Source organism: Halomonas sp. MMSF_3323, from assembly GCF_030733595.1.
GTDB lineage: Bacteria > Pseudomonadota > Gammaproteobacteria > Pseudomonadales > Halomonadaceae > Halomonas > Halomonas litopenaei.
In genome coordinates this window covers 1-112,402 of sequence record NZ_JASHIT010000005.1, presented here as the reverse complement: position 1 = coordinate 112,402, position 112,402 = coordinate 1, and the positions used below count along the sequence as shown (strand labels likewise).

Annotated in this window: 105 protein-coding genes and 3 tRNA genes (1 of these 108 cut by a window edge); 37 read left to right on the top strand and 71 right to left on the bottom strand. The window is 64.9% G+C overall.

Annotated elements, in window-relative coordinates:
* The 3 genes from RBB39_RS03830 to RBB39_RS03820 all read right to left on the bottom strand — a co-directional run.
* On the bottom strand, positions 1–1,206 hold the 5' portion of the coding sequence (locus RBB39_RS03830) for a terminase large subunit domain-containing protein (RefSeq protein ID WP_045994871.1). 249 nt of this gene lie to the left of the window's left edge; the window shows 1,206 of its 1,455 coding nt (coding positions 1–1,206); the start codon lies at positions 1,204–1,206; its stop codon lies off the left edge, out of view.
* Positions 1,206–1,661 (bottom strand): DNA-packaging protein, encoded by a 456-nt coding sequence (locus RBB39_RS03825; protein WP_253029451.1) that lies wholly within the window; start codon positions 1,659–1,661, stop codon positions 1,206–1,208. Before RBB39_RS03825 ends, RBB39_RS03830 begins: the two co-directional genes overlap by 1 nt.
* A gap of 153 nt (positions 1,662–1,814) precedes the next feature.
* Complete coding sequence (locus tag RBB39_RS03820; protein ID WP_253029450.1) at positions 1,815–2,369, bottom strand: hypothetical protein; 555 nt, start codon at positions 2,367–2,369, stop codon at positions 1,815–1,817.
* A 798-nt stretch (positions 2,370–3,167) separates the two neighbouring features.
* Between RBB39_RS03820 and RBB39_RS03815 the strand changes: the two genes are divergently transcribed.
* Positions 3,168–3,314: a hypothetical protein gene (locus tag RBB39_RS03815; RefSeq protein WP_222568922.1), complete on the top strand. Its 147-nt coding sequence runs from the start codon at positions 3,168–3,170 to the stop codon at positions 3,312–3,314.
* 13 nt (positions 3,315–3,327) lie between these two features.
* On the opposite strand, the gene RBB39_RS03810 is transcribed toward RBB39_RS03815, so the two are convergent.
* From RBB39_RS03810 to RBB39_RS03800, 3 genes are all read right to left on the bottom strand, one after another.
* Positions 3,328–3,804: a 3TM-type holin gene (locus RBB39_RS03810; protein WP_306168819.1), complete on the bottom strand. Its 477-nt coding sequence runs from the start codon at positions 3,802–3,804 to the stop codon at positions 3,328–3,330.
* Between the two features lie 104 nt (positions 3,805–3,908).
* Positions 3,909–4,157 (bottom strand): hypothetical protein, encoded by a 249-nt coding sequence (locus tag RBB39_RS03805; protein ID WP_306168818.1) that lies wholly within the window; start codon positions 4,155–4,157, stop codon positions 3,909–3,911.
* 103 nt (positions 4,158–4,260) lie between these two features.
* Positions 4,261–4,764, bottom strand: coding sequence for a lysozyme (locus RBB39_RS03800; RefSeq protein ID WP_306168817.1), 504 nt, complete (start codon positions 4,762–4,764; stop codon positions 4,261–4,263).
* A gap of 138 nt (positions 4,765–4,902) precedes the next feature.
* On the opposite strand from RBB39_RS03800, the gene RBB39_RS03795 reads away from it, so the two are divergent.
* Positions 4,903–5,226 (top strand): hypothetical protein, encoded by a 324-nt coding sequence (locus tag RBB39_RS03795; RefSeq protein ID WP_045995098.1) that lies wholly within the window; start codon positions 4,903–4,905, stop codon positions 5,224–5,226.
* A gap of 320 nt (positions 5,227–5,546) precedes the next feature.
* On the opposite strand, the gene RBB39_RS03790 is transcribed toward RBB39_RS03795, so the two are convergent.
* From RBB39_RS03790 to RBB39_RS03715, 16 genes are all read right to left on the bottom strand, one after another.
* Entirely contained in the window at positions 5,547–6,161 is a 615-nt protein-coding gene (locus RBB39_RS03790) for a hypothetical protein (protein WP_289105743.1), read from the bottom strand.
* Between the two features lie 231 nt (positions 6,162–6,392).
* Entirely contained in the window at positions 6,393–6,746 is a 354-nt protein-coding gene (locus RBB39_RS03785; protein WP_306168816.1) for a RusA family crossover junction endodeoxyribonuclease, read from the bottom strand.
* Positions 6,743–7,135, bottom strand: coding sequence for a dATP/dGTP diphosphohydrolase domain-containing protein (locus tag RBB39_RS03780; RefSeq protein WP_222569952.1), 393 nt, complete (start codon positions 7,133–7,135; stop codon positions 6,743–6,745). Before RBB39_RS03780 ends, RBB39_RS03785 begins: the two co-directional genes overlap by 4 nt.
* The gene (locus tag RBB39_RS03775) at positions 7,128–7,565 is read right to left on the bottom strand and encodes a DUF968 domain-containing protein (protein WP_306168815.1); all 438 of its coding nucleotides are present in this window, start codon (positions 7,563–7,565) and stop codon (positions 7,128–7,130) included. Before RBB39_RS03775 ends, RBB39_RS03780 begins: the two co-directional genes overlap by 8 nt.
* On the bottom strand, positions 7,562–7,711 hold the full coding sequence (locus RBB39_RS03770) for a hypothetical protein (RefSeq protein WP_306168814.1): 150 nt from the start codon (positions 7,709–7,711) through the stop codon (positions 7,562–7,564). Before RBB39_RS03770 ends, RBB39_RS03775 begins: the two co-directional genes overlap by 4 nt.
* Complete coding sequence (locus tag RBB39_RS03765) at positions 7,708–7,914, bottom strand: hypothetical protein (RefSeq protein WP_222569785.1); 207 nt, start codon at positions 7,912–7,914, stop codon at positions 7,708–7,710. Before RBB39_RS03765 ends, RBB39_RS03770 begins: the two co-directional genes overlap by 4 nt.
* Complete coding sequence (locus RBB39_RS03760) at positions 7,911–8,366, bottom strand: recombination protein NinB (RefSeq protein ID WP_253029463.1); 456 nt, start codon at positions 8,364–8,366, stop codon at positions 7,911–7,913. Before RBB39_RS03760 ends, RBB39_RS03765 begins: the two co-directional genes overlap by 4 nt.
* Positions 8,363–8,623 (bottom strand): hypothetical protein, encoded by a 261-nt coding sequence (locus tag RBB39_RS03755; RefSeq protein ID WP_253029464.1) that lies wholly within the window; start codon positions 8,621–8,623, stop codon positions 8,363–8,365. Before RBB39_RS03755 ends, RBB39_RS03760 begins: the two co-directional genes overlap by 4 nt.
* Before the next feature lie 76 nt (positions 8,624–8,699).
* On the bottom strand, positions 8,700–8,882 hold the full coding sequence (locus RBB39_RS03750) for a hypothetical protein (protein ID WP_253029465.1): 183 nt from the start codon (positions 8,880–8,882) through the stop codon (positions 8,700–8,702).
* Positions 8,879–9,190, bottom strand: a complete 312-nt coding sequence (locus RBB39_RS03745; protein WP_253029466.1) for a hypothetical protein — start codon at positions 9,188–9,190, stop codon at positions 8,879–8,881. The genes RBB39_RS03750 and RBB39_RS03745 overlap by 4 nt, the downstream gene beginning before the upstream one ends.
* Positions 9,187–9,384, bottom strand: a complete 198-nt coding sequence (locus tag RBB39_RS03740) for a hypothetical protein (protein ID WP_306168813.1) — start codon at positions 9,382–9,384, stop codon at positions 9,187–9,189. Before RBB39_RS03740 ends, RBB39_RS03745 begins: the two co-directional genes overlap by 4 nt.
* A gap of 1 nt (position 9,385) precedes the next feature.
* Entirely contained in the window at positions 9,386–10,774 is a 1,389-nt protein-coding gene (dnaB, locus tag RBB39_RS03735) for a replicative DNA helicase (RefSeq protein WP_306168812.1), read from the bottom strand.
* The gene (locus RBB39_RS03730; RefSeq protein WP_306168811.1) at positions 10,771–11,547 is read right to left on the bottom strand and encodes a phosphoadenosine phosphosulfate reductase family protein; all 777 of its coding nucleotides are present in this window, start codon (positions 11,545–11,547) and stop codon (positions 10,771–10,773) included. The genes dnaB and RBB39_RS03730 overlap by 4 nt, the downstream gene beginning before the upstream one ends.
* On the bottom strand, positions 11,544–12,422 hold the full coding sequence (locus tag RBB39_RS03725) for a replication protein (RefSeq protein ID WP_306168810.1): 879 nt from the start codon (positions 12,420–12,422) through the stop codon (positions 11,544–11,546). The genes RBB39_RS03730 and RBB39_RS03725 overlap by 4 nt, the downstream gene beginning before the upstream one ends.
* A 68-nt stretch (positions 12,423–12,490) precedes the next feature.
* The gene (locus tag RBB39_RS03720) at positions 12,491–13,075 is read right to left on the bottom strand and encodes a hypothetical protein (RefSeq protein WP_306168809.1); all 585 of its coding nucleotides are present in this window, start codon (positions 13,073–13,075) and stop codon (positions 12,491–12,493) included.
* 38 nt (positions 13,076–13,113) lie between these two features.
* A complete protein-coding gene (locus tag RBB39_RS03715; RefSeq protein WP_249742708.1) occupies positions 13,114–13,320 on the bottom strand; it encodes a Cro/CI family transcriptional regulator in 207 nt (68 codons plus the stop codon).
* A 1-nt stretch (position 13,321) separates the two neighbouring features.
* On the opposite strand from RBB39_RS03715, the gene RBB39_RS03710 reads away from it, so the two are divergent.
* From RBB39_RS03710 to RBB39_RS03620, 19 genes are all read left to right on the top strand, one after another.
* Entirely contained in the window at positions 13,322–14,140 is an 819-nt protein-coding gene (locus RBB39_RS03710; RefSeq protein ID WP_306168808.1) for a helix-turn-helix transcriptional regulator, read from the top strand.
* Positions 14,141–14,220: 80 nt separating this feature from the next.
* Positions 14,221–14,586: a hypothetical protein gene (locus RBB39_RS03705; protein ID WP_306168807.1), complete on the top strand. Its 366-nt coding sequence runs from the start codon at positions 14,221–14,223 to the stop codon at positions 14,584–14,586.
* Positions 14,576–15,241: a hypothetical protein gene (locus tag RBB39_RS03700; protein WP_306168806.1), complete on the top strand. Its 666-nt coding sequence runs from the start codon at positions 14,576–14,578 to the stop codon at positions 15,239–15,241. The genes RBB39_RS03705 and RBB39_RS03700 overlap by 11 nt, the downstream gene beginning before the upstream one ends.
* Positions 15,242–15,681: 440 nt before the next feature.
* Positions 15,682–15,960: a hypothetical protein gene (locus tag RBB39_RS03695; RefSeq protein ID WP_306168805.1), complete on the top strand. Its 279-nt coding sequence runs from the start codon at positions 15,682–15,684 to the stop codon at positions 15,958–15,960.
* A gap of 622 nt (positions 15,961–16,582) precedes the next feature.
* A complete protein-coding gene (locus tag RBB39_RS03690; RefSeq protein ID WP_213226956.1) occupies positions 16,583–16,750 on the top strand; it encodes a hypothetical protein in 168 nt (55 codons plus the stop codon).
* A gap of 193 nt (positions 16,751–16,943) precedes the next feature.
* Positions 16,944–17,087 carry a hypothetical protein gene (locus RBB39_RS03685; RefSeq protein ID WP_213226952.1) on the top strand — a complete coding sequence of 48 codons (144 nt, stop codon included), beginning with the start codon at positions 16,944–16,946 and terminating at the stop codon, positions 17,085–17,087.
* A complete protein-coding gene (locus RBB39_RS03680; RefSeq protein WP_306168804.1) occupies positions 17,084–17,341 on the top strand; it encodes a hypothetical protein in 258 nt (85 codons plus the stop codon). Before RBB39_RS03685 ends, RBB39_RS03680 begins: the two co-directional genes overlap by 4 nt.
* A 10-nt stretch (positions 17,342–17,351) precedes the next feature.
* Positions 17,352–17,498 (top strand): hypothetical protein, encoded by a 147-nt coding sequence (locus RBB39_RS03675; protein ID WP_156088608.1) that lies wholly within the window; start codon positions 17,352–17,354, stop codon positions 17,496–17,498.
* Between the two features lie 68 nt (positions 17,499–17,566).
* Complete coding sequence (locus RBB39_RS03670; RefSeq protein ID WP_045993464.1) at positions 17,567–18,496, top strand: recombinase RecT; 930 nt, start codon at positions 17,567–17,569, stop codon at positions 18,494–18,496.
* The gene (locus RBB39_RS03665) at positions 18,484–19,128 is read left to right on the top strand and encodes a lambda exonuclease family protein (protein ID WP_108448726.1); all 645 of its coding nucleotides are present in this window, start codon (positions 18,484–18,486) and stop codon (positions 19,126–19,128) included. The genes RBB39_RS03670 and RBB39_RS03665 overlap by 13 nt, the downstream gene beginning before the upstream one ends.
* Positions 19,129–19,137: 9 nt before the next feature.
* Positions 19,138–20,199 carry a hypothetical protein gene (locus RBB39_RS03660; protein WP_306168803.1) on the top strand — a complete coding sequence of 354 codons (1,062 nt, stop codon included), beginning with the start codon at positions 19,138–19,140 and terminating at the stop codon, positions 20,197–20,199.
* A 673-nt stretch (positions 20,200–20,872) separates the two neighbouring features.
* The gene (locus RBB39_RS03655; protein WP_306168802.1) at positions 20,873–20,995 is read left to right on the top strand and encodes a hypothetical protein; all 123 of its coding nucleotides are present in this window, start codon (positions 20,873–20,875) and stop codon (positions 20,993–20,995) included.
* A complete protein-coding gene (locus tag RBB39_RS03650; RefSeq protein ID WP_306168801.1) occupies positions 20,983–21,228 on the top strand; it encodes a hypothetical protein in 246 nt (81 codons plus the stop codon). Before RBB39_RS03655 ends, RBB39_RS03650 begins: the two co-directional genes overlap by 13 nt.
* On the top strand, positions 21,225–21,443 hold the full coding sequence (locus tag RBB39_RS03645) for a hypothetical protein (protein WP_306168800.1): 219 nt from the start codon (positions 21,225–21,227) through the stop codon (positions 21,441–21,443). The genes RBB39_RS03650 and RBB39_RS03645 overlap by 4 nt, the downstream gene beginning before the upstream one ends.
* Before the next feature lie 94 nt (positions 21,444–21,537).
* Positions 21,538–21,939, top strand: coding sequence for a hypothetical protein (locus tag RBB39_RS03640; RefSeq protein ID WP_306168799.1), 402 nt, complete (start codon positions 21,538–21,540; stop codon positions 21,937–21,939).
* Positions 21,932–22,219, top strand: a complete 288-nt coding sequence (locus tag RBB39_RS03635) for a hypothetical protein (RefSeq protein WP_306168798.1) — start codon at positions 21,932–21,934, stop codon at positions 22,217–22,219. The genes RBB39_RS03640 and RBB39_RS03635 overlap by 8 nt, the downstream gene beginning before the upstream one ends.
* A 139-nt stretch (positions 22,220–22,358) precedes the next feature.
* Positions 22,359–22,631: a metalloregulator ArsR/SmtB family transcription factor gene (locus RBB39_RS22730; RefSeq protein ID WP_222516441.1), complete on the top strand. Its 273-nt coding sequence runs from the start codon at positions 22,359–22,361 to the stop codon at positions 22,629–22,631.
* Positions 22,632–22,693: 62 nt separating this feature from the next.
* Positions 22,694–23,017 carry a helix-turn-helix domain-containing protein gene (locus RBB39_RS03625; RefSeq protein WP_162816551.1) on the top strand — a complete coding sequence of 108 codons (324 nt, stop codon included), beginning with the start codon at positions 22,694–22,696 and terminating at the stop codon, positions 23,015–23,017.
* A gap of 50 nt (positions 23,018–23,067) precedes the next feature.
* Complete coding sequence (locus RBB39_RS03620) at positions 23,068–23,910, top strand: site-specific integrase (RefSeq protein WP_306168796.1); 843 nt, start codon at positions 23,068–23,070, stop codon at positions 23,908–23,910.
* Between the two features lie 6 nt (positions 23,911–23,916).
* On the opposite strand, the gene RBB39_RS03615 is transcribed toward RBB39_RS03620, so the two are convergent.
* From RBB39_RS03615 to RBB39_RS03590, 6 genes are all read right to left on the bottom strand, one after another.
* Positions 23,917–24,003, bottom strand: a tRNA-Leu gene (locus RBB39_RS03615).
* A gap of 84 nt (positions 24,004–24,087) precedes the next feature.
* Positions 24,088–24,161 (bottom strand) — tRNA-Cys (locus tag RBB39_RS03610).
* 25 nt (positions 24,162–24,186) lie between these two features.
* Positions 24,187–24,261 (bottom strand) — tRNA-Gly (locus RBB39_RS03605).
* Between the two features lie 92 nt (positions 24,262–24,353).
* On the bottom strand, positions 24,354–24,902 hold the full coding sequence (pgsA, locus tag RBB39_RS03600; protein ID WP_045994190.1) for a CDP-diacylglycerol--glycerol-3-phosphate 3-phosphatidyltransferase: 549 nt from the start codon (positions 24,900–24,902) through the stop codon (positions 24,354–24,356).
* A gap of 94 nt (positions 24,903–24,996) precedes the next feature.
* Positions 24,997–26,811 carry an excinuclease ABC subunit UvrC gene (gene uvrC, locus RBB39_RS03595; RefSeq protein WP_045994189.1) on the bottom strand — a complete coding sequence of 605 codons (1,815 nt, stop codon included), beginning with the start codon at positions 26,809–26,811 and terminating at the stop codon, positions 24,997–24,999.
* A 112-nt stretch (positions 26,812–26,923) separates the two neighbouring features.
* Positions 26,924–27,568, bottom strand: coding sequence for a response regulator (locus RBB39_RS03590; protein ID WP_045994188.1), 645 nt, complete (start codon positions 27,566–27,568; stop codon positions 26,924–26,926).
* A gap of 537 nt (positions 27,569–28,105) precedes the next feature.
* On the opposite strand from RBB39_RS03590, the gene RBB39_RS03585 reads away from it, so the two are divergent.
* On the top strand, positions 28,106–28,855 hold the full coding sequence (locus RBB39_RS03585) for a hypothetical protein (RefSeq protein ID WP_052704470.1): 750 nt from the start codon (positions 28,106–28,108) through the stop codon (positions 28,853–28,855).
* Between the two features lie 14 nt (positions 28,856–28,869).
* On the opposite strand, the gene RBB39_RS03580 is transcribed toward RBB39_RS03585, so the two are convergent.
* From RBB39_RS03580 to RBB39_RS03565, 4 genes are all read right to left on the bottom strand, one after another.
* Positions 28,870–34,296: an ankyrin repeat domain-containing protein gene (locus tag RBB39_RS03580; protein ID WP_306168795.1), complete on the bottom strand. Its 5,427-nt coding sequence runs from the start codon at positions 34,294–34,296 to the stop codon at positions 28,870–28,872.
* A 22-nt stretch (positions 34,297–34,318) separates the two neighbouring features.
* Positions 34,319–35,791 carry a type IV secretory system conjugative DNA transfer family protein gene (locus tag RBB39_RS03575; protein ID WP_045994186.1) on the bottom strand — a complete coding sequence of 491 codons (1,473 nt, stop codon included), beginning with the start codon at positions 35,789–35,791 and terminating at the stop codon, positions 34,319–34,321.
* 51 nt (positions 35,792–35,842) lie between these two features.
* On the bottom strand, positions 35,843–36,670 hold the full coding sequence (locus RBB39_RS03570) for a hypothetical protein (RefSeq protein ID WP_045994185.1): 828 nt from the start codon (positions 36,668–36,670) through the stop codon (positions 35,843–35,845).
* Between the two features lie 359 nt (positions 36,671–37,029).
* On the bottom strand, positions 37,030–38,889 hold the full coding sequence (locus RBB39_RS03565; RefSeq protein WP_045995037.1) for a DUF4231 domain-containing protein: 1,860 nt from the start codon (positions 38,887–38,889) through the stop codon (positions 37,030–37,032).
* A gap of 441 nt (positions 38,890–39,330) precedes the next feature.
* On the opposite strand from RBB39_RS03565, the gene RBB39_RS03560 reads away from it, so the two are divergent.
* The 5 genes from RBB39_RS03560 (at position 39,331) to RBB39_RS03540 (ending at position 44,403) form a co-directional block, all read left to right on the top strand.
* Positions 39,331–40,329 (top strand): sialic acid TRAP transporter substrate-binding protein SiaP, encoded by a 999-nt coding sequence (locus tag RBB39_RS03560; RefSeq protein WP_045995038.1) that lies wholly within the window; start codon positions 39,331–39,333, stop codon positions 40,327–40,329.
* A gap of 46 nt (positions 40,330–40,375) precedes the next feature.
* On the top strand, positions 40,376–40,942 hold the full coding sequence (locus RBB39_RS03555) for a TRAP transporter small permease (protein ID WP_052704549.1): 567 nt from the start codon (positions 40,376–40,378) through the stop codon (positions 40,940–40,942).
* A 24-nt stretch (positions 40,943–40,966) separates the two neighbouring features.
* Entirely contained in the window at positions 40,967–42,346 is a 1,380-nt protein-coding gene (locus RBB39_RS03550; protein WP_045995039.1) for a TRAP transporter large permease, read from the top strand.
* A 105-nt stretch (positions 42,347–42,451) separates the two neighbouring features.
* A complete protein-coding gene (locus tag RBB39_RS03545; RefSeq protein WP_045995040.1) occupies positions 42,452–43,528 on the top strand; it encodes an Ldh family oxidoreductase in 1,077 nt (358 codons plus the stop codon).
* Between the two features lie 143 nt (positions 43,529–43,671).
* Positions 43,672–44,403: an FCD domain-containing protein gene (locus tag RBB39_RS03540; RefSeq protein WP_045995041.1), complete on the top strand. Its 732-nt coding sequence runs from the start codon at positions 43,672–43,674 to the stop codon at positions 44,401–44,403.
* 162 nt (positions 44,404–44,565) lie between these two features.
* On the opposite strand, the gene RBB39_RS03535 is transcribed toward RBB39_RS03540, so the two are convergent.
* From RBB39_RS03535 to RBB39_RS03480, 12 genes are all read right to left on the bottom strand, one after another.
* A complete protein-coding gene (locus tag RBB39_RS03535; protein WP_045995042.1) occupies positions 44,566–45,714 on the bottom strand; it encodes a hypothetical protein in 1,149 nt (382 codons plus the stop codon).
* 37 nt (positions 45,715–45,751) lie between these two features.
* Positions 45,752–47,437, bottom strand: coding sequence for a UxaA family hydrolase (locus RBB39_RS03530; RefSeq protein ID WP_045995043.1), 1,686 nt, complete (start codon positions 47,435–47,437; stop codon positions 45,752–45,754).
* Between the two features lie 144 nt (positions 47,438–47,581).
* Positions 47,582–48,637, bottom strand: a complete 1,056-nt coding sequence (locus tag RBB39_RS03525) for a zinc-binding alcohol dehydrogenase family protein (RefSeq protein ID WP_239452631.1) — start codon at positions 48,635–48,637, stop codon at positions 47,582–47,584.
* Positions 48,634–49,485 (bottom strand): fumarylacetoacetate hydrolase family protein, encoded by an 852-nt coding sequence (locus tag RBB39_RS03520; protein WP_045995044.1) that lies wholly within the window; start codon positions 49,483–49,485, stop codon positions 48,634–48,636. Before RBB39_RS03520 ends, RBB39_RS03525 begins: the two co-directional genes overlap by 4 nt.
* Positions 49,486–49,548: 63 nt before the next feature.
* Complete coding sequence (locus RBB39_RS03515) at positions 49,549–50,298, bottom strand: SDR family oxidoreductase (protein ID WP_045995045.1); 750 nt, start codon at positions 50,296–50,298, stop codon at positions 49,549–49,551.
* Positions 50,299–51,045: 747 nt separating this feature from the next.
* Entirely contained in the window at positions 51,046–51,657 is a 612-nt protein-coding gene (locus RBB39_RS03510; protein WP_045995046.1) for a cytochrome P460 family protein, read from the bottom strand.
* A gap of 501 nt (positions 51,658–52,158) precedes the next feature.
* Entirely contained in the window at positions 52,159–53,319 is a 1,161-nt protein-coding gene (locus tag RBB39_RS03505) for a fumarylacetoacetate hydrolase family protein (protein WP_045995047.1), read from the bottom strand.
* 40 nt (positions 53,320–53,359) lie between these two features.
* The gene (locus tag RBB39_RS03500) at positions 53,360–54,781 is read right to left on the bottom strand and encodes an FAD-binding oxidoreductase (RefSeq protein WP_045995048.1); all 1,422 of its coding nucleotides are present in this window, start codon (positions 54,779–54,781) and stop codon (positions 53,360–53,362) included.
* Between the two features lie 58 nt (positions 54,782–54,839).
* Positions 54,840–56,096: a TRAP transporter large permease gene (locus tag RBB39_RS03495; protein WP_124804836.1), complete on the bottom strand. Its 1,257-nt coding sequence runs from the start codon at positions 56,094–56,096 to the stop codon at positions 54,840–54,842.
* A complete protein-coding gene (locus RBB39_RS03490) occupies positions 56,093–56,584 on the bottom strand; it encodes a TRAP transporter small permease (RefSeq protein ID WP_045995049.1) in 492 nt (163 codons plus the stop codon). Before RBB39_RS03490 ends, RBB39_RS03495 begins: the two co-directional genes overlap by 4 nt.
* A gap of 59 nt (positions 56,585–56,643) precedes the next feature.
* The gene (locus RBB39_RS03485) at positions 56,644–57,732 is read right to left on the bottom strand and encodes a TRAP transporter substrate-binding protein (RefSeq protein WP_083970675.1); all 1,089 of its coding nucleotides are present in this window, start codon (positions 57,730–57,732) and stop codon (positions 56,644–56,646) included.
* A gap of 42 nt (positions 57,733–57,774) precedes the next feature.
* The gene (locus tag RBB39_RS03480) at positions 57,775–59,088 is read right to left on the bottom strand and encodes an L-fuconate dehydratase (protein ID WP_045995055.1); all 1,314 of its coding nucleotides are present in this window, start codon (positions 59,086–59,088) and stop codon (positions 57,775–57,777) included.
* 231 nt (positions 59,089–59,319) lie between these two features.
* On the opposite strand from RBB39_RS03480, the gene RBB39_RS03475 reads away from it, so the two are divergent.
* Positions 59,320–60,285, top strand: coding sequence for a LysR family transcriptional regulator (locus tag RBB39_RS03475; RefSeq protein WP_083970676.1), 966 nt, complete (start codon positions 59,320–59,322; stop codon positions 60,283–60,285).
* Between the two features lie 568 nt (positions 60,286–60,853).
* On the opposite strand, the gene RBB39_RS03470 is transcribed toward RBB39_RS03475, so the two are convergent.
* From RBB39_RS03470 to RBB39_RS03450, 5 genes are all read right to left on the bottom strand, one after another.
* A complete protein-coding gene (locus RBB39_RS03470; RefSeq protein WP_306168794.1) occupies positions 60,854–62,431 on the bottom strand; it encodes an aldehyde dehydrogenase (NADP(+)) in 1,578 nt (525 codons plus the stop codon).
* A gap of 131 nt (positions 62,432–62,562) precedes the next feature.
* Entirely contained in the window at positions 62,563–63,579 is a 1,017-nt protein-coding gene (araD1, locus tag RBB39_RS03465) for an AraD1 family protein (RefSeq protein WP_045995300.1), read from the bottom strand.
* A gap of 176 nt (positions 63,580–63,755) precedes the next feature.
* Complete coding sequence (locus RBB39_RS03460; RefSeq protein ID WP_124804832.1) at positions 63,756–65,060, bottom strand: TRAP transporter large permease subunit; 1,305 nt, start codon at positions 65,058–65,060, stop codon at positions 63,756–63,758.
* Positions 65,060–65,767, bottom strand: a complete 708-nt coding sequence (locus RBB39_RS03455; protein ID WP_306168793.1) for a TRAP transporter small permease subunit — start codon at positions 65,765–65,767, stop codon at positions 65,060–65,062. Before RBB39_RS03455 ends, RBB39_RS03460 begins: the two co-directional genes overlap by 1 nt.
* Positions 65,768–65,917: 150 nt before the next feature.
* Positions 65,918–66,952 carry a TRAP transporter substrate-binding protein gene (locus RBB39_RS03450; RefSeq protein WP_306168792.1) on the bottom strand — a complete coding sequence of 345 codons (1,035 nt, stop codon included), beginning with the start codon at positions 66,950–66,952 and terminating at the stop codon, positions 65,918–65,920.
* A gap of 241 nt (positions 66,953–67,193) precedes the next feature.
* On the opposite strand from RBB39_RS03450, the gene RBB39_RS03445 reads away from it, so the two are divergent.
* The 4 genes from RBB39_RS03445 to RBB39_RS03430 all read left to right on the top strand — a co-directional run bounded on the left by RBB39_RS03445 (position 67,194) and on the right by RBB39_RS03430 (position 73,529).
* Complete coding sequence (locus RBB39_RS03445; protein ID WP_239452616.1) at positions 67,194–69,005, top strand: IlvD/Edd family dehydratase; 1,812 nt, start codon at positions 67,194–67,196, stop codon at positions 69,003–69,005.
* Positions 69,006–69,077: 72 nt separating this feature from the next.
* The gene (locus RBB39_RS03440; RefSeq protein ID WP_045994711.1) at positions 69,078–70,880 is read left to right on the top strand and encodes an IlvD/Edd family dehydratase; all 1,803 of its coding nucleotides are present in this window, start codon (positions 69,078–69,080) and stop codon (positions 70,878–70,880) included.
* 510 nt (positions 70,881–71,390) lie between these two features.
* Positions 71,391–72,320, top strand: a complete 930-nt coding sequence (locus RBB39_RS03435) for a LysR substrate-binding domain-containing protein (protein WP_045994712.1) — start codon at positions 71,391–71,393, stop codon at positions 72,318–72,320.
* Positions 72,321–72,572: 252 nt separating this feature from the next.
* Positions 72,573–73,529 (top strand): Gfo/Idh/MocA family protein, encoded by a 957-nt coding sequence (locus tag RBB39_RS03430; RefSeq protein ID WP_239452617.1) that lies wholly within the window; start codon positions 72,573–72,575, stop codon positions 73,527–73,529.
* An 83-nt stretch (positions 73,530–73,612) separates the two neighbouring features.
* Here RBB39_RS03430 and RBB39_RS03425 read toward each other — a convergent pair whose 3' ends face one another.
* Positions 73,613–74,839 (bottom strand): ROK family transcriptional regulator, encoded by a 1,227-nt coding sequence (locus RBB39_RS03425; RefSeq protein ID WP_045994713.1) that lies wholly within the window; start codon positions 74,837–74,839, stop codon positions 73,613–73,615.
* 713 nt (positions 74,840–75,552) lie between these two features.
* Here RBB39_RS03425 and RBB39_RS03420 point away from each other — a divergent pair.
* Both RBB39_RS03420 and RBB39_RS03415 read left to right on the top strand, forming a co-directional pair.
* Entirely contained in the window at positions 75,553–76,326 is a 774-nt protein-coding gene (locus RBB39_RS03420; RefSeq protein ID WP_045994535.1) for an SDR family NAD(P)-dependent oxidoreductase, read from the top strand.
* Between the two features lie 45 nt (positions 76,327–76,371).
* Positions 76,372–77,796: a sugar porter family MFS transporter gene (locus tag RBB39_RS03415; protein WP_045994536.1), complete on the top strand. Its 1,425-nt coding sequence runs from the start codon at positions 76,372–76,374 to the stop codon at positions 77,794–77,796.
* Between the two features lie 103 nt (positions 77,797–77,899).
* Here the strand turns inward: RBB39_RS03415 and RBB39_RS03410 are convergent, their stop codons facing one another.
* The 18 genes from RBB39_RS03410 to RBB39_RS03325 all read right to left on the bottom strand — a co-directional run bounded on the left by RBB39_RS03410 (position 77,900) and on the right by RBB39_RS03325 (position 105,993).
* Positions 77,900–78,529 (bottom strand): CDP-alcohol phosphatidyltransferase family protein, encoded by a 630-nt coding sequence (locus RBB39_RS03410; RefSeq protein WP_045994537.1) that lies wholly within the window; start codon positions 78,527–78,529, stop codon positions 77,900–77,902.
* 104 nt (positions 78,530–78,633) lie between these two features.
* Positions 78,634–79,398 (bottom strand): FadR/GntR family transcriptional regulator, encoded by a 765-nt coding sequence (locus tag RBB39_RS03405; protein WP_045994538.1) that lies wholly within the window; start codon positions 79,396–79,398, stop codon positions 78,634–78,636.
* Positions 79,399–79,563: 165 nt separating this feature from the next.
* Complete coding sequence (locus RBB39_RS03400; protein ID WP_306168791.1) at positions 79,564–81,789, bottom strand: HlyD family efflux transporter periplasmic adaptor subunit; 2,226 nt, start codon at positions 81,787–81,789, stop codon at positions 79,564–79,566.
* Between the two features lie 2 nt (positions 81,790–81,791).
* A complete protein-coding gene (locus RBB39_RS03395) occupies positions 81,792–83,222 on the bottom strand; it encodes an efflux RND transporter periplasmic adaptor subunit (RefSeq protein WP_306168790.1) in 1,431 nt (476 codons plus the stop codon).
* Positions 83,219–84,079 (bottom strand): efflux RND transporter periplasmic adaptor subunit, encoded by an 861-nt coding sequence (locus tag RBB39_RS03390; RefSeq protein WP_204248995.1) that lies wholly within the window; start codon positions 84,077–84,079, stop codon positions 83,219–83,221. Before RBB39_RS03390 ends, RBB39_RS03395 begins: the two co-directional genes overlap by 4 nt.
* Positions 84,069–85,664, bottom strand: a complete 1,596-nt coding sequence (locus RBB39_RS03385) for a TolC family protein (protein WP_083970610.1) — start codon at positions 85,662–85,664, stop codon at positions 84,069–84,071. The genes RBB39_RS03390 and RBB39_RS03385 overlap by 11 nt, the downstream gene beginning before the upstream one ends.
* A 23-nt stretch (positions 85,665–85,687) precedes the next feature.
* A complete protein-coding gene (locus RBB39_RS03380; RefSeq protein ID WP_306168789.1) occupies positions 85,688–88,684 on the bottom strand; it encodes a VCBS domain-containing protein in 2,997 nt (998 codons plus the stop codon).
* Positions 88,678–95,565 carry a DUF4347 domain-containing protein gene (locus RBB39_RS03375; protein ID WP_306168788.1) on the bottom strand — a complete coding sequence of 2,296 codons (6,888 nt, stop codon included), beginning with the start codon at positions 95,563–95,565 and terminating at the stop codon, positions 88,678–88,680. Before RBB39_RS03375 ends, RBB39_RS03380 begins: the two co-directional genes overlap by 7 nt.
* A 460-nt stretch (positions 95,566–96,025) precedes the next feature.
* A complete protein-coding gene (locus RBB39_RS03370; protein WP_045994540.1) occupies positions 96,026–96,766 on the bottom strand; it encodes an ABC transporter permease in 741 nt (246 codons plus the stop codon).
* Between the two features lie 189 nt (positions 96,767–96,955).
* Complete coding sequence (locus tag RBB39_RS03365) at positions 96,956–97,669, bottom strand: ABC transporter permease (protein ID WP_045994541.1); 714 nt, start codon at positions 97,667–97,669, stop codon at positions 96,956–96,958.
* 138 nt (positions 97,670–97,807) lie between these two features.
* Positions 97,808–98,650 carry a transporter substrate-binding domain-containing protein gene (locus tag RBB39_RS03360; protein WP_045994542.1) on the bottom strand — a complete coding sequence of 281 codons (843 nt, stop codon included), beginning with the start codon at positions 98,648–98,650 and terminating at the stop codon, positions 97,808–97,810.
* 30 nt (positions 98,651–98,680) lie between these two features.
* Positions 98,681–99,493 (bottom strand): amino acid ABC transporter ATP-binding protein, encoded by an 813-nt coding sequence (locus RBB39_RS03355; protein WP_045994543.1) that lies wholly within the window; start codon positions 99,491–99,493, stop codon positions 98,681–98,683.
* A 7-nt stretch (positions 99,494–99,500) separates the two neighbouring features.
* The gene (locus tag RBB39_RS03350) at positions 99,501–100,685 is read right to left on the bottom strand and encodes a pyridoxal phosphate-dependent aminotransferase (protein WP_045994544.1); all 1,185 of its coding nucleotides are present in this window, start codon (positions 100,683–100,685) and stop codon (positions 99,501–99,503) included.
* Positions 100,682–101,437, bottom strand: coding sequence for a class II aldolase/adducin family protein (locus tag RBB39_RS03345; RefSeq protein WP_045994545.1), 756 nt, complete (start codon positions 101,435–101,437; stop codon positions 100,682–100,684). Before RBB39_RS03345 ends, RBB39_RS03350 begins: the two co-directional genes overlap by 4 nt.
* Entirely contained in the window at positions 101,434–102,384 is a 951-nt protein-coding gene (locus tag RBB39_RS03340; RefSeq protein WP_052704501.1) for an ABC transporter substrate-binding protein, read from the bottom strand. The genes RBB39_RS03345 and RBB39_RS03340 overlap by 4 nt, the downstream gene beginning before the upstream one ends.
* A gap of 83 nt (positions 102,385–102,467) precedes the next feature.
* Positions 102,468–104,174, bottom strand: coding sequence for a 5-guanidino-2-oxopentanoate decarboxylase (locus tag RBB39_RS03335; protein WP_045994546.1), 1,707 nt, complete (start codon positions 104,172–104,174; stop codon positions 102,468–102,470).
* Entirely contained in the window at positions 104,171–104,794 is a 624-nt protein-coding gene (locus RBB39_RS03330) for an HD domain-containing protein (protein WP_071211152.1), read from the bottom strand. Before RBB39_RS03330 ends, RBB39_RS03335 begins: the two co-directional genes overlap by 4 nt.
* A 17-nt stretch (positions 104,795–104,811) precedes the next feature.
* On the bottom strand, positions 104,812–105,993 hold the full coding sequence (locus RBB39_RS03325; protein WP_052704502.1) for a TauD/TfdA family dioxygenase: 1,182 nt from the start codon (positions 105,991–105,993) through the stop codon (positions 104,812–104,814).
* Positions 105,994–106,297: 304 nt separating this feature from the next.
* Between RBB39_RS03325 and RBB39_RS03320 the strand changes: the two genes are divergently transcribed.
* On the top strand, positions 106,298–107,350 hold the full coding sequence (locus RBB39_RS03320; protein WP_045994557.1) for a GlxA family transcriptional regulator: 1,053 nt from the start codon (positions 106,298–106,300) through the stop codon (positions 107,348–107,350).
* 20 nt (positions 107,351–107,370) lie between these two features.
* Here the strand turns inward: RBB39_RS03320 and RBB39_RS03315 are convergent, their stop codons facing one another.
* Together RBB39_RS03315 and RBB39_RS03310 are read right to left on the bottom strand one after the other, a co-directional pair.
* Positions 107,371–108,639 (bottom strand): TauD/TfdA family dioxygenase, encoded by a 1,269-nt coding sequence (locus tag RBB39_RS03315; protein ID WP_052704503.1) that lies wholly within the window; start codon positions 108,637–108,639, stop codon positions 107,371–107,373.
* A 315-nt stretch (positions 108,640–108,954) separates the two neighbouring features.
* The gene (locus RBB39_RS03310; RefSeq protein WP_045994559.1) at positions 108,955–109,914 is read right to left on the bottom strand and encodes a GlxA family transcriptional regulator; all 960 of its coding nucleotides are present in this window, start codon (positions 109,912–109,914) and stop codon (positions 108,955–108,957) included.
* Between the two features lie 277 nt (positions 109,915–110,191).
* On the opposite strand from RBB39_RS03310, the gene RBB39_RS03305 reads away from it, so the two are divergent.
* Positions 110,192–111,187 (top strand): GlxA family transcriptional regulator, encoded by a 996-nt coding sequence (locus RBB39_RS03305; RefSeq protein WP_045994548.1) that lies wholly within the window; start codon positions 110,192–110,194, stop codon positions 111,185–111,187.
* A gap of 12 nt (positions 111,188–111,199) precedes the next feature.
* On the opposite strand, the gene RBB39_RS03300 is transcribed toward RBB39_RS03305, so the two are convergent.
* Positions 111,200–111,874 (bottom strand): Fe2+-dependent dioxygenase, encoded by a 675-nt coding sequence (locus RBB39_RS03300; protein WP_045994549.1) that lies wholly within the window; start codon positions 111,872–111,874, stop codon positions 111,200–111,202.
* A gap of 218 nt (positions 111,875–112,092) precedes the next feature.
* On the opposite strand from RBB39_RS03300, the gene RBB39_RS03295 reads away from it, so the two are divergent.
* A partial coding sequence (locus RBB39_RS03295; RefSeq protein WP_306168787.1) for a hypothetical protein occupies positions 112,093–112,402 on the top strand: 310 nt, incomplete at its 3' end.

Sequence of the window (112,402 nt, the reverse complement as noted above, 5' to 3'; positions counted from 1 at the left end):
CCGCGATCCAGGCTTCTTGTCCGACTCAGTCCACTTGACCCCCTCCGCCTCCATCTTCTTCGCCACGCTGTCGCTGCCGGACTCGTTGACGTTGCTGATCTGGTTGTCGGCGGGGCCTGGTTTGATCGACGCGGGTAACCAGTCACCCTCACGCAGCGATGCCTCGCGGTCCTTGATGCCTTTGGCGATCTCAGGCGCCGACAGCTTCAGGCCCTCGTTCGGCCCCTTGGCGCCGTACCACTCATGGCAGACGATGATCGAGCCCTTGGGCGGGCAGAAGGTGCGCCCGTCCTCCAGTGCTACCTCGGTGCCATCTGCCTCGGCATGCCAGAGGACAGAGAAGGGATGTGTCGACCCCCAGTCGAACGAGCGATCCACGTACCAGCTGGACGGCACGGCGAAGCGCGGCACGACATGCCGCGCCTCATGCCAGACGTCATCGAAGGCGCCGCCGGACACGATGTTCCAGTCGCCATCCTTCATCGCCTTGACCAGGGCGGGGTTGCCCAAGCCCTCCAGGCGGTCGATGTAGTCGGGGTCGTTGTCGAGCAGCGACGGGTTGTCGTTGAGGCGCGCAGGGATGTACTGGCGCAGCATGCCGCCATCGGCTTTCGCCGCCCTATGCACGTCCATCGGGCGGGCTGCGTCGACGAATGCGTACTTCACCCAGTTGTGGCCCACACCGCCCGGGTTCGATCCGCAAATAGCGCGAGGGAACATGCCCCGGTATTTCTCAGGCACCTCCAGTGCGCCCAAGCGCAGGCGACCGCGCAGGTAGCGGTAGATGCTCTCGGTGAAGTGCGTCAGCTCGTCCATCAACAGGACGTGGATCTCAGCGCCCTGGTACTTGAACTTATCCTTCTCGTGCTGGCAGTGAGCCAGGAAGATGCGCGAGCCGTTCCAGAACTCGATGTAGTGCTTCGAGCCGTTGTACTTGGCCCACCCCGTCTTGAACCACGGGGCGAGCAGCTCGAAGAAGCCGCCCGGGCCGTAGAGGTGGTTCTTCTCGAGGTCGTCGGACAGCCGGCGGAAGATGTAGACCATCAGGCCCGCGATCTCGGCGCACCAGATGATGGCGGCCACGCGCATTAGGTGAGACTTCCCGCCGCCGGCTGCGCCGCCGTAGAGTATCTCGGTGGCCTCTGAGTCGAACGCCTCCCCCTGTCGCTTGTGAAGCCTGACGTTGAGGGCGGCATCGTCACTCATCATTCCCTCGTGATGTTGATCGTCGGGGCGGTGGTCTTGATCTCGCCGGAGTGCTCGGTCTGCTGCTTGTCGCTCAGTCCCAAGTCGCGGGCGATGATGTTCGCGTTCAGTAGGTCGGCTGCGGCGCCAGAGAACTTCTGGTCTCGGATCACGGCCTCTGCTCGCGTTATGACCGGGGAAAAATCATCGTCGGAACGCCATTCGCGCCAGGTCGTCGGGTCGATGTCGAGAAACAGGCAAAGCCCGTCCAGAGTCATTGCCCGCATCTTCGGGATAGTCGCCATCACGACTTCCCCCTGATTGTGGAACGCCTTGGACTCCCACAGCGGGTGCTTCTCCACCCAATGGAAATATTCGCAGCAGGCTTCCCAAAGCAGGTCGGCACTGGCGAATAGCTTGTCGCGGCCGTGCTTGGTCCTGGCTTTCCAGAACTGGTTGCCTTTAGGTGCTGCCATGAGTGCCTCATTGAATAAGCGGTGCTGAGCTCACGGCGGACGGACTTGCCAGCCACCGTGAGCAATACGGTCACGCAAGCAGGCGCAGTTGCATCTGATCCTCGAGCATGCGGACCTGGATCGTGAGGGGTGGTCAGATTGACCCCCGTTTGCTTATGCCACGTCCAGCTTGAGCTGCATCTGATTCATGAAGTGGTTTATTTGCTCATCAGTACCATTATCGAGGATATACTTGATTTCCTCCGACCTCTCTCGCATACCGAGACTGAGAGATTTCTCATATGCACAATGCAGAAGCGATCGATACATCCCAGATGAACTGGCTATTTCGTGAAAGTCCTGAGGGGTAGGCCTAACCATTTCATCGGGGGAGTTTTCTGCCGCTCCTAGGAGCATCCCCTTGACGTCTTCAATTTCTATGCAGTCAAAAATTTCTTCTCCACGCTTCTCCGTGGCACTACCAACCAAGCGAAGAGCGTCAGATTCTGCCTTGGCAAGATTTCTCCCCGCAGGAACCTGGATGAAAATGGCGTCTACGACCAAATCATCCATCAAGCCATGGTTGAGGAGCTGGTTTAGTCTTCTTTCGGCATTTGATGCTCTGCCGATTTTCATTAATCCATGGCTGAATGTGATGCAGTACAGGCACTGATGGCTTCCAATTTCTCTTGCTTTACGTCTGACATTTTTTAAAGCAACGTTGCTCATGATGTGTCGTCCTTATGGCGATGAGCCTAGAGTTCACACGGGTACTGGCAGCCCACAGAGGCGACACGCTGCCGTCCCCAATAGACTCATCCCGTAAGGCTCTGTGGTTTGTGCGTCGTGTGAAGGACGCAGGCACAAAAAGCCCCGGCGGGCGCCAGGGCTTGGTTGGTTCTGTTTACTTGACGCAAGGCGAATATATCGCCGGGGATTTATCCGTCATCCGCTGTCGGTGTAGTGGATTGCTCAACACGACAGACTGAATAGGGCCCTTGGGAGCTTTCTCCGAAGGGCGGTCACCGGGTGAATCGTCTATCGACGCCGGGCCTTGGTAGCCAGGGGATCACCTCCGGGTGCTGCAGGGTGTTTAGCGTGCTGAGCTAGGGCCTGGGTGGGTACGGAGCGACCGCTAAGCTCAAGCGTCTTACATCAGCCTTGGGCATGGGCGTGCATCGAAACTGTTGCTATACCGATGAGTAGGCTGTTGCCATAGGTTCGTTCTCAGCATACTCTGCCACCGCCTTAGTCGATCTGTAGGAGACCTGGAGGTGGACAAGTATTTGGTCGAGAGCTACCTAACCGCTAAGAGCCGGCGGGTGCGGTGGGCGGTAGTCAAGCTTTCTCAGCACTACAATGAAGAATCCAGAGAGGTTGTTTCGCGGCATGCCCGCGAGGCAGATGCCCGTGCCGAAGCAGCAGCCTTATCATTCGTTTCGCAGCCGGCCACCTAAGCTATCCTCATGACTGCCCCCATGATTGCGAGGTAGTTCCAGAATGCCTGCCAGATTCCAAGTTCGCTCAGTGCTCACCGACCCCGACAGCACCAAGGTCGATTACTGGCAGGTGGTCGATACGCACCTGAACGACGACGTGATCGCTTCCTACCACGACTGCGAAGCAGCTGAACGAGAAGCCGAAAAACTCAACCGCGATAGCGAAGCAGACTGAATACCCGTCGGGCTCACTTTGTTCTGATAGCGTCCATGAACGTGCGGGGCTGCTGCCCACGTTCGAGCGCCTTGTCTACCGTGCGCTGGCGAACGTTGATGCCCAGGGCCGCACCCATGGTCACGAATAGCCAGATCAGCATGCCGGTGAACTCGGGATCACCCACGACCGTGGGGTCGATCGCAATGGTGTAGGCCATCACGGCGGACAGGGTGCCCAGGGAGAAGGCGAACACCCAGCCCAGGGCAGGGCGCCATCCGCTCTTGAACCAGCCTTCATGCTCCAGCTCGGCGCGCATGGTGCGCTGCGTCTCGGTCAGTCGAGCCGTCTGCTCGGCGGCAGCGGCTTTCTCAGCCTCGAGGCGCATAGCCTCCAGTGCCTGGCGATGCTCGTTGTTGAGGCGGACCAGTTCAGCACGCTTGGCAGGATCCTGAGTCGCTGCCACCAGTGCAGCAGGATCGTTCTCGATACCCAGCGCAGAAGTGACCATAAGGGCGGCACCAGTTGCAGCACCACCCACAGCAGGACCGCCAAGTGCAGTAGCGACAGCCGGCGCGTACTTGGCGACTTCTTCAACGGCATCTCTCCAGTTCATCACCGGTTCTCCAGGCGCGACACCCGGGCACCCAGGGCATCGATGCGGCTGTTGATCTGATCGCGGTACATGGCCGCGTCGTTGATCGTCATGTAGTCGTTACCGACCTCGCGCAGATCAGCACGAAGCTGTTCGGTCAGGGCGATCAGTTGACTGATGCGCTCGTCCTGGCGCGCTGATGTCTCGATCAGAGTCAGGGTGGTGTTTCCTGACCAAGCGAGCAGGCCGACGACGAGGGCTAAGAGCACGGTTTGCACGTGCCTCTCGAGAATAGGCTTGGCCTTCAAGGCAGTATCGGGACTCGTTTCAGACATCCCGCCTCCTGGGTGGGCCTGCGTAGACAATACGGGTTTACGGCTTCGAGACTCTGACGGTCTCGTCAAGCCAGTGAAACTGGACGCTCTCAGGCGTCAGGAATAGATCGCGCTCAGCCTTGCGGCGACGGGTCAGCCCAGCCAGTACGCGGCCGCCGGCCTTGTTCCAGCGCGGCAGCTCGTCAGCGGCGCCACGGTAGTCGCCGGTATTCAGCTTGCGCAGCAGGGTAGAGCGCTCCAGGGCACCGGGGCCGACGTTGTAGGTGAACGAGACCAGGGCGTCGAACTGGCTCTGGTTGAGCGGCACAACCACCAGTCGCTCGACGTCATCCTCGAAGCGGGCGACGTCATAGCGGAGTAGGGCGAACGCCTCATCCTCGGTGATCGTGTCGCCGGGCTGAACGCGGGAGCCATCGGGGTAACGGGTCGTTCCCAGGCCGATGGTCCAGGGGTGTCCGCCGGTCCCGGGATCGGGGTAGGACTCAAGCTCAAGCCCCTCGAACTCGGCGACCAGGTTCAGTCCGCGCTGGCTGATCTTCATGGCGACACCTCGGGGAATAAAACAGCCCGCAGGAACGGGCAAGGACGCCAGGCAGCGGCGTTTTCAGGAAAGGGTGCCGTAGATCGCGTTCAACGCCGTTGATATGCTCCAAGCTCACCACAAGCCATGGAGGCAACAATGACAGACGACGCAAGGCGACTGACGGCTCTGCAAGAGAAAGTCGATCAGCTTGAGCAAGCTCTGGTGGAGCAGCGGAACGTGAATGCCGCCGCGCAAATGGCGACGCTGCTTTCACTTACTGCGGTATCGCAGACTTTGCGCCATTCATATGGCATACAGCAGGAAATGCTGACTGGCCTGGGGTATCGGTACAAAGAGCTCTGGCCCTTTGGGAACCTTCCCGATACTGAAGCCGCTCGAGAGCAGTACAGTACCCTCATCAACACTCTGATCACGGATACGAAAGGCGAGTTTTACCCCCGTCCTGAGAAAGGCGTATAAGACCGGGCATCACTCGGCCGTCGATGATCAGCCGCTTCCCATTGGCGTCAGTCATTTTCGACAAAGGGAGCGGCTTTACGCCGTGGTGCAAGTCAGCTGTGCTCATTGATCAACTCCACGGGAAAGGGTGCCGCCCACTCGATGGCGAGGGACAGGGCTCGCGGGACGGCATAACGAACTACGCCCCGGCGAGAGGCCAGGGCGCAGGAACGAAAAAGCCCCGCCGGTGAGGGCGAGACTTTGATATGTGGTAGCTGTTTGGGTGTACGCCGTCCAGCTTACAGATAGCGTACAACATCGGGGCTTAGAAATCCAGCACTTTATGCAGCCTTCCTGATATTTCTCACCATATCGCCGATCGTCTCGCTGATTGGCTCCATGGCTTCGCCCTCCCAGTGGTTGATCGACGCCTGGATCACGGACCACACAGGCATCCAGTCTTGGTGCCACTTCCTGGTGGTGATCGCCACGCCGTACCACTCGGCCATCGTGGCGCCGATACGCTCAGGGCCCCATGCCGGCTGCTCGTTCGACAGATTGCGCTGCCGCTCCAGTAGGGCGACGTGGATCAGGTAGTGCACGCGCTCTTTCTTCGCGGGGCGCCAGGCTCGTCCATCGCCCCAGTTCGGAATGCTGGCGATCACCTTGCCCTCGACGGCTTCCACAGCGTCATCCAGATAGGCATTCGCCTGCTCGGTCGAGGGATGGCACAGCACATGCCCGATGGCGGCCAGGGTGGGCTGCTCACGCTCCAGGCGGCAGATGCGGGCGTAGACCGGCCCGTACTCAATGCCGTGGGCAGCGCCAGTGCCACCTTTCTTGGTGAACTGCACGCCGCCACCGCTTTCCAGCTCCTCGAGGATGGGGCCCATCTGAGAGCGAACACCGGTGTCGAGTGCCATGGCCCATGCCAGTTTCGGATCAGTCGTAATCATGCCGCGCTCTCCCGTTTTGCTCGTGCTTTGGCTTCGTTCGCCGTGCTGTGTTCGCTGATGCTTTGAAACCCTCGCCAGAGGGTGTAGCGGTCGACGCCGCCGTGAGTCGTCTTGCAGATCACGAATTCGCCGCTCTGGATTGAGTAGGCGCTTTTCCGTGACCACTTCACGACCGGCGCCTCGGGTCGTTGTGGTAGCGCCGATCTGGCGGACGCTCGCTCTGCTTGTCGCTCATACCGCCTCCATGATCTCGACCAGGCACTGGCCGCCAGCCAGGCGCTCGCCCCGGATGATCGTCAGTCGGTCAATCTGCTCGTCGTCCAGCCAGATGCCCGCGTGGGTCAGCGCGTCGAGAAGCGCCTTGCCGCCGTGGTTATCGATATCCCGCTTGCGACGGTCGGGCGGCAGCAGGGTGACGACAACATCCAGTCGGGCGGCCAGGGGTTCGCCCTGGTGCTGACCGGCGACAGCAGTAGCCACGTCTTTGCGAAACTGCCGCCCCTTGCGTGACAGCAGCGTGCGGCCATGGACGTTGCGCCAGACGGTGTTGGTGCTGGGCGGCCAGGGTAGGGTGAGGCTGATCATCGGGCAGCCTCCCGCATCGCCAGCTCAAGCCGGAACAGGACGCAGCAGGCGACGTGCGCCAGGTGGTGAACGCCCGTCTCGGGATCATTCTGCTCACCCCTGGCGAGAGCCATCTCGTGGCGAAGCGCGGCGGCCAGGTATCGGCTGTCAGCGTTCTCGACGTACTGCCAGTTGCCTGGGGCGTATTTCTCGGCGCCGGCGGTGAGGACGTGGCCGATGGCCTCAAGGGCTCTAGGCATGTCAGAGACCAGCAGGTCCATCCGGGGCTTCTCGCCGTCGAACTTCATGCCGGCCTTCTCGTCACCCATGCGGATTGGCCGGGCCAGGTCCCTGACGCTGACGAGGGTCTCCTCATGGCGGAGCAGGGCGTTGTCGATGTGGTCAGCCATGGGCATCCTCCTTGGCGGCGATGAACTCGAGGGCGTCGGCCAGGGCGCCGACGATGGGCTCGTCAGTGAAGTGGTCGAGACCGCGGTTGATGGTGTCGATCAGCCACCCTGGCTGTCGGGCCTGCATCTCGGGGCTGGCATGGATCGCCTGATGGCACTCCCGGCAGGCGGGCATGGCGAAGCTGTCCGGCGCTGTGGTGCCCATGCCAGACAGGCCCCAGTGCAGCCCGATACAGTGATGCGCGTCGGTGGCAGGGCCGCCACACGCACAGCAGGGCAGGGACCGGACGAACGCCAGGTAACGCTCACTGCGCCACTGGGTGTCGGTCGACGTCTTCTGCGGCTTTCTGCGGGCTTTCTGCATAGGTTTGCGGGCCATCGGCGCCCGGCTGCGGAGCGGCGTCTTCCGCTGGAGGGCTGAGCGCTTCATGAATCCCTCCTGTCGATCTGCTCCAGGAAGCTGCGCATCTCCTCGCGAGCTCGGCGCTTCTCCTCACGCTGCGCCCAAGCCAGGGCGGCACAGGCGCCGAGGCTGGTCACGATGGCGAAGGCGAATAGGGCGAATGTCGGGTTCATTGGCCGCCTCGCTTAATCTGCAAAATCTTGAAGATGCACCACACCAGGATTGGCGTGGCTATTGCGAAAATGACAAATGCGGTGAGCAGCACAGGGCCATGGACACCCGCCTGCCATGCCGAGTAGAGCGGGAACGCCCATACAAACGTCGCTACCACCCACAGCCACACAACAAGGCTGTAAAGGAAAATCTCGTCTTTCATGCGGCCTCCCGGTAGGTGTCGAACACAGCAAGCGCCTTCTCGCTCCACTGAACGTCGTTCGCGGCGCCGTAGGCGTATATCAGCTCGATCAGATCGCTGAATTCCTTTTTCTTCATCCGGCTGGTTCGAGCGCCCAGCAACACCACGCCGCCGTCGATTCCCTTGGCCATGCGCTGGTGTTTGCGGAGCGAGTGCGTGAAGACCTCCTTCCAGTCCTCGGGCGCGGCCCACTCCGGCACGCCATCAATGACCAACTGCTGCTGTTCCGCGACGTCGGTCAGCATCGGCCAGAGCTTGCGGTTTTGGCTCAGGCTGCGAATCTCGGTCGGCCGGCGAAGCACCAGCTCGACAGGGCCTGCCTCCAGGCCCCGGCCAGCCATTCGGGCCGCCATCTGGATGACGCCGCCCAGGTCCCGCAGGGTGGCGATCTGGTAGGTCAGTTCCCGGCTCATGCGCTCACCTCCTCGTCTTCCCGCTCCTCGGTGGTGACGTGCTCGTCGCCGTCGATGCGCATCAGGAATCTTTCAGGACAGAGCGGGAGCTTCCCTCCTTCCGGTGATGCGGACAGCTCCCATGAGTCGCTCGAGAACTTATAGCCGGTGCGAAATATGTCGCCTTCGCTGTAGCGGCGCAGAGCGGTGGCGGAGAACCCGAAATACTTGTGGTGGGTGACCATCACCAGGCACCCCGGCTCGATTGGCTTGCTCATCCCTTGCCTCCCGCGATCACTGCCAGGGTGAGAACGCCCAGGGAGGCCCCAATGAACAGGCCGATCAGGAATAGGGTCATGCCGCGCCCTCCACTGGGGTGATGGATTCAAGGATCTCGCGACGATCGAACCAGGCATCGCTGTAGCTCATGACCGCCAGGCCGCCATCGCACCGAACGATGGCCTGCGGACGGTCTTCTTGCTCGGCCAGCCAGACGGCCTCGTCGATGGCAGCGGCGGAATCGGTGAAGGTGGTCATGCGGCGGCCCTCGCTTTCTGCTCTACGACATCCAGGTACTTGTCCAGCACCGGCACGTCGCCAGCGGCCCAGCGGGAAACGGTGCTACGGTTGACGCCGATCTGCTGCGCAAGCAGAGAGCAGCTACCTGCGGCGGCGGCAGCCTCAACCAACAGAGAGCGGCGGCGCTCGACCTCTTTCCGCCCCAGGCGCTTGACGGCTAGGTCGATGCCGCGCTTGCGGCGCTTGGGCTTCGGCCCGGATTCTGCGAGTGCTTGAATGAAGTCGGCGGGGCTGCGGACGCCGCGCTCAAAGTCGGTGATGATCATTGTGCGACACCCCCAATCCAGGCTGTCAGGCGATCCATGAAGCGCGGCTTCGCCATCTCTTGCAGATCGCGCTTGGTATACGTCTTCATGCCTTCCTTGGTGCGGCACCTCACGGTGCCGTCGGAATACTCGATGGTGACGATGACGCCCCGGCTGGCGAGCGTGGAGCGCTGGGCATAGGTCAAGGTGCTCATGTCAGATCATCTCCATAGCTGACTTCGCTTTGCGTGCAGGCTCAGCGGGGGCAGGGGTGCGCAGGCGATGGATGGTCTCGGCTTCCAGGTCGGCGAATCGGGCGTTGGCAAGCTGAGCAGCGGCGTAGACGGTGCCGACATCGCCCTCGCGTTGCTTACCGATGATGATCTCGGCCACCCCTTGGTGAAGCTCGTCTTTGGGGAAGTACCGCTCGTGCCGGTACAGGAACAGGATCAGGTCGGCGTCTTGCTCCAGGGCGCCTGACTCTCGCAAGTCGGCCATCATCGGGCGCTTCTCGGGGCGGCTTTCCAAGCTGCGGTTGAGCTGTGAGAGCGCGACCACCGGGCAGCCAAGCTCCTTGGCCATCGTCTTCATGGTGCGGCTCATCTCCGCCACCTCTTGCTCGCGGCTGCCGTGCTTGCCGTCTGGGCGCATGAGCTGCATGTAGTCGACCATCACCACGCCCAGGTCGCCGTAGTGGTCCCGCCAGCGCTTGGCGGCGCCACGGATCTGCGAGGGGCTCATTGCCGACCGGTCGTCAACGATCAGCGGGGCGCTCTTGAGCGCGTTCACCGCTTTGGTCAGCTTCGGCCAGTGCTCGTCGGTCATGTGGCTCTTGGGGTCGCGGATCGCCTGGAGCGGCAGGTCGCCGATGGCGGCGGTCATGCGGTTGCGCAGGGCTCGCCGATCCATCTCCATCGAGAAGATCAGCGCCGGGCGGCCGTCGCGCACGCAGCAGGCGCGCAGGATGTTGAGGGCGAAGGCGGTCTTGCCCATGGCTGGGCGGCCCGCAACAAGGATCATCTGCCCCGGGTGCATCCCCATTGTCTGGCGGTCAAGGTCGGTGAGGCCGAAGGACAGGCCCATGGCCTCCTCCTCGCCATTCCACTTGCGGTCCAACTCGTCGATCATGTCGGCGAGGTCTGCGCTCATGGGGCCAGCCTGGTCGGCGTCGGCACGTACCAACCGCATGAGGCGGCCCTGGGCATCATCAACGGTGGTCAGCAGGGGGCGAGTTTTGTCGTGAGCCAGGCGACCAATGGTGTCCAGCTCGGAGACCATGCGGCGCCGGGCGGCGAGGTCGGCTACCACGTCGGCGTAGGCGAGGCCGTTAGCTGCGCTGGGCGTGTTCTTGGCGATCTCGGCCAGGTAGGCAAGGCCGCCCACCTGATCGCTTGTCTGATCGCCTTCCAGGCGTTCAGCGACCGTTACCACGTCGCAGGCTTGGCCAGCGTTGCGTAGGGCTACCAGAGCGGACCAGATCACAGCATGCTCGAGGGCAGCAAAGTCGGCGTGGGTCAGCACGTCGGAAGCCCGGTCGATCAGCTTGTTGTCCAGCAGGCAGGCGCCGATGACGCTCTGCTCGGCCTCGTGGCTGTGCAGGCTCATGCGTACTCCTCCTCATCGGTGAAGCAGCCGCAGCCGCTGACGTCGAACATCGGCAGCTCGGCGGTGCCGGCCTCCAGTTGCTCGCGGAACTCGCGCAGGGTCAGATAATGCGTCTTGCCGTGCGTGTCTTGGCGCAGAAAGGGCCGGGCGGTGTCGCCGATCTCTGCTATGGCGCGTTCCATCTCGGCCTCATGCCAGGCGAAGCGCTCCGGGTTGGTGCGATACAGCCGCTCGAACTGCACCAGGCCCGCCTTGCAGCAGAACCCGCCGCAGTTGTTGTGCTCGTAGCCCATGGCATAAAGGCGCGGCTTACGGATGCCGTGGCGTGCCAGGATGGCGTCATAGTCAGGGCGCCACACCTCGAAGCGGTTGAGCAGCGAGACCACCGGGCGGGGTGCCCAATTGCGTTGCGCCCGCTCGATGCGGTCTATCTCCGACATGTCCATGCCCAGCACCAGCGGATCAGTTGGCGCGGCATTCTCTGCCAGCCACGCCATCACCGGCTTGGTCTTCAGCTCGGTGCTGCAATGCGCCGTTCTGGTGTTGCCGATCCACCGCTTGTCGATGTAGACATCCCACGGGGTGCGGCCATCCGTCAGGTGGACGATCTCCTGGCCGACCGCGCTGGCGATGTCATCGTTGAAGCGATAGAGGTCGTCATCCTCGATGCGGGTGTCGGCGAAGATCAGGTTAAAGTCGAGCCCCTGCTCGTGGGCGATCAGGGCAGAGACGCCCGACCCCAGGCCGCCGGAAAAGCTGATCTGGTAAGTCATGCGTCACCCCCGTGGTATTTCAGCTCCATGATCTTCTCGAAGTTCTCGGCCTTGGCGATCCAGTCGAGGCCGAAGAACCGCGAGTCGTCGCGCATCAGAAAGTCGGACTTGCGAAGGAAGGCAAAGAACTTGCCCCACCAAGCGATTCCGCTCTCGGTGTCGGTGTACAGCGGTTCGCCGGTCTGTTCGTGCTTGATCGAGAAGCCCTGTTTCCAGCGGGCGGCCAGGTTCTTGGATCGGGCGCCTTTGCTCCACATGCTGCGAATCGGTTGGCGCTTGTCCGGCATGATCTCGGCCCAAAGGTCGAGCAGGTCACCGTGGGGGCAGGAAGGCAGGGCAGAAGATACAGAGCGTTTCTTCGGGACGGTCTCGGCGTTAGCCGTGGCCTCTACCTCGTTAGAGGTAGGAGTGTCTTTCCTGTCTTTCTTTGCTAGGGCATCTTGCCCTGACTGAGCTAGGGCATCTTGACCTGACTCAGGGCGTTTTACGGGAGGGGTCTTTTTGCCCTGTTCGGATGCCAGCCACTCGCCGAAGTGCTTGTTCAGCGAGATGGGCGAGCGGCTTCCGCCATGACGAATGACCACCTTGCGACGAATCAGCTCATTGAGCACCTTGGAGCAATCCGACTCATGCAGCCCGGTGCCGCCGGCGATGAAGGTAGACGCCATGCGCTTGGCCTTATCGTTCCAGCCGTAGGTCTGGCGGATGACGAAGTGGACCACCTTGAACTCACGCGACGTGAAGTCTGCCTGGCAGAGCGCATCGAGCAGGTCGTTGGCAATGCGGGTGTATCCGTCTTCCACCTGCGGGCCTCGCTTTTCCCTGGGCGCCTCGGGTGCGCTTGGGAACTGGAATATCTGAGCGGTATCTGTCATGATTCACCTATCACCTTGAGTTGTGATGAAGCCCCGTTATGGTTGGTCGCCGGCGGGGCTTCGTTGCATCAGGCCTTGGCCAGTCCGGCTTCGGCTCGTTTCATCACATCGGCCATACCCATTGCCTGGGCGGCCACATCGAGAAGAATTCGCTGTGCTTCGGGCAAGTACTGCAGGTCGTCCCCGTCAATGACCCCGTCGCACGCGATCTTGGCGATCAGAACGGTGGCACCGCCTGACGCCTTGTTGAGATTCCCTACGCCGCTCATCAGCGAGCCGGCATCGCCCTTGCCGCTGTGGCGGGAAACCGCCAGATAGCCGTGACGGTTCGCCAGCTCGGCGCGGGTGCCTTCATCTCCCAGCTCTTCCAACGCAGTCACCCACGGCTCTTCCAGCCATGCTGGGAATTCCGTAGTGCCTGCCGCCCAGCGCTCGACCTGCTTGTGCCAGGTGATCAGCGCTGAGGCGTATTCGTCGGCATCGGTCAGGGAGTTGAGATCGACCCACTTCGAAACCTTCCCCGGCGCCATGGCGTGGGCCAGCGCGTTTAGCGTCTTGGCAAACTTCGACATAGAGATGCCGCGCTGCTCGCGAATCTGGTTCAGCCCGTCGCGGAGCAGGGCGTCTCTGGTGGGGTGTCGTAGGTTCGACATGGGCATCTCGTTCTCTCGTGGCTAATCTGTGGTTGTGGTTAGGCGGCGGACGCCAGGCGGGGGCAAAGCTCGACAGCCGTAACGGCCCCGCCAGTGAGTCGCTCAGCCTTCAATGCGTGAAGCTCGGAAATGCCGTGCTTTCCACTGGACCAGCCGGAAACGCTTGCCTGACTGACCCCGAGCGCCTCAGCGGTTCGCTCTTGGGTACCGAAGTGCTTGATGAGTCGAGAAATAGGAGTTTCCATCATGCTGGCCTTGGAAAAAAGGAATGCCTATATAGTAGATACAGGAACTCCTTTTTGCAACGGTATAGGTGCGCCTATATCTTTCTCTGGTATGAACATCGGAGATCGGGTTCGCCGCGCCCGGAAAAACGCAGGCTTAACGCAGAAACAGCTTGGGGACGCGGTAGGGGTTCGGCAGGCCACTATCTCTGATCTTGAGAAGGGTGAATCCCGCTCAAGCGCATACCTCGTCCAGATCGCTGACGTGTGCTCTGTCAGCGCAGAATGGCTGGCGACGGGTAAAGGGGAAATGCTCGGTGCCAGCAACGTCTCGACCTTGCGCCCGCGCCGCCCAGCAGAAGGCAATGCCGAGCTGATTGATCACGAGATCATTGAGGGTAGCGAGCCGCTGCGTCCTGACGAGGTGATGTTGCCAGTGTTCAGAGAGGTGGAGTTTGCCGCTGGCGATGGCTGTGCCACCCAGGTCATTGAGAATCACGGGGCGGAGGAGCGCTTTAGCCTGCCGCGTCTGTCGAGAGCTGGAGTGCAGCCTGAGAACGCCGCTCTCGCTATCGTCAAGGGTGACTCAATGTGCCCGGCCATCAACGATGGCGCCACTATCGGCATCGACAAGGGAAGCCGGAGCGTCGTTGATGGAAAAATCTACGCCCTCGACCATGACGGTATGCTGCGCGTGAAGCGTCTTTACCGCATGCCTCTGAACCGTGTGCGCGTGGTCAGCGAGAACAGCGAGGAGTACCCGGAGGAAGTGTATAGCCTTGCCGATCCGGACGCACCGAAGATCCTCGGCAGGGTCTTCTGGTGGGAGAACTTCGACTGATTGCCACTGCATAGTCTAGGTCGGCAAGAGTGCGGTGAGAGCCTTCGAATTAGGTTTTGTTAGGCAGGAAGGGGCGTTAGATGACAGGATTTTTAGATAGCGAATATGATGATTTCTCACCTGAAATCAAAGCCCTAAGCGCATCTGATATTCAGGAGTTTCTTGAGCACATCGAAGGTCCAAAATCCTGTCTCTACTGCGGGGCCAAAAAACTTGCGATCGTCACCGCCGTGCAGCCGAGACAAGATCAGAGAGGAATTGAGATCACTTGGGAAAAGCCTGCCTTGACCAGGCGCCATGTCCACGAAATTCCCCCCTCTGGTTTTTTTCTCCAGATTCCGGCGTTTCATCTATGCTGCTCAAACTGTGGCTACAATATGAGTTTTTCAGTTGGGCCACTGCTGGAATGGATGAGGGATAGGGAGGAGGGAGTGAGTGCAGACTAAGGGCTCAGCAGAGGATTTCTTGAGTTTCATGCGCGCCACAGGCGTGTATGGTTCGGCCAGAAAAGACAGCACGCGCCAGTTTCAGTCGGTCGACTATCACGGTCTTCGTCGTCACCCTATCAATCCTCGTGCTAAAATTAGAAGCAACGTTCCTAAGGATTCTCAGAAAATGGCCACGCACGACCGCCACATAGACGAGAGACTCGCCTTAATCGAGCAAGGGCTTGAAAGGCGTATGGCTGATCTTCAGCGATTCCAGGAGCGTGCTGAAGATCGGTTTGAGAGAGCTACGGAGAGGCATGACGCTGAGCTAGCGCTCCAGCGTCAAAAAACCGATGAGTCCTATCGCAGCCTGTTCAACCTCGTAGATGGCTCTAGAAAGCACGCGAGCAATATGGCTGCGGTGACAATATTTGGCACCATTGGCGGTGTGCTTGCGGCGCTGGCCTTGGTGACCACTTTGGGGGCAGGGTGGATCAGCGATCAAGGCACTTATGCCAAGTCCTATGGCGAGAATCAGGTCGAGATGCAGCAAGCTGCCGACGAGCGGGCTGAGTTTCGTGAGACCATGAAGTCAATTCAGGCAACGCAGCAAGCTATTTTGGATCGCCTACCCGAGTCGCCGCCAGCCGAACAGCAAGCCCCTTCCACCTAAAGAACCCGCCCTCGAGGCGGGTTTTTTGTGCCCGCCTGTAGCGCTCCCGCCCGATAGCCGCCCTTGAGGCGGTTTTTCTTTGCGCATTCCGCATAGGGAAAACAATGAGATATAGGTATTTGCGATAAAATATAGGGAAAGCTGTTGACGCGATAAATAGGTATGCCTATATTTGGAAGCGTGGACAGGGCAGCAGCCCTCCGCTCCGCACCTCGGGGTCACAGAGGGGACGCTTTGATCCATCAGCCTGCAAAGGCTACGGAGATGGGGAGCCGAGGGGAGAGCGGAGGGATGACCCCGCCACCAGCCGACTAGCGGTCTTGAGAGTCAACCTCAGTCGGTGCCGGAAACGCGAAAGAATTCCGACGCCCTGCACAGCGGGGCGTCATCCACCAGCCTTCTCGCCGAGAGGGCTGATGGATGACAACGGGAGAGACGAGATGCACATCACCGAGGACATGGTTAGTCCGCACCACCTGCTCGCCGCCGAGCGCTGGATCAGCGAGAACGGCATGCCGGAGACCGATGCGGAAATGGCCCGGATGGGTCGGGAAGTGGCGCAAGAGGCGCAGCGGGTCGTCGAGCACATGGCGTGCAAGGCCTTCGAAGCGCTGGATGCCCACAAGGAAGATCAGAAAGCCGGCGTCGAGACGCTGGCTGGAATGCAGGGCCGGGAGTTCATGCAGGACATCTACAACGAGCTGCGCCGCAGGGCGTGACAACGGAGCCTACGGGCGAGGATACGAGAGATGGCAATAGAGAAGCAGGAAGCAATCATCTATTACGCGCCAACCGCACGTCGGCGCTATCTGACGCGACGTTCGGCAGTTGAGGCTGAAGCGCGAGCCATCATCAAGAGCCGCTACCCCTCAGAGCGTCCAGTTCATGATGAGTCTGGACGATGCGTTGATCCTGGCTTCCATTGGAGTGACCTACCTCGATCAGAGGTTATCCATCGGCGTCTTTGCCGCCTGATTGCCAAGTGACCACCACGCGATCCCATGCGTCAGTTGGGCCCAGCGCCCCGGCAGAGGCTGAGAATATCTGCCCATCGGAGAGGGTTGTGAGTGATGGCGTGGCGCAGTGTTAACCGACGGCCCGGCATTTCGCGAGTGCGGTGATCGGTTGCGTAGCGATTGGCAATAACCCAGGGGTAGCGCTGCCCCTGGAGCAGTTGCCAGACGTGAGGCTTAGCGCACCTAACCATGGAGTTGGGAGGTCGCCCGTTGTGGGCCGCCATCACTCACAGTCTTCCCCGATGCATCCGCATCACCATCTGTTCCCTGCATTTGCCCGCCATCGTGCGGGCTTTTTTTGGGGCCCATTCAAGGAGGGCAGCACATGAATCCAATCCGCGAGTTCGCCGTCTGGGCGGTCAGCATGCTGCCCCCTGACGCATCGAACGAGACCATCGCCATCACCGTGATGGGCTCGTTTTTCGCTTTCTTCACTGCCCTGGGCGGCCTGGCTGGCCTGCTGGGGTGGATCTGCACGAGGGGTAGGGCATGACACCGGATTCTTGCTGGGTCGCGGTGGCGGCCCTTCTCTACGCCCTGGCATTCATCGGCGCCGCTTGGTGCGGCAGGAGGTAGGTATGTGCACGAGTGGATGGAGCAAACACTCGAGGGACATTGAGGCCCTGCGAGACGCTGGCCGAGAGCCGGGGGCGCACCCGGTCGATGACGCGATCAAAGAGGCCCTGATGGCTGACCAGTTATCTATGGACGGTCTGATCATGGCCGTTGCCGAGGTGTTCCTGAGCAACGGTTATCGGGGCGGCTCGGAGGTCAATCGAGCGATCGAGATCGCCCTGGACCAGCACTACCGGAGGAGGGCGGCGGCATGAGCTTCACCTTCCATACACGCGTGCATGGCATCCCGTGCCTGTGTGACGTGACGCTCTACAGCCCCGGGGCACCGATGCGCACCACCGGCTGGGGATACGGCGATTGCGATCCCGACGAGCCGGAGGAATTCGAGTTCGACATCCTCGACCGCCGCGGTTTTCCGGCGGCATGGCTCGAGCGGAAATTGACCGACGACGACTACGACCGGCTGCTCAGCGAATACCACGAGAAGCGGGGCGCCTGGGCAGCATGAGGAGGGAAGCATGCGAGCACTGATCTTGATCACCGCCCTGGCCCTGGCCGGCTGTAGCAGCCAGCCGATTGACCGGGAATTCGGACACCGCCACGGGTATGACGCCATGCGGTCGATGATCCAGTCCACAGGGGCAATCCATCACGGGGTTGACTGACGAGAAGCCCCAGCCGATGGCGGTCGGACTGGGGCGGATACCAATAGTATCGAGGAGAGGGTAGCGCAATGAGCAACGCAGTAGCCACTATCCGGCAGGACATCTACGACACCCGAGACTCGTTCGCCGCGGTGCTGAGTGAGCCGGGCCTCAGCTTCGAGAGAGAGGCGGGTTTCGCCGTTCAGACAATCCAGGCGAACGACTACATGGTCAAGGTGGCCATGGGGAATCGTCAGTCGGTGGTGAATGCGGTGACCAATATCGCTGCCATCGGCATCAGCCTCAACCCGGCGAAAAAGCAAGCCTATCTGGTGCCGCGAGACGGCAAGATTTGTCTCGACATCAGCTACATCGGGCTGATGGACCTGGCTATGGCCACCGGCGCCATCCGGTGGGCGCAGGCCGAACTGGTGCTGGCCAACGACAACTTCGCCTTGCAGGGCATGGATCGCCCGCCGCTTCACAGCTTCAACCCGTTCGCCAAGGACCGCGGCGACGTGGTCGGCGTCTACGTCGTCGTCAAAACGTCGGACGGCGACTACCTCACAGAGACCATGAGTGCGGACGAGGTAAACGCCATTCGTGATCGCTCGAGCGCTTGGAAGGCCTATCAGTCCAAAGGCAAGTCGTGCCCCTGGGTTACCGACTGGGGGGAGATGGCAAAGAAGACGTGCGTGAAGAGGGCCTACAAATACTGGCCCAAGACAGAGCAGCTCGAGCAAGCGATCCACCACCTCAATACCGAGGGCAACGAAGGCTTGGCGGCGGATGGCCCGCAGCGAGACGAGGGGCTCGGTCAGCGTTGGGTGGAGCAGGCTACCAAGGCCGAGAGCACTGAGCGATTGGCTGAGGTATGGCAAGCCGGCCTGGCGGACATCAAGAAGGCCAGAGACATGGCGGCCTATAGCGAATTCAAGGCAGCGGTCGAGAAGCGCGGTGAAGCGCTCAAGCAGGCTGAGGCCAATACCATCGAAGGAGAGGCCCAATGCGAATCATAGAGTGCGATCAGGGCAGCGCAGATTGGCACCTGGCACGAGCTGGTTGCATTACCGCCAGCATGTTCGAGGCTGCGCGCGCCAGGCTCAAGAGCGGCCCAAAGAAGGGTCAGCCTACTGAGAAGGCGCGGGACTATGCGTTCCGCCTCGCAATCGAGCGGATCAGCGGGCAGCCGCTCGACGAAGGATTCGAGACCTGGGCGATGAAGCGCGGGCACGAACTCGAGCCAATGGCGCGGATGGAACACGAGATGGCCACCGGGCTGATTGTTCAGCATGCAGGGTTCGTCACCACTGATTGCGGGTTCTTCGGCGCCTCGGCTGACGGCCTGATCGACCCCGACGGTGGCAGCGAATACAAGTGCTTTGTGGCGCCGGACAAGCTGCGCGCATTCCACATCGACAACGACATCAGCACGGTCGTGGATCAAGTACAAGGCGGCATGTGGATCACAGGGAGAAAGTGGTGGCACATCGGCCTGTATTGCCCGGCACTGGAGCCGATCGGCAAGCAGCTCTGGTTCAAGGAGTTCGAGCGTGACGACGAGTACATCGGCCAGCTCGAGGAGGACCTGGTGGCCTTCAAGTCGATGGTGGATGAATACGAACAACTGCTGCGAAGCAAGGCAGCGTAGGAGGAGAGCATGACCGCAGTAGCTGAGAAAGAATCAACAGAGCTGGTCACCGTGCCGTCCAAAGAGACGGCGCTTGAGGTGTTCAAGACTGATAAGGGCTTGGACCCATACCTGGCAACGATCCGCGAGGAGCTGGACGCTTTTCTCGCCGAACCGCCCACCCTGGATACCGCAAAGGGACGACAAGCCTACGCCTCCATGGCGCACAAGATAGCCCGCAGCAAGACTGCAATCGACAATATTGGCAAGGAGCTGGTGGCCGACCTCAAGCAATTGCCAAAGACCATCGACGCAGAACGGAAGCGGTGGCGTGACCAGCTGGACGCATGGCGCGACGAAGCGCGTGGGCCGCTGAACGAGTGGGAGGCCGCCGAGGAGGCGCGCAAGGAGAAGCACGAAGCCGGAATCCGGCATATCAGGGATTGCGCGATGGGCCTTATCGGCGGCGAGCCCCAGCCGTATGGCCTGCTCTTCCGAGAGCTAGAAGAAAAGGTTGTGATTGACGAGTCATGGGAAGAATACGAGGCAGAGGCCCACAGAGCAAAAGCCGACGCGATGGCGACCTTGAAGGCTGCGTTCGCTGAACACCAAAAGCGAGAAGCAGAGCAGGCCGAGCTTGAACGCCTTCGCCAAGAAGCGGCAGAGCGCGAGCAGAAGGAGCGCGAGGAACGCATTGCCCGAGAGGCAGAAGAACGGGCGCGCCGTGAAGCCGAGGCGGCCGCCCAGGCAGAGCGTGACGCGGTCGCTCGCCGAGAAGCCGAAGCCAAGGCGGCAGCAGAGCAGCGTGAGCGCGAGCACCAGGCAGCAATCGAACGCCAGCGCCGGGAAGCAGAAGCAGAGCGTCAGCGCATCGAAGACGAGCACCGCCGTCGCGAGGAGGAGCGCCTGGCCGAGGAGCGTCGCCAGCAAGATGAGTTGGCCCGACGCCAGGCCGACAAGGAGCATCGCGCCCGCATCAACCGCGCCGCCCTTGAGGCCATGATTGACGGTGGGATGCCGGAGGACTGCGCCAAGACGGCTATCACGCTCATTGCGAAAGGGCAGATACCCAGTATCACCATCAACTACTGACAGGCCCCACACCGGGGCCTTTTTTGTGGGAGGCGGTATGGAACAACACCAATGGAAGACCACAGAAAAACAGTACGTGAAGCGTCGTCTCGATGAGGGTGCCACCTACAAGGACATCGCATCAGAGTTGGGGCTTGGGCGAGACCAGGTCCATGGCTTGGCCAAGCGCAGCGGCTTTACTGATCCCCGTCGTCGCGGCGCGTGGCGTCGGCGAGATTGGTCCGAAATCGACAGACAGTGCAGGACTGCATCGACGTCCAGTGCATGTCCATTCGGCAGGTCGTCAGCCATTTGCAGCGGCAGGGCATATCGACCAGCTACTCCAGCATTAACAACCGGGTCAAGCAGATGCCCGCTTCGGTCCAGTTTCAGGCCCGCGTTAACGCGGCCCGTCGCCAAGCCAGCAATGCATATCGAATGCGCCTGCGGATCAAGCGGGCGGCATGAATAAGCGCGCCGTGCCCGGTGGCGCCAATGACCGGAGCCGAGGCCAGGCCACCGTGTCTCAAAACGGAGTCAGCCCGCTGGCCGCCGCCTCCTCAGCTCCACCCGTGCTGAGCGCGGGCGAGTTCACTGCACAGCAGTAGGCGGCAGGGCGGGCCGGGTGCCGCACGTGAAGCGGCAATTTCTTTCCAGCCTCGGCACGCGCCGGGGCTTTTTCGTGGAGGCCAGCATGACACCAGCCGAGTGGGCCGAGTGGATCGAAGACATCGAGGTATTGGGCGAGGTCGGCGCCAGAGCTGTCGAGCAGGCGCTGGCCGATCAGATGTGGAGGGAGTGGGTATGCAGCGAGTAAACAGACTGCGCGGCCTGGTGTCCGTGCAGCAGGAGATCAGGGTGAGGGAAGGACTGCCGGTGCGCTTCAGCGCCCGGCACGTGGCGGCGGGCCTCGGTGCCGTGATGGGCCAGTACCGGTTGGTGAAAGCGCCGGAGGCAGCCCAAGAGGCGATCCGGCAGTGGCACGAGCACGGGCGGATCCAGCGCGACGGCACGCTCGACGGGATACCGGCATGGAGGAAGGCGGGATGAAGCTGACACAGCAGCACCTCAAGAAGCACCCCGAGAAGCTGGGGCGATTCGACCAAGTGCGGATCTGGTCCGGCGAATGGCATATGTGGTGGAGACCCGCTGGTCGCGGCTATACCGGCGATGAAGCAGAGGCAGGTGTCTATGAGCCGAAGGATGCCTGGGAGTACGTGTCGCACTGCGGCCCCGAGAAGAAGATCATCCTGGTGGCGACATGATCGCGGCCATCATTCTCGGCCTGCTGATCATGGCCGGCGGGGCGCTGGTCCTGCGAGAGGCGAGGCGGGCGTACAGAGAGCAGAGGAGAAGGGTATGAGTAGTTCGATTGAAGCGCTACAGCAGCGGCTGGAGCAGGTGGAAGCCGAGAGGGATGCTTTCGAGGACATGGCTAAGTGGATGTCTGCCGACTTGTCCTCCATCGGAGATGAGCGTGACGCACTGGCGGCACATGTTGATCGACTTCACTGTGCGGCTGAGGCGTGCGTTCAGGTGCATGAGGAGGGATTCAGCCCCACCCCCGACGAGCTTCGTGAGTTGAACGACGCACTGGACGCCAGATTCTCCCAAAGTCTCGCCCGCCGCGATGCCAGGGTGAAGGCGGAGGCGCTGAGGGAGCTGGCCAAGCACATGGAGAGCAACGGCTACACGGATGAGGCTTCTGGAGTGCGTTCCTACGCCTCTAGCCAACAGGCCGAGGGAGGTGGCGATGAGTAGGCAGGCCGGGTGGTACTGGGTGAAAGAGCATTCCTATGAGAACTGGGTAGCATGGCACTGGAACGGAGTGGACTTTGCCGGGGTCGACGAAGACTGTTTCGCCGAGATCGGCCCGCGCATCCCGACGCCGGACGAGCCCTGGCAGTGCGTGCCGGTGGAGCCGACGCGGGAGATGGCAGAGTCAGGCCAGATTGCTTCGGAAGCAGGGTGCCATGTCGAGGGGATCTACTGCGACATGATCGCAGCGGCGCCGAAGCCGGGAGGAGGCGATGAGCCTTAGCTGGTGCGGTTCCTGGTATGCCAGGTATAGGTTCAGCGGCGCCCGTGGAAAACAGAGTGAGCCTGGTGAGCATCATTGTGCCCACCCGAGCAAGGGTTGCGGGGTATAGTAGGTGAAACGCAAAAACTGGAAGCCATTCATGTCCTTCGATGTCGACGAGCTACTGTATCTAGCCGCTTTCCCTACTCGTGCCGAAATTCTTAATGTAGTCCAAAAATTCGATCCGATCTGTGTGTCTAGGATTTCTGAGGTGCTATCTCTGACCCAGAATCAGACCAGCAAGCATCTCACCAAAATGCGCGAAGCAGGTCTTGTAAAGGCGGATCGGTCAGGCCGTACCGTGTACTACCGCCTTGCAGATGAACCTTGTTTACGCGACTTCCTTGAATGGCGGCGACGATACCGCCAGTGAACTGCCGATCATCATGCCGCCCACCGAGGCGGCTTTCTTTTGCCCTGAAGGAGAGCTTGATCATGACACCCCTGATGCCGCCGAGCGAGGTGGCGGAACTCTTGGCCATCAGTGAGCGCAAGGTCTACGCGATCAAGCACCTGATTGGCTATGTCGCCCTGGGCGGCAACGTACGGTTTGAGCGAGAGGCGGTCGACGCTTACATTGAGAGCTGCAAGCGCGGCCCCTCACGAGAGGAGCAGCAAAAATGGGTATCACGGTTCGATACCGCGCATCTCGGAACAGGTGGGTCGTCACCGAGTCGGGTGAGCGCGGCAGATATCAGCGAACGTTTATCACGGAAAAGGAAGCAAGGCAGTTCGCCACGAAGCGAGAGGCTGAACTAAACGAGGCTCAATTCAACGGCCTCATGGGTCGGCAGGAGAGGAGGACCTTCATGGAGGGTCTTCTGCGCTGGGTCGACGAGTACGACACGAACAGCCAGGGCGCGAGCATTCGTGCAGTCGCCCGCTGGTTCGACGAGAACGCGCAAGACGTGCTTCTTGGTCAAGAGGTGTTGGATGCCGCCCGGTCGATGCAGAAAGATATGCGCAGGAAGCGGCTCAGCCAAAGCACAATCAATAACCGGACCCAGGTGGTCAAGCGAGTGCTGAGCCTGGCGTATCGGGAGTGGGATTGGCTGGATCAGCCGCTGGACGGCAAGCTGCGCAAGCCTACCCCGAAAAACGAGCGCCACGTCTACCTGACCGCAGGGGATATTCGGCGTTTGGTTGAGGCTGTGCCGGAAGAGTATCCGGAGGAGCGGCGAATCATCACACTGGCTGCTTTGACGGGGCTGCGCCGCGGCGAACTCCTGGCGCTGGACCCTGGCAACATCCAGGGTGGTCGCATCGTGTTGCGACCAGGGCAGACCAAGAGTGGCAAGGCCAGGGTTGTGCCGCTGCCGGAGGATGGTGCGGCATTGGTGGCCAACCTGCCGTTTGCATCTGACGCTCATCAATTGCGGAAAGCATTTGAAGCTGCCCGGCGGGCTATAAAGCGTGATGATCTGCGCTTTCATGACCTTCGCCACACCTACGCCAGCCTGCTGGCTGAGGCGGGGGAAGTGATGACGACGGTGCAGGCGCTACTTGGCCACAGCAGCTTGGTGGTGACCAGCCGCTACGCACATATGTTCGACTCGCGTCTGGATCAAGTGGCTGGCAGGTTGCCGAAGCTTTGCGACCAAATTGCGACCAGGGAGGAGGGCGTCGAGGGATTAGGTAGCGTAAGGCATTGAAACTATTGGTGCCCGGAGCCGGGCTCGAACCGGCACGGTGTTGCCACCGAGGGATTTTAAGTCCCTTGCGTCTACCAATTTCGCCATCCGGGCAGGAACGTCGCCAGAGGTAAGGCGATAGGGTCCGAAGGGATCGGACACGGCTTCTAGGAAGCGGGGCACACCTGAAAGGAAAAATGGAGGCTGGAGTCGGAATCGAACCGGCGTACACGGAGTTGCAGTCCGCTGCATAACCACTCTGCCATCCAGCCTCATGAGTCATCCATCGTCTGATGATGGAGCGGGAAACGAGATTCGAACTCGCGACCCCAACCTTGGCAAGGTTGTGCTCTACCACTGAGCTATTCCCGCCTGACTCGAGGACGTATTATACGGATAAGTCGGTGACTGTCAAACGCTTTTCCCTGGATTTTCGAATAGGCCCCGGATCGCCAGAGCGCTGCCTACAGTGAGCGGCTCAGGTGCGGCCAGGCGGCCCGCAGGTACTGGATCATCGACCACAGCGTCAGTATGGCGGCGGCGTACAGGGTGACAACGCCCAGTTCGGCGATCAGGTGGCCGGGAGGGAAGGCCAGCAGCAGCAGCAGGGCGACCATCTGCAGGGTGGTCTTTACCTTGCCGATCCAGGACACCGCGACCGAACCGCGCTTACCCATCTCCGCCATCCACTCGCGCAGTGCCGAGATGACGATCTCGCGGCCGATGATCACCAGCGCCGGCAACGTCAGCCAGGCGGCGTCGTAGCGCTCGATCAGCAGTGCCAGCGCCACTGCCACCATCAGCTTGTCCGCCACCGGGTCGAGGAAGGCGCCAAATGGCGTCGACTGGTCCCACCTGCGCGCCAGATAGCCATCCAGCCAGTCGGTGATGGAGGCCAGGCCGAACAGGGCGGCGGCGGTCAGCATGCTGTATTCGAAGGGCAGGTAGAACAGCACCACCAGCAGGGGGATGAAGACGATGCGTGCCAGGGTCAGAATATTGGGAATGTTCATCGATACCGCTGTCCTTGCTGGAGGGGGGCGACAAGAAGCGACGGACGACGTTGGCGCCCGTCAAAGTGGTTCATTCTATCCGTGATACCTCAACTCATCCATGCAGGGCACGATGAATTGTGTCTGCCATGGTGGCGCTGATGCCGGGGACCCGAGCCAGTTCATCGCGGGTGGCCTGCTTGATGCCCTGGAGTCCGCCGAAGAAGCGCAGCAGTTCACGTCGGCGTTTGGGGCCGACGCCGGGGATATCCTGAAGTGTCGAGGTGCGCCTGGCCTTGTCTCGCTTGGCACGGTGGCCGGCGATAGCGAAACGGTGCGATTCGTCGCGGATGTGCTGGATAAGGTGAAGACCCGGCGAGGTCGGTGGCAGCGCCAGAGAGCGATCCACGGTCTCGACAAAGAGGGTCTCGAGGCCAGCCTTGCGGGTGGTGCCCTTGGCCACCCCGAGCAGGATCACGCCGTTGATGGCGAGCTCGGCGAGCACCTCCCGCGCCATGTTCAACTGGCCCTTGCCGCCGTCCACGACCAGGATGTCGGGTAACACGCCTTCCCCTTCGTTGAAGCGCTTGAAGCGACGAGTCAGCGCCTGCTGCATCGCTGCGTAGTCATCGCCGGCGGCGACTCCCTTGATGTTGAAACGCCGATAGTCGCTCTTGCGCGGGCCGTCCTGGTCGAACACGACGCAGGATGCCACCGTGGCCTCGCCGTGGCTGTGACTGATATCGAAGCATTCGAGCCGTTGCGGCGTCTCGTCGAGCTCGAGTGCCTGGCGAAGATCTTCGAAACGTTTGGCGAGCTGGGTCTGGTTGGCCAGTTGGCCGGCCAGTTGCTGCTCGGCGTTGGTGCGGGCGAGTTCACGCCACTGGGCGCGGTGACCGCGGACCTTGTCGGTCATGCGTACCCGGCGTCCGGCATGCTCGCTCAGCGCCCGGGCGATCAGTTCGGCGTCGGGTACGGCGTGGCTGGTCAGCACTTCAGTGGGGATCTCCCGGGCCTGTCCGAGGTAGTACTGGCTGACGAAGTCACCCAGCAGTTCCGGCTCCCCGAGATCGAGGCTGTTGGCGGGGCTGTAGTGCCGCGCCCCCAGCAGACGCCCCTGACGAATCGACAGCACCGAGATGCACAGGGCACCCGGCTGGGAGGCCAGGGCAAAGGCGTCGGCGTCTCCGCTGCCGGTATCCACCACCTGGCGCTGCTGCAGACGGCGCAGATCCTGCAACTGGTCGCGCAGACGTGCCGCTTCCTCGAAGTCGAGGGCCTGGCTTGCGGCCTCCATGTCGCGGGTCAGCTCCTGGCTGACCGATTCGCTGCGTCCTTCCAGGCACTGGATGGCGTGTTCGATATCGCGGCGGTAGTCTTCTTCGCTGATGTAGCCCACGCAGGGGGCGCTGCAGCGCTGAATCTGATACTGCAGGCAGGGCCGGGTGCGGTGTGCGAAGACGCCGTCCTCGCAGTTGCGGATACGGAACACCTTCTGCATCAGTGATAGCGTTTCGCGCACGGCGCCGCTGGAGGGATAGGGCCCGAAATAGCGGCCGTCATCGTGGCGGGTCCGTGCGCGCTTGTGTTCCAGAGCCGGGAAGGGATGACGGTCGGTGACAAACACGAAGGGGTAGGACTTGTCGTCACGCAACAGGATGTTGTAGGGCGGTCTGAGCTGCTTTATCAGGGTCTGTTCGAGCAGCAGCGCCTCGGTCTCGCTGTTGGTCACCGTGACCTGGATGTCGTGGATGCGAGCGACCAGCGCCTGAGTCTTGGTATTGAGTGCGCCGCGGAAATAGCTCGCCAGGCGAGCCTTCAGGCGACGAGCCTTGCCGATATAGAGGGTATTGGACTGGTCATCGAACATCCGGTAGATACCGGGTGATTCGCTGACGGTCTCGAGAAAGCGTCGGGCATCGAAGGTCATGGTCTGGTAAGGCTCACCCTGTCACATCACGTCAGGGAGCTCATGCTACCAGAGCCTGGCGGGGGACGTATCGTCCCCGACGGCACATTGGGTAAGAGCCTCAGGCTGGCTTCTAGTCTTCCTTGAAGCCTTCGACAAGCCCATGCCGCAGCCCCAGGTGGGTCAGGGCGACATCGGAATTGACGCCGAGCTTTTCGAAGATGCGATAGCGGTAGGTGTTGACCGTCTTCGGGCTCAGGAACATGCGATCGGCGATGTCGGCGACGCGTTGGGCGTTGACGATCATCATCGCGACCTGAAGCTCGCGCTGGGACAACTGATCGAACGGATTTTCCTCGTGGTCGATGCGCGACAGTACCAGCCGTTGAGCGATCTCCGGGCTGACGAAGCGCTGTCCGGCGAACACCGCGCGGATGGCCTTGACCATCTCGTCGTGCTGGGAACCCTTGCTGATGAAGCCGTGGGCACCGGCCTCCAGCAGCCGCTGGGCAAAGGCTTCCTCGATAAAGGCCGTCAGCACAAGAATACGGATGTCCGAGGTCAGTCGGCGGATCTTGCGAGTGGCCTCGAGCCCGCCGATGCCCGGCATGCGAATGTCCATCACCACCACGTCGGGATTGAGGCGGCGAGTCTGAGCAATGGCCTCTTCTCCGTCCGCGGCTTCCCCGACGACATTGATGTCCTTCTCTGCATTGAGCAGATGAACGATGCTGGTGCGTACCAGGTGATGATCGTCAGCGACAAGAACCCTGATCAATGCCGATACTCCTGGAAAAGGTGAAAACTGGGATCATGGATTTGACCGAGGCGAGCCAATGCTCATTGCGGGGTCTTCTCATGATGATTCGCAGTAGACTGTCACAAATTTATCCTAAGGGGAATTGGGTCTCCGGGGGGCGACGGCGTTTTCAGCATAGCTGCATTGATAGTGTGCTATATCTCTGATAGCGGCGCGCCGCGGTATCGGGCGCTTGTCGCCCGGGACTGCTGCATGAGCCCCAACGTCTAGGTTGGCTTGATGTGATGCCGCCTGTCGCGTCATTTCATGTTACCAGCCGCAGGGCGGGTGTGCAGTGTCGTAGGCGTGAACCGGGCGCCGCCAAGGCGAGACCATGGCGATGGACGGGCGAAACCGTCATGCGGACGCGCCGGCAGGCTATGCTGAACTTGACCGGCGTCAATGAAAGCACGATTGCGTCCACGACACGCCTTGATCTGGTGCGCACTGGCTGCGTAGTGCGGCCCCGTGTCCCGATCGAGTCCTCTGGATGGCCAGTCTGGCCAAGGTTGCGCCATGTCCTGTCCCCTGTCTGAACAAGACTCCCTGCTCGCCGACAAGTTGCGTTTTCGCCTGGCGCGTCCCACCAGCGCCTATGACGTCCTTGGCTATCGTTGCACGGGGATACCTTGCACCCCGCCAGGCGCGCGCGAAGCGGTCTGGGCCAGGGACGACTACCGTTGTCGCTTTTGTGGCTTTCGCAGCGCCAAGTATCAGCAGGCGGTGACCCTGGGGACTGACAGTCGCAATGTCGATGATATCGTGACGGCCTGTCTGTTCTGTGATCAGGTGAATCGCCTGGATCTGGTGCCTTCCATGCGTTCCGGTGTACTGGTGTGGCTGCCCGGCGTGACCCAGGCGGACCTCAATCGGCTGGCCCCCGTCATTTTTGCTGCGCGCCTCGACAGGCGGCTGCAACTGCGAGCACGCGTCCTGCTGGAGCGTGTGATGGAGGCGCGAGCCGCCGCCAGAGAACGCTTCGGTAGCGACGATCCACTGACCCTGGTCGAGTTGCTGAGAGCGAGGGGAGAGGGGCGAGCGGACGGCCTGATGCAGCAAGGCTTGCGCCTTTTTCCGCTGGATCGGCGGGTCGTCAGTCAACAGGGGCTTTGCTTCAATCAGTTCCCGCAGATTCTGGCGTACTGGCGCTCGAGGAAGGGCCCGCTAGGGGGCGAGCGAATCGCCGAAGCGCTGGCGATGAGCGAATCGCGGCTGATGGCCGGGGGCGGTTCAGATGCCACCGCCTCTTCGGTTCCGTCGTCCTGACGTCCGTAGCTTGGTCAGTCCAGCGGCGCGTGGATGCGCTCGGGCAATCCGGCAGCGATGGGTTCGTCATCGAGCATCTCGATGTTGCCGCTGGCGCTCAGCATGAAGCGGGCGAGAAAAAAGGCGTCGGCATAGTAGAGCGTCGCCAGGTAGCGATAGACGTCTTCGTCATCGGCCGGGTCCTGGCGCGGCGCGTGACAGCTTCCGGCGACGATGGCCTGAATATCGGGATGGACCGGGAGCAGCGGATCCTCGAGCGAATCGACAATATAGAAGGGACCGTCCGGCCCCCTGACGAAGAAGCAGAAGAAGCGCAGGTAGCCGAGCGCATTGGCGGCGCAAAGCTGGATCGGCTGGCGAGCGTTCAACTCGTGGATCGGCGGTGCAGTACCGGTCAGCCGGGTCAGCGGGCGCGGCGCGTGGACCCCAGCCGCACCTTCCTCGACGAAGTACAGCGCCAGGCCCTGCATCCAGTCGGGATGTTGCAGGCGTATCAGGGTGGCGTCGGGGTACCAGGGCAGTCGGCAGGCGTCGGCCACCAGTCTGTTGTCGGCGAGATGCTTTCCATCAATACGGCTGCCGCAGGGCCAGTGGGACTCGACAAATGCCGGCCTGCAGCGCCGCCAGGGGTACTGCCAGGGGTTGCCTTCCAGGGTCGGGGCGAGAGCGCCGCGGGCAATCGCTGGATCGGGGTCCATGTCGTTGGGCGAGGTGCCTGCGCACTGTTCCTGGTCCCCATCCGCCGCAGGGGCGCGCAAGGCCGCCACCGCTTTCTCGTTAACCGCGGTGGACTGACCCGCGCCTTCGAGCCAGGCAAGTATCCTGGGGTCGGCCACCGGGCCGTCCTCGAGGGCGCGTCCAGCGTCGTCGCGAGTGCATGTCCGGGTCAGACGTTCAGCGTATACCTGGGCGACGCTGCGTCCGTCGCGAGTTCGCATGGCCGCATCGGCGTTTCGCTGAATCAAGGCCAGCGCCAGTGGAAACTGGCCTAGTGACAGCGCGATCAGCACCGGTGCATCGCGGTCACGAGTGGCCATGTCAATATCGGCTCCGGCGTCTGCCAGCACGATAGCGATGTCCTTGTAACCGCCTTCGGCGGCCAGTTGCAAGGCGGTGACGCCTGGCTGTTCTGCGCAGGCATCGACCTCTGCGCCGGCGGCTACAAGCCGTTCGACCAGGGTTTGGTGATTGAACTGTACGGCCAGGTGCAGAGGGTGCCAGCCCTCGGCGTCGCTGGCGTCACAGTCTGCCCCCGCCATGATAAGCGTCTCGACCAGGTCCAGCGCGCCGCCGACACAGGCCAGGTGGAGCAGAGTGGGGGCTAGGGGCGCCTTGGCGCTTTCTCTTGTGGCAACGCCTGGCTCGGTTGCCTGCTCGATGTCCGCCTGCTCGATGACCCCCTGCCCGATGAGCAGGACCTTGGCCGCCTCGCTCGCGCCCTTGAGGCAGGCGAGCTGCAGGGCGCTCATGGCGTGCTTGTCGAGGACATCCACCGATACGCCGCCGAGATCCAGCAATGCCGTGACGACCTCGGCTCGATTGGCCAGGGCGGCCAGGTGAAGCGCCGTGCGGCCATCCGGGGTGGTGGCCTGCATGTCGGCCCCGTGGCGAGCCAGCAGCCTGATTGGCTCGGCATGTCCCTGATCGGCGCACAGGTGCACCAGGTTCCAGCCGGCAAAGGGGCTGCGACCAGGCCAGTGCAATTGGGTGTTCGGGTCGCTGCCGGCGCGTAGCAGTACCTCGGCACAGGCGACATGACCACCGGTCACCGATGCCTGCAGCGCGGTCTGATGGATCGGTTGCTCTGCCTTGGTGTCTTCTCGATGGTCTCTGGCGTCGAGTGTGGCAGTTGTATGGCAGAGCAGGGCCAGGGTATCCGGGTGGCCGTGCTCGGCGGCCAGGTGCAGCGCTGTGCGGCCGTCGCCGATCGCCGCGGCGGGATCGGCCCCGTGCTCGAGCAACAGCTCGGCCACCCTGGTGGCTCCGCGGGCGGCGGCGATGTGCAAGGGGGTGTGTTCGAAGTCGCCGAGCTTGCCTGACGGGACTCCCTTTGCGCCTTCCTTGCGCCAGGCATCCTGCCGTTCCCGGGCGCTGCTTTCCTTGCCCCAGTCCGCGGCGAGCGCGAGGGCACCGAGGTCGGCGCCGCGTTCAATCAGCCAGCGGGCTATTTCCGGATGATCATTGTAGGCGGCCAGGTGCAACGGCGTGGCGTCGTTGGCCAACCTGGCGTCGATCTCGAGTCCTTGGGCCACCAGCGCCTCGGCGGCCTTCACATGATTGCCGCGGGCGGCGAAGTGCAGATAGCTCCAGTGCGTCTGATGGGGGGCTGCCGGGTCAGCCCCGAGGGCAATCAGGTGGCTGATGGTGTCGGCTCGATCGTTGGCGATCGCCTGTTCCAGCGGGGTCTGACGGTTGGCGTTGGTGAGGTCGGGGCTCTGGCCGCGTTGCTGTATCAGGTAGTCGAGCACCCTGTGCTGGCCGGCGAGCGCGGCCAGGTGCATCGGTGTCTGGCCGTGGGGCGCTTGCTGTGCGTCCAGGCTGGCCCCTGCTTCCACCAGACGCTGCAGGCAGTCGACGGCTCCTGCCTGTGCCGCCAGGTGTACGGGGCGCCAGTGGTCCTCATCGGTGTGGTCAGGATCGGCACCGGCCGCCAGCAGCGGTTGCAACAGGTCGTGGCGGTTTTTCCAGACCGCCCAGAAGGTCGCGGTGCGGCCATCCTTGCGCGGTAGATCGACCGCCTCGGGCCTTCTGGCCACCATTGCCGCGATGATATCGGCGCGCTGGTAGAAGGTGGCCAGGATCAGGTGTGTCGGCTTGCGAGGGCTCTGGGTGACCACCGCTGCAGGATCGGCTTCCAGCAGCAGCAGGGTGAGGCAGAACTCCCGCAGGCGGGCAAGCTCCTTGGTCGTTGGCGGGCCTTCGCCGAGCACATCATGCCAGATCGCCAGCACCCGGGCCGCGCGATCCAGGTAGAGCAGGCGATAGGCGTTCCAGCGCGCGGCGTCCGGCGGGCTGGCAAGACAGTGCTCGGCTTCCCCCACCAGTTGGCGGACGCATTCGCGTACCGGGCGCTCCCGTTCCAGCCACTCGCTGGCCTGGGGCCAGTGGTGGAGTACCGCTTCGTGGACCAGGCGGACACGCCCGTGGCGTTCATCGATCAGCAGGCGCCGCTCGCGCAACGCCCGGGCCAATTGAAAGGCGTCTGTGGCATCCGCCGCGGGGAAGACCGTGGCGGGTAGCGTAAAATGCTTTTCGCCGACCTGGCGCCAATCCACCAGGCGACGCAGCAGGTCACCGACGACGCTATCCGACCACAGTGCGCCGGACGCCGCCTTGGCCTGCTCGAAGGCCTCATTGGCGAGTTGGGTGATGGCGCCTTCGATACTGTCGTGGCCCTCGGCGTTGGCGGTGTCCAGTACCCACAGGGGGGGCTCCCGCTGGCGGTCGCCCCCGTCGGGGGTACGAAGGTGACCGGTGGTCTGGAAGGCCTCGGAGCCAGACGCGCTCTCGGTGAAACCTGCTCTGGCGCTGGTGCCGAGCTCTTGGGTGTCGTCGTCGGCCTGGCGGTCCCCACTGCGGCCAAAGCTCGTGGTGATAGCGTCACCCAGGGACGCCGAGTCAGCGATGGTGGCTTCTTCGGCGAGCCGCAGGCCGTGCTCGTAGAGATTGCGCAGCGCCAGTGACAACAGCGGCAGCAGGCTGTCCTGGGCGTCGCCTCGACCATGATGGCCGCGAATCCGCTGCATATTGTCCTTGAGCCGGGCCACCAGGGCGTCGCTGATGGCCAGGCGTCCGGTCAGCCGAAAGGGCTTGCGAATAATTTCGTCGAGACTGTTGTCAGGAGGAAACGACATCCTCGTTACCTGGCCAGTGGCATGGAGTTCGTTGAGCAGACTGTCGCGCTCCACCAGCTCCTGACGGTTTCCCTGGAGGGTGACAAAGATGCCCAGACGCGGGGCCAGGGCGCGGCATGAATGGGCCGCGTGGAGCCACTGCACCAGCGGATCCCAGAACTCGGCTTCCTGCTGTTCGCCATACAGAGCGTCGACGATCTCCTCGAACTGGTCGAACCCCAGCAGCAGACGAGGAGGTCGAGCCAGGCGCGTGGTGGCGGCGTCCAGCAGCAGACACAACTCCTCGTTCAGGGCTTCGATACGCAGGTCCGTTGACGTCCTTCCCAGCAGACGGCGAGCTCGCCTGGCAGTTGGTTCATCGCACCAGCCGGCGCCTTCCAGGCGTTTCACGATGGCGTCGAAGAGCATTGTCAGCACGCATCTGTCGCCGCTTGCTGCGTCCGTGGCTCGGCTATCCGGGGCCAGGTCGGAAGGGCGCAATATGCAATCAAGGCAGCGATGATCGGCGCTGTCCGCTACCAGGGCACCGATGATGCCGGCACGCAGGAACGACGACTTGCCCGAGCCGCTTCCGCCCTCGACCCAGACCACGGGGACCCGGTCCTGCTGGTTCCAGCGCTGCTTGAGTTCCTCTCTCAAGGTGCTTCGCTGGTCGGAGCGCCCGCAGAAAAGCGCGTGGTCCCCGACGTCGTAGGACTCCAGACCCTTGAAGGGGTCTCGGTCCGACGCCGTCAGGGCCAGGTTCAGGTCCCGCTCCATGAAACGTCGCAATTCACCGATAAAGGCGTCCTGAGAATCGATGACACGAATGACGTGGCCGCGACGTTGCACGAAGGCCACCAGATTGATCAGTTGCTTGAGCTGCTGGGTGCGGTCTTCCAGTCGCCTGGTGATGCAGGCCGAATCCGTTCCGCACTTGTCCTGGCATTCATGAAAGTGACGATAGTTGCCCCAGGCGGCTTTCAGTGGCTCGGTGGTGTCCAGCAGGTCCCTCGGCCCGACCAGACACAGCAGCAGTGGCAGTGGGCGAGATCCGGCCGATGCCTCCTGACGCTGTCGCTCGCGGTAGGCCAGGGTGGCCAGCAGTTCAAAGGTGGAACCGGTAAGGGCGAATCCACCACGGTCGGCCCAGGCGTTGTCCCAGGGAATCACCAAGCCTGGGGTATCGCCGCCGTCGTCGGGCTTCATGGGATCGAGGACCCGCAGGTCATCGATGGGGTGATGGCTTGCCAGAGGGCTACCGACCTTTTCACCGAAAAGGCAGATCACCCCTCTGCAGAGGGGATCCGAGGGGTGGGGAATCTGCTGCTGGGCCGGCACCGCATCATCGAAACCGTCTTCGGCGGTATCGACCTCCCAGGCGTAGAGCCGAAGGCCGTGATCGTCGGCGGCCTGGTGATGCAGCGTCTCGATCTCGTCCCTGCAGGCGCGGCGCAGGTAGGCCACGTCACCGGGTGACGCAAGAAAGATGCTGGGGTGTTCCAGCGACGGAAAGGTGTTTCCAGATGAACCGGATGAACCGGCTGTCCCGGGAGGGGGGAGGTCGGTCGCTGTGGCGTTCGGGGGCTCGCGGGAGACGTCGCTCATGGGCTGGGTCCTGTCCCGGGCGTCAGGCCCACTGCGCCAGCAGTCGATCCAGGAAGGCAGGATCGACCACCGGTGGTGGCGTAGGCTTGGGCCGTGCCGGACTGACTCTGCGCAGACGACGTTGCGGACGCAGCGCCTGGGGCATGATCTCTCGGCTGCTGTCGTGCAAGGGGTTGCGGTCGAACTGGCCACGAAACAGCGGGTCGCTGCGGTATTCCGGTCGCCTGGCCAGGCGTGCCTCGTCGCCGGCGATCAGCAAAAGCATCTCGTCGAAATCCAGGTCGAGCAGCTCCTCCGGGCGCGGGAAGCCGGTCAGGGTCGCCAGGTCCATCGCCGCGTTCATGTTGGGTACGCCAAAGGACTGCACCACCCGACAGTTGTTGAGCATGGTCTGCCAGTCCTGGGGATACAGCTGTCGCAACTGGCTCATGTCCTGCCAGAAGCTCCAGGTCTGCAGGCCGTAGCCGCGCAGCAGGGTGATGGCCTGTCGCAGCTGCGGCAGAGGACCGAGCTGGGGTGCCTCGTCGAGCAGGAACAGGGTACGCAGCGCTGGCGCCCGGCGTCGGCGCACCACCGCCGCGATCAGTACGCCGATCCACAGTCTCAGCAGGCGGCCGTGGGATTCGAGCTTCTCGGGGGGAATCACCAGGTAGATCGATAACAGTTCCCCGCGGGTGACGTCGTCCAGCGAAAAGGTGGAGTCCTGGGTAGCCTCCAGTACCGCTTCACCGCGCAGGAAGCCGAGACTGTTCTGGGCGAAGGCCATGTAGCCGGCCAGGGTGGTCTCGGCCGGCAGAGTCAGACTGGCGGCGGTGGCTTCCAGGTCCGGATCCTGCATCTGGCGCATGCGCTCGGCCAGCTTGGCCAGCTCTTCGGTATCCTGGCTGACCATCTTGCGTAGCTTGCCGAGCAGCCCCTTGCGCTGTTCCGGCTGGCTGCGGATCAGGTAGAGCAGCAGACCATTGAGCACCTGCTGGGCGCGCTGCAGCCAGAAGCGGTCACGGCCGTCGAAGCCGTGTGACTCCATCATCAGCTCCGACAGCATGGCGATGTCATCGAGCTCGGTGCGTGAATTGGGGATGACGATGTCGGTGGGGTCCAGCCGATCTGCCGGCAGGTCGGTGATGCCCATGGGGTCGAGCACGATGACCCTGTGGCCCATCTGGCGGCGGCGACGGGCGGTCACCGCCGCATTCTCGCCCTTGGGGTCGACCACGATCACCGGCCCCGGATAACGCAGCAGGGTGGGGATGATGCAGCCGGTTCCCTTGCCCGAGCCGGTGGGGGCAATGGTCATCAGATGGCCGCTGCCCTCGAACAGGATCGGATCGAGCTGCTCCTGGTTCGCGTTGGTGCTTGGCGCACCGATGCGGAAACCGAACGGCTGATGAGGCTGACCCTGCTCCAGCGACCAGCCCACCAGCAGACCGTCCCCCTCCACCGATGACGGCAGGCGACGAGGGGGCAGAGGCGAATCATCCGGTACCAGGGTCATGGTGTGGGGTCCTCGTGGGCAGGCAAGGGGGCTCAGCGCAGGTAAGCTGATTCAGGGCAGGCGCACCGCGCCGATAAAGCGTTCCAGTCGCAGCGGCAGATCGTCGAGCAGGGTGCGGTCCTCCTCCATGTGGACCTCGCCGTCGCGCAGCACCGTGAAGTCGCAGTCCCACAGCGAGCGCCCGTAGACCACCGGTACCTGGATGTGCCAGGCGACGACCGGACTGTCGACGTCGCTGTTGAGGGAGCGCTGTTCAGCCAGATCCCCGCTGTGCAAGGTCATGGGGGCTGGCGCGTCGGCTTCGTCGTTGGCGCATACCACACGGGGGGGATAGCTTACCTTGGACAGCGCCTGACGGACCGCATCGAGCGCCTGAGGCGGCGGATCGGCATCGACCCAGGGAAAATAGTCGGCGGATTCCAGCACACGAAAACGGCCGCTCTCGGCACCTCCGATGATGAACCCGGTGAACAGGTGCAGGTATTCCAGCGCCGCGGCTGGGGAAGTGGCAGGATCGCCATAGACACTGTTCAGTCGAAACAGCGCCTTGCTGGTCAGGTCCAGCGGCCAGACACCGCTCTGGCCATAGATGAAGGCGAACAGGCCGGGGCCTTCTTCGGTCTCCAGCAGGACGTCGCAGAGCAGATGGCGGCGATAGCACAACAGTGGCATGGCGCGGATCGCCAGGGCGGTAAAGCACTCGCAGGTGGGCCGGATATCGTCGGCGAGCTGGGCCTGGGTCAGGTCCAGCAACAGCGGCAGACTGTCCTCGGGGGACAGCGTCTTCCAGTCCCCCGGGACGGGCGGCACGCTGGGAAAGGCCTGGTCTGCAGGCGTGAGGTGCTTCTCGAGAAATGTCTCCCAGCGATCTCGGTCCATGCAGGCCTCCGCCTGTATTGGGGCTACCGCTTCAGAAGCCCCGGTGGTGCAGCAGGGGCCGGGGGGCTGTCTTCACCCTAGATAGCCGCTGTCGTCTTGGCAACGGCTTCGGCGCCAATCAGAGCGGCAAAAATCTGGTGTCTCTCGATCATGAATCCCGTGTTCAAGGCGGCCAGGTCAGCAGGTACTTTTCCGACGGGCCTAGGCGCTGTCCGAAAAGTCGACGAGCGAAGGTTAGACAAGGCAAAAATCGGTGAGAAAGCGCAGTTTACGGGGTGTAAATGAGCATTTTGACCGGGCTGGCGCACCAGCCGATTTTAACGCCGTATTACCGAGTGCAGGCACTTTTCAGACAAGCCCTAGAATCCGGGCACCAGTTCCCGCTCGCTGTAGATCATGCTCCAGACCTTGAGGTCGTCGGCCATCGTCAGTTGCAGCTGACCGAGCAGACGACGGACCACGGGGCGCTCCGGTGTGTTCAGGCGAGAGGTCAGCTTGCTGCCCAGGCGCTTCAGGCGTTGACTCATGCGCCGGGACTGCTGAGCGGCGGCGCGTAGATCGCCGGTGGCGCGGATGCCGAAGATGGCCGCGCCCAGCACCGGCAGAAAGCCGCCGAGCAGGGTGGCTACGGGCTTGTAGAGCTCCGCCGGAAGTGCCGGACCGTTGAGGTAGACCAGATAGCACACCAGGTACAGGACGCCACTGGCCAGCGTCAGCCAGAGCGCCCCCTTCGCCAGGTACTCGAGGCGATCGTCCTGAGTCTCCAGGCGCTCGGCGGTTTTTTGGTGATAGCCGATCTGGCCGTCGATCTCTTCGTGCAGGGCCACGTCCAGGGCCCGCCTGAGGCTATCACCGGAGACGACGGCGTCGGGTGGGCCGATTTCCCGCAGTGAGCAGCGCACGTACCAGGGAATCCAGTCGAAGCGACCGTTGTCCACCGGCGGCTCGGCGGCGCCGACGGGTGAGGTACCGATCAGCAGCGATAGTCGTGCCGGTCGGATCGCCTCGGCCAGGCTGCGGTAGGCCAGCCAGCGGCTCTGCCACTGCCCACGACGCCCGAGCCAGGTGATGAGTAGGATGCCGGCGATGATCGCAAGCTCCATGCTGACCAGCAGCGCCTTGACGCCCTTGCTGTCCCACGCCAGCACCGCCAGCAGACCCACCAGCACGGCGAGCGCTGCCAGCAGGAAGTTGGTGGTGTAGGCGCTGCGAAAGCGGTGAGCGTAGTCGATGGCGCGATTGTCTGCGGCGATCCAGCGTTGTCGCAGACGCTGGTCCAGAGTCGCCTCGTAGCTATCACCGCCAAGATGGTGTGCGGCTCTGAGTGTTTCCTTCCAGGCTCCGCTGCGTTCACGTTCAAGCCCTAGGTCGACCGATGCGGCGAAGGGTACGTCGCGCACCAGCAGGGCACGCAGCCACTCATGAACACAGTGACGGGTGCGCGGCCGTGGGGTCTGGCGGGCAAAGTCGCCAAGGCCCTTGAGCGGGCAGCTGGCGTCGTCGGGGCCGCGGCCCAGCAACAGCAGCTGCTCGAGTCGGTCGTTCAGTAGCTGGCTGATGTCACCTGGCGTCAGGGCTTTCCAGTCGCCGTCGTCCAGGGGCTCGACGACGTGCTCTCGGGGGACCCACAGGTGCAACTGGCCCTGCAGGTCGAGCCACAGTGTGATCAGGCCACGCAGGCGTGCCTCGTCGATGATCTCGGCGGTACCTCCACGCCCTCGTGAGGGCTTGCCGTCCCATACCGCCAGCAATACGTCGGAATGCGCCAGCACTAGATGGCCGGCCGCCTCGTAGCCGGCTTCCCGCTGATCGCCGGGCTCGCCGAGGTCGAGTTCGGTACAGCTGGTCACCGCCGGATGTTCGAACCAGCGCCAGTAGTCGGCCAGGGCGTCGCCGTCGAAGTCGTCGGCGTATTGCCGACGTCGAAAGGGCAGGATCAGGTTGATCTCGTAGCCACGTGAGGCCGCCGCCTCGGCGACCAGCCGGTCGGCTCCCTCGGCGATGGCGCTGGCCAGTCGCATGCAGGCAGGCTCATCGGCATAGAGGCCGGGTTCGGCCTGTTCTCCCAGCCGGCGCGTATCGGTGGCGAGGCGTTCGAGTATGTCCTGGGCCGCCTTGCCCAGCGCATCATGGTCGGCCTCCGCCAGGTCCTTGGGGCGGTGCCCGGTCACGCCCACGCGCAGGGTGAGTCGAGGGGCAAGATAGGCATTGTCGGTCACGGCGTGTCTCCGGGCTCGTCGAAGGGATCCTCTGGGGATCGCGTCGTGGCTTACTGGAGCATAGGTGAGGTCGCCTCGTTTCGCCGGCCAGCCAGTCTGACGGCAGGCTGCTGGCGTCCAGGGCGAGCGTCTGCGGGACCAGGCTCAGGCCGGTGATGTCAGGGCGATGCAGGATAAGTCCCAGGTCCTGTGGGTAGGCGCCATGATCTTCCGCACACGCCTGCAAAGCCCCCTTGCACTGGCACCTCGTCATGGCCGACGTTGGTGGAGCATCGACCAAAGTCTCGTCGTCACTTCCTTGCATGGGCCAGTGGGGACAACTAGATTCAGTCTCGGTGGTATGACACGTATACAGTCGCCCAGGCATGGAGCCTGTCGATTCGATTGCGTGCATCCACCTTGCACACTCCACACGCCACAAGAGCCCGGGAGAACAACAAGATGCGCCCCAATCACTGCCAGCCGCCCGCCCGCTTCATTCGTCGTAGCCTGATCGCCGCCATGGTCGGCGTCAGCCTGTCGGCGGCCGCCCAGGCGGAAACGCTGACCTTCGCCCACGTCTACGAGACTTCGGAGCCTTACCACGAGTGGGCCGTCTGGGCCGGCGAAGAGATCGAGAAACGCACCGATGGCCGCTACTCGGTGGAGGTGCACCCAGCCTCTTCACTGGGCAAGGAAGCCGACATCAACGAGGGGCTGAGCCTCGGCACCGTCGACCTCATCTTTACCGGCAATCAGTTCGCCGGCCGTTCCTACGGTCCAATCGGCATCGCCGGTGCGCCCTACATGTTCCGTGACTTCGATCACTGGCAGGCCTATGTCGACAGCGACCTGTTCGCCGAGATCGCTCAGGGCTATGAGGACGCTACCGGCAACGTGCCGCTGGCGATGAACTACTACGGCAAGCGCCACACCACGTCCAACGAGCCGATCAATACGCCGGAGGACATGCAGGACCTGAAGATCCGCGTCCCCAACGCGCCGATGTACATGATGTTCCCCGAGCAGGTCGACGCCAATCCCACCCCGATCGCCTTCGCCGAGGTCTACCTGGCCCTGCAGCAGGGTGTGGTCGACGCCCAGGAAAACCCGCTGCCCACGATCAAGGCCAAGGCCTTTTACGAGGTCCAGGACGTCATCAACCTGACCGGTCATATCACCGACTCCCTGATCACGATTGCCGGCGGTCCGCTGTGGAATCGCCTGTCCGAAGAGGATCGGCAGATCTTCCGTGACGTCTATGAAGAGGCCGGCGAGAAGATCACCGCCGATATCGTGCAGCAGGAGCAGGACCTGGTGGCCTGGTTCGAGGAGCAGGGCGTCACCGTCAACGAGGTCGACACCGCACCGTTCCGCGAAGCAGTGATGCCGGCTCACAACGGTGACGCGGCGACCTGGGACCAGGAAACCTACGATCGCCTCCAGGCTATCGGCCAGTAAACGACGGAGGGGAGGGCGCCGTGCGCCCTCCCTCGGGAGATCCTTCATGACCCGATCTGACGTGAGTGACCCTGGAGTCGAACACGAGACCACCAGCGCCTTCGAGGTGCCCGATGACGACGACCGGATCCGGCCGGGTGACTACGGCATCGAGGACTATCTGACGCTGGTGGTCTTTTGGCTGCTGGCGTTGGACGTCTTTGTTCAGTTCTTCAGTCGCTACGTGCTCGGCAACTCCATCGCCTGGACCGAGGAAATCGCCCGCTACCTGCTGGTGGCGGTGGGCTTTCTCGGCAGCGCCATGGCCGCCCGCAAGGGCTCGCATATCGCCGTGGAATTCTTCTATCGCTACCTGTCGGAGCCCACCGCCCGGGTCATGTGGACCCTGGTGGATCTGGTGCGTATCGCCTTTCTCGGCATGCTGGCCTGGATCACCTGGCAACTGGCCCAGCGCACCAACTCGATGATGGTGTCGGTGGACCTGCCCAAGAGTCTGCTCTACTACGTGGTGCTCTTCGGGGTGGTGCTGATGCTGGTGCGCTCGATCCAGCTGGCGGTGCGTCACTGGCGCACCGGCGAGAGCGAATTGATGTTTCGCGACGATGACGACTGAGCGCCTCGAACAAGGAACAACCCCATGACTGAAGCAATGATCAGTGCCCGGCGCGGATCGCCAGTGCCCCCGGTGGTGGCGGCACTGGCGGTCGTCGGCTGCATCGCGCTGGCGTTTTTCGAGAACTACCTTTCGTTTCTGTTTGCCGCCCTGTTCACCCTGCTGGTCTGCGGGGTGCCCATCGCCATCAGCCTGGCCGGCTCCTGCCTGATGTACGTTCTGCTGACAGGACGCGTGCCCGACGTGGTCGTGGTGCACCGCATGGTCAATGGCATCGACAGCTTCCCGCTGCTGGCGATCCCTTTCTTTATCCTCGCCGGCAACCTGATGAACAACGGCGGCATCACCACCCGCATCTTTGACTTCGCCAAGGCGCTGATGGGTTGGATGCGTGGGGGCCTGGGCCACGTCAACGTCGGTGCCAGCATTGTCTTTTCGGGGATGTCCGGTGCCGCCGTGGCCGATGCCGGTGGCCTCGGCACCATCGAGATCAAGGCCATGCGCGACGCCGGCTATGATCAGGAGTTTGCCGTAGGCATCACCGCAGCGTCCTCGACCATCGGCCCGATCATTCCGCCAAGCCTGCCCATGGTGATCTACGGAGTGATGGCGTCGGTCTCGGTGGGGCAGTTGTTCGCCGCCGGCCTGGTGCCGGGCCTGCTGATGGGTCTGACGCTGATGGTGATGATCACCTGGCTGTCGCGGCGTCGCGGCTACAAGCGTGACGCGCGGTTCTCGGTCTCGGTGCTGGGCAAGACGTTCTCGCGGGCCTTCCTGTCGCTGCTGACCCCGGTGATCATCGTCGGCGGCATCGTCACTGGTGCCTTTACCCCGACCGAGGCGGCGATCGCGGCGGTGGTCTATGCGCTGATTCTGGGGGGACTGGTCTACCGTACCCTGACCTGGCGGCGACTGTTGAAGGTCAGCATGGAAACCATCGAGACCACCGCGGTGATCCTGTTCATCGTTGCCGGCGCCTCGATCTTTGCCTGGATCCTGACCAGCAACCAGGTCACCCAGCACGTCATGGGACTGCTGGGGCCCTTCCAGGACAATCCCATCGCCGTGCTCCTGATCATCAATCTGGTGCTGATCGTGGTGGGCTGCTTCATGGAGACCATCGCCGCCATTACCATCCTGGTGCCGGTGCTGCTGCCGGTAGCGGTGGCCTCCGGGGTGGACCCGGTGCACTTTGGTGTGATCATGGTGCTCAACCTGATGATCGGCCTGTTGACCCCGCCGGTGGGCATGGTGCTCTACGTGCTGTCGCGGGTGTCGCATATCTCCTTCGAGAAGTGCATGCGCGGCACCCTGCCTTTCCTGATCCCTCTGGTGGTGGCGCTGCTGCTGGTGACCTTCATTCCGGCGATTTCGCTGTGGTTGCCGACGCTGGTCTACCGCTGAGTCCCGGGTCGCCGCTGCGGCGGTGACGCGGTATGGCCGAGTCAAGGCGGCGCCGAGCGATCGGCGCGCGCCTTGCGGCCCTTATCCCCCTCACAAGGAATCCCCATGAGTGCCAGTCAATACGAGGCCTGTCGGGTCGATTACAAGGATCTGCATCGCTTTATCGAACAGGCGCTGGCGGCTGCCGGCGCCGATCAGGCCTCCCGGGAAGCGGTGGCCAAGGCGTTGGTCACGGCCTCGCTGATGGGCACCGACAGCCACGGCCTGAGGCTATTGCCGCACTACCTCAACGCCCTGCAAGGCGGGCGGATCAAGGGCAGCCCGACGCCGAGCATCAAGCAGCGTCTGGCCGGCACTGCGGTACTGGACGCCGATGATGGCTTCGGCCACCTGGCCGGGTATCGGGCTATCGATCATGCCGTCAGCATGGCCCGGGAGGTCGGCATCGGTGCGGTGGCGGTCGGCAACTCGTCGCACTTCGGTGCCGCCGGCTGCTACGCCCTCGCCGCGGCAGAGCAGGGCATGCTCGGCATGGCCTTTTGCAATTCCGATCCGTTCGTCCTGCTCCACGGTAGTCAGCGGGCCTTCCACGGCACCAATCCGATCGCCTTCGCTGCACCGGTGGCCGGCGAGGATCCGTATCTGCTGGACATGGCCACCAGCTCGGTGCCCATGAATCGGGTGCAGCAGTATGCGGCCATCGGACGGCCCTTGCCGGCGGACATCGCCGCGACCAGCGACGGCAGCACGACCACCGATGCCCGCCAGGTCAGCGCCTTGTTGCCGGTAGGTGGCGCCGGCTTCGGTTTCAAGGGGGCCGGGCTCGGTGGCATGGTCGAGGTGCTGAGTTCGACCCTGGCCAACATGGTCCACGGTTTTCGCCTGCTGCCGATGGGCGGGCCGGACATGTCGACTCCGCGCGGCGTCGGCCACTTCTTTCTGGTGATGGACCCGGGCGCCTTCGAGGAGCGCAGCGCCTTCGAGCGTCGCCTGGCCGAGTACCTCAAGGATCTGCGCCAGATGACGCCGGTAGAGGGTCAGCGGGTGCTGGCGCCGGGGGATCGCGAGTGGCAGACCCGCGATGAGCGCAAGCAGACCGGCATTCCCCTGGACCATGCCCAGCGCGATCAGTATCGCCAGATCGCCGAGCGCTTTGCGCTGACGGCGCTGACCGAGCACTGACCGAGCGCCGTCGAGGCTTGGCCTGGCCCGGGGGGTGAGTGTGCCGCAGTGACGCCTTGCTGCCCAGGGGGTGCGCCTTGCAGTACCATGTGCGCCGTGTCCCGGAGACGCTCCGGGTGATGGATCGAGGGAGACCCGCGTCGATGAGCAAATATCGGGTGGAGCGCAAGACGCTGTCCGAGCAGGTGGCCGAACAACTGGAGGCTGAAATCCTCGAAGGGCGGCTGGGCGAGAATGATCAATTGCCGTCCGAACGTGAATTGATGGAGCAGTTCGGGGTCGGGCGCCCGGCGGTGCGGGAGGCGCTGTTCTACCTGCAGCAGCTAGGCTTGATCGCGATCAACAGCGGCACCCGGGCACGGGTTATCCGGCCCACCGCCGAGGCCGTGATGGCGAGGCTGTCCGGGGTCACCCGGCAGTTGTTGGCCAAACCCGAAGGGCAGCAGTACTTTCAGGAGGCTCGGGCGCTTTTCGAGGTCGCGCTGGCCCGTCAGGCGGCGCAGCACGCAAGCGATGACGAGATCCAGGCGTTGCGCGACGCTCTGGCGCATCAGCGTTCGGTGATCGGCGATGAAGCCGCCGTCAAGCGGGCCGATAACGACTTTCATGGCGTCCTGGCGAGTATCGGGCAGAACCCCATCTACGACGCCATCCATCAGGCACTATCCGAGTGGCTCGATGACCGTCGCGCCCTGGCGCTGCAGCAGCCCGGGGAGGACCTGGCTGCCCTGGAGGCCCACACCGAGATCGTCGAGGCCATCGCCGTCCGGGACCCGGAAGCCGCCGAGGCCGCCATGCGACGGCACCTCGATCGTCACTACGGCACCTATATGCAGCTCAAGCAACGCCTCAAGGGTCGCCAGGACGACGCCTGAGCCTGAGGGAGCGGAAGCACCCGTGCTGCACCGGGCAATGAGAACGGCCTTGGGCCAAGGGCGTGAGCCGAAGCCATACGCCGCCGCCGGATGACATCCGGCGGCGGCGTGTTATTGAAGGGTGCCTTGTTTGAGTGAGCCGCCAGCCTGGCCAGGACGTTGTCAGGTCGAGGACAGGGACGAGGTCGACGCGGAAGCCGTCGAGGGGAAAGCGCTGGCCAGGCGTGGTACGTCCCGACCCTGGCGGGCGGCCATCTGTACCACCGGCGCCAGCCTTCGCTCCAGCTTCTGGGGATGATTCTGGGCGATATCGGCCAGTCGGTGGTCCAGCCATGGATTGCGGAAACGATCCAGAATGCTGTCGACGTAGTCCTCGAGTTCCATGCCCGGAAGTTCCTGATCGAGTACCGGTACCACCTCCTGGCGCAGCATCTTCTCCAGTTCGTCTCCCAGGCGGGGGTCGTCTATCGCCTGGCGAACCAGTGTCACCTCCTCGCCGAGACCGAGATCCATGACGCGAGCGACCAGCCAGGTATGAGCCAGGTTCAAGAGGTGTAGCTTGCGACGCTCGAAGGGACGGATATCGTCGACCAGATGTACGTCCGGGTGGGAGAACGGCATCACCAGCCCGGGCGTTTGCTGAATCGCCCAGAGGCCATAGGGCTCGGCGACGGCGCCCACCGGATCCAGCTCGGCGGAGACGATGCGGTCCACCAGGGTCACCGCCCACACGCAGTCCCGCTCGAGCCATGCCATGAAGCCATCGTCGTCGTAGTGGGCCTGTGCCAATTCCAGGATGACGTCCTTGAGCTTGAGGGCGTTGTCGGTCAGCAGCTCGCATGGCAGCAGGGTGACGCCGGGACGGCCGGCGTCGAAGCGGGTCTTCAACAGGTGCGTCAGCTTGGCGGGGAAGCTCTCGGGGCAGTCCCGCCGTGGGCCATCGCCCGCCGGGACCTGATAGCCCGCCTCGGAGGTGTTGGAGACCACGTGAGTTACCTCATCGCGAAAACGCCGCTCCACTTCGGCCCAGGCTTCGCTGGCAACCAGCGCGGTGGTGATGCTGTCGACCTGATGGGTGGTATCGATCAATTCGCCATCACGTCGGCCGCGCATCCTGACCGGGTAGACCGGGTCCCGGGCCAGGGCGTGGGCCTTGGTTCGCCCGGCCGCACGGTCCGAGCTCTGTACCGCAATGATACGGATATCACTGCCGTGTTCGTCCCGGGCCTGGCTGGCGAACAGGTCGACGTGGGCCAGCAGAAAACGGCCGATGCCGAACTGCATCAGGGTGACGGTGGTTGCGTTTTGCATGTTGCCAGTCTCTCTCAAGGGAAGCTCACAGGCTCTCTCACAAGGACACCCCACGCTTCCAGGGAATGAAGTCGTGCTGGGCCAGCCCCACGGCGCGGGTGGTATAGCGCCCAGACGCGGTCTCGATGCACAGCGCCAGCAGGTCATCGGCCAGCTCGTCGATGGAGGCCTCGCCCCGGATCACCGCTCCGCTATCGAAGTCGATGATGTCCGCCATGCGGCGGGCCAGGTCCGAGTTGCTGGCGACCTTGAGGGTCGGTGCCACCGGGTTACCCGTGGGCGTGCCGAGCCCGGTGGTGAAGATCACCAGGTTGGCGCCGGAGCCGACCAGAGCGGTAGTGGACTCGACATCGTTGCCGGGACTGCACAGCAGCGCCAGGCCGGGTCGCGTGGCGGTCTCGGTGTAGTCGAGGACCTCGACCACCGGGCTGTCGCCGCCTTTCTTGGCGGCCCCGGCGGACTTCATGGCATCGGTGATCAGACCATCGCGGATATTGCCCGGCGAGGGGTTCATCGAGAAACTCGCGCCGACGGCGTCGGCGTGGCGCTGGTAGGCCTGCATCAGCGACGAGAAACGTTCGGCGGTGGCGTCGTCGACGCAGCGCGACAGCAGTTCGTGCTCGACTCCGCAGAGCTCGGGAAATTCGCTGAGGATGCCGCTGCCGCCGAGGGCAACCAGGCGATCGATGACACCGCCCACCACCGGGTTGGCCGACAGACCCGAGAAGCCGTCGGACCCGCCGCACTCCACCCCGATACGCAGGGCCGATAGCGGCGCCGGCTGGCGGGTTACCTTGTTGGCCTCGCGCAGGCCATCGAAGATGGTGCCCAGGGCCTGTTCGATCAAGGCGTCTTCGCTGGTGCTGGCCTGTTGCTCGAGGTAGTGCACCGGGCGCAGGCCCTGCGGGTCCTTGCTTGCCACCGCCTGCTTGAGCATGGCGATCTGGGCCTTCTGGCAGCCAAGGCTCAGCACCGTGGCGCCGGCCACGTTGGGGTGGGTGATGTAGCCCGCCAGCAGGTTACACAGCGCCTGGGCATCGTCGTCGGTGCCACCGCAGCCCAGGGTATGGGTCAGAAAACGCACGCCGTCCACGTTGGGAAAGGGCGAGGAGGGAGGCTCGGTCACATGGCTCGGGCTATCGCCATGAAGCATCTGGCGTGCCATCTGCTTGTAGTCGCGGAAGGGGTCGTCACCCAGGGCGTCCGCCACACACTGGCGAAGCACCTCGATATTGCGGTTCTCGCAGAACACCAGCGGCACCACCAGCCACAGGTTGGCGGTGCCCACGCCACCGTCCGGACGATGGAAGCCGTCGAAGGTGTGATCCTCGAAGGCGGAAACGTCCGGTGCCTGCCAGTGTTCCCGGCGGGTGACCGGGGTATCCGAGTGGGTGAAGTGCTCCAGGTTGTCGGTGCGGATCACGCTGCCACGGGCGATCGCCCGGGTGGCCCGGCCGACGGTGACGCCGTACATGGTGACGGTGTCACCGACGGCCAGATCCTCGAGGGCGAACTTGTGCTTGTGGCGGATGGCTTCCACCAGCGTCAGGGTGTCGGCACCCTCGTCGATGCGGTGCCCCTGGGGCAGGTCGCGCAGGGCGACACGCACATTGTCGGCAGGATGGACCCGCAGGCTTTCCTGGGCGGGCTGGTCGCTGGCGATGGTCGCGTTGGACGACGCTGCCTTGTTCGATGCAGCGGTGGTCGATGACTGTGTGGACATGGGACGGTCCTCGGCAAAGGCGTTGACGTTGTTATCGTGACGGCCTGGTGATCGGGTGCAGCAGATGACGGTGGGTGCCGTACGCCGCCTGGTGAAAGAGTGTTCGGTGCCCATCGAAGGGGGCTCGCCGGTTCTGGCGTCGACTTATCGATCGAGGTGTATCATCGCCTTGATCACGCCGGCCTCACCGCCGCACCACACCGGCATGGTCTCCGGCAGGGCCTCAAGCTTGGCGCGATGGGTGATCATCGGGCGCACCTGGATACGGCCTTCTTCCAGCAGTTCGGTGACGCAGTCGAAGTCTTCGCGGGTGGCGTTGCGGCTGGCGAGCAGGGTCAGTTCTCGGCCGTGAAAGCTCGGGTCGTCAAAGCGAATGTCTGACTTGACGATGCTGACCAGTACGTAGCGGCCGCCGTGTCCGGCCAGGCCGAAGCCGGCCTCCATGGCGCTCGGGTTGCCGGTGGCGTCGAACACCACGTCGGCCAGTGCGCCGTCGTTGAGACTGGCCAGGCGCGCCTGCGGATCGTCCTCGCCCACTACCAGGGTCTGCTCGAAGCCGAGCGCTTCGCGGCAGAAGGTCAGGCGTTCGGCGCTGGTATCGAGCAGCAGTACCCGTGCACCGCGGGCCCGCGCGACCTGGGCGACGCCGATGCCGATGGGGCCGGCGCCGACCACCGCCACCAGTTCATCCGCTTCCACCGCGGCCCGGCGCACCGCGTGGGCACCGATGGCCTGGCACTCGATCAGTGCCAGCTCGTCTGGTTCCAGTGCCGGGCAGGCCACCAGATGATCGACCGGAACCTTCAGCCACTCGGCCATACCGCCGTCGCGATGGACGCCGATCACCTGCATCGCCTGACAGCAGTTGGTCTTGCCGCGCCGGCAGGCGCGACACTCGCCACAGTGCAGGTAGGGGATCACGTACACCGGCTGGTGCTCGAGGCGGGCACGGGTCGCCTCGTCCACGTCGTCGGCAAGGGCCTCCACCGTACCGGCCAGTTCGTGCCCCAGCACCCTGGGGTATTCGAAGTAGGGCTGGTTGCCGCCGAAGGCGTGGATATCGGTGCCGCAGACCCCGATGCGCGAAATGCGCACCAGGGCCTCGCCGCCGGCAAGCTCGGGGCGGGGGCGCTGTTCCAGGGCCATCTGCCCTGGTTCAACGCACACCGCCACGGTCATGGGCACGTCGGACTGGCTCATGCGTCCGAATCCTCCACGACCTTCTGGGTCTGCACCCCGAGGCCCTCGATGCCCAGGCGCATGGTCTGACCCGGACGCAGGAACACCGGCGGATTCTGGCCCAGGCCGACACCAGGCGGCGTGCCGGTGGAGATGACGTCGCCTGGCTGCAGGCTCATGAAGCGGCTCAGGTAGCTGATGAGGTAGGCCACCTGATAGACCATGGTGCGAGTATTGCCGTCCTGGTAGCGCTTGCCGTCGACCTCGAGCCACAGGTTCAGCGCCTGGGGATCTTCCACTTCATCCGGGGTCACCAGCCAGGGGCCGAGGGGACCGAAGGTGTCGCAACCCTTGCCCTTGTCCCAGGTACCGCTGCGCTCGAGCTGGAATTCCCGCTCGGATACGTCGTTGATCACGCAGTAGCCCGCCACGTGCTCGAGGGCGTCGGCTTCGTCGATATAGCGACCGCCCTTGCCGATGACCACGCCGAGTTCGACCTCCCAGTCGGTCTTGGAGGAATCGCGGGGAATGATGACGTCGTCGTCGGGGCCGCAGATGGCGCTGGTCCACTTGTTGAAGATCACCGGCTCCGGCGGCACCTCGGCGCCACTCTCGGCGGCGTGGTCGGCGTAGTTGAGGCCGATGCAGATGAACTTGCCGACCTGACCGACGCAGGGGCCGATACGGGTGTCGGCGGGAACCTCGGGCAGGCTTTCCAGATCGAGGCCGGCGATGCGCGCCAGGCTGTCACGTCCGAGGGCCTCTCCGGCAACGTCATCGATGACGCCGGACAGGTCACGGACACGTCCGTTGGCGTCGAGAATACCGGGAGCTTCCTGGCCGGGGGCGCCGAATCGCAGCAGTTTCATGGGGTGTCCTTTGTCGTTGATTGGATGGATAAGGTCGATGGATTGATGTCGTTGTGTCGTCTTTTACGCCAGCCAACCGCCGTCGATGATCTGGCTGGTACCTGTTGTATACGCCGATTCATCCGAGGCCAGATAGACGGCCAGTGCGGCTATTTCCTCGGGCCTGCCCAGGCGTCCCATTGGCTGGCGGTCGAGGAAGGCCTGGCGCACCTGGGCTTCGTCCTGTCCCTGAGCCTCGGCCTGGGCGCGAATACGCTGCGCCAGGGAGGGCGACTCCACGGTACCCGGACAGATGGCGTTGCAGCGGATGCCGTGGGTCACGTAGTCCGCCGCCACCGAGCGCGTCAGACCGATGACGGCGGCCTTGCTGGTGCCGTAGGCAAAGCGTCCGGCAACACCCTTCAGGCTGCTGGCGACCGACGCCATGTTGATGATGCTGCCACCACCGGCCTCCAGCATACCGGGAAGAAAGGTCGAGATGGTGTGGTACATGGCGGTGACGTTGATCGCCATGGAGCGCTCGAAGTCCTCGATGGAGCACTCCAGCAGGCTGCCGCTATGCACGTAACCGGCACAGTTGAACAGGATGGTCGGTGTCGGAATCTTCGCCCCCAGCTCGGCGATCGCCGCAGGGTCGGTCACATCCAGGGTGTGGCAGCGGACACCCCGGCGATCTGCCAGATCCTCGAGCTTGGCCGGATCGAGGTCGGTGGCGTGGACCTCCGCGCCCTCGGCGATAAAGCGCTCGACGGTGGCGCGACCGATGCCCTGGCCGGCGGCGGTGATCAAGGCGGTCTTTCCTGACAGACGCATGATGTCTCCTGTTGGCAGGGGCGACGAGGTTGTTGTCATGGCGGCGAAACATCAGGTGTCGTAGTGACGAAGGCCTGGTGCTCTCCCTCTAGCTGAAGCCTGCTGGTGCCGCGGGTTTTCGCTAGGTGGTATGACAGGATGCTAGCATGACGTTATCCGTAGTATGGCGCAGGTTGGCTGGATTGCAATTGGCGCCAAGGGCCGACTTTGGTCGCAAGGGATCAAGAGAGCCGGGGTAGCGGAATATGGCCGATAGCAAAGAGCGGGGACGGATAACGCTGGTCCGCGGGAAGAGGGCGCCGAGAACATAAAAAAAGGCGGCCGGGGAGGGCCGCCAGGAGGGCAGGGAACGCAAGAAGGATGGCGGATATCGCTGCCGAGAGACATCCTTCTCTCGGGGCAGCCCCTATGCCACTTCTGGACTCCGGGGCGAATCCAGTGGCTCGCCGGTAGACGTACCCTGCAAGGCCATAGGGTGACGCAGGGTCACCGCCATCGCTTCATGCTCGGTGGTGCCAGGTGCTTGTCTTGCCGGCCTTCGCGCTGCTGGGTATCGGGTGTTTATATGTCTATACGGCCGGCTGCGGTACGCATGTGCACGTACCGCACGTTTCTACATAGCACCTTTCATTGGCACCTTTCATTGGCACCTTTAGGCACCATATTCCAGATGGTCCCGGTTCCCGACTCTGACTCCCTGGCCGATGGTTCAGGCCCTGGGCTGTCGGAACGGGGGCAGACAGGCGATCAGCCGTCGTTGCCAAGCTGGGACTGGGTGCCGCCACCGGCGTCGTCGCCGGCGCCCTTGCCGGCGGTCAGTACCGGGTAGTACTGGGTAAAGACGAAGTCGTCGGCTGCCGCCGCCGCGTGGCAGGCGTTGCAGGCCGCGGTGGGGAAGGGCGCCGCTGTCTCCTTGAGACTCGAGTGGTCCGGCGTCGAGAAGCTGTAGTAGGCCCAGTTGCCGGGTTCATCCGGGAAGTGCTCGCTGCTCTTGATGGTCGCCTCGAGGCCGATGTATTCGCCCATGAAGTAGCCGTTGCCGCTGGCCGCCTGCTTGCTGCCGACGCTGATCAGCTCCTTGATCATGATGGCGCCATCGCGGAATTCACCGGTTTCCTTCCAGTGATCCCAGCTTTCCGGATCGATGTAGACGGCGTGGAACTCGGGAAAAGGCGCCTTGCCGTTGTTCATGTCATTGGGCGTGAGCGGGGTACCGACGAACACCCATTCGCGGAAGCCGGTGGGGCGCGTGAGCTCCCCGTCGGTGATCTCGAAGTAGGTCTCGGCGACCGCGTCAAAGGCGATCAGGCTGGCGCCCATGGCGGCGGCGAAGGCGGTGAGACGGGAAATCCTGAGCATGGTCTGTCCTCCTTGGTCACCGAGGCGCACCTGGACGCATCCATCCACGGGTGCTGCGCTGACGGCGACGAGTCACGGCAAGGGCGGCGCAGGCTTCTTGGGTGGCCTTTGGCTTGCTCCCTGTCCTTTATCCGGGCCTTGAGGCCCTTGTCTGATGATGGTCGATGTTCCTTGGTCCCCTCGCTCGCGCGAGTGCAGCGATGACGTTGCCGGTCTTGTTCCTGACCTTGCGTTGTTCCTGATCTTGCGTTCGCGATGCAATGCGCCTTGCGCAAGAACAACCGTCATATGTCGAAACACTGACTGACATCGGCGGGAGGGGTCTTGAAGGTATATGTCAGGCCCATGTCACTCGCCATGTCCGGCGCGGGAACTCGCATACCGCATGCGCGAATGCTTGAGTAGCAGCGCGTAATGGCACAGTTGGCGGCCTGAAACAAAAAAGCCTCGCCGAGGGCGAGGCAGAAGGGAGATGTCGGTTCGTGCGGGTCTTGCGTGGTGTCAGCCGCGCTGGTGGGCGAGCCAGGCGCGGATACCGTAGGTCCAGGGGGGCAGCTGGTCGGAGCGTTCGACGCGATTGACCAGAGCGCCCAGGCGAGGCGTCGAGATGGTGACCACATCACCCAGGTGATGGGTAAAGCCCTGGCCGGGCCCGTCGCGGTCCTGAATCGGCGAGAACATGGTGCCGAGGAACAGCATGAAGCCATCGGGGTACTGGTGATGCGCGCCGATGGTCTGGCCGACCAGGTCCAGCGGGTCGCGACTGATCTCGCGCATGTCGCTCTGGTCTTCCAGCAGGAAGTCGTCGTCGTTGCCTTCGATGCGCAGGCTGACCATGGCCGAGCGCACGTCGTCGATCGAGAAGTGGTCATCGAACAGGCGAATGAAGGGGCCGATGGCACAGGAGGCGTTGTTATCCTTGGCCTTGCCCAGCAGCAGGGCACTGCGTCCTTCGACATCGCGCAGGTTGACGTCATTGCCCAGCGTCGCGCCGCGGGCGTTGCCTTGTGCATCCACCGCCAGCACGATCTCGGGCTCAGGGTTGTTCCAGCGCGATGACGGGTGCAGCCCCACCGCCGCGCCCTGGCCCACCGCGGACAGCGGCTGCGACTTGGTGAAGACCTCGGCGTCGGGGCCGATGCCGACCTCCATGTACTGGGACCAGGCGCCACGGGACTGAAGCTCGGCCTTGAGCGCCATGGCCTCGTCGGAGCCGGGACGGATCTTCGACAGGTCACCGCCGATCACGCGCTTGAGTTCCTCGCGCAGCTCGCCGGCGCGGGCGGCGTCGCCACCGGCCTGCTCCTCGATGACGCGTTCCAGCAGGCTGACCGCGAAGGTCACTCCACAGGCCTTGATCGCCTGGACGTCGCAGGGGGCGAGCAGGTGAGGGGCGCGCTGGGGTGTCTGGCAGGAATTTTCCAGCAGGCTGTCCAGGCTACCCAGGGACTCGCCCTCGGCGTTGGCGATCAGCTCGGCGGCGTCGTCGCGTTCGAGCAGGTCGGCCATGACATTGATGGTGGCCGACAGGTCGATAAGCTGGCCGTCGCGAACGGTTACCAGGACGGGGCCTCGTTGGTCGTCGCGCCACACTCGGCCGACCAGCAGGGCACGGTCGGCGTCGTCGGGCAGGATGTCGCGGGCGGTAAGGCGGGGACTCATGTTAGGGCCTCTGTCTGTTGAAGGTGGGATCGTCATGGGCTCAGCGCTGCATTCTCGGCAGGATACGCCCGGGGCTCATCAGGCCGCGGGGGTCCAGCAGGCGCTTCAGGCCACGCATGATGTCGTGCTCCGGCGCCGACAGGCTTTCGAGGAAGTAGGGCTGCTTGACGCGACCGATGCCGTGCTCGGCGCTGATGCTGCCGTCGAACTCGGCGACAATGGCAAACAGCTGCTCTTCCAGCTCATGCAGCAGACTGCGCTTGTCGTCGTCGTCCAGGTGCGCCGGCGGCAGGATATTGAAGTGCAGGTTGCCATCGCCGACGTGGCCGTAGGCGATGACCTGAGAGTCCGGTGAGGCCTCGGCGATCGCCGCCTCCGCCTGGTCATGGAAGGCGGTAAGCTGCGAGATCGGCAGCGAGACATCGGTACGCAGGTGCTCGCCGCGGCGCTGCTGGCCTTCCAGCATGGCCTCGCGCAGCTGCCATAGCTGGGCCGCCTGGGTGTCGCTTGTGGCCAGCACACCATCCTCCAGCAGGCCGTCCTCGAGTCCTCGCTCGAATAGCGCCTCGATCATGCTGTCGAGATCGGCAGGCCCGCTGGCGGCGACTTCCATCAGCACGTACACCGGGTGGGGAGCATCCAGCGGGTCCGGCAGTGAGGGATCGGCCTCTAGGGCAAGCTCCATGCAGGCCCGCGGAATCAGCTCGAAGGCGGTCAGCAGGTCGCAGCAGCTGCGTCTTGCCTGGGCGTAGAGTTTCAGCACCGAGGCCACGTCGGGGCAGCCGATCAGCGCCGTGCGTGTCACCTGGGGACGAGGGTAGAGCTTGAGTACCGCGCCGGTGACGATGCCCAGGGTACCCTCCGCGCCGATGAACAGCTGCTTCAGGTCGTAGCCGGTGTTGTTCTTGTGCAGTGCCTTCATGTCGTCGAGCAGACGGCCGTCCGGCAGTGCCACCTCGATACCCAGTACCAGCTGGCGCATCATGCCGTAGCGCAGCACGTTAAGGCCGCCGGCGTTGGTGGCGATGTTGCCGCCGATCTGGCAGCTGCCCTGGGCGCCGAGGGCCAGCGGAAAGGTGCAATCCTCGGCCTCGGCGGCGTCCTTGATGGTCTGCAGCACGCAGCCGGCGTCGACGCTCACGGTGAAGTTGATCGGATCGATGGAGCGAATTTTATTAAGCCGCTCCAGGCTGATGACCAGCTCCGGTGTCTGGCTGTCCGGCAGGGCGCCTTCGACCAGGCCGCTGCCGCCGCCTTGGGGGACCACCGGAATATCGTGGCGATGGCAGTAGCCGAGTACCTGCGCCACCTGCTCAGAGGTCGCCGGGCGAGCCACCGCCAACGGCAGACCGCCGCGGGCGCCGGCCCAGTCGACCCGATAGCGCTCGAGGTCGTCTGTCAGCACGCCGGTGCTGCCCAGGGTCTCTCGCAGAAAGGTCAGCAGGTCGTCGTTGGCGCTCATCGGGGGCTTCTCCGCTTGGCGGGCGGCCAGGGGCCGCCCAGGTTGTTCAAGTTCGGGGTTATCGGAACCACAGCACCACTCCCGGGAACAGCAGGAACACGACCAGCAGTGCCACCAGGGTGAAGTAGAAGGGCAGCAGGCTCTTGACCAGGCTTTCCATGCCGACCTTGCCGACGCCACAGCCGACATAGAGCACGGTGCCCACCGGCGGGGTGATCAGGCCGATACCCAGGATGAAGGACATCAGCACGCCGAAGTACACCGGGTCGATGCCAAGCTTCACTACCACCGGCGTCATCAGCGGTGCCAGGATCACCATGGCAGGGGTCAGGTCCATGAAGAAGCCCACCACCAGCAGGAAGGCCGACAGGATCAGCAGCAGCAGAAGCTTGTTCTCGGTGATGGCGGACAGGCTCACCACCAGTTGCTGGGGAATCATGTTGGCGGTCAGAAGCCAGGCCAGCACGCTGGCGAAGGCCAGCAGCAGCATGACCACACCTGTCAGTCGACCGGTGCTCACGCACAGCTCGAAGAAGCGCTTGAGCGACAGGCTGCGATAGACGAAGAAGGACACCGCGAAGGCATAGACCAGCGCGATGGCGGCGCTCTCGGTGGGGGTGAAGACCCCGGTGAGGATGCCACCGACGATGATCACCGGCAGCAACAGCGCCAGGATGGCGTCCTTGAGGGCACTGGCGAGCTCCGGGAAGGAGAAGGCCTGGCCCTTGCCGTTCTTGCGTGACTGCACGTAGGTGGTGGCCGCCAGTCCCAGGGTGATCAGGATGCCGGGCACGATGCCGGCCAGGAACAGCTGGGAGATCGAGGTGTTGGTGACCACGCCGAACAGGATCATCGGGATCGACGGCGGGATGATGATGCCGACCACCGAGGCCGCGACCACGATGGCGGTGGCCATGGGCGCGCTGTAGCGATGCTGCTTCATCGGCTCGATCATCATGCTGCCGACCGCCGAGGCGTCGGCCACGGCGGAGCCGCTGATGCCGCCGAAGAACATCGAGGTCATCACCGCCACCTGACCCAGGCCACCGGCGACGAAGCCGACCATGGCGCTGGCCAGTCGGACCAGGCGGGTGGCGATGCCGCCCTCGCTCATCACCTCGCCGACCAGGATGAACAGCGGAATGGCCAGCAGCGGAAAGGAGTCCAGGCCGTTGACTGCCTGGGCGACGATGGGCGATAGCGAATAGTCGGAATAGAAGAAGATGAACAGGCTGATGGCGCCGAGGCCAAACGAGATCGGCATGCCAATGACGATGCAGATGGCAAGCCCGATAAGGATGCTCCACAGGATCATGGTTCGGACCTCCTGAGCAGGGCCACCAGGGCCAGGGTGTTGGCGATCAGGGTCAGCCCTGCCATCACCGGCATGGCGCTATAGAGCCAGGTCTTGGGGATGCCGAGCATGGGGGTAGCGCTGGTATAGCCGGAGATCAGCTCCTTGAAGCCGAGCAGGATGCAGATGCAGACGAGGTAGATCACCGCCACGGCGGTCAGTCCCAGCACGCGGCGCAGCCCGGCCGGGGCCAGGTCCTTGAAGTAGGTCACCGCCACGTGTTCCTTCTCGAGGCTGCCGAGCCCGGCGCCAAGCAGTACCAGCCAGATGAACAGCACCCGGGACAGCTCCTCGGCCCAGGCGTAGGAGGTATTGAGCACGAAGCGACCGAAGACATTGGCGGTCACGCAGAACACCACGCCGAGCACCAGCAATCCGACGGCGATGCGCAGCGTGGTAATCAACCACCCCAGGAGTCCCGGGGTGGAAGTGGAGGATAGGGTGGTCATGGGTCACCTCCGTGGTGACGACGACCCCGCCGCCGACAGCGGCGGGGTCGGGCTAGGGCTTACTGGGAAACAGCGCGGATATCGTCGATCAGCTCTCCGCCGATCTTCTCGCGCCACTCGTCATAGACCGGCGACAGGGTCTCTTGGAAGGTGGCCACCTGTTCCGGGGTCAGCTCGGTGATGTTCATGCCCTCGTCCATCAGCTCCTGCTTGATCTGGTCGTTGAGGGTGCGGCTGACTTCACGCTGGTAGTCGCCCATCTGCTTGGCGGCGTCGGACAGCAGATCCTGATAGCCCTCGGGCAGACGGCTCCAGAAGCGCTCGGAGACCAGGGTGATAAAGGGCGTGTAGACGTGGTTGGACTCGGTGGCGTAGTCCTGCACTTCGTTGAACTTGGACGATTGAATGGTGATCCAGGGGTTCTCCTGGCCGTCGACCACGCCCTGCTCGAGGGCGGTGAACAGCTCGGCGAAGGACATCGGCGTCGGGTTGGCGCCCAGGGTCTTCCAGATATCCAGGTGGATCGGGTTCTGCATGGTCCTGACCTTGAGGCCATCCAGATCCTCGGGCGAGGCCACCGCGTTCTGGCTGTTGGTCAGCTGGCGATAGCCGTTCTCGGCCCAGCCGAGGGCCTTGAGTCCATTGGTGCTGGCGGTTTCCAGCATGCGATCACCGATCTCGCCGTCGAGCACCTCGTCGGCCACTTCCGGGGTGGGGAACAGGAACGGCAGGTCGAACACCGCGAATTCCGGGAACATGTTGACCAGCGGTGACGTGGACGGCGCGGTCATCTCCAGGGTGCCGGACTGCAGCGCGCTGACCGCCTGGAGGTCATCGCCAAGCTGTGCGCTGTGGAACAGCTCGACCTGGATATGGCCGTCGCTGCGCGCCTCGACGATGTCCTCGAAGTACTCGAGGCCACGGTACTGGGCGCCGGACTGGGTGGTGCCGATGCTGAACTTGAGGGTGTAGTCATTGCCGTCACCTTCGACCACGGGTCCGTCGACCTCGGGGATCGGCGGCATCTCGCTGGCGGCCTGGGCGGTGGCAACACCACCCAGCGTCAGGCTGCCGATGGTCAGGGCGGCGATGGCCGCGCCCAGGCGGCGACGGGTGAAGGGGGCGACGGACGTTGTGATTGTTGTCATGCTTCTCTCCAATTTGCGTGGCGTGCTGGCCGGTGGAGCGGCTCAGGCGTCTTGCCAGGCCGCACCTTCGGGGTAGCGATGCATCTCGAGGGACTCGGGCTTCATGGTGATGCTGTAGCCCGGCGCCTCGGGCACCAGGTAGCGACCCTGACGGATACGCACCGGGTCGACAAAGTGCTCGTGCAGGTGGTCGACGTACTCCAGCAGGCGACCTTCCAGCGAACCGGAGACGGCGATGTAGTCGAACAGGGAGATGTGCTGGGTGTATTCGCACAGGCCCACGCCGCCGCCGTGGGGGCAGATCGGCACGCCGTACTTGGCCGCCAGCAGCACCACGATGATGACCTCGTTGAGCCCGCCCAGACGCGCCGCGTCGAGCTGACAGAAGTCGATCGCGCCGGCCTGCAGCAACTGCTTGAACATCACCCGGTTGTGGCAGTGCTCGCCGGTGGCGACGCCGATGCCACCCTCCAGGCCGCCCCTGAGGCGACGACGGATCTCGGCGTGACCGAGGATGTCGTCGGGGCTGGTGGGCTCCTCGATCCAGTGAGGATTGAACTCTGCCAGACGGCGCATGTTGACGATGGTCTCGTCCACATCCCACATCTGGTTGGCGTCCATCATCAGGGTGCGTTGTTCGCCGATCTCCTCGCGCAGGATCGCAGCGCGCCGGCGATCTTCCTCGATGTCGCCACCGACCTTCTGCTTGAAGTGCTGCCAGCCCTCGGCCAGGGCTTCGCGGCACAGTCGACGCATCTTTTCCTCGGAATAGCCAAGCCAGCCTGCGGAGGTGGTATAGCCGGGGTAGCCCTCGGCCTTCATCTCGGCCTCGCGCTCGCCCTTGGTACCGGCCTTGCGACGCAGCAGGGCGATGGCCTCCTCGGGGGTGATGGCGTCGGTGACGAAGCGGAAGTCCAGGCAGCGCACCAGCTGTTCCGGGCTCATGTCGACCAGCAGCTTCCAGATCGGCTTGCCTTCACGCTTGGCCCACAGGTCCCAGATAGCATTGACCAGGGCGGCGCTGGCCAGGTGCATCACGCCCTTTTCCGGACCCAGCCAGCGCAGCTGGCTATCGCCACTGGTCAGCTCGCGCCAGAAGGTGCCCATGTTCGCGGTGATGTCCTCGAGCTTGCGGCCCACCAGGGTGGGTGCCAGGGCGTTGACTGCAGCGACGCAGAGATCATTGCCGCGGCCGATGGTGAAACTCAGACCGTGGCCCTCGTCTTCCTGATCGGTGTGCAGGATGACGTAGGTGGCCGAGTAGTCCGGTGCTTCGTTCATGGCATCGGAGCCATCGAGCTGGCGTGAGGTGGGGAAGCGGATATCGCGGGCGTCGACCCGAGTGATGGTGGTCATGCTGGCGGCCTTGTGGTGAATATTGTTGGTTGTCCGACGAGTGGCCAGGGAAAGCATCATGGGCGTCGATCAGCGGTTGGCTGCTTGCGGAAAGCGCCTGCCTCTCTGGTTGCTCTCCCGTTACTCTCTTGCTGCTGTCTCGTCGTTCTATTGTCAGTGAGGGCAGTCTAAACAGAGCGCTAAAAGAACGGCCAATCCAAGTTTTTGGCCATTTGATAACCTCAGGTTATCATGTGTTTTTCAATCATCGGGATGATGCGCTACATGCCCCATGACAGCGGTATTCACGCCAAGACGTGGCTGCGGATCAGGCATATGGTATTGCTGGTCGCCTTGGACGAAAGTCGTAACATGCACGCGGCTGCAAGGCAGCTGAACATCAGCCAGCCGGCGGCCAGCAAGATGCTCAAGGACATCGAGGGATTTCTCGGAATACCGCTGTTTCTGCGTGAGCCCGGGCGGATGGAACCGACCGACGCCGGTGTGACGGTATTGCGCTATGCACGGCGTCTGCTCAACGACACCGATCGGCTGGTCGAAGAACTGGCTTCACTGCGCGAAGGTGGGCACGGTCGGCTGGCGCTTGGCTCGGTACCCGGTGCCGCCCCGGTGATGTTGCCAAGGGCCATGGCGGAGTTGAAGTCGCACCGGCCGCGGCTCGCCATCTCGTTGATCGAGAACTCTAGCGATCGACTGCTGGTGGATCTCGAATACAAGCTGCTCGACGCCGTCATTGGCCGCTACACCGAGCCGTCCCAGCGTCATCTGTTCGACTTTCTGCCGCTCAAGGAGGAGCCGGTGTCGGTGGTGGCGCGACCCGACCATCCGCTGTGTCAGGGGACGCCTGAGTTGGCCGAGGTGGTGCGCTGGCCCTGGGTGCTGCACCCCATGGCGAGCCCCATGCGCGGGTTGTTCGAGGCGGCCCTGGCCGAGGCCGGCGTCGCCTCGCCGCGCAACGTCATCGAGACCACCTCCACCCAGGCCTCGCTTCAGCTGGTGGCGAGTACCGATACCCTGTCGCTGTTGCCAAGCTCGGTGGTCAAGACCACCTTCTCTCAAGGCCGTTTCGCGGTACTGCCGCTGACCATCGGTGAGCCGCTGGGCTACTACGGCGTGCTCACGCGCAAGGGCGAGCCCTGGCCTGAACTGCTGACCGAGTTTGTCGCCAGCCTGGTCGGAGAAGAGGATGCGCCCTGAGCAATATCGTGGGCAGGAATGATCGTGGGCGTGAAAGGATGTTTCTGGGATGTCTTGGCCAATAAGTTGGGCGTTTCATGCCGGCAATAATGACCAAGATATTCGCTGAATAAGCGTGAAATGTCACCGATTATGGATTGGGTGTGATTGCAAAGGCAGGAGGGAACGGTAGCGGGAGGATGTCTGGATAGGTGTCTGGATAGATGTCTCGATGACTGTCTTCAAGGCTATCTTGATAAGCGACGTGATGTGGGGGGGTAAGTGTGCCAATAGCCGTCGCTGAATCATGAGCCAAGGCCATCGTTCCCTGCAGGTCTTTATCATGCGATACGGACCGAAGGACGATGACAGAAAGGCGGGGCCAGAAAGACCAGGACAGAATGACAAGAACAAGAAAAAGAAGACGAGACAGGAGGCGCCGATGATCGGCGCCTCCGTCCGTTCGCTTCAACCATGGCTTCAGCTACGTGTTCAGCCATGTCTTCAGCCACGTCTTCAGCCATGTTTTCAGCGATGTCTTCAACTACGTCGGTTCAAGACCCTTGGTTGAAGACGTGTGCCAGGCGGTTTACGCCTCGCGCTTGCCGTCCACCAGGCGGCTGACGTTCAGCGGGTTGCCATCCTTGAGCGCCTGCGGCAGCAAGGCGTCCGGCAGGTTCTGATAGCACACCGGGCGCAGGAAGCGGTGGATGGCGGCGCTGCCGACCGAGGTGGTGCGCGAGTCAGAGGTGGCCGGATAGGGGCCACCGTGGACCATGGCGTGGCACACCTCGACCCCGGTGGGCCAGCCGTTGGCCATCACCCGTCCGGCACGCCGCTCGAGGATCGGCAGCAGGCCACGGGCCGCGTCGATGTCGCCGTCGTCCATCTGCAGGGTCGCGGTCAGCTGGCCCTCGAGCCCCTCGGCCAGTGCCTTGACCTCGTCCAGGTCAGCACACTCGATCACCAGCGAGGTCGAACCGAACACCTCGGCCTGCAGCGCCTCATCATTGAGGAAGTCGCTGGCCTTGGCCACGAACAGGCCGGCCTGGCACTGGTTGGGTCCGTCGCCCTGGGGGCCGCGCGCCACTTCACGGGCCTTGTCGCTGCCGCCCAGGGTGTTGACGCCCTGGGTGTAGGCGTCGTGGATGCCCGGCGTCAGCATGGTCTGTGCGCCGGCACCCTTGACCGCTTCGGCGGCGGCCTCGACGAAGCCGTCCAGCGCCTCGCCCTTGACCGCGATCACCAGCCCCGGGTTGGTGCAGAACTGGCCGGCACCCATGGTCAGCGAGCCGACGAAGGCCTCGCCCAGCTCCTTGCCACGGGCCTTGAGCGCCTCGGGCAGCAGGAACACCGGATTGATCGAGCTCATCTCGGCGTACACCGGGATCGGCTCGGGACGCGCCTGGGCGGTCTTCATCAGGGCGGTGCCACCGCTGCGCGAGCCGGTGAAGCCCACCGCCTTGATCCGCGCGTTGCTGACCAGGCCCTGGCCGACCTCGCGACCGGAACCAAACAGCAGCGAGAACACGCCTTCCGGCAGTTCACAGCGGGTCACCGCCTTCTGCAGCGCGCGGCCGACCAGCTCGGAGGTGCCGGGGTGGGCGGAGTGGGCCTTGACCACCACCGGACAGCCGGCGGCCAGGGCGGAGGCGGTGTCGCCGCCGGCCACCGAGAACGCCAGCGGGAAGTTGGAAGCGCCGAACACCGCCACCGGACCCAGCGCGATATGGCGCTGGCGCAGGTCGACCCGCGGCATCGGTTCACGGTCCGGCAGGGCCGGATCGTGCCGCACGTCGAGCCATTCGCCGGCACGTACCACCGAGGCGAACAGGCGCAGCTGGCCGCAGGTACGGCCGCGCTCGCCCTGCAGACGTGCCTGGGGCAGGCCGGACTCCTGCATGGCGCGCTCGATCAGGGTGTCACCGAGCGCCTCGATCTCGTCGGCGATGGTCTCGAGAAAGGTCGCACGGGCCTCGAGGCCGGTTTCGCGGTAGCTATCGAAGGCTGCCCAGGCCAGTTCGCAGGCGCGCTCGACCTCGGCCTTGGAACCTGCCTTGTAGCCAGGCTCGAGGGTCTCACCGGTGGCCGGATTGACGGCGTGGATGGGCTCGCCCTTGGCCTCGACGGCCTGGCTGCCGATCAGCTGCTTTCCTTCCAGAGTCATGTTGGCTCCTTTTCGCTTGCGGGGATGGGGTTGTCGGTTTGCTGTCTGGTACCAGTGTCAACGCCGGCTCGACCTGCGTTCAATGCTCGTGTCGTCATTGTTCGGGACAGTCGAAGCCTGTCGCCGGTCGATTACATCGGCGTGACGCTGGTCTGTTCTTCGTCCTCGGTGGGCGGCGCCAGCGGATTACGCAGCGGACGCCCGAAGGCCGGTAGCTCGATCTCGTAGCGCTCGCCCGGTTTGACACTGACACCGTCGGCGAAGCTCAGGGTGGCGGTGCCGAAAAAATGGACGTGGACGTCACCGGGCCGACGGAAACCTGGGTACTTGAAGTGGTGGTGTTCCAGGTTGGCGATGCTGTGCGCCATGTTGTCCTCGCCGGTCAAGAACGGCTTCTCCCACAGGGTCTCGCCGTCTCTGGTGATACGCGAAGTACCCTCCAGATGAGAGGGTAGTTCACCGATCAGCAGTTCGGGGCCGAAACTGCAGGCGCGAAGCTTCGAGTGGGCCAGCCACAGGTAGTTGTAGCGTTCGGTGATGTGATCCGAGAATTCGTTGCCGATGGCGAAGCCCAGCCGATGGGGACGGCCCTGATCATCGATGAGGTAGAGCCCGGCGAGTTCCGGCTCTTCGCCTGCATCCTCGGCAAAGGATGGCCAGGGCAGCGGCGCCTCGGGGGCCACCACGCAGTCACCATCTCCCTTGTAGAACCACTCGGGCTGGGCGCCCACCTGGCCTTCGGCGGGCTTGCCGCCCTCGACGCCGAGCCTGAACATGCGCATCGAGTCGGTCAGCTGGGCGTCGTCGGTTTCGGACGAGTCGGCGTGCATGGCGCTGCGGGTATCGGCGCTGCCCAGATGGGTCAGGCCGGTGCCGGTGACCAGGCAGTGCGCGGGATCTGGATGGGTCAGCGGCGGCAGTAGCTGACCGCTCTCGACCAGTTCGCCGTAGTCGAGGGTCTCGTCACCGAGGCATTCATTGACCGTAGTCGCCAGGCCCTTGCCCTCGGCCAGCGCACGGCGTGCCAGGGTATAGGTGTCGGCGTCGGTCAGTCGCACACGGTCCGGTCCTTCGACCAGGGCGGCCCTGACGCTGCCCTGGTGGCGGCACTGGATGATGCGAAGGGTCTCGGGGGTGTCATGATGCATGGCGATATCCTTGCGTGACGTGGGCGCCTTGTCCCGGTTCACGGTTGGCCCCAGAGGCATCTTACGCCTCTGGGGTAGTGTATGGTCAACATACAAAGGTATGGGTTGACGTTATGGAAAGGTGGCTTTGCTGGCGTCTAGCCTGGCGCCTGGTCCCGGAGAGGGGCCGATCCGCGTCATTGCACCAGCCACATGGCCATCTCGGGCCACACCAGCAGCGCCGCGAGTACACATAGCTGCAGGGCGATAAAGGGCAGCACCGAGACGAAGATGTCCTTGAGGCTGATCTCCGGTGGCGCCACACCCTTCAGGTAGAAGGCCGCGGGTCCGAACGGCGGCGACAGGAAGGACACCTGCATGTTCACCGCGAACAGGATGCCGAACCAGATCGGGCTGTAGCCCAGCTGCACGATGATCGGCACGAAGATCGGCAGGGTCAGCATGGCCACCCCGATCCAGTCGAGGAACATGCCGAGCACGATCAGGATCGCCATCATCACCAGGATGATCACGATGGGCGAGACGTCCAGATCCATGATCATGCCGGAGATGAAGCGGTTGCCGCCCATCAGGTTGTAGACCCCGACCAGGGCGGCGGCACCGATGCCGATCCAGATGATCATGCCGCAGGTCACCAGGGTCTGGGACAGGCTCTGGTGCATCATCGAGAACGAGAACTCGCCCCGGGCCAGCACCGCCAGCAGCACGCCGAACACGCCCATGGCCGCCGCCTCGGTGACCGAGGCCACGCCGCCGTAGATCGAGCCCAGCACCATGAAGGCGATCAGCGCCGGCACGATGATCGAGCGCAGCGCGGCACCCCTGGAGGCGAAGCCGGCGTTGCGGTCCTCCTCGCTCATCGGCGGGCCCATGGCGGGGTTGCGCAGGCAGCGCACCAGCACATAACCGATGTAGGACAGCATCAGGATCACCGCCGGGGTGATCGCCGCGGTAAACAGGTCGGCGATGGAGACGCTGGCGATCAGGCCGTAGATGATCAGCACGATGGACGGCGGCATCATGGTACCGAGCGCCCCGCCGGCGCAGACTACGCCGATCGACAGGTGCTTGTCGTAGCCGAGGCGGAGCATCTGCGGCAGCGCCAGGATGCCGAGCAGCACGATCTCGCCGCCGATGATGCCGGACAGCGCGGCCAGGAAGAACGCCACCACCACGGTCTGCACGGCGACGCCCCCGGGCAGTCGCCCGGCGAACACCCGCATGGCGTTGAACAGATCCTTGGCGATGCCCGATCGGTCGAGCAGCGAGGCCATCAGCACGAACATCGGCACCGCCACCAGCGAGTACTCGGTGACGAAGCCGTAGACCCGGCTGGTCACCAGCGGCAGGGCGTTGGGGCCGAACCAGCCGAAGGTAAAGGCCAGCGCCACCAGGCCGGTGATAAAGGCCAGCGGCAGGCCGGTGACCAGCAGCGCGAAGATGGCGCCGACCAGCAGCAGGGTTCCGTCTGCGATGCTCATCAGTCAGCGCCTCCTTCGGGTGCGTCGGGGGCGGGCTTGCCCTTGATCGACTGGATCAGGTGAATCAGCGCCTGGACGCACATGATCGCCACCGCGGCGAGGATCATGCCCTTGACCAGGGCCGGGAACGGCGGGTTCCAGGAGGTGCCGGAGCGCTCCAGCTGCCACTCGCCGAGGGGGTTGTGGGAGGCGCCGTAGAACATCACCCAGGCGGCGTAGGTCATGCCCAGGCAGAAGCCGAAGGTGACCAGGTCATTGAAGCGGTCGAGCCACAGCCGGAACCTCGGGCCCACGGCGTCGTAGAGCACCTTGACCCGGATATGGCGGTTGGAGGCCAGCGCGGCCGGGCCGCCGAGACAGAAGCTGGCCGCCACCAGCATGACCACGCTCTCGTGGACCCAGGAGGTGGGCGCGCCGAAGCCGTAGCGCATGATCACCTCATAGACGCTGATGGCCATGGCGATGAACACCAGCCAGGCGGCGAACTGGGCCACCCGGACCACGCCACGATCGAAACGACTGCGCACCACATCGGGGGCACGCTCGGGCGTCCTGTCCGCCGACGGGTCGGGGTTCGGGCCGCGAGAAGGCTCGGGTGAAGGATCATGCGAAGGCTCGTGCGAAGGCTCTTGTGACGGATCAGGCGGCCGCCCGGCGCCGTCATGTGGCGATCCGGCGGGGGTGTTGTGGGAGGAGGGAGGCGTCATGGTTGCTCCAGGCCGCTGGCGGCGTTGGTCAACAGGTTGAAGGTTACGACCACGGGTGCGGTCAGCAAGTCGTCACGGAGCTGCCCCCCGGTGTCAGCAGGCTGGACCGGGGGGCAGGGCCCCCATCGGGGGCAGGACGGCTGGCGAGGCTTACAGTTGGCCGCGGGCGGTCAGGAAGCCGGTGGCGGCGTCGTAGACCTTCTGGGTCATCTCGTTCTTGCCGGCCCACTCCTGCCATTCCTGTTCAGCCGCCTGACGGAAGGCCTTGCGTTCTTCGTCGGGCAGGTCGAACGGGTGAACCTCCGGGTCCTCCTGGAGACGGGCAAGCGCTTCGATGTCCTGGGCCTTGAGTCGGGCGATCAGGTCGTAGGCCATGGCGTCGAAGGCGGTCTCGAGGGTGGTCTGAAGGTCTTCGGGCAGGCCGTCCCAGATATCCTTGTTCACCGATACCGCGATCATCGGCATGGAGTGGAAGCCCGGGTACAGCGGGTAGGGCGCAAAGGCATGGAGGCCCTGGGCGTCGTTGTTCGACAGCACCGTGGAGTCGGCGGCGTCGATCACGCCCTTCTCAAGGCCGGTGTAGACCTCGGAGCCGGGCAGGTTGACCGGCGTGGCGCCTATGCGCTCGAAGATGTTGTAGACCATGCCCTGGGGCGCACGAATCTTGAGTCTCTCGAAGTCTTCCAGCGACTCGATGGCCACCGTGGACGGGATCGACTCCAGCGGGAAGGTCGCCGCCGCCACCAGATGGGCGCCGTAGGGCTCCACCAGCTCGTTGTAGAGATCCTCGCCGCCGGCGTTGTTCATGAACTCGAGGAAGTCGTAGGGGTCGTTCCAGGCGCCCACCAGATTGCCGAGCATGCCGAAGGCCGGGTTCTGGCCGGAGAAGTAGCTGGGGTCGGTCATATGGCCCTGCAGGATGCCGGAACTCACCGCCTGCAGGGTTTCGGTGGGACCTACCACCGAGTTGATCGGCAACACCTCGATGGCCACACGGCCATCGGTCATGGTCTCGATGCGCTCGGCCCACTCCTGCTTGATCTTGAAGCTCGGCTCGCCGGCGGTCTCGGAGGCCTGGAAGGTCCACTCGTATTCAGCGGCCTGGGCACTGGCGGCAGCAGTGATGGCGATGGATGCCGCACCGATGGAGGCGGCAAGACGGGAAAGCCTGGGGATAGCTCGCATGGTCGATCTCCCTGATGAGAGCGTGATCGTTATTGGTGTGGCGGCAAGTCTTGACCGAGTTGCGAGTATGTTCAACATATACTTTCGTATGTGTGTACTTTGTGGCGCCCGCGACGTAGGCTTGCCCAGGACCCGACGAGCGGGTCGGTATTCGCCATGACGTCAAAGGCCAGCGATTGGCCCGAGACAGCAGGCAGACCGGTTGCCGCTCACCCCGTGACAGAGTTGAAGGAGCCAGGCAATGGCCGATAGTGATCAGGATTCCCCAAGCGTGGGTGTCGAGGCAGCAAGCGACGAAGCGGCGACCGAAGTGCCCCAGAAGGCACGCTTTCGTAGCGCCGAGTGGTTCGGCAGTGCGGACAAGAACGGCTTCATGTACCGCAGCTGGATGAAGAATCAGGGGATTCCTGACCACGAATTCGATGGCCGCCCGATCATCGGTATCTGCAACACCTTCTCCGAGCTCACACCGTGCAACGCCCACTTCCGCAAGCTGGCCGAGCACGTCAAGAAGGGGGTGCTGGAGGCGGGCGGCTACCCGGTGGAGTTCCCGGTGTTCTCCAACGGCGAATCCAATCTGCGTCCCACCGCCATGTTCACCCGCAACCTGGCGAGCATGGACGTGGAGGAGGCCATTCGCGGCAATCCGCTGGACGGCGTGGTGTTGCTGACCGGCTGCGACAAGACCACTCCGGCGCTGTTGATGGGGGCGGCCAGCTGCGACATCCCGGCCATCGTGGTCACCGGCGGGCCGATGCTCAACGGCAAGCACAAGGGCCGGGATATCGGCTCCGGCACCGTGGTCTGGCAGCTGTCCGAGGAGGTCAAGGCAGGCAAGATCTCGATCCACGACTTCATGGCCGCAGAGGCCGGCATGTCACGCTCCGCCGGCACCTGCAACACCATGGGCACGGCCTCCACCATGGCCTGCATGGCGGAATCGCTGGGCGTGTCGCTGCCCCACAATGCGGCGATTCCTGCTGTGGACTCGCGCCGCTATGTGCTGGCGCACCTGTCGGGCAATCGCATCGTCGACATGGTCAAGGAGGACCTGCGGTTGTCTCGGGTGTTGACCCGGGAGGCCTTCGAGAACGCCATTCGCACCAACGCCGCCATCGGTGGCTCGACCAATGCGGTGATCCACCTCAAGGCGATCGCCGGACGCATGGGCGTCGAGCTCGAGCTCGATGACTGGAACCGGGTAGGGCGTGGCACCCCGACCATCGTCGACCTGCAGCCGTCGGGGCGCTTTCTGATGGAGGAGTTCTACTACGCCGGCGGGCTTCCGGCGGTGCTGCGGCGCCTCGGTGAGGCAGACCGCCTGCCCCACAAGGAGGCGCTGACGGTCAACGGCCAGACCCTGTGGGACAACGTCAAGGATGCGCCGCTCTACAACGATCAGGTGATTCGTGAGCTGGACAACCCGCTGGTGGACGACGGTGGCATGTGCGTGCTGCGCGGCAACCTGGCGCCCAAGGGAGCGGTGCTCAAGCCCTCGGCGGCGAGCCCCGAACTGATGCGTCACCGTGGTCGCGCGGTGGTGTTCGAGAACTTCGACGACTACAAGGCGCGGATCAATGACCCGGATCTGGAGGTCGATGCCGACAGCGTGCTGGTGATGAAGCACTGCGGTCCCAAGGGCTACCACGGCATGGCCGAGGTGGGCAACATGGGCCTGCCGGCGAAGCTCCTGGCCCAGGGCGTGACCGACATGGTGCGGATCTCGGACGCTCGCATGAGCGGTACCGCCTATGGCACCGTGGTCCTGCATGTGGCGCCGGAGGCGGCGGCCGGCGGTCCCCTGGCGGCGGTAGAGAACGGCGACTGGATTGAGCTTGACGCCTACGACGGGCGCCTGCATCTGGACGTCGACGAGGCCGAGCTCGAGCGGCGCCTGGCCGCCAGCGATCCCACCGAGGCGTCGCGCCGTATCGCCTCCAGCGGTGGCTACCGTCAGCTCTACATCGAGCACGTGCTGCAGGCCGATGAAGGCTGCGACTTCGACTTTCTGGTGGGCTGTCGTGGCGCGGACGTTCCGCGACACTCCCACTGAGCGCTCCCGACCTTCGCACCCAATGGCAGACCGTTGCCGCTCGCATGCCGGCGGCAACCGCAGGAGAACACCATGACCCAGCGCCCCCGCCTTACCCCCGACCAGCTGCGTTCCCGCTGGTGGTTCGACAACCCCGACCACCCGGGTACCACTGCGCTGTGCATCGAGCGCTACCTCAACTACGGGGTGACCCTCGATGAGCTGACCTCGGGCAAGCCGATCATCGGCATCGCCCAGTCCGGTTCCGACCTGACCCCCTGCAATCGTCACCACATCGAGCTGGTCAAGAGGGTCAAGGATGGCATTCGCGCCGCCGGCGGGGTGCCCTTCGAGTTTCCCCTGCATCCGATCCACGAGAACGTGCGCCGGCCCACCGCAGCACTCGACCGCAACCTGGCCTACCTGGGCCTGGTGGAGGTGCTGCACGGCTACCCGCTGGACGGCGTGGTGCTGACCACCGGCTGTGACAAGACCACCCCGGCCTGCCTGATGGCGGCGGCGACGGTCAACATTCCGGCCATCGTGCTGTCCGGCGGCCCCATGCTCAACGGCTGGCGGGGCAACGAGCGGGTCGGCTCCGGCACCATCATCTGGGAGCTGAGAAAGCGCCTGGCCGCCGGCGACATCGACTACGCCGAGTTTCTTGCCCGGGCCAGCGACTCGGCGCCTTCGGTGGGCCACTGCAACACCATGGGCACCGCCTCCACCATGAATTCCATGGCCGAGGCGCTGGGCATGAGCCTGCCGGGGTCGGCGATGATTCCCGGGCCCTACAAGGAACGCGCGATGGTCGCCTACGACACCGGCCAGCGCGCGGTCGAGATGGTATGGCAGGACCTGCGCCCGCTCGACATCCTGACGCGCGAGGCGTTCGAGAACGCGGTGGTGGTGTGTTCGGCGCTGGGGGGATCGTCCAATGCGCCGATCCACGTCAACGCCATCGCCCGCCATGCAGGCGTTGCGCTCGACAACGACGACTGGCAGCGGCTGGGCCACCGGATTCCGCTGCTGGCCAACGTGATGCCGGCCGGTGCCTACCTGGGTGAGGAGTTCCATCGTGCCGGCGGGGTGCCGGCGGTACAGCACGAGCTGCTCGAGCGCGGTCTGCTGCACGGCGACGTCACCGGCGTCGACGGCCGCCGCCTGGCCGACAGCATCGCGGGCCGCGAGACGCAGGACGAGGAGGTCATCCGACGCTTCGACAATCCGCTGGTCGAACACGCCGGCTTCCTGAACCTCAAGGGCAACCTGTTCGACTCGGCGCTGATGAAGACCAGCGTGATCTCGCCGGACTTTCGTCGGCGGTTTCTCGAGAACCCGGACGACCCGGATGCCTTCGAGGGCCGGGTGGTGGTGTTCGACGGCTCCGAGGACTACCACGCCCGCATCGACGATCCCGAACTCGGCATCGACGCCAGCACCATCCTGATCATGCGTGGGGCGGGACCGGTGGGCCATCCTGGCGGCGCCGAGGTGGTCAACATGCAGCCGCCGGAGGCGCTGATTCGCCAGGGGATCGAGTCGCTGCCGTGTCTGGGCGACGGGCGTCAGTCGGGGACCTCGGGATCGCCCTCGATCCTCAACGCCTCGCCGGAAGCCGCCACCGGCGGGCCGCTGGCGCTGGTCCAGACCGGCGATCGACTACGCGTGGATCTGGGCCGCTGCGAGGTCCGCCTGCTGGTGGACGATGACGAAATCACCCAGCGTCGACAGCGTCTCGACGCCCAGGGCGGCTATCCCTATCCGGCCCACCAGACGCCGTGGCAGGAGATCCAGCGCACCCTGATCGAACCACTGGATCGCGGCATGACCCTGCGCGGCGCCGACGCCTACCGCGACGTGGCGCGCCAGAGTCCGCCCAGGGACAATCACTGAACGACGCACGTCAACCCGTGCACCGCCAGCCAGCCCGCCCCCGTCGTTGACGGGGGCGGGCTGTTTCGTCGGTGGGTGCCCGGGCAAGTTGACGGGCAGGGTGTCGGATCAGGTTCGTTCGTCATGCCGGCGCAAGGCTCGCCTGACCCAGCGCTCCAGGGTCGAGATCAGACCCAGCGGCGGTGAGCATGGCAGCACGATCTCGGGTAGCCGAGTCGAACGTCTGCGCCTGCGATCATGCTGGTGCAGGGGAGGATCAAAAGGGCGCATGGTCTACCTCCAGAGTGTGGTTCAACCACCGTCTGCACGGGGTGGCCAGTTCGCATCGTTGGCGCGCGGGCAGGCGGTGAGACGTCGTCGCTGTTCGCGCTCGCAGGAAGCGCATGGCGCACCTCCTTGCGTCCTGTCCCGATCGGTATCGGGATGTCTGCCAGCATGGTCGTCCTCTGTGGTTCATTCCAGCGAAAGTCTCTACACTTTATTTTCAGATAAATTGAAAATGGTAGTGACATGCACAGCGACCATTTGAGCGCACGTCCGTTGCCGCTGCTGGATCTCGACATCGTCCACAACTTCGTTGCCATCGTGGAACATGGCAGCTTTTCCCGTGCGGCAAGACAGGTGCATCGCACACCCTCTGCCCTGAGCATGCAGGTCAAGACCCTCGAGGCGACGCTCGAACAGCGGCTGCTGCTGCGCCATGCGCGGCGAGTGGTGCCGACGCCCGAGGGCGAAAAGCTTTTGGGCTATGCCCGGCGTCTGTTGCAGCTCAACCACGAGACGGTCTCCCAGTTTCTGCAGGCGCCGCTGCAGGGCGGCGTTCGCCTGGGCACCTCTGACGATGTCGGGACCCGGGTACTGCCGTGGGTGCTTTCGCGGTTTGCGCGGTGTTTTCCCGAGGTCCAGGTGGACGTGACCGTGGCGCCGAGTGAGGATCTGGTGGCGCGGCTGGACGCCGGCGAGGTCGACGTGGCGCTGATCACCGCCGGCACGCAAGGCCTGGCTGGCGCCCGGGGTGAGGTGGTCCACCGGGAAGCGCTGGCATGGGTCGGACGCGGAGGAGGGGCGGCGCACCAGCGGCGACCGCTGCCGCTGGCGGTGGCCAACGCCGGCTGTGCCTGGCGAAAGCTTGCCCTGTCGGCGCTGGATGGGGCCAATGTCGACTATCGCATCGCCTACGTCAGCGAGAACTGCGCCGGCCATCTGGCGATACTCGACGCCGACCTGGCGGTGTCCGCCTTGCCTCGCAGCCTGGTGGAGCCGCCACTGGTCACCCTGGCAGAGTCCGAAGGGCTGCCGCCCCTGGGGCACTATCAACTGGTGCTGTTGCGAACACCCGGAGCTACCGCAGCGGTCGATGCCCTGGCCGAAGAAGTGGCCTCCGCGTTCAAGCAGTGGTCCAGTTCCGGCGCCCACCGCCCCGGCCTGCTGGGTGGCTGAAATCCCTGGTCCGGCGGCAGACCGTCTGGCCTGGTCCGGACCCGGACCCTGGCCCTGGCACCTGCTCTTGCCCTTGTTCTTGCGATAAGCTGGCGGCCTTTCGTCGCCCCGCCTGGCGGTGGCGTGCGTCGACGGGAGGAAGGCAAGAGAGGGGGGAGAGGAAAGAGAGCCAAGAGAGGCAGGAAAGAAGACGGGGGCGCTGATGGAGATGGAAGAGATGGATGAGGGGAAAAGTTGGAGGAGAGGGGAGAGATGGAGCAGATGAAAGCGAAGCCGTTTCGACTGGGCGTGGCCGGCGCCGGCAAGATCGTCCGGGATCAGCATGTGGACGCCATCCGAGCCACCGAAGGTCTTGAGCTGGTGGCGTCGGCGGACCCTCATTCGCGCCTGGAGGACGTGGCGTCCTACGCAAGTCTCGAGGAGATGCTCGACGCCGAGCCGGATATCGACGCCGTGGCGATCTGCACCCCTGCCCATCTGCGCCACAGGCTCGCCAGTCAGGCGCTGGCCCGTGGCAAGGCGGTGCTGTTGGAAAAGCCGCCGGGGGCCACCCTGGCCGAGGTGCAGGACCTCAAGGCACAGGCCGAAAAGGCGGGACTTACGCTGTTCGCCGCCTGGCACTCGCGCTTTGCCCCGGGCATCGCCGCGGCCGCTGACTGGCTCGCTGGACGCCGGGTCGAGGGCGTCGATATTCGCTGGCACGAGGACGTGCGGGTGTGGCATCCAGGCCAGGCCTGGCTGTGGGAAGCCGGCGGCATGGGGGTGTTCGATCCGGGCATCAACGCCCTGTCCATCGTTACCGCACTGCTGCCCGATCCGTTCTTCTTGAAGCGGGCCAATCTGGTCGTGCCCGCCAACGCCCAGACACCCATCGCGGCGACGCTTGAATGGCGTACCGCTGATGGCGTCCTGCTGAGCGGTGACTTCGACTTCCGTCACGAGGACCCGCCGTGCTGGGAGATGACCTTCGTCACCGATGGGGGAACCTTGACCCTGGAGGCGGGGGGCGCCCGTCTTATCGTCGATGGTGAGACGCTGATCGATGAGCCGGAGCGCGAATACCAGGGGGTCTACGCGCACTTCCACAGCTTGCTCGAGGCTGGCCACAGCGATATGGACATCACGCCGCTGCAGCAGGTGGCCGACGCCCTGATGCTGGGGCATCGTCAGGCCACCGAGGCCTTCGTCGACGATGATGGCAGCGCCTGAACACGCCACTTCGCGTCGATCTCTCGATGACCCACGACGTCGTCGCTCACCTGGTGTGAGCTGAACCTTTCAGAAACAGCGGGTTATTCGTCAGTGGCGAATTCGTCGTGGCGAGCCAGCAGCTGGCACAGTACCTGGGCGGCAGCGCCGCGGGCGGCGGTCGCCAGGCTGTCGTCGAGGATGCGCACCGGGATCGGCGGCGCCTGTGGCAGCAGATGGTTCTGATGACGAGTGAAGAACGCAAGCGCCGGGTCCAGCAGCGCTGGACCCAGCTTCACCAGCGAGCCACCGATGACGATGCGCTCGGGATTCAGGGTGAGGTGGAGATTGAGCAGCAGCAGGCCCAGGGCTTCCCCTGCCTGGTTGAGGGTCTCGGCCACCAGGTCGGGGTCGCGGTGATGCTTGATGCCTTCGCTCAAGGAGGCGCCGGCCTCGATACCCAGGGCATCACGCAGGGCCCAGCCACTGACCAGGGTCTCGGCGCAGCCGTGGTTACCGCAGTGACACGGCTTGCCCCCCGGCGCCAGGAGTGTGTGGCCGATCTCGCCGGCCAGCCCATGCACGCCGCGAATCACCCGGGGCGGCGTGCCTTGCACCACCAGCCCGCTGCCGATCCCGGTAGCCGCGCTGACGTACAACAGTGACGACGGCGTCGCGGCCTCCTGGCCGCTGGACAGGCTGCAATAGAGCTCGCCAAAGGCCGCCGCCTTGGCCTCGTTGTCCATGCACCAGAATCGTCTCGAATCATCGTCGAGTTCCGGCAGGCGCTGCCTGAGCATCTCGAGCAGCGGGACGTCTCGCCAGCCCAGGTTGGGCGCCAGGCTAAGCCGCGACTGCTCCGGCGACGTCGGCCCCGGCACCGCCAGTCCCACACCGAGCAGTGTCCTGTGAGAAAGCGCCGTCCGGATCAGCTCGCGCACCATGGGCACGATCTGATCCAGGGTATCGTCTGGCCGGGTCGGCACCACGGCCTGGTGTCGCTGGGCCAGGATCTGGCCATGAAAGTTGATGGCGAGCACGTGCAGTCCATGGACCCCGATCTCGATGCCCAGGATGGCATGACTGTCGGGATTGAGGGACAGCGCCCGTCCGGGGCGGCCGCTACCCCCACGCAGCAGATCGCCTTCGACCAGCCAGCCCTGGTCCAGCAACGTCTGCACGGCGGCGCCGACTGTTACCTTGGTCAGGGCGGTGCGCTGGGCAAGCTCGGCCCGGGTCAGGCCGGGTTGGCGGCGCAGCCACTCCAGCAGAGAGGCGCGGTTGCGTGACTTGAGCGCACCGAGGTCGCCGGCGGTGGAAGAGGCGGTCATGAACGAAAGTCTCCGACCCTGTCAGGGATGGGGAAGGTCGCGTCGAGTGTACCAAGGCGGGCGACGGGCCGCAGCGCCGGACTTTAGGGCTTGTCTGAAAAGTGCCTGCGCTCGGTAATACGGCGTTAAAAATCGGCTGGTGCGCCAGCCCGGTCAAAATGCTCATTTACACCCCGTAAACTGCGCTTTCTCACCGATTTTTGCCTTGTCTAACCTTCGCTCGTCGACTTTTCGGACAGCGCCTAGCGCCGTACAGTAGCGCCCGACTGTAGCGCCCGACTGCATCGCCCGGCTACATCGGCCGAACAAGGATCCTGAGTGAATCCGTGCGACGCCTGTGCCGCTTTTCAGAAGAGCACTGGATTTCAGAAGAGCACCGGGCGCCATCAAGCTCCTTTCCGCAGGGAGGCTACTGTTCGACATAAGTGCAATGGCACAAGGCGTCCGACTCGACAAGACTGTGCACTTAGTTAGGACTAATTACTAACGAGATATTAGTAAAGAGAAGTAACAAACATCTCTCGTCGAACGAACGGATCTCGCCAGACGAAAGGCTTCGCCAATCGAAAGACTTCGCCGATCGAAAGGCGAAAGCGGTGACGCGCGCCGCCTCCAACAGGCCAAGCCGATACGTCGACGAGCGCAGGCGCTTCCAGGCAAGTCCTGGATGGCTTAGGTACAACCCCTACAACAGCAACGGGAGTCACGCTGACATGACGAAGGAACACAGAGGACCGGTGGCGCTTTATCCAGGCCTTGTGGGCAGGCGGGTGGTCATCACCGGTGGCGGCTCGGGAATCGGAGAGGGGCTGGTGGAGGCGTTTGTCGAGCAGGGCGCCGAAGTGCACTTTCTCGACCTCGCCGAGGCGCCATCCCAGGCGCTGGTAGCGCGTCTGACCGAGCAGGGTGCCGGCCGCGATCGGCTGCAATTCCATCACTGTGACCTGACCGATCTAGCGCGTCTCGACGAGGTGCTGAGCGCGATCGGTGATGTCGATGTGCTGGTCAACAACGCGGCCAATGACGATCGCCATCGTCTGGCGGACATCACCCCGGCCTATTTCGACGAACGCATCGCCGTGAACCTCCGCCACCTGGTGTTCGCCACCCAGGCGGTGGCGCCGGGCATGGCCAGGCGTGGCGGCGGTGCGGTGATCAACCTCGGTTCGATCAGCTGGCACTTGGGCCAGGCAGGCCTGGCGCTCTACGAGACGGCCAAGGCCGGTATCGAGGGGCTGACCCGGGCGCTGGCCCAGGAACTGGGTGAACAGGGCATCCGGGTCAACTGCGTGATCCCCGGCAACGTCAAGACTCCACGCCAGTCCCGCTGGTACAGCGCCGAACAGGAGGCCCAGATCGTCGCCGAACAGAAGCTCAAGGTGCGCCTCGAGCCTCATCACGTCGCGGCGATGGTGGTGTTTCTCGCCTCCGACGCGGCCAGCGGCTGTACCGCGCACAACCACTGGGTGGACGCCGGCTGGCTGTGACCCAGCTTTTTTCCATCGCGATATCACAACAACAAGGAGTTCAGCATGCCTATCGTATCCTCACCGGCGGACGCCGCCTCGCTAAAGCGACAACGCTATGTGTTCGCCATCTGCTGTATCGCCGCCATCGGCGGTTTTCTGTTCGGCTTTGACAGCGGCGTGATCAACGGCACCGTCGATGGTCTGCAGACGGCCTTCGACTCCGACAGCGTCGGCACCGGCTTCAACGTGGCCTCGATGCTGCTGGGCTGCGCCATCGGTGCCTTCTTCGCCGGCCGCCTGGCCGATCGCTACGGCCGTCGTGCGCTGCTGATCGTGTCGGCGGTGTTCTTTCTGGTCAGCGCCTGGGGCTCCGGGGTGGCGACCGGCTCGCTGGAGTTCGTGATCTACCGGGTGCTCGGCGGCATGGCGGTGGGCGCGGCCAGCGTGATGACGCCGGCCTACATCAGCGAGGTGGCGCCGGCCGAGCGGCGCGGACGGCTGGCCACGATCCAGCAGGTGGCGATCATCTCGGGGCTGTTTATCGCCTTCGTCAGCAACTATGTGCTGGCCAAGATCGCCGGCGCCTCCACCGCCAGTCTGTGGTTCGGCTTCGACGCCTGGCGCTGGATGTTCTGGATCGAGATGCTGCCGGCGGCGATCTTTCTGCTGGCACTGCTGGGTATCCCGGAGAGCCCGCGTTTCTTGATCAGTCGCGGACGCGACGACAAGGCGACACGGGTGCTGGTCACCCTGCTCGGCGAGCAGGCGGGGCAGGCCAAGGTCGCCGAGATCAAGGCGTCGCTGAACGCCGACCATGTGCCGAGCCTCAGGGACCTGATCAACGCCACCAGTGGCAAGGTGCACGGCATCGTCTGGGTCGGTATCGGGCTGGCGGTGTTCCAGCAGCTGGTCGGGATCAACGTGGTGTTCTACTACGGTGCGGTGCTGTGGCAGGCGGTGGGCTTCTCCGAGGGTGATGCCCTGCTGATCAACGTGATCAGCGGTGCGGTGTCGATCGGCGCCTGTCTGATCGCCATCGCGCTGATCGACCGCATCGGTCGCAAGCCGCTCTTGTGGGCAGGTTCAGTGGGTATGGCGCTGACCCTGTGCCTGTTGGCCTACGCCTTCTCCACCGCCAGCATGGTCGACGGAAAGCTGGCCTTGGCCGGTGACATGGGGGTGCTGGCGCTGCTGGCGGCCAACGCCTATGTGCTGTTCTTCAATGTGTCCTGGGGGCCGGTGATGTGGGTGATGCTCGGTGAGATGTTCCCCAACCAGGTGCGCGGTTCGGGACTGGCGGTCTCGGGGCTGTTCCAGTGGCTGGCCAACTTCGCCATCACCATGACCTTCCCGATCATGCTGGCGGGAATCGGCCTTGCCGGGGCCTACGGTGTCTACGCCTTCTTCGCGGCCTGCTCGGTGGTGTTCGTGATGAAGTGGGTCAAGGAGACCCGTGGACGGGAGCTTGAGCAGATGGCCTACGAGTAACCCATGCGTTCGGGTTGGGCAGCAGGCGGGTTGCCCATGGTGAACGGGGCTGTCGTCCTGCATCTTAGGTGCCACGCCTGCTGATGGTGGGACCCCGGCGAGATCAAGGCGCCGGGGTCTTGTCGTCTCCAGTGGCCTCGGCGATGCCACGCTGGACGCGATGGTACAGCGAGACCAGCATCAGCACCGCCATCAGCCAGAATACCGCTGCGATAAACCAGCCTGCCGCCAGGCCCACCGCCACCACCAGGGCGAGCATGCCGATGACCAGGGCGCGATCGCTCTTGCCCATGGGGCCATCATAGCGACGGGTGGCGCCGACCAGGGGGCCCATGACGCCGGCGTACTCGACGATGATCGCCAGCACCATGGCGATCAGGACGGCGCCGGGGCCCGTCTCGGGCAGCAACGCGAAGGGAACGAACAGGGCGGCGTCCGAGACCACGTCGCAAAGCTCGTTGAGATAGCCGCCCAGGGCCGTCTGCTGGCCGTGTTCACGGGCGAGCATGCCGTCGATGGCGTTGAGCGCCATACGCAGGGGAAGCCACAGTGCGATCAGTACGAACCAGAGCTGCGTCTGCACGTTGAGGCCAACCACTGCCGCCACCAGCAGTGACAGCACGGCGGCCAGCAGGGTGACCTGATTGGCGCTGACGCCACGCTGGTGAAGGCGGCCCACCAAGGGACGCAGCAGGGCTTGAAAACGAGGCTTGAAATCATACACGGAGGCCATGTCAAAGGTCCTTTTTGACGGGCTAGGCGAGGGGGACGGGGCTGGCGGGTGCGTGGGCTGCGCCAGCCCGCCAGCATAGCATGGCGGCTCCCACAGGGCCTTGACTAGCCGGTAGGAGGCAACTCCAGGTCGCTGCCGAGCACCGAGTCGCCGGGCTTGATGCCCAGGGCATCGGCGGTACCGGCGAGCACCGCCTGGGCGGCGCGAAAGGCGTCCTGGGGACGCCGCGTGCGTATCGCCTCCATCAGCTCGCGGTGACGCTCGAGGCTGTCCTCGGGGTCGCTGGCGCTTTCGTTGGAGGTCTCGATCAGCAGGTAGATCGAGGGGCGCAGGATATGCGAGAGCTGGGACCAGACGATATTGCGGGTGGCCTTGAAGATGGCCACATGGAAGGCGATGTCGTGATCGCTGTGCAAGCGCTTGGCGTCGCCCTCGGCGGCGTTCATGGCGCTTTCCATGCCCTCGAAGGCCTCCTCGATGGCGACCAGATCGCGGGCCGTCGCGCGGCGGGCTGCGGTCATCGCCACGTAGGGCTCGACGTCGAGGCGGAAGCTCAGGATCTCGCGCTGGATCTCGGGGTTGGGAGCCGCGTAGCGGGTCATCCAGTCGGTGACCGACGGGTCGAGGATGTTCCAGGCCTCGACCTCGCGCACCTTGGAGCCGTGGCCGGAAATGCGTTCGATGATGCCCACGTCCACCAGCTGGCGCAGGTCGCTCCTGACCGCCGAACGGTTCAGTGCAAACTGTTCGGCCAGGTCGACCTCCTTGGGCACGAAGTCGCCGGGGCGATAGTGTCCGCCGAAGATGGCCTCGGCCAGGTAGTCGGCCACGCTGGGGCGTTTGCTGTTGCTGCGAGATGGGACGGCCACTGACTTGCTCCTGGCGAATGCAGTGACGATGCTAGCGAATGTGCAACATAGTGACAATGCGCCTTAGTGACAACGCGGCATAGCGACAACGGGGCTTAGCGACAATAGGGCACAGCGGCAGCGCTGGTGGGCTCGCGGGCAGGCAGTCTAGAGGGAACCGTCTTCTCAGAAGCCGCTCTCGCGGATCACCACCGAAGCGAGCCAGGTAGTGAACTGGCCGACCAGGCTCTGACGCTCGGCGTCGATGTGCAATTGGCCAGCGGCCTGCCTGCCGCCTGTCCAGGGGCTGTCCAGGCGGGCTTCGATCGCGATCAGCGCGCGTTCAAGACGCAACTTGCCGCGCTCCTCCGGGTCCTCGTAGGTGGACAACGGGCCGCCGTGGCGTGCCGCCAGCAGGGGGTGACTCAGGTGCTCGGCGCGGGTGGCACCGATGCTGGTGACGTGTCCGGCCAGTGGTCGGGTGTGCCCTTCCACCAGAAAGCGCACCCGAGCGCCAGGACTCAGGCGGTGGACCTCGTCCTGAGGCACGTAGGCATCGATGACCCAGGTCGAGGGGTCCACCAGTACGCCCAGCGGCTCTCGGGTCGCGACCCATTGCCCCGGCGTCTGTTGTCGATCGAAGCGCTGCCATTCGCCGGCGAAGGGGGCGTTGATGACCAGTCGCTGCTGCTCCCGCCGGGCGGCCTGACGTCCGCTTTCGCTGACGCGGTGTAGCGCCAGGGTAGCGCTGTCGCGATTGCGCCCATCGTCGGCGTCGAGCAGCCCCGCCAGTTCGGCCTCCAGCAGGTCGAGCTCGCTTTCCTGGGCCAGCTCGCGACGTCGGATATCCGGCTCGCTCAGCCGCACCAGGGCCGCCTCTCGCTCGACCCGCCCGGAGGCGGCGATGGTCTCCAGGCGTGCGGGAAACGGCGAGTACAGGGTCAGCTCGCGCTCGGCGTGGAGCACGCCAGGCCCGCTGACGCGGGTCTGCAGGGGCAGGCAGGCCAGCAACAGCAGGGTGCCGAGGGCCAACAGCCAGGCCAGGCGAAAGCGCCGGGGGACGGCGCGGCGATGGGACCACCAGTGCTGCAGTTCTCGGGTGACAGGCATCAGGATGAACCAGGCTATTTCCACGGCGAACAGGACGATGCCCAGCGCCTTGAAGAACAGATGATAGACGGCCAGGGCGATGCCGAGGAACAGCACCAGCCGATACAGCCAGGTGGCGAAGGCGAACAACACCAGCGAACGTCGCTGATGGCGGGGAAAGGGCTCCGGCCAGGCCTCGTCGAGCCCCAGCAGTCGCCGGCGCAGCCACACGCGGGCCTGGGCGCCGGCGCGCTCGTGCAGGTTGGGGAAGTCGAGCAGATCGGTCAGCACGAAGTAGCCGTCGAAGCGCATGAAGGGACTTGCGTTGATCGCCAGGCTCAGCACCCAGCTGGTGGTGGCCAGGTACAGAAGTGCCGAATTGACGGCGCCCGGCTCGGTCAGCACCCAGCCGAGGGTCGCCAGGCCTGCCAGGCCAAGCTCCACCAGCATGCCCGCCGACGAGATCGCCAGCCGCGATCGACTGCGCCTGAGCTTCCAGCTCTCGCCGGTGTCGGTGTACAGCATCGGCCACAGCACGATAAAGGCGACGCCCATATGCGCCACCTTTACCCCCAGGCGGGTCGCCACCAGGGCATGGCCGAGCTCGTGGCAGGCCTTGGCCACCACCAGTGCACAGGCGAAGCTGAGCATGCCTGACAGCGAGAAGGCGTCCATCACCGCGTGGGTAAAGTGGTCCCAGCGGCGCACCACCAGCACCAGCCCGAGCAGTCCGAGCAACAGCACCGCCGTGACCATGCCACGGCTGAACAGCCAGGGCAGGGCGCGCACCACGGCGCCGAGAAAGTGCTGCGGGCGCACCAGCGGCAGGCGAAAGAACAGATAGTGATGCAGCCACCAGGACAGCTTGCGCCAGGCGGCGCCTGTGGCGGCCTCGCGGGCCAATCGGTCGGTAGCGTCGGGCCCGGCCCGCAAGAGACGGTGATGCTCGAGAAAGTCCACTAGTTCGAGCACCTGCTCGAGCGACGGCTGCATCGGCGTCTGGGCGGCGATCTCGTCGCGAATCCGCGCGGGACTCGCCCCCCAGCGCGCCAGACACTCGAACTCGAGCCAGCCGATCCGGTAGAAGCGATTGGTCACCGGGTCCTGGATCGACCACTGGGGCTCGCCATGGCGATCACGACCTGCATCCACTAGCACCAGGTCCTCGCGCAGCGGTGGCGGCGGACGATCCGAGCGTTCATCGACGCCGGCGGTGTGATGGGCCATCGTCGCGGTAAAGGGACTGGCGTTGCCCTCCGTGGGTGAGGCAGCCGCACTATGGGAAGCCCCCGGGCCATGGCTCGCGGGTGTCGCTGAGGCCATGGCTACCACCCCGTCCAGGCGCGCAAGGCCGACAGCGGCCGGCGCAGCAGGTAGTAGCCGAGACTGACCTCTTCGCCGTAGACCTTGGCGGTGCCGTGCAGCCCCAGGCGTACCTTGTTCGCTGCTGAGTCGGTCTGGGTATCGGTCCCCTGGTCGAGGCTCTGTCCGGCGCTGTCTTTCACCTCGGTCGGCGCAAGCTCGGCCAGCAGGCGATAGGCGGCGACGCCATCTGCGTCGGTCGAGGCTTCGTAGCTGGTCTGGATGAGGCGCGCGCCGATCGGTTCCAGCGGACGGGCGCTGAGGAACACCTTGACCTCGGCCCCCGCTGCCAGGGTGATGGCGTCGGCGGCGGCCAGCTGGATCTCCACCGCCGGCTGATCGGGGGCGGCCAGGCGCAGGATGCGCTCGCCGGTGGCGACGGGGCGTCCTTCCCAGTCGTCGGGGTCGCTGTAGACCGCGACTCCCGCCGTCGGAGCCGTCACCAGGGTGCGTTCGAGCCTGGCCTCCAGTGCCTCCAGTTCGGCCAGGCGCTGTGCCTGCTGGCGCCTCAGGCGACTTATGTCGGCGAGCCGTGAGCGGTCGTCGAAGGCCAGGTTGCCGGCGGCGTCGAGCTCGGCGCTGGCCACCTCGAGCTGACGCCTGAGTACCTCGGCGCGGCCTTCGAGTTCGCTACGATCCAGGCGAAACAGGGGGGTGCCGGCCTCGACGCGTGAGTTGGGCTCTACCAGCATCTCGGCCACCACACCGTCCAGCGGGCTGGTGATGGCGGCGCTGTCCAGCGACACGATCTCGGCCGGGGCCAGGGCCGACTGGCGCACCGGTAGGAACATCGCGGCGATCACTGCAACCAATAACAGCCAGCCGAGCCGACGACGCGGTAGCTGCCAGGCGCGTCGGCGTGGCGCCAGGGCCAGCCAGCAGTAGCGCCAGGTGGCGGCCAGGCCACCGAGCTGCTGGCGCAGCGCCTGGGGCGGTGGCTGCTCGAGCAGAAACAGCGCCCAGGCATGGTCGCTGGACGACTTTCGGTCGGCGTCGGCGACGCCGGGACCCAGCGGCACCAGCCACAGCACCTCTGGCCACCACTGGGCCCAGCCTTCGGACAGGTCGTCGGGGAGTTCAAGTTGATCGCGCAGCAGCAGCCTGGGGCCATCGATGTCGTGTTGATCGAGCAGCCAGGCGCCGAGCCTTTCCACCCAGTTGACGAAGGGGGTGCGCTCGGTGGGCGTGGCCAGCCCCGAGACACAGCGCAGCCTGACCGCACCCCGGGCACGGCCCTCCAGTACCAGTGCCTGACGAAAGCGCAGCAGCGGATAGGGGTCGTTGGCGATGGAGAAGGCCAGGGTGGTGCGCGAGTCGGCGTCCAGCGCGCGATCTCGCAGGGCCAGGCTCAATGACGCCAGCGACGCCGGGCGTGGGTGTTCGCTGGCGCTCATGGCGTGCCTTCGTCGCTGTCCTCTGTGGTAGGCGATTCGGCCACCAGGGTGGCACGCCCGGTCATGCCCGGCATCAGCTCGTCATGGGCCTGGTCGAGGCGTGCCTCGAGCTCGACGGTCTGGGCCACCGCATCGATGCGGGCACTCACCGCGCTGAGCGTGGCGGCGTAGCGCTTGCCGGTCTCGCTGACGTCAAGGCTGAGCGACTGGCCTTCGCCGAGTTCGGCCAGGTGCGCCGAGGGGGCATTGAGCCGGACCTTGAGAGGGCCATCACCGACCAGATCGACGATCGGCGTACCGGCGGCCATGGTCTGAAAGGGCTTGACGTGAACCGCGGCGATGCGCCCGGCGAAGGGCGCCTTCAAGGTACAGCGATCGCGCTGGACGGCGGCAAGGTTCAAGGCGCTCTGGGCCTTGTCGACCTCCGCGCGGGCCAGCGCCACCTCGAGATCGCCCACTGCGTCCAGGCGGCGCAGGCGGTCCTTGGCCTGGCTGTTGAGCCGGGCCACGCCGAGTTCGGTATTGGCCACGTTGACCCGGGCCTGTTCGATTCGACAGTCGAAGCGGGCAAGCACATCGCCCTCGGCCACCGTAGCCCCCAGCGACACGGCTAGCTCGTCCAGGGTGCCTTCCATGCGGCTGGACAGGGTCGCCTCCTGCTGGGGGGCCAGCAGGGCGCGCATGGTCAGCTCGCTCCGGCTTTGCTGGGTCGATTGCTGTGCCGAATGCTGGGTCGGCTGCTGGGTCGATTGAGGTGCCGACTGCTGGGCCGATGCTGGCGCCGACAGCCCGAGCAGGGGCAGTGCGAGGCCGAGGAGCATCCCGGCCGAGCGCGGGCGAAGGCGATTAGACGGCATCGGTGCCCCCCTCATCGGCGCCTGTCCCCGGCTGCGGGCGACGCGGCTCCAGGGTGGGCCCGCCGGCTGGCGCCGGTGGCTGGCCCGGGTGAGGCGCAATGATGCCCTGGCGCTCGTGGGTGGTCATGATCCGTTCGATCTCGCCGGCCAGGGTCTGTACATCGTGCTGGGCGACGGTCTCGGGCAGCACGTCCAGGCCCACCGAGTTGAATAACCGGCCCCAGGCGGCCTGGGCGCGGGAGTAGGCCGCCTCGCGCTGGTACTGGGACAGCAGGTAGCGGCTCTCGGCGCGAATCACCTCGAGCTCCGAGCCGATGGAAGAGGAGGCCGCGGCCTTGGCGTAGGCCAGCAGGTCCTCGTCCACCTCGAGACTCTCGTCGCTGTACTCGAGCTCCTCGCGGGCCAGGTGGTAGCGCAGGGCGCCCACCCGCACCTGGGTCAGTACCGCCATGGACAGGGCGGTACGGCGCAGGTCGTCGGCATCACCCTGGGTGTCCTGGGCTTCGTTCAGATCGGGATAGGACAACAGCTTCAACAGGTTCAAGGACACGTTGACGCCGGTCTCGGTCCAGTCGTTGTTGTACAGGTAGTCGTTGGAGTCGTACTCGATGCCCGCGCTGACCGTGACGTTGGGCCACAGCCTGAGCTTGGCGGCTTCCAGGTCGTTCTGGTTGACCCGCTTGCGGTACCACTCCTCCATGATCTCCGGGCGGTGCTGCAGCGCCAGCTGTTCCAGGCGCTCGATATCGCTGACGTCCGGGGGAAGATCCGGTTCCGGTTCGTCGGCCAGGATCAGGCGGGTACCGGGGGGCAGCGACATCAGTGCGGCCAGTTCGGTCTTGGCCAGCTCCAGATCCTGGCGGCGCGCGGTCAGCAGGGTGGTGGAGTCGAGCAGCGCGCGCTGGTAGGCCAGTACCTCCTGGCGTGGCAGCAGTCCCTGGCGCTGGGCCTCACGGGCGGCGTCCAGGGCCACCTCGGTGCGCGCCAGCAGTACATTGAGGCGAGGAATCAGGCGTTGGGCGGCCAGCGCCCGCCAGTAGGCGTTGCGTACGTCGCGCAGCACGTTCTGGGCGACCTTGCGCCGGCGTTCCTCGGCCATCAGCATCTGGTCGGCCTTCTGCTGGTTCTCGTAGTAGGCCAGGCCGAAGTCGAGCAGGCTCCAGGACAGGCCAAGGCCCGCGGTGGAACGGTAGCGCTGCTCCGAGGTGGAGGGCCGCAGGCTTTCCTCGCCGTCTTCGATACCGATGGAGGTGCCACCGGAGTCATTGCTGCGATCACTGTAGCCGGCCTCGGCGACGATGCGTGGCAGCAGTTCATGGCGCGAGACGTCACGCAGGTTCGAGGCCAGGGCGCTTTCCATCAGCTTCAGGCGATAGTCGAGGTTGTACTTGAGTGCCCGGGCGGCGGCCTCGTAGAAGGTAACCGGCTGATTGAGCGGCTCCTGCAGGCGATACATCTGGGCCTGGTCGCTGATCGCCCGCTGACGGATCTCGGTGGCGTCGAAGGGCTGGGGCTCGAGGCTGGAGCAGGCACTCAGGGTCAGGCCGGCGGTGACCGCCAGCGTGGTGAGCGGTAGTCGATGCATGCGGTGTCCTTGTCGTTCGAATCTCACAGGTCGTGCTCCCCTTGCAGCGGCGCGGTGGAGCCGGCCATGGCCGTCAGTTGTGCGCGAAAGCCTGCAGCGACCCTGGGAGAGGCGCCGGAGGTCTCATCTGGCCCGCGCCAGCCGCCCTGGGCCAGCGCTGCTGGCTCGAGGCGATCGTCCTGGTCACCATCGGCGATCCATTCGGCCCCCGGCGGCAGCACAGGCCGGCCGTCATCTGCCGCGTCGCGGTTCGGCGCCTCGGCCGAGCCAGGTTGAGCGTCGCCCGGCGTCGAGCTTCGCGTCGGAATCGTCGGTTCGCCATCGGCACCAGCGGCGTTGTTCAGCAATTGTTCGCGGGTGGGAGCGTAGAGGGAGGGATCGGCCAGCAGGCCATCCGCCGTCAGGTCGGTGCGGCCGTGGCGGCCCAGCATCAGCAATTGATCCTGCTCGGCGTACAGGCGACTCAAGGCTACGCCGCGTAGCACGTACTGGCCTGGCACCTCACCCAGGCCATTGGCCAGCGACGGGATCTGCATCTCCAGCGGCCGGACCAGCCAGGGCTGGGCGCCGTGGGACAGGCGCAGGTAATCGAAGACCTGGCGGCTGTTGCGCTCGACTTCCGGGGTGACATAGACCACCGGGTCGACATCGCCAAGGGTGGCGCGCGACTGGCGCCCATCGTCCGGGCGCAGGAAGTGGGGGCCGGCGCCATCCCTGATCGGAATATAGGGTGCGGCGATATCCAGGGTCAGGGTCAGGGTGGCGGTGTCGCTGGCGCCGGCCTGGTCGGTCAGGGTGTAGACGAAGACCTCCTGCAACAGCGGACCCAGGCCGCTGGCGCGCAGCACCTCGCTGTTGGTGCGGTCGATAAAGTAGCGGTAGCTGCCGTCCGCCTCGATGATCAGGGTGCCGTAGCGGCCCGCCAGGCGCTCGCCGGGCGCCGCGCTGACGCCGTCCTGTGCCACCAGGGTGACCCTCTGGGTCTCGCCGTAGCGCTCGGCGTCGACGTCGGTGTCGTTGGGCAGCACATTGCCGGTGGCGTCGGGGCGGCTCGCGCCTCCGCCGATGTCCACGGCGTCGCCGCTGTCGTCGCGGGCCGTCGGTGTATCGTTGCGCCCATCGATGGTGATCGTCAGGCTGGCACTGGCGGGGCCGCCCCAGCGGTCCTCCAGCGCATAGGTGAAGACGTCGACCAGGGTCTGGCCGCTTTGACGCAACGCCTGGACCTCCGGGTTGTCGTCATCGACCTGGTAGCGGTAGCTGCCGTCGGCCTCCATCACCAGGCTGCCGTAGCGGCCCTTGAGTGCCTTGCCGAGGGTGCCTTCGGTGCCGGCGCTTGGGTCATCGCCGGTGCGAACGCCGGTCACCGTCAGGTTGGGGCCGAGCAGGTTGACGCCGAGGTTGATGTCGCCATCGACGTCGCTGTCGTTGTCGAGCACATTGCCCACGGCGTCCGCCCCGGGCGTGGCGTTGTCGCGGCCACCGGCCTCCACCGCCAGGCCATCGTCGGTGCCGGGCACCGGCGCCTGGTTCTGGCCGCGCACGAACACCGTCAGTTCGGCCAGGTCCACCAGTCCCGCCAGATCACGGGCCTCGTAGGTAAAGACGTCACGGCGGAACTCCAGGGGGCCAAGCCCGAGGATCTCGGCGTTGGACTGGTCGACCGCGTAGCTGTAGCTGCCGTCGGTAGCAAGCGTCAGGGTGCCGTACTGGCCTGTCAGGGTTATCGTGCCGGCGCTGGGGGTGGACAGGGCCCCGCCTGCGGCCTCAGTGCCGGGGCGGGCGCCACTCACGGCCAGTTGGTCACCGGCGTCGATATCACTGTCGTTGTCGAGCACATTGCCGCTGGGATCACGGCCGGTGCCCTGATCGCTGTCGGCCACCGCCAGGGCGACGTTGTCGGCGGCCACCGGGGCATCGTCGCGTCCCTCGATGGTCACGGTCAGACGCGCCGTGGTGCTGGCACCCAGGGGATCGACGCTGCGGTAGACGAAGACCTCGGTGAGGGTATCGTTGGCGGTTCTTAGGGCCTCCACCGCCGGATTGGTGTTGTCGACCACATAGGAAAAGCTGCCGTCAGCGTTCAGGGTCAGGGTGCCGTAGCGTCCGGCCAGCGGCTGGCCGGCGTTTACCGTGGTGGTGTTGAAGCGGACCTGATCGACACTCAGTGTCTGTCCATCCACGTCGTCGTCGTTGGTCAGGACATTGCCGCTGGGGTCGTCACCTGGGGTGGCGTTGGCGGTACCCCCGGCCTCCACCGCGATGGCCTTGTCGGCCACCGGGCTCGGCGGATCGTTGGCGCCGGTGACGGTGACGACCAGCTCGGCCAGGTCCGGATTGCCGGCGGTGTCGATCAGCCTATAGGTGAAGGTCTCGCTTAGGGTGGCGCCTGCCGCCAGGGCCTGTACGGCGGCGTTGTCGCCGTCGACCACGTAGCGGTAACTGCCGTCGGCGTTTACCGTGAGGCGCCCGTACTGACCATCGACGCTGGCGCTGACGCCACCGAGGCTGGTCATGGCGCCGCCGGCCGTCTCGCTGCCGGGGCGAATGGCGCCGACGGCGAGTGCACCCTGGTCGATGGTATCCACGTCGGCGTCGACGTCATCGCCGTCGTCATCAGCGATCAGATTGCCGGTGCCGTCCACCGCCGGCGTGGCGCCGTCGGTGGACGGTGCCTGGGCGCTGGTGGTGTTGTTGGTGGCGACGGGGTTGTCCTGGGCGCCTTCGATGGTGATGGTCAGCACCGCGATGTCATCGAGTCCCTCGGCGTCGGTGACCAGGTAGCTGAAGGTCTCGCTCAGGGTATCGCCCACCGCCAGGGCTTCGACGTCTGCGTTGTCGTCAGCGATGACGTAGGTATAGCTGCCATCCTGGTCGATGGTCAGGGTGCCGTATTTTCCGATCACGTTGGTGGCGCCGGTGACCTCATCGAAACTGCCTAGGAGCTCATCGCCATCGCGGATACCTGTGACCGCCTTGGTCTCGCCGTTGAGGTCGACGTCGGTATCGTTGGTCAGCACATTGCCGGTGGCGTCCTGGCCGGGCCGGCGGTGGCGTTGCTGATGCCACCTTTCTCGATGGCCACGCCGCTGTCGTCGACGCCCACCGGGGCGTCGTTGGCGCCTTCGATGGTGATGGTGATGGTGGCCTGGGAGATGGCGCCTTCGCGATCGCTGATTTCGTAGACGAAGGTCTCGGGCAGGGTATTGCCGCTCAGTCTCAGGGCCTCTACGGCGGGGTTGTCGTTGTCGAGCAGGTACTCCGCCGAGCCGCTCGAGGAGATCACCAGGGTGCCGTAGGTGCCGACGATACGGGTGGGCGAGGCGGGGTCGCTGTTGACCGCCTGCAGTGAGCCCGCGGTGGTGCCCGCCCGGACCACCGTCAGCACGTCGGGGTCGGCGTCATTGAGGTCGTTGTCGGTATCGTTGAGGATGACCAGGCCGTTGGGGTCGATGCCGCCGATATTGAAGCGTCCCCCGGCCTCCACGGCGATGGCGCTGTCGTCGTTGGCCTCAGGCTCGTCGTTAACCGCGATCACTTCGATGGCCAGGGTATCGCGGTCGGTCAGGGCGTCGGCGCTCTCGCCGGGAGTGCCGTTGCCGGTGTCCGGGTGGTCGCCGAAGTTGCCGTTGTCGCTGGTAACGAGGGTCAGGGTATCGTCACCGTTGAAGTTGGCGTTGCCGGTATAGGTCAGGGTGGCGAGGGCAGCGTTGATCTCGTCGACGCTGCCGGTGAGGATCAGCTCGCTGGTGCCGCTGCCTGACACACTGGCGCCACCGTCCCCGGAGGCGCTCAGGGTGCCGTTGTTGACGCTCAGGGTGGTGGTCAGGTTCTGGGCGGCGGGGGCGCTTGGGGCGCCGGGCGTCAGGGCGTCGGGGTCGGCGATCGAGATGCCGGTGATGGTAATGTCGGTGTCTTCGTCACCGGAGACCGGCGAGGCCGGCAAGGTGTGGACCGGGGCGTCGTTGAGTTCGACATAGCCGATATCGGCGTCGAAGGTGGTGTCGCCGTCTACGGCGCCGGTGATCAACGATAGGCTGCCGTCGTCGGAGGGTCCGCTGTCGATACGCGCCTTCAGCTCGCCGGCATCGGCGTCGGTGAGGCTTTCGCTGGCCGAGATGCGATAGCTGCCCTTGGGCAGCACGCCGAAGGAGTAGTTGCCGTTTGCGTCGGTGACGGTGTCAAAGGTGAGATCTTCGTCGTCATCGAAGTCGCCGTCGTTGTTGCCGTCCCAGGTCAGGGTCACACTGACGCCGGCCAGACCATCGCCATCGGGTGTCTTGCTGGTGTTGGCGCTGAGGGTGTCATTCCACAGGGTGCCTTCGATCAGCCCGAGACTCGCCCCGGCGGTCAACACATAGTCATTGAGCCCGCCGCTTCCGTCGGCATCGGTACGCTCGCCCGCTGCCGAGCCGTCGGGGCCGACATCGCTGCCAGCAAAGCCATCGAAACTGCCGTCGTCGGGCAGGCTGGACCAGGCAAGACGGGCCTCGGCGGCGGTGGCCGTCACCACCGCATCGTTGGGTACCTCGAGGCGATAGGACACGCTGACCTCGCTGCCCGGGTCGAGCTGTGCAAAGGTGACCTCGATTCCACTGGCGGTGGCGTTGGCCACGACTCCGGCCGGCAGGCCGCCCAGGCTGTAGCTCTGGCCATCGATGACCACACTGTCGATGACATAATCGCTGCCCGAGGGAAAGGCGTCGGTCAGCACCACATCGTAGGCGGGCATGCCGCCGTTCTGGGTAAAGGCAACGGTGACGCTGGCGGTGCCGGTGGTGTCATCCGGGGCCGGATCGAAATCCACCACCGTCTTGGTCATCTCGGTAAAGGACGGCTCGACGATACGTTCGTAGATTTCCTCGCTCTGGAAACTGGTGCCGTCGCGGCTTTCGGTCACGACCATGCCAAGCTCTGTCCCTGCCTGGTTGGTCGAGACGTTGTCGACCCGCACATTGAACTCGAGCGAAAGGCCTTCCTTGTCGAGGTCATTATCGGCGTTGGTGATGGTGCCCAGGTCGATGGTCAGGGTGCGTCCATCGCCGCTGATGGTGTAGCGGGCAGGATCGAGCACACTCTCCGGTCCGCCGCTCAGGTCACTCTGGATGTACCCGGCCTCGGGGGACTGGCCATTGCCCTCGACGGAATCGGCGTTGGTGTTCAGGTTGCTTGTCAGACCACCATCGTTGGCGATGAAGGCCATCAGGATCTGGTTGGCCGTCTCCGGGAGAATGGTGAGACCTTCATCGACCTGAATCGTCAGTTGATAGTTGTCCGTAGTGCCTTCGGGCAGCAGCGCCACCACCCGGTAGCGGATGATTTCACCCACCGCGACGTCTTCGCGGGTGTCGCCGGTCGGGTCTGCAGCAGCGGTGCTGTCCAGCCCGCCGACGCGGGACACCTGCAGTGTCTGAGCGATCGGGATCGCCTGGATATCGATCTGCCGATAGTCGTTGAGGGAGCCATCCCCCAGTTCCCCGTCGGCTCCTGTCCGTTCGGTACCATTGCTGGAGCTGGTCTCGTCGAGACTGGTCCAGTCGACCCGGGCCTCGGAGGTCAGGTTGGCCAGATCCGCGGCAGTGGCGCCTACGGTGCCACCGATGGTCAGGGTGATGGAATGGCCGGTACGCAGGTCGAGATCGAATCCACTCTTGAGGCTGAGTTGATAGCCGTCGGTGTCGTTGCCGGTGATCTCGAAGTCACCCACGGCGGGCCCGTTGGCGTCGCTGAAACTCACCGCCTCAAGGCTGACGCCGTCGAGTTCAGCAGGTAGCTGGACAGACAGCCCCAGGTCGAAGGCGTCGACCCCCGAGGTGTTCGAAAAGGTGACGGCGTACTCGATGGCGTCACCAGAGTCGACTCCGAGACCCGGGTCGGAAGGAGTGGTCAGCGCCTGTTCGATGGTGACCGTGGGTTCCACCAGGGTGGTGGTCGGGCCCGTACCGGGCTGACTGACGTCGCGATCCACGGCGGTGCTGCCGTTGACCTCATCACCGTCGACGTCCTGATAGGTCAGGCCCGCCTTGTGTTCGTGTTCGGTGCCTTGCTGGTTGTTGAGGGTGTTGGTGGCAATCAGGCGGACGCGCAGAACAAAGGTATTGTTGCCGGTGTCGTTGTCGCCGGTGGCGCCGGCGGCGCTGAAGGTGAACTGGCCATCGACGCCATCGACGCCATCGACGCCTAGGGTGCCGCCACTGCCGGCAAGGCCTGAGACGGAGACGCTGCCTGCGAAGTCGGCGCTTAAGTTGTCGCTGCCGGCGGCCAGGGTGATCAGTTTATAACCCGAGCCATTGTAGGAGGTATCCAGCGCCATGCCCGGCGGTATCAGGTCATTGACCCTGAGTTCCTGGGTAGTGCCTTCTGGCAGGGTCACCACGATGTCGTAGGGCATCGACTCGCCGACCACCAGGTCGGCGCCGTCGGTGTGGGTCTCGCTTGAATCGTCGTCAGTGGCGTCGCCGCCGACGGCGAAGGTGGTGGTGATGGTTGGCGCCGCCACCTGCTGGGTCGCGTCGTCATCGAGATCCGTCGGGGTAAAGTCGGTGCCACCGTCGACGCTGGCGTAGTTGGTGAGCGTTGCCGTGGTGCCGAGGGTGCGACTGGCGCTGACCGCCGCGGCCACGGTCACGTCGTAGGTGATGACGATGATGTTGGTGCCGGCGGCGTCGCTGGCGCTGCCATCCCGCCCGGCCTGCAGGGTGGCCTGGCCGCTGTCGTCGAGCAGGGTGATGGTGTTGCCACTGACGCTATAGTCGGTGCCCTCGATCAGCACGCTGCCGTCACCGAGCGTCAGGGTCAGGTTGGCACCGCCCAGGCTGCCACCGACGAAGGTCAGGTCCGTGGGCAGCTCGATCTCGGTCGTCACGTCGAAGGCGCCGCCGCCGCCGGTGTTCTCGAGCAGCGTGGCCAGGCGCAGGGTGTCGCCGGCGTCGATGTCGGTGACGTCGCCGTCCACCGCCGCCGGGTCGGTAATGTTGCCGGTGAAGGGCGCACCCGCCGTGCCGGGCGCATTCCAGCTGCCGCTGGTGCCGCTGACGCTGCCGCTGGTCGAGGACACCACCCCATGGGTGATGGTGACGACCGGCTCGGCCACCGACTGCACCTTGACCACGTCCTGGGTCACCAGTTCGGTCTTGTCGAGGGTGGTGGTCTGGCGCGATTCGGCCAGCACATCCAGCGAGCGGCCATCGGCGAAGGGCTGATCCCCCACCGTCATGGTAAAGCTCAGGGCGATGGTGCTGGCCTCTGTCGTGGTCAGGTCTGCCAGGGTAAAGATGATGGCGTTGCCGGGACCGCTCGCTACGCTGGTGATCTCGCCCGCCCAGCTGTTGTCCGCTGCCAGGGACCACTGGCCGGAGTCAGTACCTTGCGTCCAGCTGATGCCCGAGGTGTCGAGCAGCGGCAGCGGCAGGTAGGCGATCAACTGGAAGTTTTCGTGGTCGCCGGTGACCAGCTCGTAGCGCAGGGTGAAGGTCACCTCGTCGCCGGGGGCCAGTTCGCTGGCGCCTCCTTCGATGGCGATGTCCACCTGGCTGGTGGGCACGGTCAGTTCGGTGCTGGAGTCGTCGGTCTCGCTCTCGCCGGTCAGGTTGTTCGGGTTGAGCAGCAGAGTGGCATCGACCTCGGCGGCATTGCCCAGGCTGTCGCCTTCGTTGATGGCAGGGTGGTCGGTAACGCCTGCATAGGCGTCGTCGATGACCGCGCGATAGCTGATCAGCGCACGGGTGGCGCCGGCGTCGATCACCCCATCGAAGGCAGCGTCGCCGGCGAGCCAGGCCTGGTCATCCAAGGCGTTCTCGATCGACTGGGCGATATCGAAGACAAGGGTGGTGGTGCCATCGGCATTGACGCTGGTGGTGACCACCAGATCGATGGTGGTGGCGTCATCACCGCTGTAGAGGATCAGCGTCGGGGTGCCCTCGAGGGTCTGGCCATTGCCGAGGGTATCGGTGACGATAAACTGACCCTCGAGCTGGGTATCCTCGCCAAAGGCGAAGTAGTCCGACAGCGCCATCTCCAGCTGGTATTCCAGGGTGTCACCCGGAGTCAGGCCGCTGGTGCCGGTATCGATGGCCAGGGTGGCGGTCTTTTCCAGGGTGATCGACTTGGCAACGAAGCTCAGTTCATCGCCGGTACCCTCGAAGCTGACCTTGCCGTCGGGATCGTCGGGATTGCGGTCGCGATCGTCCAGCGGCAGCCAGACGCCGCTGCCGGTGGGGGCGCCAAAGGTGATCGTCTGGTCGTTGCCGGTCACCGGGTCGAGGACAGGGTCGCCGTTGGCATCGGTCTCCGGCACATAGAAGTCGACCCGGCTGGACTGGGCCTCGGTGAGGTTGTCGTAGGTCACCGTGTAGGAGGTGATGAAGGCATCGCTGTTGATCAGCGCCTGTATGGTCAGATCACCGGTGTAGGTGTTGCCGCTGGCCAGGGTGATGGAGGTCAGGGTGCCGTTGCCGGGATCGATGGCGGTGACCTGAACGTTGGTCGGCACCGGCTGGGTGATGACCACGTCGGTCAGGGTCTGGGCGGTGGCACCGGCGCCGGCCGGTCGCACCGTGGTGACCAGGCTGTGGGGGTAGTTCTCACCGGTGGTGGTGTCGCCCTCGCTCATGTCGAGGCTCTGCTCCACCGTGATGACCGTGGGGGTGATGGTGAAGGCGACCGCACTACCGATAAGGCTGGGGTCCTGCTCCGGGTTGGACAGGGCATCGTTGCCAAGCTCGAAGCCGGCCATGGCCTGGATGACCAGGTTTGGGCTGCCGTTGGTCTGGGAGGTATCGGCCAGTTCGCTCAGCTCGCCGGTAAAGGTGACGTCGATGCTTGGCTGGTCGCTGGTCAGGCTGGCGAAGGGCAGCGCCGCCACCACCAGGGTATCGCCGGCCTGGGCCCCATAGGCCGAGGCCAGCACGGTGATCGGTTCGCCATTGGCGTCTTTCGCCAGGGGATGCACCGCCTCGCCGTTGGCGTCGAAGGTCACCTGGTAGAGGTCGAGTTGCCCTCCCAGGTAGCTTGCCGAGGTGATGATGACGCCGTCGTCGACCTCGGCGCCGGCGCCGTCCTTGCCGGTGGCGGGCACGATCAACTGGACAAAGGGGGCGTAACCTTCCTGGGCGGTGGAAGCATTGGACACGCTGACGGTGAACTGAAATTCCTCGCCCAGCGGCACCTCTGTTGCGGATTCGCCGAGCGACGCCGTGGGCTCGGCGTCGGCCAGCAGGCCATCCAAGGGTGCGAGGGCGGCGAGTGCCACGCCACGGTCGTCAGCCAGTTGCCCCTGTTGACGCTCCAGCTCCCAGTCGCCGCCCAGGCCACTGTGGCCGGTATCATCGGTGGAGGCGCCCACGTCCATGCCGGTGGCGCTGGCGAGACCTTCCACCAGTTCGAGCCCAGCGTCGGTGGCGCCGATACGACAGCCGTAGAGCAGCAGGTCGGCGTCGGCCGTCAGTGCCTCGCGCCACTGGCCGAGGCTCGCCGTCAGGCTCGTGAGAGTGTCGTTGCCGACCAGGGTATCGCCGAGCTGAAACTGTCCTGAGGCGCCGTGGCTGAAGATCTCCACGCTCTCGACCTGGTCCATGCCGGCCAGGGCCGCGGTGATGGCCTCGATACCGTTCTCGTCGGCGTCCACCTCGAGCAGTTCGGCGTCGTCGGCCAGCCCCTCGCGGATCGTCTGGCGCTGGGCGTCGGAGAGGCGGGCGTCCACCACCACCAGGTGGCGAGCGGGAGCCCCGGCGCCAGCGGGGCTGTCAGCCTGGGTGGCCGGTGCCTGGCCGTCGCCGTCCGTTGGCTGCTGGTTGGGTTTCCCACCGTCGCCATCGCTGGCGGGGTCGGGGGTGGCCGCCATGGCGCCATCGAACAGCAGGCGTGGCTCCAGCGCGATCAGCCGTGAACGAGTTCCCTTCATACCGACTCCTGCCTTTCCTTGTTGTCACTGTATCGATGGCAGATGACGCTTTTAATGCCATATCTGCACAATACCCTAAACATAGACGTTGATTCTCATTCTGTGCCGAAAAAGTGGAGGAGTGGCTACGCGGATCAGGACGGTAGTGACAAGGCTATGGTAGGCGGCTGACGCCAAGGCCCCAGCCCTTCACTCGAGGGCTGGCAGGGCCCTTTTTTGGGGGAGGGCGAACGTCAGGAACGCCCGCTGAAGCAAATAACGTGAGGGTTAACGCCGAAAACGATGTGGAACCACTGACGTTTCCGGGGAGGAATGCCGGTGGGGGCGAGCCGAGCAGGCGCGTGAGGAAAAGAGGAAAAAGCGGCCTGTGCCGGCGGTCGATCGACATTGGCCGGCACAGGGAAGGCGGGAAGGTCACATCGACATGGGCGTCGATGTCGGTGCGGATGGCGAAGCGACGTTACACCCGACGTGGTTGTCCAAAGGGGCGCCAGGCGCGACGTACCGGTTGTACCCCCGGGAAGTGGTGTTCGACCTGACGCAGGCACAGCGTCAGCACGATGGTCAGCAGCAGATAGACGGCGGCGATCAGCAGCAGTGGTTCGTAGGTCAGGAAGGTCTCGTCGCGAATGATGTTGGCCGCCTGGAGCAGATCCATCATGGCGATGGTCGAGACCAGCGGGATCGACTTCAGCAGCAGGATCATCTCGCCGGTGAGGGTGGGCAGACACAACTGTACCGCGCGGGGTAGCCACAGACGCCAGAATACCTGGAACGGGTTGAGGCCGAAGGCCCGCCCGGCCTCGCGCTCGCCTGGCGGTACGCTGAGCAGGGCGCCGCGCAGGATCTCGCCGCTGTAGGCGCTGACCGAGAGGGTGAAGGTAAGGGTGGCGTAGAAGAACGGGTCGCGCAGCAAGCCCCAGAAGATGCTGTCCTGGATGCCGGGGATGCCTTCCAGCAGCCGACCCACCCCGTAGTAGAAGAAGAACAGCTGCACCAGCAATGGGGTGCCGCGAATGACCGAGGTCACCGCCGTGGCCGTCCAGGCCAGCGGTCGGGGGCCCCTGATGCGTGCCATGGCCATGCCGATGGCCAGGGTGAGGCCGGCGATGGCCGATACCAGCAGCAGCCACAGGGTATTGATCAGGCCTTCGATGAGGTATTCCTGATAGAAAGGGTCGCTCAACCAGCTGAAGTCCATGTCAGGTCTCCCGGGGCTGGAGGTGAGAATGGGGCTGGCCGCGTTTGACACGCCGTGAACGTCCAAAGGGCGCAATGAAATGACACCAGCGCATATCAGGTCTCCCGGGGCTGAAGGTGAGAGTGGGGCTGGCCGCGTTTGACACGCCGTGAACGACCAAAGGGCGCAGTGAAATGACACCAGCGCATATCAGGTCTCCTGACTCTGGGGTTGTCCACGCCTGACCCGGCGCTCGATCAGCGCGAAGACCAGGTTGGACGACAGCGTCATCATCAGATAGAGCACGCCGGCGGCAGCGTAGAACAGAAAATGCGCACGGGTGCTGGCGGCGGCCTGTTGGATGGTGAAGAACAGTTCGCTGTAGCCGATCACGCTGATCAGGGCGGTGTCCTTGATCAGGATCAGCCAGAGGTTCGACATCCCTGGCAGGGCGTTGGGCAGCATCGCCGGCAGGGTGATGTGGAGAAAGCGTGCCCAGGGGGAAAAGCCGAAGGCGTCGGCGGCCTCGAGCTGGCCCTTGGGGATGGCCGAGATGGCGCCGCGGAAAACCTCTGTCATGTAGGCGCCCTGGACGAAGGCCAGCACCCCCACGGCGGTGACGAAGCCGTTGATGGCGACCTGCCCGGGCAGGCCCAGGGCGTTGGTCAGGGCGGTCAGCGCCTGGGAGCCGGCATAGTAAAGCAGGATGATCAGCAGAAGCTCCGGCACCGCACGCACGCCGGTGGAATAAGCGCCGCCGATTCCGCGCAGCCAGGCGTGTCGGGACAGCCGGCAGGCGGCACCGACAAAGCCAAGCAGCACGCCGATGGCGTAGGCCAGGCAGGCGATCTGCAGGGTGGTGAGGGCGCCGTCGAGGATCGGTCCGGCCCAGTCGGCCAGCCCCTCCTGAGAAGCGTTGTTCATGGGGCATTCTCGTCGTGGGTGAAAGTCGCGATGGCAGCGGGCCTGGTGCGCATCCGGCGTCTGTTGCCGGCGTTCGACCAGGCCACGGCCTCAGGCAGAAGCGTCGTTCACACGAGCGCAGACATTTTCGTACAAGCCCTAGCCCACGCAGACGTCGGTGCCGAAGTAGCGCTCGGACAGCTCGCTGCAGATGCCCTGCTGATTGACCGCCTCGATGGCGGCGTTGACGTCCTCGGTCAGGGCGTCGTCCTCCTGGCGCAGGCCGATGCCGACGCCTTCACCGTAGGCCTCGTGGTGCGGCGCCGTGGCCTTGATCTCGAAGTCCGCGGCTTCATCGCGTTCGACCAGCTCGGTCATGGCGATCTCGTCGGCCAGGATCAGGTCCAGGCGGCCGGAGAGCAGGTCGCGATTGACCTGTTCGGCCTGGTCGTACAGACGGATGTCGACGCCGCTATCGCGAAGGGCGCGACGGGCGTAGGTGGCGTTGGTGGTGGCGCTCTGCACCCCCAGCACCTTGCCGTCCAGGCCCTCGGGCGGCTCGATGTCCAGTGAGCGGGCGGCGACGTAGGCACCGGGGGTGAAGTAGTAGGGCGAGCTGAAGTCGATGACCCGCAGGCGCTTCTCGGTGATCGACATGGAGTTCATGATCATGTCGATGCGTCCGGCCTTGAGCGAGGGGATGATACCGCTCCAGCCGGTCGGGGTGATCTCGCACTCACGGCCCATCTGGTCGCAGATGGCCGATGCCAGTTCCACCTCGAAACCGGTCCAGTCACCGTCGGAGGAGGTGTAGGTGAAGGGCGGATAGGGTTCGGCGGAGATGCCGATCTTGAGGGGCTCGCCAGCGTCCTGGTTGGCTGCCTGGTCGGTCGCATGGGCGCTGCCGATGGTGGCGGCGCCGAGGGTCGTGGCGAGCGCGACGCCCAGGGCAAGGCGACGAGCGAGGTCGGCTGACGGGCGCAGGGGATGGGATACGGTCATGGGAACTCCTGGTTGTTGTGTGACTGGCAGTCAAGCTGCGGGGGCGATGAAGCGCCGGCAGCGTTCGTTGTCGCTGTGTTCGAAGATGCGCTCGGGGGGGCCGGCTTCGCCGACGACGCCGCGGTCGAGAAACACGATCTGGTCGGATACCTCCCGGGCGAAGGCCATCTCGTGGGTCACCATCAGCATGGTGCGCCCCTCGTCGGCCAGGCCGCGGATGACCCCTAGCACCTCGTTGACCCTCTCCGGGTCCAGCGCCGAGGTAGGCTCGTCGAACAGCAGGATCTCGGGCTCCATGGCCAGCGCTCGGGCGATGGCCACGCGCTGCTGCTGGCCACCGGAGAGAAACGCCGGGTAGGCGTCGGCACGCTCGGCCATGCCGACGCGCTCCAGATAGTGGGCGGCCAGGGCGTTGGCCTTCCTGCGTGAGATTCCCTTGACCCGCACCGGGGCCTCGCTGACGTTGCCGAGCACGGTCAGGTGCGGCCAGAGGTTGAACTGCTGGAATACCATGGAGACCTTGCCGCGCAGGCGTTGCAGCTGATGGCGACTGAGCGGCATGTCGGTGTGGCTGCTGCGGGGACCCTGCTCGGTGAAGCGGATGCGTTCATCGGCGATGGACAGGCTGCCCTGCTGGGGCCGCTCCAGCAGGTTCATGCAGCGCAGCAGGGTGCTCTTGCCGGAGCCACTGGCGCCGATGATGGTGGTCACGGTGCCTTCGGCGACGCTCAGGGAGACGTCGCGCAGCACGCTGGTGTCCCCGTAGCGCTTGACGAGGTGACGAGCCTCGACCACGGGGGAGGTGGGTCTCAAGTCGTCGCTGGTGGTGACGGATGGTGGCATAGGCGACTCAGGGGCTGGTGACAAGACAGGCATCGGCAAATTCACGAAGCCGTGTTGCGGCGCGCCTCAGGCGCTCCGGGGGCTGGGTCAGGCTCAGCCGTACGAAGCCAGCCGCCGAGGGGCCGAAGGCCTCACCGGACAGCACCGAGATGCCGCATTCGTCGAGCAGGCCATCGGCGAACTCGGCCGATGACAGACCAGTGGCGCGGATGTCGACCATCACGAACATGCCGGCGTCCGGGCAGATCGCCTTGACCGAGTCGGCACCATCGAGGGCGCGGCAGACGCTGTCGCGGCGCTCGCGGTAGGCGGCGTGCATGGTGGCAAGCTCGGGGAGGTCGCTGTCGAGCGCGGTGATCGCCGCGTCCTGGATAAAGTCCGGGCAGCCGTACAGCATGCACAGCGCCAGATTGTCCAGGTGCTCGATCAGCGCCTTGGGCGCGACCACCCAGCCCAGCCGCCAGCCGGTCATGGCGTGGGACTTGGACAGGCTCGAGATCACCACGCTGCGATTGGCCATGTCGGGCAGCGCCAGCGGGCTGTGGTGCTCGCCCTCGAAGATCAGCTCGGCGTAGACCTCGTCGGAGATCAGCCACAGGTCATGGCGGTGACACAGCTCGGCGATCTGCTCCCACTGCTGCCGGGTCATCGACTGGCCGGTGGGGTTGTGGGGGCTGTTGAGCAGGATCGCTCGGGTGTTTTCGTTGATCGCGGCGGCGATATCGGCCACGTCGAGTCGGAAGCCGGCCTCTGGCCGCAGCGGCACTCGGGCCAGTCGTGCACCGGTCGACTGGATCACCGCCTCGTAGGTGACGTAGCTCGGCTCCGGCACGATCACCTCGTCGCCAGGGTCGAGCAGGCATTGGGCGGTGGCGTAGAGCCCGCACTGGGCGCCGGCCATCACGATCAGTCGCTCGGGGGACACCTCGACTCCCTGATGGCGATGATAGTGGCGGCTGATGGCTTCGCGCAGCTCACCCTTGCCCTGGACGTCGGCATAGTGGGTCGCGCCGCGGTCGAGGCTTTGCTTGGCCGCCTCGATGATCGGGGCGGGGGTGGTGAAGTCGGGATCGCCCACCGACAGTACGGTGATGTCTTCACCGCTGGCCTGGCGCTTCAGCGCACGCACATGGATGTCCCAGGCGGCGGCGCCTTCGCCGGCGATGCGTTGGGTCAGGGCGGAGACTTTCATGGTGCAGGGTCCTTGTTGTCGGAAGCGGCGGGAGCGTCGATGCCGAGGCGGCGCAGTTCCGCCCGCCAGGCAAGCTCGGTGCCCTGGGGGCTCGCGGCCCAGTCGTCGTACTGGCGGGCGACCTTTTCGCAAAGCTCAGGACTGGCGCTGACCAGCGCCGCCCCGGTGGCCTGGGCCGCGAGCTGGGCCTGGCAGGAGCGCTCCAGGTCGCGCATGCGCAGAAAGGCGTCGCCGACGCTTTCGCCGACCACCAGCAGGCCGTGCTGGCGCAGGATCATGCTCATGTGCTCGCCGAGGTCACGCACCAGCCGTTCGCGCTCGTCCAGGTCGAGGGCGATGCCCTCGTAGTCGTGATAGCCGATGCGCCGATAGAACTGCATCGCCCACTGGTTCAGCGGTGCGAGGCCCTGCTCGAGGCAGGACACGGCGACCCCGGCGACGCTGTGGGAGTGCAGTACACAGTGGGCGTCGGGACGCGCCGCGTGGATGGCGCTGTGGATGGTAAAGCCGGCCGGGTTGATGCCGAGGCCGGTGGGATCGTCGAGCACCTGGCCGTGCTCGTCGACAGTCACCAGAGAGTCGGCGGTGACCTCCTCGAAGCGCAGACCGAAGGCATTGAGCAGGAAACGCCCCGGGGCGACTCGTGCCGAGATATGGGTCGAGATGCCGTCATCCATGCCATCCATGGCCATCAGCCGGTAGGCGGCGGCCAGGTCGCGGCGGATGCGCTGCTGGCGGCTGTCTTCGCTCACAGGCTCGCCTCCAGGGCGGCCAGGGCGTCATCGCCGTCGCGGGTGGTGACGCCTTCGAGGAAGGCAGCGCGCTTGTCGGGATGCTGCTCGAGCCACTCTCGGGCGACCTCATCGAGGTCACGCTCCTCGAGGCTGAAGGCCTTGATGAACTCGCTCTGCTCATGCGCGCTGAACACGAACTGGTCGAGCAGTCGGGTCAGGTTGGGATTGGCCTCGGCGAACTCGCTGGCGACGATGGTCTTGACGTCGCTGCGGCCGTTGTCGGGGCCGAACACGCCTTCGCTGTCGTCGAGAATGTGCACGTCGTACTCGGGGATCATCCAGTGAGGCGTCCAGCCGTAGAAGACGATCCAGCGTTGTTCGTTCACCGCCGCCTTGACTTCGCTCAGCATGCCGGGGGTCGAGGAGGACATGACCTCCCAGTCACCGAGCCCGTGGGTGTCGCTGTCGATGGCGGCGTGGATGAAGTCGGTCACGGTGGAGCCGCTTTCGATCGAGTAGAAGGTGTGCTCGAAACGCTCGGCGTTCTGCGCCTCGCCCAACTGGGAAGCGTCGGTGATACCGGCCTCAGCCACGTAGCCGGGCACGGCGAATCCCATGCGCGCGCCGGTCACGTTGTTGCCCAGATCGACGATGGCGTCCGCCGCCATGGCGGCGTCGTAGCTTTCCTGCTGGGCCGGCAGCCAGCCGGCCAGAAAGGCGTCGCTGTCGCCGGTGGTCAGGGTCTTGTAGCCCACCGTGGAGCTGAGCTCCTGGCGTTCGACCTGGTAGCCCAGGGGCGCGACGAGCTGCGCCAGGATCTCGCTCTTGACGGTGACCCCGGGCCAGGGCGGGACGACCAGGCTCAGCTCATCGTCGCGGTCAGCGGCCTGGGCGGAGGCGGCGGCAAGGCCGAGCGCGGCTGCCAGGGCGATGGAACGGGGCTTGTGCGAGAAACATCGAGTCACGGGGAACTCCTTCGTTATTTTATGGATGCATAAGTGATGCATGGTCGGGACGCCGTCGATCCGCTCGGCGCAGGCGTCCTGCCTCAGTGTTCGATGCTGCGACACCAGGCCAGGGCGTCGATCTCGACGATCAGCGGTGAGCCGGCATCATTCAGGCTTGAAAGCGCCGACGCCAGGTCGTCAGCGCTGGCGGCCTGACGATAGCGGCAGTCGAAGGCCTGGGCGAGGGCGGCGAAGTCCGGGGGAGCCAGATCGACACCCACGTGAGCCACACCGTCGGCGCTCATGTAACGGCGTATCTCGTCGTAGCCGTCGTTGTTCCAGATCAGGATCGCCAAGGGCCTTGCCAGGGCGGTGTCGGCGCAGGCCGCGTCGCTCGAATCACGGTCGATTGACCCATGCTCGGCACGAGCGCGGTCGGCCTCCAGGGCGATATCCCGGGCGGTGGCAAGCTCTCCCAGCACGAACTGCAGGCCGCCGTCGCCGACCAGCGCCACCACCGGCAGATCCGGTCGTGCCAGCCCCGCGCCCAGGGCCGCAGGCAGGCCGTAGCCCAGGGTGCCGAAGCCGGTGGCGGCGTTGAACCAGCGACGTGGCGCCGGGCGCCTGGCCACCACGTTGCCGGCGTACACCGGGCCGGTGGAGTCGCCGACGATGATCGCCTCGGGCAGCACCTCGTCGAGGGTGGCAAACAGCGGCCGATAGCGCGCGAGCTCCGGGTCATCGGCGAGGGCCAGCTCGTGGCGCACCCGCTCGCAACGCTCGCGACCGACTTCTCGTTGTGGCCGGCCTTCATCTTCGCCGCGTTCCAGTGCGACCAGCAGGGCCTCGGCGGTCAGCCCGATATCGGCCACCAGGGCCAGCTCGGCGATGTGACTGCGCGCCAGCTGCTCGGCGTCCAGATCGACCCGGATCAGGCTGCCCTCGAGCTTGAAACCGTCGTCGAACACCAGGTCGTAGTCGGTTTCGCCGAGTTCGGTGCCAAGGGCCAGGATGACGTCGGCCTGCCGGGCCAGTCGGCGTGTCGCCGGCAGGCTGGCGGTGGCGCCCAGGTCCAGCGGATGGTCGGCACCGAGCAGCCCGCGGGCATTGATGGTGGTCAGGGTGGGGGCGTCCAGGTGTTCGACCAGGGCGGTGACGCTGGTGGCGGCGGCGCAGGCGCCACCTCCCACCAGTACCAGTGGGCGCTGTGCCTCGCCCAGCAGTCGGCTGGCGGCCGCGAGGGCCTGGGGCGCTGGCGCCGGTGGAAAGACGCGCATCGCCGCAGGCATCGGTGCCTTGACCGGGGCGGCGAACAGATCGATGGGGATCTCGATATGCACCGGCCCCGGGCGTGCGCCCTGGAACACGGCGAAGGCGCGGGCCAGCACTTCGGGCAGCGCCTCGGGATCGAGCAGGGTATGGCTGAAGCGGGCCACCCCGGCCAGGGTCTGGCCCTGGTGGGGCATCTCGTGGAGACGGCCCTGGCCGCGCCCAAGCGTCGACACGGTATTGACGCTGGAAATCACCAGCATCGGCACCGAATCGGCCAGCGCCTGGCCCATGGCGGTGGCGATATTGGTCATGCCCGGGCCCGTGATGATGAAGCAGGCGGCGGGGCGCCCGCTGGCCCGGGCGTAGCCGTCGGCCATGAAACCGGCGCCCTGTTCGTGGCGTGGCGTGACATGGCGAAGTCGCGAATGCTCGAGGCCCCGGTACAGCTCGACGGTGTGCACGCCGGGAATGCCGAAGACGGTGTCGATCCCCTGGGCCTCGAGCAGCTCGATCAGGCGCTGGGCGCAGGTGGTCATCGGCAGGCCTCCTGGGCATTCGCCTTGGGCTCGGGGCTCGAGTCGCTGTCTTCTACCACGCTCGGCAGGCCGCCGAAGGGTTCGCGGCCCATGACGTTTTCGATCATCGGCAGGAAGGCGCCCAGTGGCAGGGTGTCGTAGTCGGGGTCGAAGCTGGTCTGGTCCCAGTCGTCGCAGAAGCGCACCGTGCGGGCGTAGGCCGGGTGGTCGCGATAGGCCTCACGGGCGTGGCGATCCTGGCCAAAGAAATGGCGGTAGTGGTATCCCTGAAACAGCTCGTGGTGACGGATCATCCAGACATTGAGCGGGTCGACGAAAGGCTCGAGGATGGCGGCGGCGATCTCGGCGTGATTGGCCGGGGCCAGGTCGTCACCAATGTCGTGGAGCAGGGCGCAGACCACGGTCTCTTCATCGGCGCCGTCACGCAGCGCGCGGGTGGCGGTCTGCAGACAGTGCTCGTAGCGGTCCACCGGGTAGCCGTGGGTGTCGCCCTTGAGTCGCTCCAGGTGGGCGAGCACACGACGGCAGGCGTCGCTCTGGTAGGCACGAAAGTGCCGGTCGATCAGGCGCCACTCTTCGGCGGTGCTCTGGTCAAAGCGCGCGAAGCGGGCCTGGGTCAGTGCGAGATCGCTGGTGCTCATGCGCTGGCCCCCTGGGTGGTTCGTGCGAGGTTGTCGGCGGTACCGGCTTCCGAGTCGTGTGCGGGCTTGAGCCGATCCTTCAGCAACAGGCGTCGACTGGCGGTGCTGTCACGGTCCACGTAGCCCTGGCGCAGGTGGCGTACGCCGCCTTCGAGCTGGAAGGCGGTACGCCCGTGCAGCAGGCGGTAGTTGTCCATGATCAGCATCTCGCCAGGGGACAGCTTGAGTTCGAGGGTAAGCTCGGACGAGCGAATCAGTTGGTAGAAGGCCTTGCGGGCGGCGTAGTAGCGGCGCAGCAGGGCGCTGTCCATCAGGTCGATACGCTCGGTGCGGTTGGAGTAGCGTACCCGCGTCACCTCGCCCCGGGCGTCGAGCTCGATCAGCGGACCTTCGCTCTCCAGACGGGTGGTCTCGTCGTGGTAGCGAAAGCGCGGGGTCACTTCGGTCAGGCAGGCGAAGGCGTCGGGATCCTGCTGACGCAGGCGTCGAGCGGCCTCGAAGCCGTCCACCAGGGTGCTGTCGCCACCATCGGCGGCGTTGGTCAGACAGTGCAGCCAGATGTAACCGGGGATCGGATCGCGATAGGGGTTGTCGGTGTGCGGCTCGAGGCCACGCTGGGTCATGGTCAGGTCGTAGGCGTTGGCCACCGACTTGACGTCGGCGATGCCGCCCCAGTTGGTCCGGCGCAGCGGGCCGATACGGTCGATCAGCGGCTGCATGCCGTCTTCGCTGACCGGTACGTCCGTGACGCGCACGAAACCGAAGCGATGCAGCTGGTCGAGCAGATCGAGCAGCGCCGGATCGCTTTCCAGTGCTTGCTTGAAGCTGGCCTGCGGGGGTGTGGCGAGCGTCGAGTCCCAGTACACCCGTGAGGCGTTGTCGTCCGAGCGCTGGCAGCGCACGGCATCCTCGAGCTCGTCGATCGTGATGCTGCCTCGATGGCCATCGGAGAAGGCCACGACCAGCCGCTCATCCTGGATGTCTGCCTGGGTGAGGCTCAGATCCAGCGGTAGTTCGGCGGCCTCGATCAGACGCTGCCCGGTCTGGGGGTCCAGGGTTTCGGCATCGGGCAAGCGTTCGCGCAGCCACAAGGCATCAAGACGGTGATGCCCTTCACCAAGGGTCAGCGCCAGTTGGCGGCCGTCATCGGTCAGTTGCGGGGGCGTCTGCTGGGTCATCGTCGAGGCTCTCTCCGGGTTCGATCGGTCTGGCGTTGTAGGAGGCTCACCAGGTCGAGGAAGGGCGGTTCGACACCTGGCGTCGCTGTCTGGGCTACAGGTTACTGTGCTATTTGGGATACAATTTGATCAAATTCGCCATAGCCTTGATAAAATTCGCCCCATGTCGGACGTTGATCACCACTTGCACAGTGACACAGAAAGCCACGCCAACCGCCACGCCAACAGCCACGCCAAAAGCCAGGCAGACAGCGAGGCCCGCTGGCCCGACAGCCATCCCTATCCGCGCCCGGACTCGCCGCCGCTGTTGTCGCCCGACCAGGCCGAACACACCCTGGACGTGTGGCTGGTGCCCAAGTTTTCGATGCTGACGCTGTTCTGCCTGCTCGAGCCGCTTCGGGTGGCCAACCGTTTTGGTCGGGATCTGTTTGCCTGGCGCCTGCTGTCCGCCGATGGCGAGGCGGTGACGGCCAGCAATGGCGTACGCATCGATGTCGATGGACGTCTGTCCGAAGTTACCGAGGCCGACTGGTACCAGGGGCTGGCGTCCAAGGGGCGTCTGATGGTGGTGTCGTCCTATGAGCCGGAAGCCTGTATCGGTGCCGAGGATCTGGCGCTGCTCAAGCGACTGGCGGCCCATGGCGTCTGGCTTGGGGGGGTGGACACCGCCCCCTTTATCCTGGCCAGGGCGGGCGTACTGGAGGGCTATCCGGTGGCGCTGCACTGGGAAAGCGTGCCGGCCTTTCGCGAGGAGTTCCCTGAGCTGGAAGTGCGAGCGGACAGCTACGTCTGGGAAGGCGGACGTCTCACCGGCTCCGGCGGCGCCGCCAGCATCGACATGATGCTCGAGTGGATCGTGACCCTTTATGGTCCTTCGCTGGCCGAGGCGGTGGGTCGACAGATCGTGCATTCGCGGCCTGCGGAGGCGAGCGGAGCCGCAACATCGCAGCAAGCAGCAGGGAGGGCTGCGGCCAGCACCGGCTGGGTAGCGGATCGGGCTTCGCCCAGGGAGCTGCCGCGTGGGGTGCTGCGCGCACTGGCGGTAATGGAGGCCAATCTCGCCCAGGCGCTGCCGATTCCCGACGTCTGTCGTCTGGCGGGCCTGTCCCAGCGCCAGTTGACCCGGCTATTCGTGCAGGAGTTCGGCGAGACGCCCAAGCAGTGCTATCTGAACATGCGGCTGGACCAGGCCCAGCGCATTCTGGCCGACAGTCGCATTGCGGTGACCGAGGCCGCGGTGGCGGTGGGCTTCAGCCACCTGGCGCACTTCTCCAGGGCCTACCGCAAGCGCTTTGGCGAGGCGCCGAGCGTGACCGCCCGGCGTGGGCTGCGGCCACCGGCGCTGGCGGAAGGCTAGCCGGTGGCCTGGCATCGCTGCTAGGCCTGTCCGGCCTCGGCCAGCTCCCGCTCGCGGCGACGGCGCTGGACGATGCGATAGCGCGAGCGCACCTCGTCGCGCTCGAGGTAGCAGCCCTGCAGCCAGCGGTGGCCGGAGTCGCCTTCAAAGGCGTCACGAGCGTGCAACAGGCGGCGATTGTCGAAGATCACCAGGTCGCCGGGGGCGTAGGTGAAGCGCAGGGCGAAGCGGGGCTCGCGCAGGCGCTGCTGGAGCGCCATCAGTGCCCGGTAGGCCTCCTCGACCTGGTCGAAATCGGTCATCAGCGGGCCGCGCAGGAAGTCGGCGATGCGCACCTCGAGCAGTTGCTGCTGTTCATCGAGCACGATCATCGGCGAGTGCCAGACGTAGTCGGTGGTCTTCGCGGTATTGGCGTAGCGCCAGTGGACGCGAGTCAGGGTAGCGAAGGCCTCGGGGTCTTCCTCGCGCAGGGCCTCGGCCACCGCGAAACCATCGAGCATTACCGCCTGGCCGCCGGCCACGCTGTTCTCGAGACAGTGCAGGAACTGAAGACCGGGATGGTACTCGCGGGTCGGCAGGTCCACGTGGGGCGGCAGGGCAATCGAGGTGTAGGCGTTGGAGTCCGGGTCCGGCTTGGCGCGAACGTTGAACAGGGTGCCGAAGTTGGTGGCCCGCAACGGCCCGAAGCGCTCGGCGATGTTCTCCAGGGTGCCGGGCTCGGTGGGCAGGCCGCGCAGCCGCACGAGGCCGTGGCGCAGCAGCGCGTCGAGCGCCGGGGCCAGGATCGTCTCTTCTTCGGGGCTGTCGGCCTGGGTCGCGGTCCAGCCGCCGGCGTCCAGGGTGACCGGTTCCTTGTCCTGGCCGCCGAGCCAGGTCTCGACCGGTACCAGCGGCGCCAGCGGATCTTCGGTGTTGTCGTAGTCGTGGGCTCTCAGCCAGCCGGGGTGAAAGCGCAGGCTGCGCTGTTCCGGCGTCATCAGCAGTTCGACGGCGCCGCTGGCGTCCAGCGTCGCTTGGGCAATTTCCGGCCAGGCGTCCAGGCTCGACAGATCGAGGATGCGCTCCCTTGTCGCCGGGTTGATGGTGCTGTCGTCGGCGGCGTTTTCGCGCAGCCAGACGCTGTGATAGCGGCTGACACGGCCGTCCTGCCAGTTCACGGTCAGCACCCTTGGCGTCGAGGCTACGCTTGCGATGGGCACCTCGATCGGCCAGGCGTCATAGTCCGGGGTGCGCGGTAGATCGACCGACGCGGACTGCTGGTGTTCGCTGGTGTGCTGTGGCTGGTTCATCGGGACTCCGTCGAAGCTGGGACGGGCGCGTGGTGCGTCATGGATGGCAGCGCCCGTGCTGTGCGTCATGGATGGCAGCGCCGGCTGGCGCTCAAGTGGGGACCAGCTTGCCTGTCAGGCAGCACCGAAGTCGTGCATAAATCGACAGGTATCGTGCAGAATCCGACATTCAGGGCGCGCCAGGTACGCCAGGTATGCCAACTGGCCAGGGCGAACAGGGCGACAGATGGTGGCCCGTGTCAAAGGAGGCGTCGTCTTGGCTCCCGGGGGGGCTGGCGCCGTGGCGTGTAGTAGACAGAAGTTGGTGGGCCAGTGTTAAAGGAGGCGGCGTCTTAGCTCCCGGGGGCTGGCGCCGTGGTGCTGGCGAAAGGCGCGGGTGAAGCTCGAGGCGGACGCGAATCCGCTGGCCAGGGCGATGTCCATGACGCCGTGACGAGTGCTGGTCACCAGATGGTGGGCCAGCGCCAGGCGACGCTCCAGATACAGCCGGCTCGGGGTACGGGCCAGGTGATGCTGACAGTCGCGCTCTAGCTGACGCTCCGACAGGCCGATCTGGGCGGCCAGTTCGGCGATGGCCAAGGGGGACTCCAGGTGGCTGTCCATCAGGCCGATGACCCTGGTCAGGCGTTCGGGCAGCCGCTCGAATTCGCTGGCGTCGCGCTGGCGGCTGGCCGGCAGGCGACGATGGTCGTGCACCAGTTGCTGCTTGACACGACGGGTCAGGGCATCGCCGTGGCGGCGGCGGATGGTGTCCAGCGCAAGGTCAATGGAGGCGCTGGCGCCGGCGCCGTAGAAGCCGACCGGGCCGACCTCGTAGAGCGACTCCACCGCTTCGATGTCGGGATGGCGACGGCGAAACTCGGGCAGGCTTTCCCAGTGCAAGGTCACGGTGTCCTCGATCAGCCCGGCGTCGGCCAGGCAGAAGACACCGGTGTCCAGCGCCCCCAGACAGGCGCCCTGGTCCCGGCGCTGCGTCAGCCAGTCTTTGAGCGGCTGGTCCACCGCGGCCATCGGCTCGAAGCTTGCGCACACCGCCAGACTAGGGAGCCAGGGGGCATTGTCCAGGTCATGCTCGACGCTCAGGGGAATGCCGTTGCTGGCGGTGACCGGCTCGCCGTCGCGGCTGATCAGGTGCCAGCGAAACAGCGGCTGTCCGGCCAGACGATTGGCGATTCGCAAGGGGTCGATGGCCGAGAACAGCGCCACCATGGAGAAACGCGGCAGCAGCAGAAAGCCGATGGGTTCCGGGACAGGGCCCTGGTAGGTCAGACGCATGGTGGCCTCATGGATGGCGGGGGCGGGACGGCGCTGGCCGCGCCAGGATCGGTGGTTCGGGTATCGGCGCACCAGCGGCAGCGGATTCACGATCGGCCCGTTCCACACCGCGCTGCAAGGGTGCCACCGTCGTGCGCTGCCCTCAACTCAGGGCGCAGGCGAGACACGGCCAGCCAGGAGGCGCGGCCCCACTCTACTCAGCCTTTCGACGTTATCGTCGATATCCTCATGCTATGCTGCGCCGCAGTCACGGGCGTCGGTAAGGAGGCGGACAGCGATGGTAGAGCTCAGTGGTCAACGCCTGGAGGCGAGCGCCGGTGAAATCGAGCAGGCCGAACAGCGGCTGGGTTTTCTGCTGCTGCCGCAGTTCTCGATGATGGCGTTTTTCTCGGCGGTGGAGCCGCTGCGCATCGCCAACCGCATCGCCGGTCGCGCTCTTTATGACTGGACGCTGATCGGGCTGGGCGGAGGGCCGGTGACCGCCAGCAACGGCATGACCCTGCTGGTGGACCACCCCATGGAAGACGTCCGCAATCTGCCGTGGCTGGCGGTATGCAGCGGCTTCGATCCGGAATTGTGGATCGGCCACGGGCTCAGCGCCTGGCTCAACCGGCTCGACCAGGGTGGCTGCTGCATCGGCGCGCTGGACACCGGCGCGGTGGTGCTGGCGGAGGCCGGCTTGCTCAGGGGGCATACGGTGACCCTGCACTGGGAGACGCTGCCCACCTTCAACGAACGCTATCCCTCGATTCGCACCTGCGACGAGCTGTTCCTGCTGGAGGAGCGGCGCTTCTTCTGTGCCGGCGGCGCGGCGGCCATGGACATGACCCTGGAGATGATTGCCCGTCGCCACGGTATGGCGCTGGCGGTGGACGTGTCCGAACAATTGATTCACGACCGCCTGCGCTCGCGCACCGACCAGCAGCGAATGAGCCTGGTCAGGCGTCTTGGCACCCACCAGCCGCGGCTGGTCGATGCGGTAGCGCTGATGGAGTCGCACCTGGAAACGCCCCTGCCGTTGGCCGAGATCGCACGCCGCAGCCGCGTGTCGAGTCGCCAGCTACAGCGCTTGTTTGCCGATGTGCTGGGCACCTCTCCCAGTGCCTACTACCTGTCGCTGCGCCTCAAACGTGCCGCCCAATTGCTCAAGGATACCGACCTCGATGTGCTGGCGATCGGGCTCAGCTGTGGATTCGGCTCGGCGTCGAGTTTCAGTCGCGCCTTCCGCAGGGCGTTCGGAACCGCGCCGCAGGCCTTTCGACACCACGGCTGACCGGCACTCAAGTCAGATCTCGGCCCACATCCGCAGCAGATTGGCCAGGCTCTTGGAGATGCTGTCGAACTCGGCGGTCTTGCCGTCGCGCTCGAAGATCTGGCGGCGAGTGGTGTCGAGGTCGAACAGCACTTCACGTTGTTCAGGATGGCGTACCTGGCTCTGCAGCCAGCCCACCGCGGCCAGTCGTTGCCCCTGGGTGACCGGGTCGACGCGATGCAGCGTCGAGGACGGGTACAGGATCATCGAACCCGCCGGCAGCTTGAAGCGCTGTTCGCCCTGGGTGGTCTCGGTGACCAGCTCTCCGCCCTCGTAGCTGTCCGGATCCCCAAGGAAGATGGTGAAGGACAGGTCGGTGCGCATCGGCCCCTGGGGGGTGGGCATCACCGCGTCGTCGACGTGATTGCCGTAGGTCATGCCTTGCTGGTAGCGACTGAACATGACCGGCTTCATTCGGCGCGGGCGCGCGGCGATCTGGAAGAGGGTGTGTGCGGACAGGGTCTGCATGACCTCGTCACGCAGGGCGGCGATGGCGGGCTCCTGGCTGCTCGCCTGCTGGTTGCGCTTGACCGTGCGCGCATGCCAGCCGGCGGTCTCCCGTCCGTCACGAAAGTCGCTGGCGTCCAGTGTCTGGCGAATACGCTGGAGCTGGTCGTCGGTCAGCACCTTGTCGATACACAGAATCATCGGAGGCTCCCGCAAATGGCCGTCAGTATACCCGACTGTTAATCGTTTGCATTACACTTCGTGACACGCCAGTCTAGTGGGCAGGCACCTGATGGTTTGACTGGCGCAGACATTGCCAGATCGGACATGGGTTTGCGGCAAGTGGACCCTGGTTCCATCGAGCGCGAGCCCTGAACAAGAAATTGGCCCCAAGTAGACGTAGAAGGAAGGAGCACCCCATGACGCAAGAGACCCGTACCAAGCTGTGGATTGGCGTTGGCGCCAGCATCCTGCTCGGATCCAGCGCCGCCTGGGCCGACCATCACGGCGATGGCGACGATATGCACAAGGACGACGCTGCCTACGAACAGAGCCACGGCGGTGAAGGTGGCGAAGGTGGTGAAGCCGGCCACGGCGGTGAAGGCGGCGAGCACGGCCACGGTGGTGAAGGTGGCGAAGGTGGTGAAGCCGGCCACGGTGGTGAAGGTGGCGAAGGTGGTGAAGCCGGCCACGGTGGTGAAGGTGGCGAAGGTGGTGAATCCGGCCACG

Bases quoted from the DNA above. Each gene is read 5' to 3' on its own strand.
- RBB39_RS03825 (WP_253029451.1), bottom strand. From the start codon at position 1,661: ATGGCAGCACCTAAAGGCAACCAGTTCTGGAAAGCCAGGACCAAGCAC.
- RBB39_RS03820 (WP_253029450.1), bottom strand. From the start codon at position 2,369: ATGAGCAACGTTGCTTTAAAAAATGTCAGACGTAAAGCAAGAGAAATT.
- RBB39_RS03810 (WP_306168819.1), bottom strand. From the start codon at position 3,804: ATGGTCACTTCTGCGCTGGGTATCGAGAACGATCCTGCTGCACTGGTG.
- RBB39_RS03800 (WP_306168817.1), bottom strand. From the start codon at position 4,764: ATGAAGATCAGCCAGCGCGGACTGAACCTGGTCGCCGAGTTCGAGGGG.
- RBB39_RS03795 (WP_045995098.1), top strand. From the start codon at position 4,903: ATGACAGACGACGCAAGGCGACTGACGGCTCTGCAAGAGAAAGTCGAT.
- RBB39_RS03790 (WP_289105743.1), bottom strand. From the start codon at position 6,161: ATGATTACGACTGATCCGAAACTGGCATGGGCCATGGCACTCGACACC.
- RBB39_RS03785 (WP_306168816.1), bottom strand. From the start codon at position 6,746: ATGATCAGCCTCACCCTACCCTGGCCGCCCAGCACCAACACCGTCTGG.
- RBB39_RS03780 (WP_222569952.1), bottom strand. From the start codon at position 7,135: ATGGCTGACCACATCGACAACGCCCTGCTCCGCCATGAGGAGACCCTC.
- RBB39_RS03775 (WP_306168815.1), bottom strand. From the start codon at position 7,565: ATGAAGCGCTCAGCCCTCCAGCGGAAGACGCCGCTCCGCAGCCGGGCG.
- RBB39_RS03770 (WP_306168814.1), bottom strand. From the start codon at position 7,711: ATGAACCCGACATTCGCCCTATTCGCCTTCGCCATCGTGACCAGCCTC.
- RBB39_RS03765 (WP_222569785.1), bottom strand. From the start codon at position 7,914: ATGAAAGACGAGATTTTCCTTTACAGCCTTGTTGTGTGGCTGTGGGTG.
- RBB39_RS03760 (WP_253029463.1), bottom strand. From the start codon at position 8,366: ATGAGCCGGGAACTGACCTACCAGATCGCCACCCTGCGGGACCTGGGC.
- RBB39_RS03755 (WP_253029464.1), bottom strand. From the start codon at position 8,623: ATGAGCAAGCCAATCGAGCCGGGGTGCCTGGTGATGGTCACCCACCAC.
- RBB39_RS03750 (WP_253029465.1), bottom strand. From the start codon at position 8,882: ATGACCACCTTCACCGATTCCGCCGCTGCCATCGACGAGGCCGTCTGG.
- RBB39_RS03745 (WP_253029466.1), bottom strand. From the start codon at position 9,190: ATGATCATCACCGACTTTGAGCGCGGCGTCCGCAGCCCCGCCGACTTC.
- RBB39_RS03740 (WP_306168813.1), bottom strand. From the start codon at position 9,384: ATGAGCACCTTGACCTATGCCCAGCGCTCCACGCTCGCCAGCCGGGGC.
- dnaB (WP_306168812.1), bottom strand. From the start codon at position 10,774: ATGAGCCTGCACAGCCACGAGGCCGAGCAGAGCGTCATCGGCGCCTGC.
- RBB39_RS03730 (WP_306168811.1), bottom strand. From the start codon at position 11,547: ATGACTTACCAGATCAGCTTTTCCGGCGGCCTGGGGTCGGGCGTCTCT.
- RBB39_RS03725 (WP_306168810.1), bottom strand. From the start codon at position 12,422: ATGACAGATACCGCTCAGATATTCCAGTTCCCAAGCGCACCCGAGGCG.
- RBB39_RS03720 (WP_306168809.1), bottom strand. From the start codon at position 13,075: ATGTCGAACCTACGACACCCCACCAGAGACGCCCTGCTCCGCGACGGG.
- RBB39_RS03715 (WP_249742708.1), bottom strand. From the start codon at position 13,320: ATGGAAACTCCTATTTCTCGACTCATCAAGCACTTCGGTACCCAAGAG.
- RBB39_RS03710 (WP_306168808.1), top strand. From the start codon at position 13,322: ATGCTGGCCTTGGAAAAAAGGAATGCCTATATAGTAGATACAGGAACT.
- RBB39_RS03705 (WP_306168807.1), top strand. From the start codon at position 14,221: ATGACAGGATTTTTAGATAGCGAATATGATGATTTCTCACCTGAAATC.
- RBB39_RS03695 (WP_306168805.1), top strand. From the start codon at position 15,682: ATGCACATCACCGAGGACATGGTTAGTCCGCACCACCTGCTCGCCGCC.
- RBB39_RS03690 (WP_213226956.1), top strand. From the start codon at position 16,583: ATGAATCCAATCCGCGAGTTCGCCGTCTGGGCGGTCAGCATGCTGCCC.
- RBB39_RS03685 (WP_213226952.1), top strand. From the start codon at position 16,944: ATGGCTGACCAGTTATCTATGGACGGTCTGATCATGGCCGTTGCCGAG.
- RBB39_RS03680 (WP_306168804.1), top strand. From the start codon at position 17,084: ATGAGCTTCACCTTCCATACACGCGTGCATGGCATCCCGTGCCTGTGT.
- RBB39_RS03675 (WP_156088608.1), top strand. From the start codon at position 17,352: ATGCGAGCACTGATCTTGATCACCGCCCTGGCCCTGGCCGGCTGTAGC.
- RBB39_RS03670 (WP_045993464.1), top strand. From the start codon at position 17,567: ATGAGCAACGCAGTAGCCACTATCCGGCAGGACATCTACGACACCCGA.
- RBB39_RS03665 (WP_108448726.1), top strand. From the start codon at position 18,484: ATGCGAATCATAGAGTGCGATCAGGGCAGCGCAGATTGGCACCTGGCA.
- RBB39_RS03660 (WP_306168803.1), top strand. From the start codon at position 19,138: ATGACCGCAGTAGCTGAGAAAGAATCAACAGAGCTGGTCACCGTGCCG.
- RBB39_RS03655 (WP_306168802.1), top strand. From the start codon at position 20,873: ATGACACCAGCCGAGTGGGCCGAGTGGATCGAAGACATCGAGGTATTG.
- RBB39_RS03650 (WP_306168801.1), top strand. From the start codon at position 20,983: ATGCAGCGAGTAAACAGACTGCGCGGCCTGGTGTCCGTGCAGCAGGAG.
- RBB39_RS03645 (WP_306168800.1), top strand. From the start codon at position 21,225: ATGAAGCTGACACAGCAGCACCTCAAGAAGCACCCCGAGAAGCTGGGG.
- RBB39_RS03640 (WP_306168799.1), top strand. From the start codon at position 21,538: ATGAGTAGTTCGATTGAAGCGCTACAGCAGCGGCTGGAGCAGGTGGAA.
- RBB39_RS03635 (WP_306168798.1), top strand. From the start codon at position 21,932: ATGAGTAGGCAGGCCGGGTGGTACTGGGTGAAAGAGCATTCCTATGAG.
- RBB39_RS22730 (WP_222516441.1), top strand. From the start codon at position 22,359: ATGTCCTTCGATGTCGACGAGCTACTGTATCTAGCCGCTTTCCCTACT.
- RBB39_RS03625 (WP_162816551.1), top strand. From the start codon at position 22,694: ATGACACCCCTGATGCCGCCGAGCGAGGTGGCGGAACTCTTGGCCATC.
- RBB39_RS03620 (WP_306168796.1), top strand. From the start codon at position 23,068: ATGGAGGGTCTTCTGCGCTGGGTCGACGAGTACGACACGAACAGCCAG.
- pgsA (WP_045994190.1), bottom strand. From the start codon at position 24,902: ATGAACATTCCCAATATTCTGACCCTGGCACGCATCGTCTTCATCCCC.
- uvrC (WP_045994189.1), bottom strand. From the start codon at position 26,811: ATGACCTTCGATGCCCGACGCTTTCTCGAGACCGTCAGCGAATCACCC.
- RBB39_RS03585 (WP_052704470.1), top strand. From the start codon at position 28,106: ATGTCCTGTCCCCTGTCTGAACAAGACTCCCTGCTCGCCGACAAGTTG.
- RBB39_RS03580 (WP_306168795.1), bottom strand. From the start codon at position 34,296: ATGAGCGACGTCTCCCGCGAGCCCCCGAACGCCACAGCGACCGACCTC.
- RBB39_RS03575 (WP_045994186.1), bottom strand. From the start codon at position 35,791: ATGACCCTGGTACCGGATGATTCGCCTCTGCCCCCTCGTCGCCTGCCG.
- RBB39_RS03570 (WP_045994185.1), bottom strand. From the start codon at position 36,670: ATGGACCGAGATCGCTGGGAGACATTTCTCGAGAAGCACCTCACGCCT.
- RBB39_RS03560 (WP_045995038.1), top strand. From the start codon at position 39,331: ATGCGCCCCAATCACTGCCAGCCGCCCGCCCGCTTCATTCGTCGTAGC.
- RBB39_RS03555 (WP_052704549.1), top strand. From the start codon at position 40,376: ATGACCCGATCTGACGTGAGTGACCCTGGAGTCGAACACGAGACCACC.
- RBB39_RS03550 (WP_045995039.1), top strand. From the start codon at position 40,967: ATGACTGAAGCAATGATCAGTGCCCGGCGCGGATCGCCAGTGCCCCCG.
- RBB39_RS03545 (WP_045995040.1), top strand. From the start codon at position 42,452: ATGAGTGCCAGTCAATACGAGGCCTGTCGGGTCGATTACAAGGATCTG.
- RBB39_RS03540 (WP_045995041.1), top strand. From the start codon at position 43,672: ATGAGCAAATATCGGGTGGAGCGCAAGACGCTGTCCGAGCAGGTGGCC.
- RBB39_RS03535 (WP_045995042.1), bottom strand. From the start codon at position 45,714: ATGCAAAACGCAACCACCGTCACCCTGATGCAGTTCGGCATCGGCCGT.
- RBB39_RS03530 (WP_045995043.1), bottom strand. From the start codon at position 47,437: ATGTCCACACAGTCATCGACCACCGCTGCATCGAACAAGGCAGCGTCG.
- RBB39_RS03525 (WP_239452631.1), bottom strand. From the start codon at position 48,637: ATGAGCCAGTCCGACGTGCCCATGACCGTGGCGGTGTGCGTTGAACCA.
- RBB39_RS03520 (WP_045995044.1), bottom strand. From the start codon at position 49,485: ATGAAACTGCTGCGATTCGGCGCCCCCGGCCAGGAAGCTCCCGGTATT.
- RBB39_RS03515 (WP_045995045.1), bottom strand. From the start codon at position 50,298: ATGCGTCTGTCAGGAAAGACCGCCTTGATCACCGCCGCCGGCCAGGGC.
- RBB39_RS03510 (WP_045995046.1), bottom strand. From the start codon at position 51,657: ATGCTCAGGATTTCCCGTCTCACCGCCTTCGCCGCCGCCATGGGCGCC.
- RBB39_RS03505 (WP_045995047.1), bottom strand. From the start codon at position 53,319: ATGAGTCCCCGCCTTACCGCCCGCGACATCCTGCCCGACGACGCCGAC.
- RBB39_RS03500 (WP_045995048.1), bottom strand. From the start codon at position 54,781: ATGAGCGCCAACGACGACCTGCTGACCTTTCTGCGAGAGACCCTGGGC.
- RBB39_RS03495 (WP_124804836.1), bottom strand. From the start codon at position 56,096: ATGATCCTGTGGAGCATCCTTATCGGGCTTGCCATCTGCATCGTCATT.
- RBB39_RS03490 (WP_045995049.1), bottom strand. From the start codon at position 56,584: ATGACCACCCTATCCTCCACTTCCACCCCGGGACTCCTGGGGTGGTTG.
- RBB39_RS03485 (WP_083970675.1), bottom strand. From the start codon at position 57,732: ATGACAACAATCACAACGTCCGTCGCCCCCTTCACCCGTCGCCGCCTG.
- RBB39_RS03480 (WP_045995055.1), bottom strand. From the start codon at position 59,088: ATGACCACCATCACTCGGGTCGACGCCCGCGATATCCGCTTCCCCACC.
- RBB39_RS03475 (WP_083970676.1), top strand. From the start codon at position 59,320: ATGTGTTTTTCAATCATCGGGATGATGCGCTACATGCCCCATGACAGC.
- RBB39_RS03470 (WP_306168794.1), bottom strand. From the start codon at position 62,431: ATGACTCTGGAAGGAAAGCAGCTGATCGGCAGCCAGGCCGTCGAGGCC.
- araD1 (WP_045995300.1), bottom strand. From the start codon at position 63,579: ATGCATCATGACACCCCCGAGACCCTTCGCATCATCCAGTGCCGCCAC.
- RBB39_RS03460 (WP_124804832.1), bottom strand. From the start codon at position 65,060: ATGAGCATCGCAGACGGAACCCTGCTGCTGGTCGGCGCCATCTTCGCG.
- RBB39_RS03455 (WP_306168793.1), bottom strand. From the start codon at position 65,767: ATGACGCCTCCCTCCTCCCACAACACCCCCGCCGGATCGCCACATGAC.
- RBB39_RS03450 (WP_306168792.1), bottom strand. From the start codon at position 66,952: ATGCGAGCTATCCCCAGGCTTTCCCGTCTTGCCGCCTCCATCGGTGCG.
- RBB39_RS03445 (WP_239452616.1), top strand. From the start codon at position 67,194: ATGGCCGATAGTGATCAGGATTCCCCAAGCGTGGGTGTCGAGGCAGCA.
- RBB39_RS03440 (WP_045994711.1), top strand. From the start codon at position 69,078: ATGACCCAGCGCCCCCGCCTTACCCCCGACCAGCTGCGTTCCCGCTGG.
- RBB39_RS03435 (WP_045994712.1), top strand. From the start codon at position 71,391: ATGCACAGCGACCATTTGAGCGCACGTCCGTTGCCGCTGCTGGATCTC.
- RBB39_RS03430 (WP_239452617.1), top strand. From the start codon at position 72,573: ATGGAGCAGATGAAAGCGAAGCCGTTTCGACTGGGCGTGGCCGGCGCC.
- RBB39_RS03425 (WP_045994713.1), bottom strand. From the start codon at position 74,839: ATGACCGCCTCTTCCACCGCCGGCGACCTCGGTGCGCTCAAGTCACGC.
- RBB39_RS03420 (WP_045994535.1), top strand. From the start codon at position 75,553: ATGACGAAGGAACACAGAGGACCGGTGGCGCTTTATCCAGGCCTTGTG.
- RBB39_RS03415 (WP_045994536.1), top strand. From the start codon at position 76,372: ATGCCTATCGTATCCTCACCGGCGGACGCCGCCTCGCTAAAGCGACAA.
- RBB39_RS03410 (WP_045994537.1), bottom strand. From the start codon at position 78,529: ATGGCCTCCGTGTATGATTTCAAGCCTCGTTTTCAAGCCCTGCTGCGT.
- RBB39_RS03400 (WP_306168791.1), bottom strand. From the start codon at position 81,789: ATGGCCTCAGCGACACCCGCGAGCCATGGCCCGGGGGCTTCCCATAGT.
- RBB39_RS03395 (WP_306168790.1), bottom strand. From the start codon at position 83,222: ATGAGCGCCAGCGAACACCCACGCCCGGCGTCGCTGGCGTCATTGAGC.
- RBB39_RS03390 (WP_204248995.1), bottom strand. From the start codon at position 84,079: ATGCCGTCTAATCGCCTTCGCCCGCGCTCGGCCGGGATGCTCCTCGGC.
- RBB39_RS03385 (WP_083970610.1), bottom strand. From the start codon at position 85,664: ATGCATCGACTACCGCTCACCACGCTGGCGGTCACCGCCGGCCTGACC.
- RBB39_RS03375 (WP_306168788.1), bottom strand. From the start codon at position 95,565: ATGAAGGGAACTCGTTCACGGCTGATCGCGCTGGAGCCACGCCTGCTG.
- RBB39_RS03370 (WP_045994540.1), bottom strand. From the start codon at position 96,766: ATGGACTTCAGCTGGTTGAGCGACCCTTTCTATCAGGAATACCTCATC.
- RBB39_RS03365 (WP_045994541.1), bottom strand. From the start codon at position 97,669: ATGAACAACGCTTCTCAGGAGGGGCTGGCCGACTGGGCCGGACCGATC.
- RBB39_RS03360 (WP_045994542.1), bottom strand. From the start codon at position 98,650: ATGACCGTATCCCATCCCCTGCGCCCGTCAGCCGACCTCGCTCGTCGC.
- RBB39_RS03355 (WP_045994543.1), bottom strand. From the start codon at position 99,493: ATGCCACCATCCGTCACCACCAGCGACGACTTGAGACCCACCTCCCCC.
- RBB39_RS03350 (WP_045994544.1), bottom strand. From the start codon at position 100,685: ATGAAAGTCTCCGCCCTGACCCAACGCATCGCCGGCGAAGGCGCCGCC.
- RBB39_RS03335 (WP_045994546.1), bottom strand. From the start codon at position 104,174: ATGACCACCTGCGCCCAGCGCCTGATCGAGCTGCTCGAGGCCCAGGGG.
- RBB39_RS03325 (WP_052704502.1), bottom strand. From the start codon at position 105,993: ATGACCCAGCAGACGCCCCCGCAACTGACCGATGACGGCCGCCAACTG.
- RBB39_RS03315 (WP_052704503.1), bottom strand. From the start codon at position 108,639: ATGAACCAGCCACAGCACACCAGCGAACACCAGCAGTCCGCGTCGGTC.
- RBB39_RS03310 (WP_045994559.1), bottom strand. From the start codon at position 109,914: ATGCGTCTGACCTACCAGGGCCCTGTCCCGGAACCCATCGGCTTTCTG.
- RBB39_RS03305 (WP_045994548.1), top strand. From the start codon at position 110,192: ATGGTAGAGCTCAGTGGTCAACGCCTGGAGGCGAGCGCCGGTGAAATC.
- RBB39_RS03300 (WP_045994549.1), bottom strand. From the start codon at position 111,874: ATGATTCTGTGTATCGACAAGGTGCTGACCGACGACCAGCTCCAGCGT.